This is a genomic window from Shinella pollutisoli, assembly GCF_024609765.1.
In the GTDB taxonomy this organism is placed as follows: Bacteria; Pseudomonadota; Alphaproteobacteria; order Rhizobiales; family Rhizobiaceae; genus Shinella; species Shinella pollutisoli.
Window position 1 is genome coordinate 1 of record NZ_JANFDG010000020.1, and the last position, 112,366, is coordinate 112,366.

The following is a 112,366-nucleotide window of genomic DNA, read 5'->3' on the forward strand; positions in this document are numbered from 1 at the left end:
GGGTTTCCATCCGCCACCGCAAAGGGAAATACAGACCCTTTCGCGGTGAAAGGGAAGTTACAAGGGTTAGGGTGAGGGGGCAAACCACATCTGCGATCCCCCCAGCATATAGGCCAGACCGCGCCGTTCGGCGACCCGCTGTGGACGCGCAGAACTTTTCCGTTGACCGGAACCGTCGCCTGGGAAATGCTATGATGTCAGACCAATTTGAGAGGCCGTCCCGATGGCATCGCCGTTCCGATCCGCGCTCGCGCCGCTGCCGCCGGTCGACCGGGCGCGCCAGGTGACGGAATCGCTTGCCGCCTTCATCGACCGGGCGAGCCTCGCCGCCGGCGACCGGCTGCCGGCCGAACGCGAGATGATGGCGGCACTCGGCGTCGGCCGCTCGACCATCCGCGAGGCGATCCGCCATTTCCAGGCACTCGGCGTCATGGAGACGCGCAAGGGCAGCGGCACCTACCTCATCCGCCCCGTCACCTCCGCCACGGTGCACATGCCGCTCTCCGTCGAGACGGCGAGCCTGCGCGACGCGCTGCTGCAGACGCTGGAGGTGCGCCGCGGCATCGAATGCGAGGCCTGCATGGTGGCCGCGCGCCGCCGCACCGCCGACGATCTCGCGGCCATAGAGGCGCGACTCGTCGAGATGGAGCGCGTGCACCACCTCAAGGGCACGGCCGGCAAGGAGGACCTCGCCTTCCATCTGGCGATCTACGACGCGACCGGCAACCCGCTGTTCCGCCAGCTGCTCGAACAGATGCGCGAGGCCTTCGAGCGCTTCTGGGAAAAACCCTTCGACCGGCCGGATTTCGCCCGCCGCTCCTTCCCCTTCCACCGCAGGCTCTTCAACGCCATCGTCGCCCAGGACACCGAGGCGGCGCGGCTGGAGACGCTGAAGATCCTCGACATCGTCGAGGAAGACATCAAGGACATGTCCCGATGATCCCGTTCGACCACGCCTCGCTCACCGTCGCCCATGACGAGGCGAACGCCTTCGAGGCCGTCGTGCCGCCGATCGTCCAGACCTCGCTCTTCACCTTCGCGACCTATGACGAGATGCTCGCCACCTATCGCGGCGAGAAGGTGCGCCCGGTCTATTCGCGCGGGCTCAATCCGACCGTGCGCCAGTTCGAGGAGATGCTGGCGAAGCTGGAGGGCGGCGAGGACGCGCTCGCCTTTGCAAGCGGCATGGCGGCGATCTCGTCGACCGTGCTCTCCTTCGTCTCGCCGGGCGAGCGCATCGTCGCCGTCCGCCACGTCTATCCCGACGCCTTCCGCCTGTTCGGCACGATCCTCAGGCGCCTGCAGATCGAGGTCGACTATGTCGACGGCACCGATCCCGAGGCGGTGGCGCGCGCCCTGCCGGGGGCGAAGCTCTTCTACATGGAAAGCCCGACGAGCTGGGTTATGGAGACGCACGACGTTGCGGCGCTGGCAGCGCTCGCAAGGCAGGCCGGCGCCGTCTCCGTCATCGACAACAGCTGGGCGAGCCCGGTCTTCCAGCAGCCCCTGTCGCTCGGCGTCGACCTCGTGCTGCACTCGGCCTCGAAATATCTCGGCGGCCACTCGGACGTGGTGGCGGGCGTCGTCACCGGCGCGCGCGGGCTGATCGACCGCATCCGCAGCGAGGCCGTGCCCTATCTCGGCGGCAAGATGGCGCCCTTCGACGCCTGGCTTTTGATCCGCGGGCTGCGCACCCTGCCGATCCGCATGAAGGCGCACGAGGCGGCCGGGCTGGAGATCGCCCGGCGGCTCCAGGCGCTTGACGTGGTGGAGCGGGTCGACCATCCGGGGTTGGCCAACCGGCTGCCGGCGGGGCTCTCCGGCACCTCCGGCCTGTTCTCCTTCGTCTTCCGCGATGGCGTCGACATCCGCGCCTTCGCCGACACGCTGACGCTCTTCAAGCTCGGCGTGAGCTGGGGCGGCCACGAGAGCCTGATCGTCCCGGCGGAGATCGTCCTGCAGCAGAAGGCCGAGCCGAATTCCGCGCAGGCCTTCGGCATCCATCCGCACTCCGTTCGCCTCCACGTCGGCCTCGAAGGCACCGAGGCGCTGTGGGGCGACCTGGAAACGGCGATCGCCGCCGCCTGTCCATAAAGCCTGACCGACCAACCAAGAAAGAGGAGGAACGAGACATGAAGACATTGCTCACCGCAGCCCTGATGAGCGCGCTGATGGCGGGGACGGCGCTTGCCGACACCACGCTGAAGCTCGTCGAGGTCATCACCAGCCCCGAGCGCACCGAGACGCTGAAATCGATCGTCGGCAAGTTCGAGGCGGCCAATCCGGGCACCAAGGTCGAGATCATCTCGCTGCCCTGGGGCGAGGCCTTCCAGAAATTCGCGACCATGGTCTCGGCCGGCGAGACGCCGGACGTGATGGAGATGCCCGATACCTGGCTGTCGCTCTATGCCAACAACGGCATGCTCGAAAGCCTGGAGCCCTACCTGAAGGAGTGGGACCAGACCGCCGACCTCTCCGACCGGGCGCTCGAGCTCGGCCGCGACGTCAAGGACACGGCCTACATGCTGCCCTACGGCTTCTACCTGCGCGCCATGTTCTACAACAAGAAGCTGCTCGCCGAGGCCGGCGTCTCCGAGCCGCCGAAGACGATGGACGAGTTCGCCAAAGCCGCCAGGAAGGTCTCGGCCCTGCCCGGCAAGTCCGGCTACTGCCTGCGCGGCGGCCCGGGCGGCCTCAACGGCTGGGTGATGTTCGGCGCCTCGATGGCCGGCTCCAACGAATTCTTCCGCGAGGACGGCACCTCCACCTTCAATTCCGAGGGCTGGGTCAAGGGCCTGACCTGGGTGATCGACCTCTACAAGAACGGCTATGCGCCGAAGGATTCGGTCAACTGGGGCTTCAACGAGATCGTCGCCGGCTTCTACTCCGGCACCTGCGCCTTCCTCGACCAGGACCCGGACGCGCTGATCGCCATCGCCCAGCACATGGACGAGGCGGACTACGGCGTCACCACCATGCCGAAGGGGCCGGACGGCAAGACCTTCCCGACCATCGGCTATGCCGGCTGGTCGATGTTCGCGTCGAGCGCCAACAAGGACCTCTCCTGGAAGCTGATCGCCGCGCTCGAAGGCAAGGACGGCAACGTCGAGTGGAACAAGCGCACCGGCGCGCTGCCGGCGCTGAAGTCCGCTGCCGACGATCCCTTCTATGCCAGCCCGCAGTTCAAGGGCTGGTTCGAGGAACTGGCGGACAAGGACGCGGTCCCGACCGTCATGCCGACGCATCTGGAGGAGTTCGCCTTCTTCAAGGACTCGCTGGTGATCAAGACCTCGCAGCAGGCGCTGCTCGGCGACATCACCCCGCAGGAGCTCGCCGACCAGTGGGCGGACTACCTGACGAAGGCCCAGCAGAAGCACCTCGCCAAGTAACCTTTTTCCGGACGGGGCAACCGAGCCCCGCCCGGTCCCCCGCCCCGCCGGCAGGGCTATCGCATATGGCACGACGTTGCCATTTCCCCCTTCTCCCTGCCGGGGAGAAGGTGGCCCGAAGGGCCGGATGAGGGGGCAAGCGGGCTGTTTCCGCTTCGCGCGCGCCCCCCCTCATCCCGCTGCCGCGACCTCTCCCCTTTGGGGAGGAGGAGCAGGAAGCACCCTCCGGATTCCATATGCGATAGCCCTGCCCTACCGGAAGGAACAGCGCCGATGCCCTCGCCCGCACCGACCGACGACCGGCGCCCCTTCCTCGGGCGGCTCGCCGACGCGTCGCAACCCTATCTCTACAGCGCGCCGTCGCTGGTGCTGATCGTCGCCGTCATGCTGGTGCCGCTGGTGCTCGGCCTCTCCTACGCCTTCCGCGACATCCAGCTCCTCAATCCCTTCTCCGGCGGCTTCGTCGGGCTCGACCATTTCCGCGTGCTCGGGCGCGACCAGGATTTCTACCGGGCGCTGAAGAACACGCTGTGGTGGACGGGGGCCTCCGTCTTCCTGCAATTCTTCCTCGGCCTGATCCTGGCGCTGCTCCTCAACAAGCCGTTCGCCGGCCGCGGGCTGGCGCAGGCGCTGGTGTTCCTGCCCTGGGCGGTGCCGAGCTTCCTCGCCGGCCTCAACTGGGCCTGGCTGTTCAACCCCGTCATCGGGCCGCTGTCGCACTGGCTGCATGCGCTCGGCATCCTGTCCGAGCCGCTCAACATCCTCGCCGATCCGCAGCTCGCCATGTGGGGGCCGATCGCCGCGAACGTCTGGTGGGGCATCCCCTTCTTCGCGATCACCCTGCTCGCCGCCCTGCAGGCGATTCCGAACGACCTCTACGAGGCCGCCGCCATCGACGGCGCCGGCCCCGTGCAGCGCTTCGTCTCGATCACGCTGCCCTTCCTTGCGCCGACCATCGCCATCACAGTCCTGTTGCGCACCGTCTGGATCTCCAACTTCGCCGACCTGATCATCGTCATGACCAACGGCGGGCCGGCCGACCGCACGCAGATCGTCGCGAGCTACATCTTCACCCAGGCCTTCCGGCGGCTGGACTTCGGCTACGCCTCGGCGATCGCGCTGGTGCTGCTGGCGGCGCTGCTCGCCTATTCCATGCTGATCGTGCTGCTCCGCCAGACGCTGCTGAACAGGAACTGAGGCCATGCGCGCATCGAAAATCCTTTTGACCGGCGCCCATCGCCTCGCCATCCTCGCCTATATCGCCGTCGCGCTCTTCCCGCTCTACTGGCTGCTCAAGGTCTCGGTGACGCCGAACCGGCTGCTCTACAGCGAGGGCGTGCGGATGTGGCCCTCGCGCACGACCTTCGAGCATTTCGAGTTCGTCGTCGCCCATTCCGCCTTCCCGACCTTCTTCAAGAACAGCCTGATCGTCTCGGGCTCCACCGCGGTCGTGGTGACGATCCTCGCTGCGCTTTCCGGCTACGCGCTGTCACGCTTCTCGTTCCGCGCGAAATACTGGATCGTCGCGCTGATGCTGCTGACGCAGATGTTCCCGCTCGTCATGCTGGTCGCGCCGATCTTCAAGATGCTCTCGCCGCTCGGCCTCACCAACAGCCTGACCGGCCTCGTCATCGTCTATTCCGCCTTCAACGTGCCCTTCGCCACCTTCCTGATGCAGTCCTTCTTCGACGGCATCCCGAAGGACCTGGAGGAGGCGGCGATGATCGACGGGGCGACGCAGTTCGTCGCCTTCCGCCAGATCATCCTGCCGCTCACGCTGCCCGGCATCGCCGCCACGCTCGGCTTCGTCTTCACCGCCGCCTGGAGCGAGCTGCTCTTCGCGCTGATGCTGATCTCCGGCAACGACGCGGCGACCTTCCCGGTCGGCCTCCTCTCCTTCGTCTCGAAATTCTCCGTCGACTTCGGGCAGATGATGGCGGCGGGCGTGCTCGCGCTGATCCCGGCCTGCCTGTTCTTCCTGATGATCCAGCGCTACCTCGTGCAGGGCCTGACGGCCGGCGCGGTCAAAGGCTGAAAGGGTTTCCCATGGCTTCCATCGAGATTTCCGCCGTCGCCAAGAGTTTCGGTCCGTTCGCCGTCCTGCACGGCATCGACCTCGACATCGCCGATAGCGAGTTCATCGTCCTTGTCGGTCCCTCCGGCTGCGGCAAATCCACGCTGCTACGCATGATCGCCGGGCTCGAAAGCGTCACCGCCGGCGAGATCAGCATCGACGGACGGCGCGTCAACGAGCTCGCACCGAAGGACCGCGACATCGCCATGGTGTTCCAGTCCTACGCGCTCTATCCGCACATGTCGGTCGCCGACAACATGAGCTACAGCCTCAGGCTCCGGAAGACCGCGAAGGAGAAGATCGCCGCGATGGTCTCGGACGCCGGCGCCAAGCTGGGGCTCGCGCCGTTGATGGAGCGGCGGCCGAAGGCGCTCTCCGGCGGCCAGCGCCAGCGCGTCGCCATGGGCCGCGCCATCGTCCGCCAGCCCAAGGCCTTCCTGTTCGACGAGCCGCTCTCCAACCTCGACGCCCGCCTGCGCGAGCAGATGCGCGCCGAGATCAAGAAGCTGCATGCCGACCTCGGCGCCACCTCGATCTACGTCACCCACGACCAGATCGAGGCGATGACGCTCGCCGACCGTATCGTCGCCATGCACGGCGGCGTGGTGCAGCAGGTCGGCGCGCCGCTCGATCTCTACGACCGCCCCGCCAACCTCTTCGTCGCCGGCTTCATCGGCTCGCCGGCGATGAACTTCCTCGACGGCCGCTATGCGCGCGAGGGCGCCGTTGTGCTGCCCGACGGCACGCGCATTCCCGTCGCGCCGCGCGAAAACCTCGCCGAGGGCGCGCAGGTGACGCTCGGCATCCGCCCGGAGCACGTGGCGATCGTGCCGGAAAGCCCGATGGAAGCCGCTGTCGAGCTGATCGAGCCGACCGGCTTCGGCATCATCCTGCACCTGTCGTTGCACGGGCTGCCCTTCAAGGTCTTCACGCTCGACCGCGAGGCGCTGAAGGCCGGCCCGAAAGTCCCCGTCGCGTTTCCGTCGCAGCATCTGCACGTCTTCGACGCGGAAGGAAACCGGGCCGACTGAGCGGTCAGCCGCGCCCTTCTACTCCGGCCGCCCGGTCGTAGAGGGCGAGCACCCGGTCCACGGCGGCGATCAGGATGTCCTGCGCGCTCGCGCCTTCAACCGGATCGACCTGCGGCAGGTACTGGTGCAGCACCGTCTCGGGGATGCGCACGCCCTTGAGCGCCGCCGTCAGCCTCGCCACGGCGGACTCGGCCTCGGGCCGGGTCCAGTAATAGCGGATCCGGTCGGAATAGCTGAAATGGCGCTGGATGCGCAGCGCCGTCTCGTCGCCGTGATAGTAGCCGCTCCAGTGGGCGGGCGATGCCGTCATCAGCGCCTCCATGGCCCGGGCGAGCGGACGTTCGCCGTAGCCGGGCACGAGCTCGGAGGCGACGAGGTCGAGGCCGTAGAGCGCCTCGCGACAGGCGAAGGTGAGGCCCGGGCCGACCTTCAGGATCGGGAAGCCGTCGCGCACCAGCGCGGCGAGCGCCGCCTCCGTCTGGTAATCGGTGGAATGCGCCTCGAAGACCAGACCCGGCTCCGCGTCGAGCAGGCCGCTCAGCCCCGCCGCGCGCGGCGGATCGTAGGCGATCACGTTGTCGCTGCCGAATTCGACGCCCGGCTGCACGACGAAGGCGACGACCCGGGCAAAGACGTCGTCGAGCCCCGCCTCCGCGAAGGCCCCGCGGTGGACGGCGATGGTCTCGCGCGCCGCGTCCGGGGCCGTGGGCTCGACGGTCGCCAGCGCATGGTCGGCACCGCCGGGAACCGGCACCTCCGTGCCGAGGACATAGACGGGCGGCGGCAGGCCGGCGCCGGCGGCCGTCCGTTCGGCGACGGCGCAGAGAGCGGCGGCCCGCTCGGCGACGGTGCGGTCGCCGAGCGCGGCGGGCTCGCCGGCACAGCCCATCGAGGCGTCGAGATGGATCTTGCCGAAGCCGGCCGCGACATAGGCCGCGACCATGTCGGCCGCCTTCCGCAGGGCGGTCTCCGCCGGCTCCCCGCGCCAGGGATTGGGGCCGAGATGATCGCCGCCGAAGAGGATTCTTTCGCGCGGCACGCCCTCCTCTCCGGCGATCGTGGCGACGAAGGCGACGAAATCGGCGGGCGTCATGCCGGTATAGCCGCCGAACTGGTTGACCTGGTTGCAGGTCGCCTCGACGAGCACCGTCCCGCCGCTTCCCGCCGCCCGCCGCAGGGCGGCGCGCAGCACCACGGGATGCGCGGAGCAGACGGAGGCGATGCCGTAAGGCCGGCCCGCACGGCGTGCGGCGGCAAGCCCGGTGAGGACCGCGCTCATGCCGGCACCCCGCGGCCGGCGGCCGCAATGAAATCGTCGAGCTCCGCAAGGCTGGAAACGCCTTCCATCGGCCCCTGCTTCGTCACCGTGCGGGCGCCGGCGGCATTGGCGTAGAGCAGCGCGCGGGCCGGCGGCAGGCCGGCGCGCCGGCAGGTGAGATAGACGGCGCCGAAACAGTCGCCCGCCCCGGTCGGATCGATCTCCTCTACCGCGAAGGCCGGGCAATCGACGCGGCCGAAGGCGCGGCTGAAATGGCTGGAACCGTCGCGGCCGCGCTTCAGCACGATCTCGCCGATGCCGAGGCCGAGGAGGCGCTCCACCGCCGCTGCCTCCGTCGCCGCACCGGCGGCGACCAGCAGCTCGTCGCCGGAGGGCAGCAGGAGGTCGGTGACGGCGAGCACGTCGTCAACGAGCCTGCGGCCCTCGCCGCCCTGCACCAGTTCCTTGCGGATGTTCGGATCGAAGGAGACCGAGCCGCCCCTCGCCTTCACGGTGGCGACCGCCTCCAGGAGAATGGCGGCGATGCCGGGGATCGCGAAGGCCGAGCCCATGACGTGGACATGGCCGGCCCGGCCGATGAGCGCGCGCGCCGCATCGGTCATGCGCGTCTCGCCGGCGGCGGAATGGGCGATGTTGAAGACGAAGTCGCGCGCACCGTCCGGCCGGTAGCGCACGAACGCGCTGCCGGTGGGCTTGCCCGGGACGGTAGCGATGGCGGAGACGTCGACGCCGTCCGTCCGCAGCCGCTCCACGTTGAGCACGCCGAAATCGTCCTCGCCGACGGCCGCGACGATGCCGGCCGCCCCGCCGAAGCGCGCGACCTGGTCGATGAAGATCGCCGGGGCGCCGCTCGGGAAGGGCCCGACGAGCGGCTGCGGCGACAGGAAGCCTCTTCCGACCGTGGTGGCCATGATCTCCACCAGGATCTCCCCCACGGTGACCGTCGGCCCCAAGGCCTCCGGCGCCAATCCGCGTGCATCCGCCACTGCTGCCTCCCTGGATTCCCGCGCGAGCTTTATGAAGAGACAACAGGAGCCCGCAGCGAAAGTCAATTAATTTTGCGCGCGTAAAATTTTTTGGCCCTGCTTCTCAAGTAAATGCGTGACAAGATAAGAGGCAAGGCGGCAGAAAATCTTTACACATGTAGCTTCCTGAATTAGGAATCCTTATCCTCGAAAGCCGGTCGGCTAGCAGCCAACCCGATGGAGACCGCCCCTTGGCCAAGCCGATCAGAACGATGGAGGATTTTTCCGAGTTCGTCGGCCTGTCGCGGCCCACGGTGTCGAAATACTTCAACGACCCGTCCTCGGTGCGCAGGAAGACGCGCGACGCCATCGAGGAGGCGCTGAGGAAATCCGGCTTCCGGCCGAACATCTTCGCCGTCAACCTCAACCGCCGCCGCTCGAACATCATCGGCATCGTCGTCCCGGTTTCGACCGATCCGTTCTACATGGCGCTGACGCGGCGCATCGAGCTCATCGCCAACGAGGCGGGCTTCCTCGCCTTCGTGCTCTCCTCCGACGGCCGGGCGGAGATGGAGGACAAGGCGATCAGGACGTTCAAGTCGCTGAACGTGGCGGGCGCCGTCATCGCCCCGCTCGGCGTGCATTCCCGCCGCACGACGCTGGACGAGCTCGGCGACGCCATCCCCCTCGTCTATGTCGACTCGCCGCTCGACGAGTCCTCCGCCTTCGTCGGCACCGACAACCGCCAGAGCTTCGGCCTCATCGTCGACTATCTCTGCCGTTCGGGCGAGCCGCCCTGCTATTTCGGCATGCCGCAGGTCAACACCAACGCCGCCACCCGCCGCGCCGCCTATGGCGAGGCGATGGAGCGCCTCGATGCCGAGCCGCGGATCGTGCCGGTCCCGGATGCGGCGACCTGGGACTTCGAGCGCTTCGCCTTCGAGGAGGCGAGCCGCCTGTTCGAGAAGCCGGACAGGCTGCCGAGCCGCACGATCCTCTGCGCCAACGACCGCCTCGCCTTCGGCGTCATCGCCGCCGCCTGGCAGCGGGGCCTGAAGGTCGGGCACGGCGCGGATTGCGACCTGCGCGTCGCCGGCCACGACGACCATCCGCTTTCGGAATTCGCCTGCCCGCCGATCACAACCGTCGCGCAGGACTACAACGAGATCGGCCGGCTGGCGATCGAGCTCCTGCTGCGCAAGCTGAGCGAGACCGGCGAGCCGGCCGCCGGCAGGGACCGGATCCTGCTCAAGTCCGAGCTCAGGCTGCGCCGCTCGGCCTGACGGCCCGCCGCACCGCTATGCCAACTGCAGGGCGCGCAGCGCGCGTCCGGCCCAGTCCAGCCGGGCGGCCGGCACCAGCCCGTAATTGTAGAAGTTGAAGCCGTCGGCCCCGGCCTGCCGCGCGGCGCGGAGCAGACGCTCCAGATGTTCCGCCGAGACGGCTTCCGTATGGAAGAGCCGGAAACCGGCGACGAGGTCCTTGCCGCCGCCGATCCGGCGCCGCACGTCGGCGACATGGCGCGCGACGTCCTCCTCGCCCTCGTCGTAGACGCAGAGGAGGATGCCGTCGGTCGCCTCCGCGGCGGCGGAAACGTCGATTCCCTCCCGCCAGGCTTCCGGCGCGGTGATCGCGATCACGCGGGTCTGCGGATGCGCGGCGTCGCGGATCCGCCGGAGAAGCGCCGTCACCGGCGTCTCGCGCCAGGCGCAATGGGCGACGATCTCGGGATGCGCCGCAAAGGCCGCAGGACCGCGCGCGGGAAAATCCGCAAAGGTCTCCACCGGCACGGCGCGCTCGCAGGAGGCGCAGACAAGGCGGCGCACGGTCTCGCGCGCCGCCAAGGCATCGACGCCGTCCGCCGCCGCGGCCGCCAGGCAATGGTCGCAGAAGCAGAGCGACAGCAGGAACTCGTCCGACCCGGTGAGACCGAGCCCGTCCTTCTCATGGTGATAGCCGTGGGAGAAACCCATGAAGCCGGGCGTCTCCAGCTCCACCCGGTCCGGGCGATACGCATGCGTCATGTCGGCGACGAGGGTGACGGCATAGTCCTGCACCGCCGGGCTCGACGGGCAGAGGCTGAAGATGTTCGCGTCGCCGAAGGCCGTGCGCGTGACGTGTCCGGGGTGGAGGAGGCCGAGGCGCGTGTTGTGCAGGCAGACCGTCCAGCAAGACACGGCGAGCCCGCCCTCCTCGCGCCGGTCGCAGAGCCGGCGCAGCATGTCGCCCTGCTCCTCCACCTGGTCGGCGACGAGCGGCCGGATCGTCTTTCCGGCCCAGCGCGCCTCCGTCGGCCGGAAATAGACCGTGCCGTCCTGGGGGAAGTAGCTCTTGCGGACGGGGCTGCGCGGCTGCAGGAACTTGCCGGCATGATAGGACGCGACGATGCTGACCGTGTTCATGCCGGCCCGGTGGCGAAGCTCGTCCGAGACCGCGTCGAGGCCGATATCGGCGATATCCCAGGGATAGGTCCACATCGAAAGCTGCATCGGCTTGTCTCCATCAGGCGCGCCGCCGCGAGAAGCGTGACGGCGAAAAGGGTCGAATGTCGAGCGCGGGATGCTCCCCGGCCGCGAGGGCCGCGACGATGCCGGCGCTGCCGGCGGCCATCGTCCAGCCGAGCGTGCCGTGGCCGGTGTTGAGAAGGAGGTTGCGGATGCCGGGCACGGGGCCGATCACCGGCGGCCCGTCCGGCGTGGAGGGCCTGAGGCCGCTCCAGCGGTCGGCCGTCGCGATCGCCTCCTCCGGAATGGCGGGGAAGAGGTCGCGCACGACATGCTCCAGCGTCGCGAACCGGCGGGCGGGCCGGGAGAGGTCGTAGCCGGCCAGCTCCGCCGTCCCGCCGACGCGGATCTTCGCGCCGAGATTGGTGACGCCGACCTTGTGGTGGTCGTCGGAGATCGTGCTCACCGGACCTTCGGCACCCGCATCGCGATGGATGGTCAGGGAATAGCCCTTGAGCGGATGGACCGGCAGGTCGAGCCCCAGCGGCCGCACGAGCGCCGGCGTTCGGACGCCCGCGGCGAGCACGACGAGATCGGCCTCGATCGTCTCGCCGTCTGAAAGGCGGACGGCGCGGGCCGCACCGGACTCGACGACAAGGCTTGCGACGTCCGTCCCGGTCAGCACCTGCGCACCCGCATCCGCGGCGAGCCGCACGAGCGCGCCTGTGGCCTCGTGGCAATCGCCGGTGTCGTCCGCCGTCAGCAGCACGCCGGAATGGAAATCGGCGTCGCGGCGGAGGTTGGGCTCGCGTGCGAGAACGTCGGCGCGCGTCAGCCGCGCGTAGGGCAGGCCCATGTCGTCGAGGATGCGCAGGTCGGCCTCGTAGGCGGCCGCCATGGCGGAGCTGCGCAGGAGCACCAGCGTGCCGCTGCCGCCGCGGGCGAAATCGAGGCCGTGCCGGTCGCGCAGCCGCTGCATCTCCGCCCTGCTCTCCATCGACAGGGTGACCATGGCCCGCTTCGAGGCGATGAAGGCCTCCGGCGTCGCCGCCCGCAGCATCCGCCACAGCCAGCCCGCCGTCGCCAGGTCGAGGCGGCTGATGCGCAGCGGCGGATGGCGCATGAACATCCATTTCAGCGCCTTCGCCGCGAGCCCCGGCACCGCCCAGGGCGCCGCCATCGTCGGGGAGAGCTGGCCGGCATTGGCGAAGCTCGTCTCCATGCCGACCGCGCCGTTGCGCTCGACGAGCGTCACGGAAAGGCCGGCCTCGGCGAGGCGGAAGGCCGTCGCCGCGCCCACGATCCCGCCGCCGACGACGACCGCGCGCATCGCCTCAGACCGTGCCGGTGCCGAGCGGATCGGCGACGCGCGGCCAGATCGCGCGCGTCATCTTCCGGTACGGCGTCTTCGCCGGATCGATCGGATAGGAGGACGGCGCCTCGACATGGATGATCCGCGAGGAGACCGGCTCGAAGCCGGCGTAGAAATGGTTGGTCGACTTCACCAGCAGGATGTCCTTCGACGGGAAATCCACCCCGAGATTGGAGAAGATCGTCGGCTCGTAGGTCTGCGTGCGGCTGGAGATGAGGACGATGTCGGCGCGGGTGCCGACGATGCGGATCACCGCCGCCCGGCCGAGCGTGACGCGGCTTGCCCGAAACGTCTGCCAGCCCTCCCCGGCGAGCGTCACCACCTCGACGAAGGCGTCGATCGGCGGGCCGGCATCCGGGCTCGCCTTGCCGCCGAAGCGCATCATCAGTTGCGCGCCCTCGCCCGCCGCGTGGCAGAAGGATACGGCGACCGGGTCCCAGATGGTCGCGACCGCGATATTGTCGATGCCGCGCGCCAGGAGCGCGGCGAGCACATGGGTGCCGTCGCCGGCCACGCCGCCGCCCGGATTGTCCCAGGTGTCGGCGATCGTTACCGGCTTGTCGGGCCTCGCGGCCCGGGTCGCGAGCGCCTCGTCTATGCCGGCCTCGAAGGGCAGGATCGGCATGGCGGTTCGGCCGCGCAGGCCGTAGAGCTCGAGGCCGATCTCGCGCGCGAGCCGCTCGCCTTTCGCCTTGTCGCCGTCGGTGACGACGAGGATCCGCGTGCCCATCTCCGGCACGTCGCCGGCCATGAAGCCGTGGATGACGGAGATGGAGAGCACGCCGTCCCGCCCCTCCATTGCCTTGAGGCGATCGACGAAGGAGCGCATCGGCTCCTGGCTCGTCGGGAAGATCGCGATCATCGCGCAGTCGAAGACCGAGAGCACCGGCGAAATCTCGCCGCGCATCGCCCGCAGGCTGAGCTCGACCACGTGCTCGCCGCGCTCGTAGAAATCCGTGTGCGGGAATTCGAGGAAGGCCGCGGTGAAATCGAGCTGCGCCAGCCGCTTCGCCGTCAGGTGGCTGTGCGGGTCGAACTCGCAGGAGAGGAAGACGTCCGGGCCGACGATGGCGCGGATGCGCTCCAGGAGGTCCCCCTCGCAATCGTCGTAGCCCTGCGCGACCATGGCGCCGTGCAGGCCAAGGATCACGCCGTCGACCGGCAGCGCGGCGCGGAGCTGGTCGAGGATCTCGTCGCGCAGGCCCTCGTAGGCCTCGCGCTTGACGAGGCCGGCGGGCTCCGCCCAGGAGGACGAGCCCTCGATCACCTCGAAGCCCTCCCGCCGGCCGCGCTCGCGCAGGATGACGACGGGCGAGGAGCAGAGGGTGGGCGTCGGCGGATGCGCGCCCGGCCCGGCATAGAACGCCGCCTCGAAGGAGGCCCGGTCCGTCGGCACCGGCGAGAAGGTGTTGGTCTCGGTGGCGAGCGAGGCGGTGAAGATGCGCATGGCGGGTCCCGTTGGAGCAATTCCAGCAAAAGTGTGTAGCGGTTTTGCGTCCGGAATTGCGTAGAAACAAAGAGCTAGAGCGGTTTTGCGATTCGGAGAAAAGCGGAAACGCTCTAGCTCTTCGGCCGGTAGGCGACGGCCTCGATCTCCACCTTGATATCGGCCATCAGGCGGCCCTCGGCCGTGGTGCGGGCCGGCGGGTTCCGCGGGAAATAGCTGCCGTAGACCTTGTTGAAGGCCGGGAAGTCGCGGGCGTCGTCGATCCAGACGGTCGTCTTGACGACATCGGCGAGCTCCGCGCCGGCAAGCGCCAGCACCGCCCTGATATTGTCCAGCACCTGCCGGGTCTGCCGCTCGATCGTGCCGCCGACCAGCTCGCCGTCCGCCCCGACCGGCACCTGGCCGGAGACGAAGATGAAGTCGCCGGCACGGACCGCCGGCGTCAGCGGCACGTGGGATGTTCCGTAATGTTCCTTCGTCATGAGCGCTTCCTCGGCACGAATGTAATATATCTACATAATCTGCAAATCAGAAATCGATCAAGCATAAAAATGTTGCTTTATTACAAAACATGATCAAGATAGGCCCCGCCCAAGCAGCCTTCGGAGGAGCCTCACCGTGATCGATCTTACCGGCAAGACCGTCGTCATCACCGGCGCCTGCGGCGGGATCGGCAGCGCGCTCGTCAAGGCCTTCGCGCGGGCGGGCGCGGCGGTCGTCGCCTGCGACCGCTCGGCCGAGGACCTGTCGCGGCTCGCCGTCGCCGGCACCGCCTGCTTCGACGTGCTCGACGCGCCGGCCGCGCGGCGGGCCGCGGCCGAGATCGCCGAGCGCCACGGCGTTCCCGACATCCTCGTCAGCAATGCCGGCTATTCGCGCGGCGAGGTCTTCGAGCTGGTGACCGACGCGCTCTGGCACGACGAGGTCGCCATCAACCTCAACGGCACGCGGGACTTCGCCGATCCCGTGATGCGGCAGATGATCGAAGCCGGGCGCGGGCACCTCCTCTTCATCTCGTCGGTCAACGGTCTCTCCCATTTCGGCAATCCGGCCTATGCGGCCGCGAAGGCCGGCGTCATCTCCTACATGAAGGCGATCGCGGTGGAGATGGGCCGCCACGGCCTGCGCGCCAACGCCATCTGCCCCGGCTCGGTGCGCACGCCCGCCTGGGACCACCGCCTGGAAAAGGACCCGCAGCTGATCGAGCGGACCGCCGCCTTCTATCCGCTGCGCCGGCTGGTGACGCCCGAGGAGGTGGCCAACGCGGCCCTCTTCCTCTCCTCCGACATGGCGAGCGGCATCACCGGCGTGGCGCTGCCGGTTGACGCCGGGCTCACGGCCGGCAATGTCAGCTTCATCGACGAGATCGTCCGGCCCTCGACGACCTGACCGGACGGCGGTTGCCGAGGAAAGCCCCATGAGCGTGACGCCGGACATCATCATGCAGCTCCGCGGCCTGGCAAAGACCGGAAGCAAGGTCGAGCGCCGGCTTGCGGCGCTGGTGCTGTCCGACGTCGACTTCGCCTCCCGGGCCTCCATCGCGACGCTAGCGGAACGAGCGGAGACGAGCCAGCCGAGCGTGACGCGCCTTTGCCGGGAGCTCGGCTGCGAGGGCATCCGCGAATTCAAGCTGAAGCTCGCCCAGGCGCTCGCCGTCGGCGAGCTCTACCTGACGCCGCCCCCCGCCGACGCCGCCTCCCGCGAGGAACGGATCGTCGCCGACGTCTGCGACACCGCCGTGGAGACGATCCTCGCCGTCCGGCAGACGGTCGCGATGGAGCCGGTCATGCGCGCGGCGGAGCGCATCGCCAAAGCCCGCCAGGTCTATATCTACGGCTCCGGCGGCATCTCCTCGCTCGGCGCCGTCGAATTGCAGAACCGTCTGTTCCGCTTCTCCATTCCCGCCATCGCCCATGTCGACGGCCAGATGCAGCAGATGACGGCGGCCGTCGCCGACCCGGAGACCGTCGTCGTCGTCATGTCGTCGTCCGGCGCAGCCCCTGCCGCCCTCGATGCCGCGGAGATCGCCCGGCACTACGGCGCGACGGTGATCGCCGTCGCCCCGCCGGGCTCGCCGCTTTCCGCGGCCGCCACCATCGCCGTCGCCTTCGAGGCAGCGGAAAGCCGCTCCATCAACAAGCCGAGCGCCAGCCGCTACGCCCTCCTCGTCCTCATCGACCTCCTCGCCATGGCGACCGCCGAGATCCTCGGCGAGGAGGCGGTCGAGCGGATGCGCCGCGTCCGGCTCGCGCTGAGCCCGCTCAAGCGCGGCAGCCGTTCCTGGCCGCTGGGCGACTGACAATTCCATATCGAGAACGGGGATTTTCACATGAGCACGATCGACACGCTGTCAACGCCCGCCGTCCTGATCGACCTGGACAGGGTGGAAGCCAACCTCAAACGGGCGCAGGACTACGCCGATGCCCACGGCCTGCCGCTGCGCCCGCACATCAAGACCCACAAGCTGCCGCGCTTCGCAAGGCGGCAGATCGAGCTCGGCGCCGCCGGCATCGCATGCCAGAAGCTCGGCGAGGCCGAGGTCATGGCCGATGCGGGGCTCGACGACATCCTCATCCCCTACAACATCCTCGGCGAGGAGAAGCTCGGGCGGATGAAGGCGCTCGCCCGGCGCATCCGCCTGCGCGTCTGCGCCGACAGCCGGACGACGATCGAGGGCTACGCGCGCGCCATGCGGGGCGAGCCGGCTCCGCTCGGCGTCCTCGTCGAGTGCGACACGGGCATGGGCCGCTGCGGCGTGCAGACGCCGGAGGAGGCGCTGGCACTCGCCCGGGCGATCGACGCCGCCCCGGACCTGTCCTTCGACGGCCTGATGACCTATCCTCCCGCCGGCCGGATCGACGAGGCGGCGGAATGGCTCGGCAAGGCCGTCGAGCTGCTTGCGGCCGCCGGCCTGCCGGCGAGGATCGTTTCCAGCGGCGGCACGCCGGATCTCTGGTCCGCCCACAAGGTATCGGTCGCCACCGAGCACCGGCCCGGCACCTACATCTATCTCGACCTTTCGCAGGTGAAGGCCGGCGTCGGGACGGTCTCCGACTGCGCCCTGACGGTGCTGGCGACGGTCGTGTCGCGGCCCACGCCGAACCGGGCGATCATCGACGCCGGCTCGAAGACGCTGACGAGCGACACGCTCGGGCTGGAGGGCTTCGGCCTCATCCTCGAGGCGCCGGACGCGCGCATCGTCTCGCTCAGTGAGGAGCACGGCACCGTCCTTCTTCCCGACGGGCAGGCGGATCGCCTCAAGGTCGGCGACCGGGTGCGCATCGTCCCGAACCACGCCTGCCCCGTCTCCAACCTGTTCGACACCGTCTACCTCGTCTCGGGCACGACCGTCGTCGCCGAAGAGCCCGTCGCCGCTCGCGGCAAGGTCACCTGATCGTTCCCTCCGGATTCTGGATTTCCCCAATGCAGCATGACACGAACCCCTTTGCCGCCGACGATGCCGACCGCCATGCGATCTGGGAGATGCTGGTGCGCAAGGACATAGACGGCTTCGCCGCCGCCGACTGGGCGATCTTCTCCGGCGGCTTCAAGCATGACGGCTTCGCCGGGCTCGACGCCAAGGGCTCGCTCGATCCGGCCGACTGGGCGCTGCGCTTCCCGACGGTGGAGGCCTATCGCGATGCCTGGCTCGCCGATGCCCGCCGCGCCCGCGAAACCGCCTACGCCGAGCCGCTGCGGGACGCGCTCTTCCGCGCGACGGACATGCGCGACATCCGCGTCGCGGGCGACACGGCGACGGCCCGCAAGACCTTCGACGACGCCATCGCGCTCGCCGACGGCGGCAGCCAGAGGCTGAACTGGCAATCGGTGTTCTTCTGCACGAAGGAGGCCGGCGCCTGGAAGATCACCGGCTTCGTCGGCTTCCTGCCCTTCGCCGGGAAATGAGAAAAGCCCGGCGCGATCCTCTCGCGCCGGGCTCTCCCTCAATCGCGGATCGCCCTCCCGTCCGCCGGGTCGAACCAGTGCAGCGCGGCGACGTCGATCGTCAGCGGCAGGCGCGCGTTGAGGCGCGGCGTCGCGGCGGGCGGGATGCGCGCCACCATCCTGTTCATGCCCTTGCGCGAGAAATCCTCCCGCTCCTCCGCGTCGTTGACGTCGACGGCGGGCGAGGGAATGTCGAAGAAGACGAAGGTATCGGCGCCCAGCGCCTCGGCGACCGGGATCTCCTGATGGAACACGGCCTCCTCCGGCCGACAAACGGAGAACATCTCCGGGCGGATGCCGGCGATGACCTGCCGGCCGGCATAGGCGGAAAGGGCCTCCCCCTGCGGCGCCTTGAAGGCGATGTCGGTGCCAACCACCTTCGCCGTCAGCCCGCCGCCCTCCTCCACGAGATCGACGCGGACGAAATTCATCGCCGGCGAGCCGATGAAGCCCGCGACGAAGAGGTTCGCCGGGCGGTCGTAGAGCATCTGCGGCGTGTCGATCTGCTGCAGGTTGCTTTCGCCCGCGTCCTGCACCGGCTTCAGCACCGCGACGCGGTCGCCCATCGTCATCGCCTCGACCTGGTCGTGGGTGACGTAGAGCGTCGTCACGCCGAGGCGCTGGTTCAGGAGCTTGAGCTCGCTGCGCATCTGCACGCGCAGCTTCGCGTCGAGGTTCGACAGCGGCTCGTCCATCAGGAAGGCCATCGGATGGCGGACGATGGCACGCCCCATGGCGACGCGCTGGCGCTGGCCGCCCGAGAGCTGGCCGGGCTTGCGGGCGAGATAGCGCGTGAGATCGAGCATCTCCGCCGCGTCGCGCACGAGCCTGTCGATCCTGTCCTTCGGCATCCTGCGCTGCTGCAGGCCGAAGGCCATGTTCTCGTAGACGGTCATGTGCGGATAGAGCGCGTAGTTCTGGAACACCATCGCGATGTCGCGGTCCTGCGGCTCCGTGTTGGTGACGTCGGCGTCGTCCATGAGGAGGCGGCCGGTGTTGAGCGTCTCCAGGCCGGCAGCCATGCGCAGCAATGTCGACTTGCCGCAGCCGGAAGGGCCGACGAGCACGACGAATTCGCCGTCGGCGATGGCGAAGCTGACATTGGCGACGGCAACGGTTCCATCCGGAAAGGTCTTGCCGATCCCGTCGAAGGTCATGGATGCCATATGAAACTCCTGCGTTCGATGGAGGCGGGCCGCGCGGCGCGCGCCGGCCCGCGGCCCCGGTTCTATCGGATGTCGACGGCCTTGCCGGTCGCCGCCGACTGCTCGATCGCCGACAGGACCTTGGTGTTGGCGAGCCCGTCCTGCGCGTCGGCGAGCAGCGGCACGTCGCGCACGACGCTGTCGACGAAGCGGGCGATCGATTCCAGCACGAAGCCGCCGATGCGCGTCGCCCCCGTGGGCGTGACGCCGATGAAGTCGGAATATTTCAGGCCGCCGTCGGCCACCCGGCGAAGGCCGCCGTTGTGCGTCGGGTCGGCCTGGACCTGGCCCTTCTCGCCGACGAGCTCCACCTTGAAGTCGACCAGCGAGGGATTGTCGCGCGACAGGATCCAGCTGTTCTCCATCGTCACCACCGTCCCCTTGGCGAATTCCAGCACGCTGACGTGGAAGTCCTTGGTGTCGACGCCGCCGGCCGAGAGCGTGCCGGCACGGGTCACGGCATAGACGCGGACGACCTCGTCGTCGAGGATGAAGCGCAGGATATCGACGAGGTGGCTGCCGAGGAACCACAGCGCGGAGGACTTCGAGGCCCAGCTCAGCATCTCGAAGGGGACGAAGGTGGTATTGGAGAGGCGCGCCATGCCGTGCCGGGCAAGGCCGATCTCGCCCGCCTGCACCATGTCGCGCACGCCGGCGAGGATCGGGTTCACGCGGTTGTGGAAGTCGATCATCAGCTTGCCCTTCGAGGCGGCCGCCGCTTCCGCGATCGTCTCCGCCTCCTTGACGGTGGTGGCGAGCGGCTTCTCGCTCAGCACGTGCTTGCCGGCCTTGAGCGCGGCCAGGATGATCGGCGTGTGGGTGAAGTCGGGCGTGGCGACCGAGACGGCATCGATATCGTCGCGCGACAGCAGCGCGTTGTAGTCGGTGAAGGCGTGGAGGGCGCCGGAGGTCTCCTTCATCTTCAGCGCGCGCGCCTCGTCGAGGTCGCAGACCCCCACCAGCTCGGTCTCCGGCAACACGTTGAACGTATGGGCGTGGTTGTTGCCCCAGAGGCCGGCGCCGATGACGCCCATTCGCAGTTTGGTCATGTCTCGATACTCCAGTCTGGTAAGCCGTCAGCCCTTGACCGAACCGAACGTGAGGCCGCGCACCACGTAACGGTCAAAGACCAGGAAGATGATCATGGGAGGGATCATCGCGAGCACGGCCGCAGCCGCGATGAAATTCCAGGTGACGCCGCTCGTCGCGAAATAGCCGAGCGTGCCGATGGGAAGGGTCGCCGTCGACCGCGCGCTCAAGACCAGCGGGAAGGCGGCGTTGTTCCAGGCGAAGACGAAGGCGAACATCGACGTGACGATGATGCCGGGCCGGACGATGGGCAGCGTGATGCGCCACATGATGGTGAACCAGCGGGCGCCGTCGACGCGCGCGGCCTCCTCCAGCTCCGCCGGCACCTCGTCGATGAAGCTCTTCATCAGCCAAACCGAGAAGGGGATCGTCATCGTCTGCAGCACCAGGACCATGGAGAAGTAGGAGCCCTGCAGGCCGATCCGGGTGATGAGGATGAAGTAGGGGATGAGGAAGGCGATCGGCGGCGCCATCAGGAGGCCGAGATACCACAGCATGATGTGCTTCTTGCCGCGCAGCTTGAAGCGCGACAGCGCATAGGCCGCAGGGACCGAGAACGGCAGGTTGAGGACGACGGCGCCGATCGCGACGATCAGGCTGTTCACCACCTGCGGCCCGTTCACGCCCGGATCGACGAGGATGTGGCGGAAGGCGTTGAGCGTCGGCTCGAAGGTGAATTGCGGCGGCATGGCGAAGGCGGTGTCCGCCGGGCGGATCGCCAGCGCCAGGAACCAGAGGATCGGGCCGATGAAGACCGCGAGGAAGAGGAGGCCGCCGGCGTAGGTCAGCGCGGTCAGGAAGCGTGCCTTGGGACTGGACATCTCACCACTCCTCGTTTCTGAAGGCGAAGAACACGTAGAGCGCCACGATGACGTTGACGATCAGCACCGTGATCCACGTCATCGCGCTGACGAGGCCGATGTTGAAGTTGATCAGGCCCTGCTCGTAGAGCGAGTAGCCGAGCGTGCGGGTCGAGGTGCCGGGGCCGCCGCGGGTCAGGACGAGGACTGTGTCGAAGGTGTTGAAGAGCTGCATGAAGCGCAGCATGACGATGATGACGGCGGTGCGCCGGATCAGCGGCAGCTTGATGCGCATCAGGATCGTCCAGGCCGAGGCGCGGTCGAGGCGCGCCGCCTCGATGATCTCGTCGGGGACCGAGAGCAGGCTCGCATAGAGGACGATCGCGAAGAAGGGCGTCCATTGCCAGACGTCGGCGAAGAGCACGGCCGCGAGCGCCGTCGTCGGCGAGCCGAGCAGCCCCTCCGGCGGGATCGGCAGGCCGGTGGACTTGAGCAGCCAGGTGATCAGCCCGCCGCCGGGATCGTAGAGGTAGCGGAAGAGGAAGCCGACGACGATCGGCGCGATGGTGGTCGGCAGGATCAGCAGCGCGCGCACCACGTTCATGCCCGGCAGCGCCCGCAGCAGGAGAAGCGCGATCGACAGGCCGAGGACGAACTCGATCGCCGTGCCGGCGATGGAGAGGATCAGCGTGTTCACCAGCGCGTCTTGGAAATCGAACGCGTTGAACGCCTGCACGTAATTGTCGAAGCCGACGAAGGCCTGCGGTTCCGGACCGATCTGCAGGTTCCAGAAGTAGAAGCTCGACCGCAATGCGAAGAGGAGCGGATAGGCGATCAGCGCGAGCAGCATGATCACCGACGGCGCGATCAGGAGATAGGGCAGGTTGCGGCGGACAAAGCTTCGCCGGGCAGGCGGAAGAGCCTGCGGCGACCGGGCGATCGTAGCGGACATGTCGGATTCCTGTCTTCGGCACACGTTCCGCCGACGCGCACGGGGGCGCGCCGGCGTACGGGGAGGAGACTATCAGCTCTTCGTGAGCTTGCCGATGAGGGCCTTCGCCTCGTCGAGGGAATCGGCGAAGCTTTCCTTCTGGTAGGGAATCATGAAGTTCCCCTTGAGGATGCTGGCGAACAGGCCGTTGGTCCGTTCCAGCGCCGCGGCCGGGTCCTCGCTGCCCGTCAGGAGCTGATTCAGCGTCAGGCCGAGGACGCTTTCGAGCGCGGTGTAGCCGGGAACCGGGGGCCGCGTGACCTTGCCGTTGCCCTGCTTCATCATGGCGAGCTGGATGTCGAGATACGGGTAGATCGCCTTCACCTCGTCGTCCTCGTAGAGCGAGGCGCGCGCGAAGTCGGAGAACTGGTGGTTGAGGTCCGGCCAGAGCGCCATCTTCTTCTGCGTCGCCTTCGAGGTCGCCCACTTGATGAAGGCGTAGCCGTTGTCCTGCCGCGTCGAGCTCGAGGGCACGCCGAGGCTCCAGCCGCCGAGGCTGACGGTCTGCGGCACGCCTTCCGCCTTGGGCAGGGCGGCGGTCGCGTATTTGTCCATCACGTCGGACTTCGTGCCGGTCATGTAGCCGGCGTTCTTGATCAGGTAGAAATAGGGCGTCCACCAGTAGAACATGCCGATGTCGCCCTTGGCGAAGCGGGTGCCGGCGTCGAACCACACGTAGTTGATCGCCTCGGGCGGCGACAGCCTGTAGAGCGCGCGATAGACCTCCACCGACTTCACCCAGGCCGGGCCGGTCAGCTGCGGCTCGAAGTCCCAGGGCGCGCCGGGGAACGACTTGAACCAGCCCGCGCCGTGGCTCGTAGAGACCTGCGTGAACATGTGGACGATCGGCGAGGGCTGCGAGCCGCACACCACCGTCGGGAACACCGGCGCGCCGTTGAAGGACTTGCCTTCCAGCGCCTTCAGCGTCTCGACATATTTCGTCCAGGTCCAGTCCTCGGAGGTCTCGCTCGGCGGCGCGGCGATGCCGAACTCGTCGAACATGTCCTTGCGGTACATGACGCCCTGCGCATAGGCCGCGACCGGCAGCGTGCCGATCTGGCCGCGCCACATGTTGGAGGAATAGAGGACCTCCGGCAGGAAGTCGCCGAGGTCGATATCCGCGTCCTTGGCGATGAAGTCGTTGAGCGAGACGATCCAGCCGTTGTCGAGATACTGGCCGAGCCACATCTGGTCGACGGCGATCACGTCGGCGTCGGAGGTCTGCGCCACGAAGGCGGAGACGAGCCGCGCCTGCAGGGCGTCGTAGGACAGGCTCTCCAGCTCCACCTTGATGCCGGTTTCCTTCTCGAAATCCGGGATCATCGCCTTGAGCGAGAAGAAGAAGGGGTCCTCGACGCACAGCACGCGGACGGCGTCGGCACTCTGGGCCCGCGCTGCTCCCGGCGCGGCGAACGGGGCGGCCACACCGGCCAGCAAGGCAGTCGCCGAAACGCCCTTCAACAGGCTGCGGCGAGACAAGGCCATCCTATCGACATTCATGAGTATCTCCACAGTTTGAAAACCCGATCCCGATCGACTCTTGCGGTCGAAATGCGCCGTTTTCCGGCGACGTGGCGAAATCGGAACCCTCTTTCCTGCCTCCCGAGCAGTATGTTTGTATCTCGCACAAACTTATGGTACTTGTCAATTCCAATCTCCGGTTTCCCTGTATCACGCGAAACCGGGCGAAATGATCGTTCGCCGCCCGTCCACGGCTGTCTTGAAGAAAGGATGCGTGGCAAGATAGAGGACCCGCGCTACACAGGACCCGCATGACTTTCGAGAATCAGCCCTTGCGCAGCCTCAACGGTTTCCGGATGACCGGACGCGACGTCCCGGATACGGGCTCGGTGACGCTCGTATCCCCCTCGGCGATCGGCGCCATCAACCGCGGCCGGGTCCTGCAGGCCCTCTACGACAACGGGCCGACCAGCCGGGCCGACCTCGCCCGCATGGCCGGCGTCAACCGGACGACCGTCACCGGCATCGTCCAGCCGATGATCAAGGAGAAGCTGCTGGTCGAGGGCAAGGCCGGCCGCCCGGCCGCCCAGGGCGGCAAGCCGGCCCGGCCGCTCTATTTCAATCCCGACGCGCCGATGCTCGGCGCCGTCCTGCTCCTGCCGGGCAGCATCCAGACCTGCCTCGTCTCGCTGACGGGCGAGATCTCGGCGCACCGGCGTGCGGTCTTCGACCCGAACGGCGATGTCGACGCCTTCGTCGCGACGATGAAGGAGACGCTCGGCAAGACCCTGTCGGAGGCGAAACAGCCGCCCTTCGGCATCGGCGTGGCCGCCGGCGGCATGATCGACAGCGACAACGGCGTGATCGTCGCCGTCAACCTCGCGCCGGTGCTGTCCGGCCTGCCGCTCGTCGGCATCCTGCGCGATCACTTCGGGCTGCAGGTCGTCATCGACCACCATCCCCGCGCCCTTCTCGTCGGCGACCGCTGGTTCGGGCCCGGACGCGGCCAGCAGAACTTCGCTGCCATCTATACCGGCGAGGTGCTCGGCGGCGCCTTCTACATGGACGGCAAGGTCTATCGCGGGCTTGCCGGCTCCGGCGGCGAGCTCGGGCACACGATCGTCCAGATCGACGGGCTGCGCTGCAACTGCGGCAAGCGGGGCTGCTGGGAAACGCTCGGCACGCTGTCCTGGCTGCGCGCGCAGGCGGCAGAGGCCGGCATCGACGATCCGCTCGACATCGACTGCGCCCGCCTCGTGCGCCTCGCCCGCGAGGGCTCGGAGGCGGCGATGGACCTGCTCGACCGCTACGCGCGCAACATCGCCATCGGCATCGCCAACCTGCAGCAGACCCTGTCGCTCAACGCCTATATCCTGCACGGCGACGCCGCGACCGGCGGCACCATGATCGCCGACCTCGTGCGCCGCCACGTCGAGGATTTCGTCATGATGCGGCCGAACCAGGAGATCTCCATCCTCGTCAACGGCAAGGGCGAAGGCCACACCGCCCTGCGCGGTGCCGCCGGCCTCGTCGTGTCCGACCACCTGAAGCTCGTCATCTGACAGTCTACTAGGCGACCGCCTGTGCCCCGGTGATCTCCACGAGCGAGCCGCACATGAAGGCCGCCTCGTCGGAGGCGAGGAAGGCGACGAGAGCGGCGACCTCCTCCGGCTTGCCGATGCGGCCGAAAGGCACCAGCCTGTCGAGATCGGCGATGGTGCGTCCGGAGCGCTTCACGCCCGCCTCCAGCATCGGCGTGTGGATCTCGCCCGGGCAGACGGCGTTGACGCGCACCTTGTCCGGCGCGTAGTCGCGCGCGAGGTTCTGCGTGAAGGCGGCGACGGCCGCCTTGGTCGTGTTGTAGGCGATGTGGTTCGGCGCGGGATGCAGGCCCCATTGCGAGGCGGTGTTGACGATGGCGCCGCCGCCGGCCGCGATCATGTGCGGCAGCACCGCCCGGCAGAGATGGAACATCGAATCCAGGTTGACGGCGAAGCTCGTCGCCCAGTCCTCGTCCGAGAGCGACAGGAGATTGCCGCGGTGGTTGATGCCGGCATTGTTGACGAGCACGTCGATCCGGCCTTCGAGCGCGAAGGCGCGTTCGACGAGGTCGAAGCAATCCTCCTTCCGGGCGATGTCGGCGGCGATTGCCCTCGCCCGGCCGCCCTCGCCTTCGATGCGCGCCACCGCCTCAGCCGCCGCCTCGGCCTTGACGTCCGTGACGACGACCAGCGCACCCTCCGCCGAAAGCCGCCGTGCGATGGCCGAGCCGATGCCGCCCCCCGCGCCGGTGACGACCGCGACCTTGTCCTCGAACCGTTTCATGAAAGCTCCTCCCTGGATCAGCGGATATGGCTGCCGCCGTTGACGTCGAGCGTCGCGCCGTTGAGCGAGACCTGCGTGGGGCGCAACGCGAAGGCGACGAGCTCAGCCACCTCGGCGGGCGTCGCCATCTCGCCGACCGGGATGTCGGCGACGGCGGCCTGCTTGCCGTGCGCGGCGATGAACGCCTCCGCCATGTCGGTGCGCACCCAGCCGGGCGCGATGGCGACGGCCGTCACGCCGTCGGCACCGAAGGAGCGGGCGATGGATTTGGTGAGGTTGACGAGCGCCGCCTTGGTCGCGCCATAGGGCATGGCGTCCGCCGCATAGCCGCGCTGGCCGGCACGGCTCGCCATGTTGACGATGCGCCCGCCGCCCTCCGCCTTGAAATGCCGGACCGCCTCCTTGCAGAGGTCGGCGGCGGCGAAGAAATTGACCTGGAACTCCTTCTGCCAGGCGGCCTTCCAGTCCTCGGGCGAGGCCTCGACGGAAATCTCGGTGCGGATGCCGGCATTGTTGACGAGGCCGTGGATGCGGCCGGCCGCTTCGAGCGCCGTCCGCCACAGCGCGAACGGACCGTCCGGCGCGGAAAGATCGGCCTGCACCGCGAGCCCGTTGCCGCCGATGCGGGCAAGCAGGCTTCGCGCCCCCGCCTCGTCGCGCCCGTAGTGGATGATCGGCCGCGCGCCCTCCGCCGCCAGCCGCTCGACGATGGCCGCGCCGATACCGCCCGATGCGCCCGTGACGAGAACGGTCCTGCCCTGCAACGGTCTGTTCATGATGCCCCCCGCTTCAGGAGATCGACCTGCGGTCCCCATGTGTCCGACAATGCGAAGCCCGCCGAAAACGGATCGTCGCCATCGACGCGCAGCTGCGAGCGGCCATAGACGTATCCGCGGCCGGTGATGCGCGGCAGGACCGCCCGTCGGCCGCCGATCTCGCTCTCGCCGACGGCCTCCGCCAGAAATTCCCCGCCGATGATGGAGCGGGAGATGCGCCTATCACCGACCGCCGCCTCCCCGCGCGCAAAGAGCGTGGCGAGGTTGGCGGAGCTGCCCGTGCCGCAGGGCGAGCGGTCGACCCGGCCGGGCTGGAGCGTCGTGCAGGTGCGCACGGCGCCGTCCGCCTCAAGGTCGCGGAACATGACATAGGCGATCTCGTCGACGCCCGGCAGCGTCGGATGCCGGACCGCGACCTGATCGGCGAGAAGCCGCTTCAGGGCCATGCCCGCCTCGGCGAGCGCCCGGGCGTTTTCCGGCAGGATGGCAAGGCCCACCTGCCGGACGTCGACCAGCGCATAATAGACGCCGCCGAAGGCGACATCGACCGTGATGCGGCCCCAATGCGGCGTGTCGATCGCATGGTCCAGGAGCTCGGCGAAGCTCGGCACGTTGTCGAGGCTGACGGACAGGCAGCGTCCGTCCGCGCAGACGGCCCGCGCCACGATCAGCCCCGCGGGCGTGTCGAGCCGCACCACGGTCTCCGGCTCGCGCATCGCCACCCGGCCGCTTTCGAGAAGCGCGGTGACGACGCAGATGCAGTTGCTGCCCGACATCGGATGCGCCCGGTCGGCCTGCAGCACGATGAAGCCGGCATCCGCATCGGGCCGCGTCGGCGCCACGAGCAGGTTCACCGACATCGCCACATGGGCGCGCGGCTCGAGGGTGACGAAGCGGCGGAGCCGATCGCCCGCCGCGTTGATGTGGTTCATCTTGTCGAGCATCGTCGCGCCGGGGATGTCCGGCGCGCCGGAGACGAGCACATGGCCGAGCTCGCCCTGGCAATGGACGAGCAGCAGGTCGAGCGATTGTTCGAAGCGCATGGCGGCCGCTCCTACCTGATGTACCAGCCCCAGGGCTCGCCGCTCACGTATCGCGTGATCTGCTTTACCTCCAGGTAGTTGTCGAGGCCCCAGCGGCCGAGCTCGCGGCCGATGCCGGACTGCTTGTAGCCGCCCCAGGGCGCCTCGGTGAAAGTGGGCTGCGAGCAGTTGATCCAGACGATGCCGGCGCGGAAGGCCTTGGCCACGCGCTCGGCGCGCGCATCGTCCGCCGACATGACGGCGGCGGCGAGCCCGAAGCGGGAATCGTTGGCAAGCGCGATCGCCTCCTCCTCGGTCCCGAACGGCCGCACGCAGACGACCGGTCCGAAAATCTCCTCGACCCAGGCGGCGCTGTCGAGCGGCACGTCGGTCAGCACCGTCGGGCGCAGGTAGTAGCCCCTGTCGAAACCCTCCGGCCGGGTGCCGCCGCAGGCGACGGTGGCACCCGCCGCCTTCGCGGCCTCTATCGCCGCGACGACCTGCTCGTGCTGCTTCTTCGAGACGAGCGGGCCGAGCAGCACGCCCTCGTCGAGGCCGTTGCCGATGCGGATCCGGTCCGTCTCCGTAACGAGGCGCGCCAACAGCTTCGCGTAGATGCCTTCCTGCACCAGCACCCGCGAAGTGGCGGAGCAGACCTGGCCCTGGTTCCAGAAGATGCCGAACATGATCCATTCGACGGCCTTGTCGATGTCGCTGTCGGCGAAGACGACGAAGGGCGACTTGCCGCCGAGCTCCAGGCTGACGCGCTTGATGTCGCGGGCGGCGGCGGCCATGATCTTCGAGCCGACCGGGCCGGAACCGGTGAAGGCGAGCTTGTCGACGTCCCTGTGATCGATGATCGCCTGTCCGGCGACGGTGCCGGAACCGGTGACGACGTTGAGCACGCCCGGCGGCAGGCCGGCCTCCTCGGCGACGGCCGCCAGCTCCAGTGCGGTGAGCGAGGTGACCTCGGCCGGCTTCAGCACGACGGTGCAGCCGGCGGCGAGCGCAGGCGCGACCTTCCACGAGGCCATCAGCAGCGGGTAGTTCCACGGAATAATCGCGCCTGCGACGCCGATCGGCTCCTTCACCGCCCTGGAGGTGAAGCGGTCGTCGGCAAGCGCGATCGTCTCCTCTGGATCGTCATCGAGCTGTTCGGCAAGGCTGGCGTAGAAATCGAAGCAGCCGGCGGCATCGGCGACGTCCCAGTCGGCCTCGGGCAGGGGCTTGCCGTTGTCGATCGTTTCGAGCCGGGCGATCTCGGCCTGCCGTGCGCGGATGCCGGCGGCGATGGCGCGCAGATATCGCGCGCGCTCGGCGCCGGTCTTCTGCGGCCAGCCGTCGCGATCGAAGGCACGGCGGGCGGCCCTGACGGCGAGGTCGACGTCCTCCGCCGTGGCGGCGGCGATGCGGTGGATCACCTCTTCGCTCGCGGGATCGACGACCTCGAAGGTCCTGCCGTCGGACGAGGGTCTCCAGGTTCCGTCGATATAGAGTTCGCTTCGCATGGTGTCCTCCTCAGAAACGGTCGACCCGGTAGGGCCTGAGATCGACGGGCGGCTTCGCGCCCGTCACGAGATCGGCGATCAGCCGGGCGGTGGTGGCGGCATAGGTGAGGCCGAGATGGCCGTGGCCGGTGGCGTAGAGCACGTTGCGGCGCTTCGCCGAGGGACCAATGACCGGCACCGTGTCCGGCAGCGCCGGGCGGTGGCCCATCCATTCGCTCGTCTCCTCGGCCCTGAGGCCGGGCAGCGCCTCCCTCGCCCGCTTCACCAGCACCCTGGCGCGGCGATAGTCCGGCGGCGCGTCGAGGCCGGCCATCTCCACCGTGCCGCCGACGCGGATGCCGCCCGCCGTCGGCGTCACCATGAAGGCGCGCGCCGGCCAGATGATCGAGTGGCGCATGGCAATGCCCGGCGCCATGATCTGGGTGTGGTAGCCGCGCTCGGTCTCGAGCGGGATCGGCTCGCCGAGAAGCCTCGACAGCCGGCCGGTGAAGGCGCCCGCCGCCAGCACCACGCGGTCCGCCGCAAGCCGGCGGCCGTCGGTAAGCAGCAAGGCCGAGACGCCGCCCTCGCCCTTCTCGAAGCCGACGACCTCGCCGGCCGCGAGGATGCCGCCGAGCGCCTGGAACCGTTCGGCCAGTGCAGTCACCAGCCGATACGGATCGGAAACGGAACGGTTGTCGGGAAACAGCACGGCCTTGGCGATCCTCGTCGTCAGGGCCGGTTCGAGGTCGCGGATCGCCTTGCCGTCGAGGATCTCGTGGCGGAAACCGAAGCGTTCGAGAATGTCGATATGGTCGCGGTCGGCGCGGAACTCCGTCTCGTCCGCATAGAGGCTGAGGCAGCCTTCGGCGCTCAGCATGCGGGAGAGCCCCGTTTCGGCAAGCAGCGCCTCGAAATCCTCCAGCGCCCGGCCGCAGAGTGCGGCACCCGCCGCCTCCAGCTCCCGCAGCCTCGACGGCCGGCTCGCGGCGAGGAAGCGCAGGAACCAGGGCACGAGCCTCGGCATGTGGGCGGGGCGGATGCGCACCGGGCCCTCGGGGTCGAGCAGCCATTTCGGCATCTGCGCCCAGACGCCGGGGCGCGAGGCCGGCATGAACTCGGTGACCGCGATGCTCGCCATGTTGCCCCAGGAGGCGCCCCGGCCGGGCGCGTCGCGGTCGACCAGCGTCACGGCGAAGCCGCCGCGCTGGAGGGCATGGGCGATGGCCGTGCCGATGATGCCGGCGCCGACGACGGCGATGGAGGACACGGGGGCTGCCCTATCGGTCGAGGATCGGCGCGACGGCCGCGCGGAAATCGGCCTTCTCCTGCTCGGTGAGCTCGCCGAGCGGCGCGCGGCACTTGCCGACGGGCGTGCCCTGCAGCTCGCAGCCGTACTTGATCTTCTGCACGAACTTGCCGCTCTCGAGGATGTTCATGGCGCGGTAGAGCACCGTCATCTTTTCCCGTGCTGCGGCGAGGTCGCCCGAGCGGAAGGTGCGGTCGAGGTCGACGCAGGCGGCGGCCATGCAGTTGGCCGGGCCGCAGATCCAGCAGTCGGCTCCCCAGAACATGAAGTCGAGCGCGATGTCGTCCGAGCCGGAGACGAGGTCGATGCGGCCCTTGTAGCGGGCGTGGATGTCGACGGCGCGCTGGAGCGAGCCCGAGCTTTCCTTGATGCCGATCACGCGCGGGTCGTCGGCGAGCGCGTCCATCAGCTCGAAGCCGATCTCGACGCCGTCCTTGTAGGGATAGTTGTAGAGGATGAGGTTGACGTCGGTGGCGTCGAGCACGGCGCGGTAGTGCGCGAGCAGCTCCTCCTGCGTCGGGCGCGTGTAGAACGGCGTGGCGAGCAGCACGGTGTCGTAGCCGATCTCCTTGGCTCTCAGGGTGTTCTCGATCACCTCTCGCGTGGCCGGCGCGTTGGTGCCGGCGATCAGCGCCTCGCCCTCGTTGGCGAAGTCCTTGACGAATTTCAGGACCTCCTCGCGCTCGGCATTCGACATGGAGAAATATTCGCCCGTCGAGCCCATCGGCACCCAGCCGGTGACGCCGGCGGCGCGCAGGGCGGTGAGGAGCTTTTCAAACGCCTTGAAATCGACCTTGTCGTTCGCGTCGAAGGGGGTGACGAGGGCGGGCATGACGCCTGAGAGTTTCATGGTTTTCTCCTAGATGGCGAGTTTCTTGAGGATACGGCCTTCGACGAGCGTGACGGCGCGCGTCAGCGGAAAGGCGATGGCGAAGTAGATCAGCGCGACGACGGTCAGCACCTCGACCGGCCGGGCCGTGTTGTTGGAGATGTTCTGGCCGACGAACATCAGGTCGGCCATGCCGACGGCCGAGACGAGCGCGCTCTCCTTGAAGAGGCTGACGCAGTTGGAAAGCAGCGTCGGCACCGCGCGCAGCACCGCCTGCGGCAGGATCACGCTCGTCACCTGCACGTGGCGCGGCAGGCCGAGCGCGATGCAGGCGTCCATCTGCTCGCGCCCGACGGATTTCAGCGAGGCGCGAAAGGTCTCGCTGGTGATCGCGCCCATGTAGAGGGTGAGCGCGATGACGCCGGAAGCGAGGTTGGAGAGCTCGACGCCGAGGATCAGCGGCAGGCAGAAGAAGATCCAGAACAGCTGGATCAGCACCGGCGTGCCGCGGAAGAACTCGACATAGACGCTGGCGATGCCGCGCACGACGGCGCTCGGCGCGGTGCGGGCAAGGCCGACGAGGAAGCCGAGCGACGAGCCGAGCACGACGCAGATCAGCGTCAGCTTGATCGTCGTCCAGAGGCCGAGGACCAGCGCGTCCTGGAAGAGGAGGAGAACGGAGAAATCGAGCGACATGCCTTCCCTCCTAGCTCGTCAGGACCTGGCGGCGGCGTTCGAGCCAGCCGACCACCTGGGCGACGGGGAACGACACCGCGAAATAGATGAGCGCGGCGATGGTGAAGGTCTCGATCGGCCGGTAGGTCTCGGTCGCGAGCGTTTTCGCCTGGTACATGAGGTCCTGCACGGCGACGATGGCGACGAGCGCGCTCTGCTGGAAGATGACGATGCCGTTCGTCAGGAGCACCGGCACGGAGGCGCGCAGCGCATTCGGCAGCACGATGTAGACCACGCGCTGCAGCGGGTTGAGGCCGAGCGCGATGCCGGCGTCGATCTGCTCGCGCGGCACGGCCTGGATGGCGGCGCGGTAGGCCTCGGCGTTGAAGGCCATCAGGTTGAGGCCGAGCGCCAGGATGCCCATCGTCATCGAGCCGAGGAAGACGTTGAACAGCATCGGCACGCAGTAGAAGAACCAGACGATCTGGACGATCGCCGGCGTGCAGCGGAAGAACTCGACGAAGAGCGTCGCCGGCCAGCGGATGACGACGATACGGCTCATCAGCAGCAGCGCCAGCGGAAAGCCGAGCACGACGCCGATGAGATTGGCGGCGACCGTCAGCTCCAGCGTGACGACCAGCCCCTCGATCAGCGGCCTGAGCGAGACGGCGTTGAAATCGAACGTGTAGTTCACCGCCGGCCCCTATTGCTTGATGTGGAAGACGCGGTCGATGAACTCGCGGGTGCGCTCCTCGCGCGGCGCGCCCAGCACCTGCTCGGGCGGCCCGTCCTCCACCACCACGCCGCCGGCGCAGAAGATGACGCGCGAGGCGATGTTCTTCGCGAACCACATGTCGTGGGTGACGATCATCATCGGCATGTCCTGGCCGGCGAGCTGGAGGATCACCTGCTCGACTTCCGCCACCAGCTCCGGATCGAGGGCCGAGGTCACCTCGTCGAACAGCATCAGCTTGGGATCGAGCATCAGCGCGCGGGCGATGGCGACGCGCTGCTTCTGGCCGCCGGAAAGCTGGGCCGGGTAGGCGTTCGCCTTGGCGGCGAGGCCGAAGCGTTCGAGCAGCGCCTCGGCCCTGCGCACGGCGCTCGCCTTCTTCTCGCCGCGCACCTTGCAGGGGGCGAGCACGAGGTTCTGGACGACGCTGAGATGCGGGAAGAGCGTGTAGTGCTGGAACACCATGCCGATCGAGCGGCGCACCTCGGTGTCGATCACCGTCTTCGCCCCGGCGCCGGCCGAGGAGATATAGGGCCTGCCGCCGAAGGTGACGGACCCGCTGTCGATCTTCTCGAGCCCCATTACCACGCGCAGCAGCGTCGACTTGCCGCCGCCAGAGGGGCCGATGACGACGACCCGCTCGCCGGGCTTCATCTCGATGTCGAGCCCCTTCAGCACCTGGATGTGCGGGCCGTAGCTCTTGTGCAGCGCGCGGATGGAAACGAGCGGAGCGGATGCGGACGTCATGGCGATCCTCCTTGGCCGGCGGGAACCGGGGCGCGGAGCCCCGGCTCCTCTCGATCAGTTCGCGGTCTTCAGGACCTCGTCGACGGCCTTGCGGATCAGTTCCTCCACATGGCCGGTCGCCACCCGCTCCTCCAGGAAGATGTTGACCACCTCGACGTCGGCCGCCGAGAGCCCGTGCGGCAGGCCGAAGGCGACGCCCTGCTTGGCGAGCGCCGGCGTCGGGTTGAGCGCCACCGCCCAATCGGGGTTCGACTGGGTGAAGAGCTGGTTGGTGTCGGAGGCGTCGACCAGGATGTCGGCGCGCCGGGAGACGACCGCAAGCCGCGTCTCGTCGTTGCCGGGCAGGCGCAGGATCGTCGCGTTGCTGATGGCGGCGGAAATTGCCTTGTCCTGCGCGGTGCCGGACATGACGGCGAGCGTGACGTCCGCCTTGTCGATGTCGGCGACCGAGGTGGCGCCGGCCGGGATCTTCGGGTTGTCCTTGTTGTAGGCGAGCGAGATCTGGTACTCCATCGCCGGGATGGAGAACTGCACGGCCATGGCGCGGGCGGGCGTGCGGTTCAGCGCCAGCGACACGTCCCACTTGCCGGCCTGCAGGCCGGCGACGATGTTGTCCCAGGTCGTATCGACGAATTCGGGCTTGACCTTCAGCACCTCGGCGAACTCGCGGCAGAGGTCGGCGAAGAAGCCGGAGTAGTCGCCCGTCGCCGGATCGCGCATCACGTAGGGCGGGGCGACCGCCGCACCGCAGCGCAGCGTGCCGTTCTTCTGGATGCCCTGCCAGTATCCCTCCGCCGTCTGGGCCATTGCGTTGGTCGAAAGACCCGCCACCAGGGCGAGCGCGGCCGTCGCCCGCAGAGCGGACGTCATCACTTTCGAAAGCATGTGCATTCCCCATTTTTGAGCGCGTTCGTCGCGCGGTTCCACCCGTCGGCTGCGGCCGTTCTTCCCGTCTTTTTCTGTCGGCTCCGTGTCGACTGGAGAATTTATGTCGTCTCCGTGTCGACAAAGTCAAGCGGAAATTTTACGATTGCTGCGCGCCGGATTTTCTGGCCCAATGCCCGCGACGGACGGAAAGGGACGTAAGTGTCTGACGAAATTGAAATGAAACGGGTGCGCGGCATGGGCTCGAAGAGCGTCTACGAGACGCTGCGCAACGAGATCCTCGCGCTCACGCTGCCGCCGGGCCAGCTTCTCGACGAGACGACGCTCGCGGAACGCTTCGACATGTCGCGCTCGCCGGTGCGCGAGGCGCTGATCCGGCTCGCCGGCGAGGAGCTGGTGGTGACGCTTTCCAACCGCAGCACCATCGTCGCGCCCATCGAGGTGGCGAGCTTCCCGAAATACGTCGAGGCGCTCGACGTCGCCCAGCGCATGAACACGCGGCTCGCCGCCGCACTTCGCACCGACGCCGACCTGAAGATCATCGCCAGGCGGCAGAAGGAGTTCGAGGCGGCGGTGAAGACCAGCGTGCACCTGAAGATGTCGGAGGCCAACAAGCAGTTCCACATGGCCGTCGCCTATGCCGGCAAGAACGCCTATCTCGCCTCCTTCTACGAGCGGCTCCTCAACCAGGGCCAGCGCATGCTGCATCTCCATTTCGAGTATCTGGAACGCACCGGCGACGGCTACCTGCTCACCGACGAGCACGAGCTGATGCTGGAGGCGATCCGGGCGAAGGACGTCGAACGCGCCGACGAGCTGGCGCATGCCCATACCCGGCAGTTCCAGGACAATTTCATCGCCTTCCTGCGCGAGAACTACACGACCGACGTCTCCTTCGGCCCGCTGGCCGCGGCCGAATAGGGATGGCGTTCGCGGCGGTGCGCGGCGGGCCTCACAAATGTGTAGATCGGGCCGATCTCTCCGGCTAAGCTCCGCAAGACGCACTTCGGGGGCGGCCGTGCTGCAGAGGCTGAACGTTCATTTCACGTTGGCAAGGGCCGCTGCGACGATCATCGTCGCAATGTTCGTCGCGTTGCTCGTCCTTCTCGGCCTCTGGCTCTATTCGAGCTATCAGGATGCCGTCCGGCGCACGGAGGAACGGGCGGCCGCCGCCTCGAAGATCGTCGCCACGAACGTCTCCTGGCTCGATTCCCTCGCGCGCCAGGCCTTGCAGCGCATCGACGAGACGCTCGGCGACAGCATCGCGCCGCCGGCATCGAGCACGGTGCGCAACATCAACGAGGCGGTGTTCGACCTGCCCGGCCAGGTCAAGGCCTATGTGGTCGACGACAAGGGCCTGACCCTCTACTCCACCGATCCGATGGTGAAGCCGATCAGCATCGTCGACCGTCCCTATTTCGCCGAGCTCGCCAAGGGCGCGAAGCAGCATGTGTCGAGCCTGCTGATCAGCCGCCTCAACGGCAGGCAGATATTCGCGTTCAGCCGGAGGCTGGAGCGGGGCGGCCGGTTCGCCGGGGCCGCGGTCGTCTCCTTCGACGTCGACGTGCTGGCGGACGTCTGGGAGGCGGTCGATCTCGGCCCCAATTCGACCGTCAGCTTCGCCCGGGCCGACGGACAGCTGGTCGCCCGCTATCCGCATGCCGACGGCCCGCTCGACATGAGCAGATACGTGCTCTTCACGGACTACCTGCCGAAGGCACCCTCCGGCACCTACGACGCCATCTCCCCGGTCGACAAGGCGCACCGGATCGTCGCCTATCGGACGATCGGGGGAACCGGCCTCATCGCCCTCGCCTCGGCCGATTATGCCTTCGGCACGCAGCGCTTCCGGCGCGACGTCGTCGTCGCGCTCTCCGTCCTGTTCCTGGCGGGCGCCGGCCTGCTCGCCGCCGGAAGCTGGATCCGCCATCTCCGGCATCGCGACGCGGCGCAGTCGCAACTGCTCAGGAACGCGCTGGCCGACAACCAGATGCTGCTTCGCGAAATCCACCATCGCGTAAAGAACAACCTGCAATCGGTCCAGAGCGTCATCCAGCTGCAGCGCCTTCCCGCCGAGGTGCAGAAGGCGCTGGCCGACAGGATCGCCGCGATGATCGCGGTGCACGAGCAGATCTATCGCCGCGACCAGTTCGCACGGCTCTGCGCGCGTGACCTGCTGACGACGGTGGTCGACAAGCTGGTCCACGCCTACGGCGCGCCCGTCACCGTCGACTACGACATCGACGACATCGCGGTCTCGACCGACAACGCCACGCCGCTCGCCCTGCTGACCAACGAGGTGCTGACGAACAGCCTGAAATATGCCTTCCCCGACGGGCGCGAAGGCAGGATCGGCATCGAGCTGAAAGACATCGGCGAGCGGCGCGCACGCCTGGTCATCCGCGACAACGGCATCGGCTTCGATCCGGAGACCGCCCCGCAAGGCATGGGAAGCCGCCTCATCAAGGGGGTCGTGAAGCAGATGAACGGGACCTATGCCTTCGACGGCGCGGGCGGCACGACCTTCACCGCAGAGCTGGACGTGACGGAGGCTCCGGCGCCGGCCCGCCAGGAGGCCTGACCCTCCTGCCGGTTCCGGCCCGCGGGGCGATCCCTATTCGTCCGCCTTCATGACGACACCGGGCAGGGAAAGGTCGCCGGAGGCCACCTTGTAGGTACCCGTGACGCAGAGCAGCGGCGTCCTGGCCTCCGGATGCACCTGGAGATGCGCGGCGACGGCGTCGAAGCCGACGTCCTCCGCGCCGGCAACGGGCACGGTTATGCGCACCGTGCTGCCCTTGATCAGCGGGCTCATGCCGGGACTGTCGAGCGCGATCGGCAGGCCGGGCGCGGTGTCCGGCAGCAGATCCTGCCCCGGCGAGACGTCGCGCACCTTGAGCCCGCCGGCACAGGCCGCGTCCTCGCCGAGCACGACCCAGTGCGAATGCCAGCCGGCGCCGTCGTTGGCGGGATCGCCGTCGCCGTTCTCGTCGAAGAGCGGCGTGTCGTCGAAATCCGGATGGGCGGTGATCGCCAGGGCGAGGATGCCGGACGCCTTTTCGAAGCCGGCGGCGGAGGGATCGAGCTTCGTCGGCCAGACATAGGCGTCGACCCTGGCGCCGGCGAGCGCGCCGGTCTTTTCCGGGATCTGCGAGCCGGCCTCGCCCGTCACCTCCATCGAGAAGGTGGCGAGCCGCCCGTCGGTGGTCGCCTGCGCCTTGACGATATCGAAGGCCGGCGGAACGGAGGCGTCCGCCGCCGCCTCGATGTCGTGCGCACCGGCTAGGCAGGGCGAGATGGCGGCGAGGCCTCCCGAAAGAAGCAGAATTCGACGATTGATCCGCAGCATGACCGTTCTCCATCTTGTTAGTAGCGACTCGCTACTATATAACGGTGAGCAGATTAACCCTCGGAGTCAAGAGCGGGACGATATCATGCCGGTTCCTCCTTCCGCCCTGGAAGCCGCCCGCCTCATCGACAGGATCGAGCGGCTTTCGCGTGGCGGCGTTCCCGTTCACGGCCTCAACCCGGCGCAATGGGACGCCCTGCGCTATCTTTCCCGCGCCAACCGCTTCTCGCGCACGCCGGCCGGCCTTGCCGCCTATCTCGGCTCGACGCGCGGGACGGTGTCGCAGACGCTGATCGCGCTGGAGGAAAAGGGCTTCGTGCACAAGCGGGCGAGCGAGCGCGACCGGCGCTCCGTCGATCTCGGCCTGACGGAGAAGGGCACGGCGGCTCTCGGCGACGATCCGCTGCTGCTGCTTGCCCGCGACGTCGCCGAGGCGACGGGAGACGAGGCCTCCACCGTCGTCGCGCTCCTGCAGCAGACGCTGCGCGCCGCCATCCGCCGCAACGGCGGCCGGGCCTTCGGGCTCTGCCGGACCTGTCGCTATTTCCGCGCGGGCAACGATCCCGCGTCAGGGGAGCCGCATCATTGCACCCTGCTGAACGAGCCGCTGTCGGAGGCCGACAGCGGCGGTATCTGTCTCGAACAGGAGGATGCCTGAACATGGAGCAGCCGTTCTTCGAAGCGCCAGAGCTCGACGTGGCGCAATGGTTCAACACCGAAGCGCCGCCGACGCTTGCCGGCCTGCGCGGCAAGGTCGTCGTGCTGCACGCCTTCCAGATGCTGTGCCCGGGCTGCGTGCGCGCCGGCCTGCCGCAGGCGCAGAAGATCGCGGCGATCTTCCCCGCGGACCAGGTCGCCGTCATCGGCCTGCACACCGTCTTCGAGCATCACGCGGCGATGACGCCCGTGGCGCTTTCCGCCTTCATCCACGAATACCGGCTGACCTTCCCCATCGCCGTCGACCGGCCGTCGGAAGACGGGCCGATCCCGCGCACGATGGCGGCCTACGGCATGCGCGGCACGCCGAGCCTCGTGCTGATCGACCGCATGGGCCTCGTCCGCCGCCATGCCTTCGGCGCCGAGGAGGACCTGAAGGTGGGCGCGGAGATCGCACTGCTGATGGCGGAGGCCGGATAGGACGGCACGGCCGTCATTGTGGCCCCCTGCCGGATCGGATACAGTCTCCCCATCTTCTCGAACCGAAACCCCCGGCGCGAGGTCTCGCCATGCCCTTCAACGAACGTTCCAAACACATAACCCAGGGCATCGCCCGTTCGCCCAACCGCGCCATGTACTATGCGCTCGGCTACGAGAAGGCGGATTTCGACAAGCCGATGATCGGCATCGCCAACGGCCATTCGACCATCACGCCCTGCAACGCCGGCCTCCAGCCGCTGGCCGACGCCGCCGCCTTCGCCATCAAGGCGGCCGGCGCCAATCCGCAGATGTTCGGCACGCCCACCATTTCCGACGGCATGTCGATGGGCACGGAGGGCATGAAATACTCGCTCGTCTCGCGCGAGGTGATCGCCGACTGCGTCGAGACCTCGGTGCAGGGCCAGTGGATGGACGGTGTGCTGGTGCTCGGCGGTTGCGACAAGAACATGCCGGGCGGCATGATCGGCATCCTGCGCGCCAATGCGCCGGCGATCTACGTCTATGGCGGAACGATCAAGCCCGGCCGCTGGAAGGGCGAGGACCTGTCCATCGTCTCCGCCTTCGAGGCGGTCGGCGCCTTCATGGCGGGCACGATGAGCGAGGAGGATTTCGAGGGTATCGAGCGCCACGCCTGCCCCTCCACCGGCTCCTGCGGCGGCATGTACACGGCCAACACGATGAGTTCCTCCTTCGAGGCGCTCGGCATGTCGCTGCTCTACTCCTCCACCATGGCGAGCCCCGATCGCGAGAAGCTCGACAGCGCCGCCGAATCCGGCCGCGTGCTGGTGGAAGCGGTGAAGAGGAACATCCGGCCGCGCGACATCATCACCCGCCGATCGATCGAGAACGCGGTGGCGCTGATCATGGCGCTCGGCGGTTCGACCAATGCGGTGCTGCACTATCTCGCCATCGCGCATGCGGCCGAGATCGACTGGACGCTCGACGATTTCGAGCGCGTGCGCCGCAAGGTGCCCGTGCTCTGCGACCTGAAGCCCTCCGGCCGCTACATGGCGGTGGACCTGCACGCCGCCGGCGGCGTGCCGCAGGTGCTGAGGATCCTGCTCGATGCCGGGCTCCTCCACGGCGACTGTCTGACGATCACCGGCCGCACGCTCGCCGAGGAGCTGGCGGACGTGCCGTCCGAACCGCGCACGGACCAGGACGTCATCAGGCCGCTCTCGCGGCCGCTCTACCGCGAGGGGCACCTCGCCATCCTCAAGGGCAACCTCGCCGAGAAGGGCGCCGTCGCCAAGATCACCGGACTGAAGAGCCCGGTCATCTCGGGCCCCGCCCGGGTCTTCGACGACGAGCCCTCCGCCATGGAAGCGATCCTCGCCGACCGCATCCGGCCGGGCGACGTCGTGGTGCTGCGCTATCTCGGGCCGAAGGGCGGACCGGGCATGCCGGAAATGCTGGCGCCGACCTCGGCGCTGGTCGGCCGCGGCCTCGGCGAGAGCGTCGGCCTCATCACAGACGGCCGCTTTTCCGGCGGCACCTGGGGCATGGTCGTCGGCCACGTCTCGCCGGAGGCCTATGTCGGCGGCACGATCGCCCTGGTGGAGGAAGGCGACATCGTCACCATCGATGCGCACCGGCTGCTCCTGCGGCTGGAGGTGGACGATGCCGAGATCGCCCGCCGTCGCGCCGCCTGGAAGCAGCCCGAGCCGCGCTACCGCCGCGGCGTGCTCGCCAAGTTCGCGGCCCTCGCCCGTCCGGCGGACGAGGGCGCGGTGACGGGCTGAGCCTGCGGCTAAAAGATACATTGTAAGTACATCTTTTCTATCCTAGGAAAGTCGTTGCCGGACGCCGGTCCGGCGGGTCCTTGCAACGGTGAGGGAAAGGCCATGACACAGGCTGCGGAAGACCGGTTGTACATGTCGGCGAACGGAGTGCGCAGGGCGATCGGCCCGGACGATCCTGAGGAACGCGCCCGGCTGGAGACACTCGCGGCCGAGGAGTACGACCGCTGCCATCCGGACGACAGTTTCGAGGCTCTGATGCGTCGCGCGCGCTTCTCGAAGGAGGACCAGGGCCTGCTGAAGGACTGGCTCGCGGCCGCCGCCGCCCGGCAGCAGGCCATGCTGCCGGCCGAACCGCTGCGGCGCGCCGCGTGACGGCCGCTCCGGTCGCCGTGGTGCGGGGCGCCGACGGCGAGGCGATCCAGGCGCTGCTTGCCGCCGCGGCGGCCGAATGCCGCGCACGCGGCGTCACGGTGGCCGGCGTCGTCGCCGAAAGCCATGGCCTCGCCGACCGCGCCTGCAGCGCCGGGATCCTACGCGACGTCGCCTCCGGTGCGTCCTGGCCGATCTACCGCGAGGAGCCGCCGCTCGACACGTCCTGCCATCTCGATGCCGGCGGGGTCGAGGCGGCCTGCGCCGCGCTGCTCGATGCAATTGCCGCAAGCGGCCTCGTCGTCCTCAGCAAGTTCGGCAAGCTGGAGGCGGCGGGCGGCGGTCTGTTTCCCGCCTTCGCGGCGGCACGCGCCGCCGGCAGGCCGGTCCTGACGACGGTATCGGACAGGCACCGCGCCGCCTTCGAGGCCTTCGCCCCGGACGCCGCGCCGCTTCCGGCGGAGGCTGCGGCGGTCGCGGCCTGGTGCCGGTCGGCGCGGCCGGGAACGGCGGACGATCCATGCGGCTGACGACGTTCACGGACTATGCGCTGCGGGTGCTGATATATGCCGGCGCGGCGGGCGGCCGGCTGGCGACGGTCGAGGAGACCGCGCGCGCCTACGCCATTTCCCGCACGCATCTGATGAAGGTCGTCAACATCCTCACGCGGGCCGGCTACCTGAAGGGCGTGCGCGGCCGGTCGGGCGGCTTCTCGCTCGCGCGCCGCCCGGAGGAGATCAATCTCGGCGCCGTCGTGCGAGCGACCGAGCCGGATTTCGCGCTCGCGGAGTGCTTCACCGCCGGCAACCGGTGCACCATCGCCGCCTGCTGCCGGCTGCCCGGCGTGCTGAACGAGGCGCTTACCGCCTTCGTCGCCACGCTCGACCGCTACACGCTTGCCGACGTCATGCTGACACCGGACGACTTCCTGACGCCCCGCCCGCCCGTTGCAGGCCGCAAGGCGCCCGAAGTCGCCTGATATTCCGGCGCAGGTGGCCTAATCCCTTGGGGTTATTGGCTTGCGCACGGAATTCCCCGACCCTTTCGGGATCGTCTGAGGAGGGTTGCATGACGGAAAACATCAGATTGGAACGGGCCCTGGGGTTGTGGTCCGTCGTTTTGTTCGGTTTGGCCTACATGACGCCGATGATCGTCTTCGGCACGTTCGGCGCGCTGGCGTCGGCAAGCCAGGGCACGACCGCGATGGCCTATCTCGTCGCCGCATCGGCGATCTTTCTGACCGCCGCGAGCTACGGCATCATGGCGCGGGTCTACCCGGTCGCCGGCTCCGCCTATACCTATGCGCGCAAGTCGCTCAATTCCGGCGTCGGCTTCCTGGTCGGCTGGGCCGTGCTGCTCGACTACTTCTTCCTGCCCATGGTCATCTGGCTGATCGGGGCCGCCTATCTTACCGCCGCCTTCCCGGACGTGCCCGGCTGGCTCTGGGTCGTCGGCTTCATCGTCGTGACGACCGTCGTCAACCTGGTCGGGATCGTCTTCGCCAACCGGGTCAACCTCGTGCTGATGTTCGTCCAGCTCGCCGTGCTGGTCGCCTTCGTCGTGCTGGCGGGCCGCTATGTCGTGGCGCTGAACGGCCCCGGCGGCCTCGCCTCGGTCCGTCCGTTCTTCGACGCCGGGGTCCCCTTCGGCGCCTCGGTCGCCGGCGCGGCGATCGCGGCCTATTCGTTCCTCGGCTTCGACGCCGTCTCGACATTGACCGAGGAGACCCGGGACCCGACGCGCACCATGCCGAAGGCGATCATGATCATCGCGGCGGTCGGCGGCGTCATCTTCACCGGATCGGCCTATATCACCCAGCTCGCCCATCCGGGCGGCGACTTCGCCTCGGTGGACTCCGCCGCGTCGGAAATCGCGCTGATGATCGGCGGCGACCTGTTCGTCACGGTGTTCCTCGCCACGCTGGTGGTTGCGCAGTTCACCTCCGGGCTCGCCGCGCAGGCGAGCGTCGGCCGCCTGCTCTTCGCCATGGGCCGCGACGGCGTGCTTCCGACGGCGATCTTCGGCAGGCTCCACCGCAAATGGCACACGCCGGTCGCCAACCTCGTCCTGGTCGGCATCGTCGGCCTGCTGGCACTGACGATGGACGTGACGACCTCGACCTCGTTCATCAACTTCGGTGCGTTCCTCGCCTTCACCGCCGTCAACGTCTCGGTGATCGCGCTCTACCTGAAGGGGCATTCCCTGGTGCGGCCGCTCGGCGCGTTCGTCGGTCTTATCGTTCCCGCGCTCGGCGCGGCCTGCGACCTGTTCCTGCTGTGGAACCTCGACGGCCACGCGAAGATGCTCGGCCTCCTGTGGCTCGCCCTCGGCGTCGGCTATCTCGCCTACCTGACGAAGTTCTTCCAGGCGGCTCCGCCCGAGATGGAATTCGCCGAATAGCCCGCCTCAGCTCAGGAAGAGATGGAACAGCTCGACCTGGCTGGAGATGTTGAGCTTCGCATAGGCCTGCCGCCGGTGCACCTTGACGGTGTTCGGCGACAGGCCGAGCGTTGCGGCGATCGAGTAGCTCGAGTGTCCCTTGAGGATCAGCGTCACGATCTCCAGCTCGCGCTTCGACAGGGACGGATGGCTGATCGCCGCGGCGGCCTGCCCCTCCGCCCCGTCCGGATCGCAGCGTGCATGCCAGTGGCGCTCCGCCACCGCGCACACCAGGGGCGCGGCGGCCGTAAGGACGGCGATCTCGCCTGCCGAGAAGCCCGGCACCGCACCCATTCGCGACAGGGAAAGGACGGCATCCGCGTGCTGCAGCTTCAGGACGAAGCCGATCTCGTCGACGATGCCGGTCGTCTGGTAGTGGCGCCGGAAATATTCCGTTTCGCTGAAGCGGTCGGGCGCAAGCTCCCGCATCACCAGCAGAGCCGGGCGCTCGGGACGCCGCAGCGCGTCGTAGAAGGGGTCGAGGATGTAGGAGCCGGCAAGGTAGCGGTCGACGATGATCGCCCGGTCGCCGACGATGCGGTCGTTGTAGAGGTCGAAGGCACGGCCCTGCGCGGCATAGCCGAAGCCGTTCATCATCTCGAACGGTGCGAGCCGGGCGAGCGCCCGCTCGAGCGCCTGCGGAAACGCCGCCTGCCCGATGGCGGAGACGGCCTCGGCCATGTTCGCATTCCACTGCTCGAAGACCCGCCGCCGGCCGGCCGCGCTGGATTTCCCATCACGCGAAAGGATAGACGTGTCCGGATCACGGCCCAAGATCGAATTCCCCCGGCATTCACCCCACACATGGATTAGCACGGACCCTCCAGACATGCAGTATGTTTCGCAAGAACGCGCCGCCACCCATCCGCTCGACCTGCCGGCCCGGCATATCGCCGCCGGCATCCGCGACGGCCGCTTCTCGGCCGAATCCGTCATCGCCGAGTCGCTGCGGCGGGCAGAGGCGGTCAACCGGACGCTGAACGCGTTCACGCTGCTGCGCACCGACGCGGCGCTCGCCGCGGCGCGCGCGGCCGACCGCATCGTCGCGGCGGGCGGAGAGGTGCCGCCGCTCCTCGGCGTTCCGTTCGCGGCGAAGGACCTGACGCCGACGCGCGGCGACCTCACCACGCTCGGGTCCTGGTCGACGGGGGATTGGGTTCCCGAGACGACCGCCCTCTGCATCGCGCGGCTCGAGGCGGCCGGGGCGATCCTCGTCGGCAAGACGACGACGCCGGAATTCGCCCATTCGAGCTTCACGGCCAGCCCCCGCTGGGGCATCACGCGCAATCCCTGGAACCCCGAGCGCACCAGCGGCGGCTCCTCGGGCGGCTCGGCAGTCGCGGTTGCGGCCGGGGTCGTGCCCTTCGCGGAAGGCACCGACATGGGCGGCTCGGTCCGCATCCCGGCCTCCTTCTGCGGTGTCGTCGGCTTCAAGCCGAGCCTCGGCCGCATCCCGATGACCATCCTGCCGAGCGTCTTCGACAACATCTCGCATTTCGGGCCGCTCGCCCGCAGCATCGCCGACGCGGTCGCCTTCATGGAATGTACGGCCGGCCCGGATGACGCCGACATCGGCTCGCTGCCCCTGCCCTTCTCGTCGGAGAAGGCCGCCGCCGGCGATCTCTCCGGGCGCCGCTTCGCCCTCTCGATGGACCTCGGCTACTATGCCGTCGATCCGGCGGTGGAAAGGGTGTTGCGCGCGGCGGTCGAGCGGCTGCGCGCCGCGGGCGCGATCGTGGAGGAGGTGAGCCTCGGCTGGACGCGCGCCGTCAACGACGGCTGGTACGACCTGTGGTGCGTCTTCATGTCGGCCTTCTTCGGCGATGCGCCGGATCGCCACCGGGAGCGGATGGACCCGCTCGTGGTCGCGCTCATCGAGCGCGGCCGGTCGATGGACGCCACCGCCTACAAGCGCGTGGAGCTGCTGCGCACCGCGATGTGGCGCGACCTTGCTTACGTGCTCGCGACCCACGACGCGCTGCTCTGCCCGACCTGCGCGATCACCGCGCCGCCGGCCTCGGCCAACGACGACGACTATGTCGCCGACCTGCCGGACGGCCGGTTCCGGGGCCTCGACGTCACCTGCCCTTTCAACCTGCTGCCCCAATGTCCGGCGCTCTCGCTGCACGCCGGATTTGCCGAGGACGGCCTTCCCGTCGGCCTGCAGGTGGTCGGGCACCGCTATGCCGACGAGGCGGTCCTCTCCATCGGCGCCGCCATCGAGGCCGCCCTCCGTCCGCCGGCGTGAGGCGGCTTCCGCTCGGCATCCGACAGGCGAGGCCCCGACGTCACGGCCGGCGGACGAGCGACTGCGCGGTATAGACGAGGATGGCGGTGCCGATGGCGCCCGCTACCGCCACGCCGAGCAGGAGGGCCGCATCGACCGGCCCGCCGATGTCCGCAAGGCTCGAATGCGTCACCTGCAGCACGAAGAGCACCGCGGCGACGGCGCCGAACGGCATGCTCAGCTGGGCGAACAGGAACTTGCGCATCGACATCGCCCTGTCGCGGACGAGCACGTAGAGATAGGCCGCGGTGACGAGGGCCGCGGCCGCGACCATGCTCCAGAAGAGCCCCGTCCCGAAGATCTCCTCCAGCACCGCGATCATGGTTTCCAGTGTCATTTCCTGCATGGTCGCCTCCCTCTCAGGCCTTGCCGCGCAGCATGGCGTTGTAGGTGGCCTTCAGCACCACCTCCTTCATCAGCCAGCTGATCCAGAGCTCTTCCAGCGGCGCGATGAGGCCGGGGAAGCTCGGGACGAGATTGTTGTGGTAGTCGAACTCCACCAGCATGGCGCGGCCGACGCGGGTGATCAGCGGGCAGGACGTGTAGCCGTCGTAGACGAGGCTGCCCTCGCGCCCCTGGATCGACGCGACGAGATGGTCCTCGACCATCGGCACCTGCCATTTGACCGACGCCGCCGTCTTGCCCTTCGGCACGCCCGCCACGTCGCCGAGCGCGAAGATCTCGGGATAGGCGACATGCCGGAGCGTCTTCTGGTCGACCGCCGCCCAGCCCTGGTCCGTCCATTTATCCGTCCAGGAGAGACCGGATTGGCGGATCACCTCCGGCGCCCGCTGCGGCGGGATGACGTGGAGGTAGTCGTAGGGCATCTCGACCCGGCTCGTGCCGCCCTTCTCCGCCTTCGTGAAGGTCGCGATCTTCCGGCCAGCGTCGATCGCGGCGAGCGTCATGCCGTGATGCGTGGCGATGCCGCGCTCGGAAAACAGCATCCGCACCTTCTCCGAGACGATCGGCACGGAGAACAGCACCGGCTGTGGCGCCACATAATGCATCTCGAACTTGCCGCGGCCGATACCGCGGCTGGCGATGTCCTCGATCAGGAACGTGTGCTTGAGCGGCGCGCCGGCGCATTTCATCTCGGTCGCCGGCCGCGTGAAGAGACCGACGCCGCCCTCCCCGGCGAATTTCGACGCCGCCTGCCAGGTGCGCGCCGCATGGTCCGGCCCGCCATAGAGCGCGCCGATCCCGTCCCTGCCGACCATTTCCGGCGAGAAACCCTCGATCGCCCCGTAGTCGAGGACCAGCCCCGGCGCGAGCACGAGGAAATCGTAGGGCAGGGTCTTGCCGCCCGCCGTCGTCACCACCTTGGCGACCGGATCGATCGCCGCGGCCGCCTCTTCGACGAGGGCAACGTTGCGGTCGAGCCAGTCCGCCGTGCGGCTTACCACGTAGTCCGCCGGGCGAAGGCCGGCCGCGACCAGCGAGAGGCCGGGCTGGTAGAGGTGCTCCCTGCGCGGGTCGACGACGGTGATCGTCGCACCGGAGAGGCGCTGCGCCAGCCGGTTCGACAGCGCGGTGCCGGCCGCACCCGCGCCGATGACGACGATGCGCGCCGACGTCTCGACCGTGCCGGCGGCGGATGCCCGCGAGGAGAGGGCCGCCGCGCCGATGCCGGAGGCCGTCAGCGCGAAGAAGCCGCGCCGGCTTACTGCGAAATCCTGGATCGTCTTCACCGGATATCCTCCCTTGAAAGAACCGTTTGCCTGTCTCAGGTGCGCAGCACCCGGTAGATCGCCGGAATGACCAGCACCGTCAGCAGCGTCGAGGACGCCAGCCCGAAGAGCAGCGAGATCGCGAGACCCTGGAAGATCGGGTCGGTCAGGATGACGACGGCGCCGATCATCGCCGCGAGCGCCGTCAAGAGGATCGGCTTGAAGCGGATCGAGCCGGCCTCGATCAGGATCTCGGTGAGCGGACGCGGGCCCGTCGCATCCTCGCGCGGCGCGTGGCGGATGAAGTCGACGAGCAGGATCGAGTTGCGCACGATGATGCCGGCGAGCGCGATGAAACCGATCATCGAGGTGGCCGAGAACGGCGCGCCGAACAGCCAGTGCCCGCCGAGGATGCCGATGAAGGTGAGCGGGATCGGCGTCAGGATGACGAGCGGCACCTTGAAGGAGCCGAACTGCGCGACGACGAGGATATAGATGCCAAGCAGGGCGACGATGAAGGCCGCGCCCATGTCGCGGAACGTGACCCAGGTCACCTCCCACTCACCGTCCCAGAGCAGCGTCGAGATGCGGTCGTCCTCGGGCTGGCCGTGCAGCGAGATCACCGGCTTCGGCAGCCCGGTCCAGTCCTGCGCGTCGAGTGCGGCCTGCACGGCCAGCATGCCGTAGAGCGGCGCCTCGAAATCGCCGGCGAGCTCCGCCGTCACCATTTCCGCGGGCCGGCCGTTGTGCCGGAAGATCGGGAAGGAGGCCTGCTCCTCGTCGATCCGCACCACGTCGCCGAGCTCGACCACGCCGCGCTCGCCCGGTAACAGGTTGGCCGGGATCGGCGTCGTCAGGAAAGCCTCGGTGACGCGCCGCTCGGCCTTCGGCCGCTCGAGGCGGACCGGGATCGGCAGTCGGCCCTCGCCGCGATGCGAATAGCCGATCGTCGTCCCGCCGTTGAGGATCGCCAGCGTGTCGAAGACGTCGCTCTCCTGCACGCGGAAGAAATCGAGATCGTCGCCGGAGATGCGGGCGCGCAGCCGCCGCGCCGCGATCCCGTAGGAATTGTCGACGTCGACGATGAACGGCACCGAACGGAACGCCGCCTCGACCTTCCCCGCCACCGCGCGCCGCGTCGCCGCATCGGGGCCGTAGATCTCCGCAAGCAGCGTCGCCATGACGGGCGGGCCGGGCGGCGGCTCGACGACCTTCAGGCTCGTTCCCGGCGGCACGGCGACCGCCTTTATCCGCTCGCGGATGTCGAGCGCGATGGCATGGCTGGAGCGGCTGCGCTCCGCCTTGGAGAGGAAATTGACGGCCACCTCGCCCATGTTCGGGTCCGCGCGGTAATAGGCGTGCCTGACCAGCCCGTTGAAGTTGAAGGGCGCGGCGGTGCCGGCATGGGTCTGTACCGAGCGGACCTCGTCCATCTGCGTGACGATCCGGGCGACCGCCTGCGCGACCGCATCCGTCTCCTCCACCGACGCACCCTCGGGAAGGTCGATCATCACGGCAAGCTCCGACTTGTTGTCGAAGGGCAGGAGCTTCACCGTCACGTCCTTGGTGTAGAAGAGCGCGAGCGAGCCCAGCGTCAGCACGCCGACGGCAAGGAGGAACAGCCAGCTACGCGCCTTCGAGGCGAGGATCGGCCGGGCCGTCGCCGCGTAGAGGCGGCCGAGCAGGCCGCCCCGGCCATGGTCGTCATGGGCGGCGACGGGCGGCCTGCCCGCCGCCTTGAGCATCAGCCAGGGCGTCACCGTCACGGCGACGAAGAAGGAGAAGATCATCGCGACCGACGCGTTCGCCGGGATCGGGCTCATGTAGGGGCCCATCATGCCGGAGACGAAGAGCATCGGCAGCAGGGCCGCGACCACCGTCAGCGTCGCGACGATGGTGGGGTTGCCGACCTCGGCGACGGCGGCGATCGCCGCATCCTTGCGGCTGCGCCCGTCGGCCATGCCCCAGTGGCGGGCGATGTTCTCGATCACCACGATCGCGTCGTCGACGAGGATGCCGATGGAGAAGATCAGCGCGAACAGCGACACGCGGTTCAGCGTGTAGCCCATCGCCCAGGAGGAGAACAGCGTGAGCAGGATCGTCACCGGGATGACCACGGCGACGACCAGCGCCTCGCGCCGCCCGATCGCCAGCCAGACCAGCGCGATGATCGACACGGTCGCAAGGCCGAGATGATAGAGAAGCTCGTTCGCCTTCTCGTTCGCGGTCTCGCCGTAGTCGCGCGTGACCTCGACGGCGACGTTCTCCGGTATCAGCGCGCCTTCCAGCTCATGCACACGGTGGAGGATCCTTTCCGCGACCGTCACGGCGTTGGCGCCCGCCCGCTTGGCGATCGCCAGCGTCACCGCGGGAACCCGGAGCGCCCCTGGCTCCGCGCGCGTCACGGTCGAGACCAGCACGTCGTCGGACGCCGTGACGAAATCGACGTTCGCGACGTCGCGGACATAGACGGGGCGGCCGTCGCGCGCGGTGACGAGCAGGTTGCCGATCTCGGCCGGCGTCTTCAAGGTCTCGCCGGCCACCAGCATCACCTGACCGCCGCCGTCGCGGACCCGACCGGTCGGAAGCGCGCGGTTGGCGCCCTGCACCTTGCCGGCGAGCTGCTGCAGCGTCACGCCGGCAAGCGCCAGCCGGGCCGGATCGGGCGCGATGCGGATGCGCTCGTCCGTCTCGCCGACGAGATAGGTGAGGCCGACATCGTCGATCTTGGCAAGCTCGTTGCGCAGCTCGCGGGCGATGCGGGTCAGCACGCCCGCGTCGACCGTCTCGGCGCCCTCCGGCCGGGGCGTCAGCGTCAGCGAGACGATCGCCACGTCGTCGATGCCGCGGCCGATGATCATCGGCTCGGGGATGCCGGTCGGGATGCGGTCGAGGTTCGCCCGCACCTTGTCGTGCACGCGCAGCACCGCGGCATCCGACGAGGTGCCGACGAGGAAGCGCGCCGTCACCAGCACGCCGTCGTCCTGCGACTGCGAATAGACGTGCTCCACCCCGTCGATGCCCTTGACGATGGTTTCCAGCGGCTCGGCGACGAGCTTGACGGCATCCTCGGCGCGCAGGCCGTCGGCCCGCACGCGGATGTCGACCATCGGCACCGAGATCTGCGGCTCCTCCTCGCGCGGCAGCGAGATGAGGGCGATCAGGCCGAAGGCGAAGGCGGCGATGAGGAAGAGGGGCGTAAGCGGGGAGACGATGAAGGCGCGCGTCAGCGCACCGGCCAGGCCGTCGCGGTGGGCACCGGTCATGGGACCTCCACGGTCTCGCCGGCCGCAAGGCCCGAGACGATCTCGACCAGGGCGGCGCCGCCCCGCTCGATGCGCTCGCCGACGACCACCGCACGCTCGCTCGTCGCCGCGCCGTCGCCGGCCCGCACGAAGTCGACGCCGTAGCGGTTCGCCACGGCCGCGGCCGGCACGAGGATCGCCTGCCGCTCGTCGACCGGAAGCTCGACGAGGACCCGCGCATCGACGAAGGCGGTGTCGAGCGCATCCGCCTCCACGTCGGCGATCACGCGGCCGTTCTCGATCCGCGGATAGACCTTCGCCAGCCGGCCGGCGACCTCGCCGGCATCGGTGGTGACGCGGATCGCGGCCCCCTCACCGAGCGCGCGCGCATGGCGCTCGGGAACGGCGAGGCGGAGATAGAAGCCGCCGCCGCCGATCGTCGCGACCGGCTCGCCGCCCATGACCACGCCGCCCCTGGTGACCGGCGTCGCCAGCACCCGCCCGGAAAGCGGCGCGAGGACGTCGCCTTCCGCCTGCTGCTGCAGGACGACGGATTTCTGCGCCTCGGTCGCCGCGATCTGGTTGCGGGTGACGTCGACGTCGGTGCGCAGCTGATCAAGGCGCTGCGCCGTCGCCACGCCGCGCTGGGTGAGCGACCGGCCGCGCGCCAGCTCCGTTTCCGCCCGATCGAGCTGCGCCTTCAGCGCCGAGAGCTGCGCGTCGATCGCCGCGACCTGGAAGGCGAGCTTTTCGTCGCTGACGGAAGCGATCGTCTCGCCCGCCGCGACGGTATCGCCCTCGGTGACGAGCAGCTCGACGACCGTGCCGCCGATCCGCGCCCGGGCCGGCACGACGTTGCGCGCCTCGATCCGGCCGTAGACGGCCTTCCACTCCGTCACCGGCACGGGCTCGACGATGATCGTGCCGGCAAGCGCCGTCGATCCGGCAAGCGCGAACAGCAGGGAGAAAAGCAGGCGCATCGGGAACCTCAGAACGCCGTCCCCGGCTTCACGCCGAGCCGGCGCATCACCATCGCCGCCGGGCAGAAGCCGGTGAAGGCCGACTGCAGCATGTTGGCGCCGACGAAGACCGTCAGCCAGACGAAGTAGGGCGAGACCCAGACGGTCAGCGCGACGGACAGAAGCACCATGATGCCGGCGAAGGCGAGGACGGAACGGTCGAGGGTCATTGCATGTCTCCTTCAAAACAATGTATCTACCAATATACGAATTTCCGTAAGTATTGCAAGTGAACGACCGACGCCTTGTTCGGAGCGGATTTACAGCGGCGAAACGTGGCCGATCTCTCTTACGTTTATGAGATGCGCGGCTTTGCCCTCGCCCTAACTCTCTCCCCGCAAGCGGGGAGAGGAGACCTGCCCTGCGAAACGGTGGCGTTTCGGGAAAACGATACGGCAAACCCCTTCTCCCTGCAGCCAAGGAGAAGGTGGCCGGCAGGCCGGATGAGAGGCAGCATCACCCAACGACCCGATGGGCGGCCTCTCAGCCGATGTGTCGATAGCCCCCGGCCCGGTCGTAGAGGTGAACCTCCACACCCGCCGGCAGCGCGGCGGCGATATCCTCGGCGCGCATGAAGCTGAAGGCGGTCGAGAGCGCGTCGGCTCCCGCGGCGGTCGGCGCGACGACGCTGACGCTGCGATAGCGGTCCGCCGCCGTGCCGCTCCGCGGATCGATGAGGTGGCAGGGCGAGCCGGGGCCGGCGAAGCGGAAGCCGTCGGTGCCCGACGTCGCCATCGCCCGGTCGACGAGGTCGACGCGTGCCGCCGTTCCGGCGATGCCGGCGCGCCAGGGCGTGCCGTCGCCGCGCGGGCCGAGCGCGCGGATCTCGCCGAGATCGGCAAGCGTATGCTCGACGCCGCCGGCGCGCAGCAGCGCGATCGCCCGGTCCGTGATGTAGCCCTGGGCGATACCGTTCAGCGTCAGCGCCATGCCGGGGACGCGAAAGGCGATGCGGTTGCCGTCGAAGGCGACGCGGTCGAGCCCGACGCGCGTCAGGGCCGTGCCGATCTCCCGCGGCGATGGCCCGGCCGGATCGGCCTCCGGCGCCGCGAAATGGCGGGCGTAGAGCGTCCACAACGGCTGGATGGTCGGATCGAACAGCCCGCCGCTCAGGCGCCAGGCGGCGCGGCTTTCCTCCAGCACCGCCACCAGCTCCGGCGGCGGATCGGCGAGCGCGCCGTTGGCGTTGAGCACGTTCAGGGCGGAATCGGGTATATAGAGGCTGAAGATGCGCTCCAGCCGGTCGATCTCGACGACGATGCGCCGGATCAGCCGCTCGGCCTGCTCCCGGTCCGGGTGATGCAGGATCAGCTCCGCCGGTGCGCCGAGCGCGCGCCCGTGCCAGCGCACCGCCTGCGGCGCGGCGCGGGCGGGCCCGCCGAGCGGCAGCAGCGCGAACCCCGCGGCTGCGGCGGAGATGCCGAGGAAGCGGCGGCGGGAGATATCTGCGCCCATGATCAATGCTCCGTTGCGTGCGGTTGCGGCTCCGCCGTATCGTCGGTCTCCTCCCCGCCGCCCAGCACGTAGGCGGGCGGGATGCCGGAGAAATCGACGACCTCGCCGCCGTTCTCGCGGGCGAAATCGAGCGCCGCTTCGCGCGTCGAGAAGGGGATTGCCTCGGCGACGCCCATGCCGCCGAGCCGAGCGCTGCCGATCACGTAGAAGGCGGCGCGGGCGTCGATCCAGTTTTCCGCGCCGGGCTTTTCCCAGCTTTCGGCCGCGGCCATGTCGGAGACGTAGATCGCGGCGATGTTCTTCGGCTCGTCGGGCAGGAGGGTGAAGGCGACCGCGTCGCGCGCCGAGGAGAACCAGATCGGCTCGGGAATCTGCGACAGGATGATCTGTCCCTTCGGGCCGTCGTGCTCCAGCACGTTCATGCCGCAATAGCGGCCGATCGCCTCCTCGTCGAGGGCGAAGGGCTTGGGCGCTTCCTCCTGCGGCTGCGAGCAGGCGGCGAGCACGACGAACGCCAGCGTTGCGAGGATGCGCATCATGCCTCCCTCCGCGAAAAGACCAGCATGGCGGCGGCAAGCGGCAGCACCGTCCAGAGGAGGAGTGCCGCGAGCAATGCCGGCGCGCCGAGCGAGGCGACCTCCGCCATGCCGCCCATGCCGGAGATCGCCCCCGCCCCGCCGCCGAGATTGACGAGCCGGTAGGCGTCTGTGGGGTTGAGCAGCAGCAGGGCGTCGAGCAGCCCGGCCGTGACCGTGCGGCCCTGGTCCGCCACGAGCAGGCCGAGCAGCGCCGTGTCGTAGACCAGCACGAAGACGAGCCAGACGCCGACGGCGATGCCGCCGGCCGTGCCCCGCTCGCCGGCGAGCACGCTGACGAGATAGCCGATGGCGACGAAGACCGCGCCGAGCAGCACGGAGGAACCGATCAGCCGCGCGAAGGCCGGCCAGCCCGCCGCGAGGCCGGAACCGCCGGTGGCGGCGAGCGCCAGCGCCGCCGCGCCGTAGCCGACGAGGGTGGCGAAGGCGAGGATCGCCAGATGCCCGACGAACTTGCCGACGATCACCTGCCAGCGCGCCAGCGGATAGCTTAGCAGGAGGAGCAGCGTGCCGCGCTCCGCCTCGCCGACGATGGCGTCATGCGAGATCAGGAGCGCGATCAGCGGCACGAGGAACACCGACAGGCTCGACAGGCTGACGACGACCACGTCGAGCGCGCTCGCCCCGACATTGCCGGTTGGCGCGCTGCCGAGGAAGGTCAGCGTCAGCGCCAGCGTCGCCAGCAGCAGCGTGGTCGCGAGCACCCAGCGGTTGCGCAGGCCCTCCTGGATCTCCTTGCGCGCGATGACGAGGATGGTTCTCATCGGCCGGCCTCCCGCTGCCTGTCCTGGAAATGGGCATAGAGCTCGTCGAGCGTCGGCGGCGTCACGTCGAGGTCGGCGATCTCCGCGCCGACGGCCGCGCGCAGCAGCGCCACCTTCTCTTCCGGCGCGGCATCGATCTCCAGCATGTGGCCGTTGACCGGGCGCCAGCCGGCGCCACCGTCGAGCCGCCGCTTCTCGCCCTCGGCGAGCCGCACGCGGATGCGGGTCGGAAGCCGGGCGATGCCGCGCAGCGCATCCAGCGTGCCGTCCGCGATCTTCACGCCCTGCCCCATGATGACGATGTGGTCGGCCCGGCCCTCCAGCTCGGAGAGCGCGTGCGAGGAAAGCAGGATGGTCGCCCCGCCCGCGCGCAATTCGTCGAGGAAGCCGTAGAAGTCGCGCCGGAGCGCCGGGTCGAGCCCCGTGGTCGGCTCGTCGAGCAGCAGCACCTGCGGCGCGCCGATCAGCGCCTGCGCCAGCCCCAGCCGCTGGCGCATGCCCTTGGAATAGGTGCGCACGCGCCGGTCGGCGGCCGCCGAAAGCCCGACGCGGTCGAGGAGCTCGGCGACCTGGCGGGAGGGCGCGCGCTTCAGCGCGGCGTAGAAGGACAGCGTCTCGCGGCCGGTCAGCGCCGGATTGAAGGAGACGTTCTCCGGCAGGTAGCCGAGCCGGGCGCGCACGGTAGGATCGGCCGCCGGATCGCCGCCCAGCACCCGCACGGTGCCCGAGGTCGGACGGATGAGACCGAGCATCAGCTTGATGAGCGTCGTCTTGCCCGCACCGTTGTGGCCGACCAGCGCGACGATCTCGCCCTCGGCGAGCGAAAAGGAGACGTCGCGCACGGCCTGCACGGCGCCGAAGGACTTCGATACGGCGTTGATTTCGATCCGGTGTGTCATTGTATCTCGGTCCCTTCGTCCGGCGGGGCCATCAGCGGCCGGCTGTCGACCACGCCGCCCGGCAGGAGCGCCGGGAACTGGCTCTGGGCCCAGCGGATGACCTGCACCGCGGGGCTGTTGATGAGGATCTTCGCCTGCGGCGCGGTCCACAGCACCCGGTCGACGAGGTCGTTCGGCCGGTAGGGGCTGTCGGCGATGCCGTCGCCGTCGAGGTCGAAGGCGGGGTTGTCGCTCCAGTAGTTGCCGCGCCCGTCCGCCGACCAGTCGAGGTGGCGCGTGCCGACATACTTGACCTGGTTGCGGTTGCCGACGAAGGCGTTGCCAGTCATGCGGTTGCCCTCGGAGCCGGCGGTGAAATGGATGCCGATCGCGCAGTTCTCGAAGCGGTTGCCGGAGAAGGCGTTGCGGTTGGCATTGTAGATGAACACGCATTTTTCCGGGCCGAGGCGCATGCCGCCTTTGTCCTGCGCGCCGGTCGGCTGTGCATCGATCCCGTGCGAATCGGCCTGCCGGCCGGCATTGGTCCAGCGCGAGACCGGCTGCAGGCGGCCGTAGACGCGGTTGCCGGAGACCTCGGAGCCCTTCGCCGTGTTGAGGACGAGCCCGTGGTCGCGGTCGCCGTCGGAGACGTTGCCCCGGATCGTCAGCCGGTCGGAATACATGATGGCATAGCCGACGGAATTGCCGGTCGAGACGTTGCCGGAAATCTCGCTGTCGTTGGTGTACATGTAGTGGACGGCGAAGCGCAGGCCGGAAAAGCGGTTGCCGGAGAAGACGTTGTCGCGGCTGGCATTGGTGAAGATGCCGTCGCGGCCGAAGCGGATGTCGTTGCCGATCACCCTGGCGCCCGGCGCGTTCCAGAGATGCACGCCGTTGCCGGCCTCCGCCGAGCGTCCCCCCTCGCGCAGGCCCTCGATGCGGTTTTCGCGCACCAGCGCCTCCTTCGCGCCGTGGATGTAGACGCCGTAGAGGTTGCCGAGCACGGCATTGTCCTCGACGACCGCGCCGGTCGCCGTCTTCGCGAGGAACACGCCGGAATCGAGCGTGCCGATATCCCGGCCCGACCCCGTGATCGTCAGGCCGCGCACGACCGCACCCGGCGCCGTGACGGTCACGACGCTGCCCGTGCCGTTGCCGGCAAGGACCGCGCCGGCCTCGCCTTCCAGCGACAGCGCCGTGGCGATGGTGACGGGGCCTTCGTGCTCGCCGGGGCCGAGCCGGATCGTGTCGCCCGGCCGGGCGGCGTCGAGGATCGACTGCAGGCTTCCCGCGCCGGCGGCGACGGAAACCGTCTCCGCCCGCGCGGACAGGGGTGCGAGGGCGGCCAACAGGGCCGCCACCGCGATTCTCGTCATGGCGGGTTTCGCCGTCACGTCAGGCCGCCTGCGGCTCGACGAACATGCGGCCCTTCATCTCCATGTGCATGGCATGGCAGAACCACGAGCAATAGTACCAGTAGACGCCGGGCTTGTCGGCCGTGAACGTCACCGAGGCGGTCGCCTGCGGCCCGATCTCCATGTTGATGCCGTAGTTGATGATGGAGAAGCCGTGGGTCAGGTCCTCGACCTCGTCGATGTTGGTGACGTAGACCGTCACCTCGTCGCCCTGCTTGACGCTGAAGCTCTCCAGCCCGAAGGCGGGCGCGGCCGAGGTCATGTAGACGCGCACCTTGTCGCCGTCGCGGATCACCTCGCTGTCGATCAGGAGGTCGATGCCGTCGGCCTCGGCCTGCTTGACCGCATCGGCGAAGAACGGGTCGTCACGCTTCCACACATGCAGGGGATCGATCTTGGAGCGGTGGACGATGGTGGCGTCGTGCGGCTCCGCGAAGGTCGGGTTGTCGTGCACCAGCACCATCTCCTCGCCGGAGATGTCGATCAGCTGGTCGTTCTCCGGCTTCAGCGGACCGACGTTGAGGTAGCGGTCCTTGGAGAACTTGTTGAGCGAGATCAGCCACTTGCCGTCCGCCTCCTTGGTCTGGCCCATCGAGGTGTGGTTGTGGCCCGGCTGGTAGTGGACGTCGAGCTTCTGGCGGATCGGATCGACCTGCTCGCCCTTGTAGGCCCGCTTGGCGTCCTCGATGTTCCACTTGCAGATCTGGCTGTCGATGAACAGCGTCGTATAGGCGTTGCCCTTGCCGTCATAGGCCGTGTGCAGCGGCCCGAGGCCGAGTTCCGGCGCGGCGACGATCGTGTCCTTCGGCTCGATCTTGTCGTCGAACAGGTCGTCGAAGGTGCGCACGTCCATCACCGTCACGGTCGGCGACAGCTTGCCGTTGGCGACGATATGGATGCCGTCCGGCGCGGTGTTCATGCCGTGCGGGCTGTTGGCGACCGGGATGTAGCGGGTGTAGGGCGAGCCCTTGCGCCCGTCGAGCACCGGCACGCCGCCCATCTCGGTGAACTCGCCCTTGGCGACAGCCTCCTCGATGCGCTTCAGGTTGAAGACGACGATCCAGTCCTGCTCGGCCTCCATCATCTCGGCGAGGTTCACGCCTTCTTCCGAGTTGTAGCAGGTGGAGAAGGCGTATTTGCCCTGGTAGTCGGCGTCGACGTTGTCGAGGTTGCCGCTGACCATCACCTGCCAGGCGACCTTCATCGTCTCGCCGTCGACGGCGGTGAAGATCGAGCGGTAGTGCGACTTGTCGTCGAGCACCTTGCCGTCGTTGGGGATCGGCACGCGGTCCTCGCCGTTGCAGAACACGTAGCCGGTCTTCGGGTATTTCTGCACGCGCAGGCCGTGCACGGTGTGCTGGTTGGGAAGCTGGACGATCTTATCGCACTTCATCACGTCGAGGCGGATGCGGCAGACGCGGGTGTTCGCCTTGTCGTTGGCGTAGAGGTAGCGCCCGTCATAGGTGCCGTCGGTCTGCGAGGGATGCGGATGGTGCAGGTCGCCGTTGAGATAGGTCTGCAGGCCGCGCTTGTTCATGAGTTCCCGGTACTCGGGCAGCATGCCCTCCGTCAGGATCTTCAGGCTCTCGTTGGTCTGGCCCCAGCCGGTGGCGCTGCAGCGGTTGAAGACCGGGATGCGCATCAGCTCGCGCATCGAGGGAAGGCCGACGATGCGCACCTCGCCCGTCTGGCCGCTGGAGAAGAAGACGTAATATTCGTCGAGCTCTCCAGGCTTCACCTCGTAGTTGTTCTCCGACGGCGCCTGCGCGGCGGCGGGAACGGCAAGGCCGCCGCCGAGCGTCAGCGCGCCGGTTCCGACCGCGCCGGCGGCGACGGCCGTCGAGCCCAGCAACTGCCGGCGGCTCAGACCGGATCTGGTTTCGTCCTGTGACATGGCAACTCTCCTTTGCTCTCGTGTCAGTTCGGGGATCCGGGGACCGGATCGGATCTTTCGATGACGGCGCCCTTGTGGGTGATGACGGGCGGAACGGGACCTCCGCCGCGCATCGAGGGCGAGGACAGCCGCTCGAACTTCTCCCGCTTCAGCCGCACCTGGATCATGTGCGGACAGCGGTGGTCGTCGTGGTAGAGTTCCTGGCAGTGCATGCAGTAGATGCACTCGTTGACGTTGATCTGGCCCTCGGGATGGATCGCCTGCACCGGGCATTCCTTGGCGCAGCGCTGGCAGGGCGAGCCGCATTCGGGCCAGCGCTTCAGCCACTCGAACATGCGGATGCGGCCGGGAATGGCGAGGGCTGCGCCGAGCGGGCAGAGATAGCGGCAGTAGAAGCGCTCAATGAAGAGGCCGAGCGAAAGCAGCGTCAGCGCGAAGATCACGAAGGGCCAGTCGCGGGCGAACTTCAGGATGATCGCCGTCTTGAACGGTTCGACCTCGGCGAACACCTCCGCGAGCGCCACCGAATAGAAGGACAGGCCGAACAGCACGAGGAAGATGATGTACTTCACCGGCCAGAGCCGCTCGTGCAGCCAGAACGGCACCTTGACCTGCGGCACCTTCAGCCATTGCGCGAGATTGTTGGTGAGCTCCTGCAGGGCGCCGAACGGGCAGAGCCAGCCGCAGAACGGCCCGCGTCCCCAGAACAGGAGCCCCGCCGCTACCGTCGCCCACAGGATGAAGATCAGCGGTGCCGACAGGAAGAACTCCCAGTGGAAGCCGGTGATCAGCGCATTGGTGAAGGTCAGCACGTTGACCACCGAAAGCTGCGCATTGGCATACCAGCCGAGCCAGACGAGGACGAAGACGAGATAGGAGCGCCGCACCCAGACGTGCAGCACGGGGCGGCGCACCAGCCAGTCCTGGAAGAAGAAGATCGCCGTCAGCAGGAGGAGCGCGGAGGCGGTGATGCCGATCTCGACCGTGTTCAGCCGCCACATCTGCACCCACAAGGGCTCGCTTTCCGCCTCGACGGGCACCGCCGCCTCCGGTTCCGCGTCGCCCGGCGCCTGGGCGACCGGCGCCGCCTTCTCCACCGTCACGTAGCGGTCGGGCAGGACGTAGCCGACGTCGAAGGGCAGCACCGCCTTGTCGCGCGCGCCCCAGGAGCGCTGCGCCAAGAGCTGCAGCTCCCACGGCCGGGTGACGTCGAACGCGAAGTCCTCGGGCACGGTGAAGAGGGCGATCTCCCGGAGGCGCGGCGCGCCCTCGGCGGCGATGTCGCCGAGCCGCGTGTGGCCGCGGTCGCGGAAGCGCACGCCCTGGCCGTCCTGCATCAGCTCGATGCGGTCGAAGATGCCGCCGCGCACATAGCCGGAGCCCTTGAAGGAATAGGCCCCGTCGCCGGCCACCAGGATCGCCTGCTGGCCGGGCCGGAGCTTGGAGCGCAGCCGCTCGTAGCCCTGCTCCCCGAGCAGGCTGAGGCCGATCTCCGGTACGCTCGCCGGCGCGATGTAGAGCGCGATGAAGGAATCCTCGGGTTTGCGCGTCTCCGGGTGGGTCGCCGCCTTCTCCTCTCCGGCGCGCGCGAAGGCCTCGCTCACCTCGCCGACGGTGAGGTGGAGGCTGCGCACGGAACCGTCGCCGACGAGCTCCTCCCAGCTTCGGGCCTCGCCGCTTTCCTGCCTGAGCGTTCGCACCTCGACCGGTGCCGCGGCCTCCGCGGCCGTGGCCTCGCCGCCGAGCCTGCCGCTGCGGATGAGCCGCACGGCGGAGCGCACGACGCTGTCGCCCATGACGAGCACGGTCACGGTCGCGCCGCTGACGATATCGACCTGCGGCGGCCGCTCGGCGCCGGCGGCGACGCGGCCGATGTCGCGGCCGATCAGCGTGTTCAGCGACGCCACGACCTTCTCCTCGGGGATGCCGACGAGCACGATCGGCTCCTGGTGGCCGACGAGCTTGAGGCCGCGCAGCACGCCTTCCGGATCGATGCCGGCGAGGATGTGGATCGGCTTGCCGGAATAGCCGATCGCGCTGGTGAAATCGGAATTGAGATAGGCGTAGCCGGCGAGCGTGTCGCCCTTCCACACCGGCACGATCGGCGGCTCGCCGACCGGCTCGCCGAAGCGGTCGGCACCGGCGAACAGGTCCGACGGCTGCACCTTCGGCAGGAATTCCGCAAGCCGGGACGCCGCCTCGGCCGGTGCCGCGGGCAGCACCTGCACCAGCGCGAAGGCGGCGAGCAGGATGCACAGCATCCGCCGCAACCAGCCCCCCAATGCCGGCAGCGAAGGACGGGCAATCCCCTGATGGCGACCGTTCACGATATGGCTCCCGGTAAGTTCCGTTCCGGCATACTAGGCGGGAGAGTTCCGGCGAGTTTGTTCCAGCACAAACAGAAGGGCGCCCGGCAATGCGACATTGTGGCCTCTGGAAGGAGACGCCGCCGATGCCGTTACTCGGGAAAGAGCCTTCGGGAACCGCCGAGACCATGGAAGAGCTTTTCGCGATCGCCGCGGCGATGGAACGGGAGGCGATCGCGGGCTATTCCGCGCTCGTGCAGCGCATGCAGCGGGAAAACCGTCCGGAACTGGCCCGCGTCTTCGAGCAGCTCGTCGCCGAGGAGAGCGGGCACCTCAACAACATCGCCTACTGGTCCCGCCGCGTGACCGGAAGCGAGCCCGACCTCTCGGCGATCCGCTGGGACCTGGACCCGACCTTCGACGACGAGGGCGCCTCCGTCGTCGCGCCGGAGCTGCTGAGCGCCTACCGCGCCTTCTCGATCGCCGTGCGCAACGAGGAACGCGCCTTCGCCTTCTGGACCTATCTCGCCTCCCGCAGCCCGTCCGACGACCTGCGCGAGGCCGCCGAGCAGATGGCGCGCGAGGAGCTTTCCCACATCGCCACGCTGCGGCGCGAGCGGCGCCGCGCCTTCCACATGCAGCGCGCGGCGACCGCGACGGATTTGCAGCGCTGGCCGCTCGCCCCGCTCGAGGAACGGCTGGCCGCCCTGCTCGAGACGAAGGCGGAGGCCGGCAATGCCGCGGCAAAGGCGCTTCTCGGCCGGCTCGCGGCGGAGGCGCGCACCCGCGCCGACGCGCTGCTCCGTGCCCCGCTCGGCCGCAGCCCGCTGCTCGACCGGGTCGAACCGGCCGGCATCGAGACGGCGCGCGCCGTCGGCGAACTGCTGCTCGACGCCTATCTCGACCTCGCCGAGCGCCTGCCGGGCGAAGAGGAACGCGAACGGGCGCAGCACTACGCCGCGCAGCTGCTCGACTGCATTTCCGCCACGAGAGCCGGGGGCTGACGCCCCGGCCTTCTCAGGCGCCGAGCGCAAGCAGGGGATGCGGATCGATCGCGTTGACGCTGCGCGCCTCGGCCCGGTCGACCACCGCGAAGGCCTGGTCGCGCGTGGAAGGATCGCGCAGCGCCCGGAGCGCCAGTTGCGCGACGTCGGCCCGATTTATGAAGCCGTGCATCTCGGGGTCCGCGGACAGGATGCCGTTGCCGGTGGCGGGCGCGGTGCGCAGGCCGCCGGGCCTGAGGATCGTCCAGGCCAGGCCCGAGCCGCGCAGATGCTCCTCCGCCCGGGTCTTGGCGTCGACGGCCGCGCCGAAGGCGGCGATGGCTCGCTCCGAGCGGTAGGGCGCCATCTCGCCGCAGCCGATCGAGGTGATCAGCAGGAAGCGTCCCGTCAGGCCGGAAGCGGCCGCGGCGTCGACGAGGTTGATGTTGCCCTCGTCGTCGGCGCGGCGGCCGTCCCCGGCAAGCCCCGACAGGGTGGAGACCGCGTCGCAACCGGCCGGCAGCGACCCGAAGAGACGGTCCGCGTCGGCGCGCGACAGGGCATCTCCCGCCACCACCTCGACGCCGAGGTGCCGCAGCTCCGACGAATCCGAGCCGGGCCGCACCAGGGCGACCACAGGCCGGCCGCCGGAACGCGCCAGGCGCGCGAGCTCCAGCCCCACGCCGCGGCTGGCGCCGGCGATGACGAGCGGGGACATGTCAGTGCGTCCCCGCACCGGCAAGCCGCGCCTGCAATCGCAGGAAGCGCTCCACCTGGCCGGCGCGCAGGCGGCGCTCCTCGTCCCGGCCGACATAGATCTTGAACATCGCCTCGCCCTCGGCATTGAAGAACTGGACGGACATCGTCTCCAGCCCCATGAACGGCCGGCGGACGAAATAGATCGCCGCGCAGCGCTCGGGGCGCAGGTGGCCGCTGAGGCCGCTCTTGCCGCCCTGCAGATTGTACATGCCGTGGCCGATCCTGCCGTGCGGCAGCGGACCGGATACCTCGATGACCGCGTCCTTCGAATGGCAGATGAAGGTGATGTCGCCCCATTCCGCGATGTCGCCCAGGACCTCGACGAAGCGCGTGCCGTCGGCGATGGCGACGCTTTCGCCCGGCAGGCAATCCATCACCACCCGGAGTGGCACCGCGTGTTCGGCGGCCAGCATCTCCAGGATGCCGTCCGGCTTCGCGGTGATCGCCTCCCTGATCTTCTCGATGGTCGCGGGCTCAGTCTGTGTCATGGGTCGTCCTCCTTTGTGGAATATGTCAGGCGGCGGCGCTTCGCGGCAGCAGTTCCGCCTCGGCGATGTCGTGAAGCGCGGCGACGAGGTTGGCGTACCAGAAGCGGCCGGGGGTGGTGAGCGCAATCCCGGCGTCGTCGAGGTCGAGCAGGCCGGCGGCCTGCCACTGTTCGAAAAGCGGGCGCAACCGCACGGAAAGGTCCGGCCCGAACATCGCCGGGTCGAGCCATCCCTGTTCGAGGCTGCCGGTGATCCGGTTGCGCAGGGCCCGCAGGCCGTCCGACGCCATCATCATGCCGATCGGCTTCCGTCCCGCCTCGACGGACCGGCCGAAGGCCGCAAGGTCGCCCGTCAGGCCGTAGCTCAGGTCCCCGATCGATCCGCCGGCGCCCGATCCGTAGGCGAGACAATCCGCGCCTTCCTTGATCAGCCGGTTGTAGCGATTCCGCTCGAGCGGCGTGCGCGCCCAGTGATTGTTGCTGACCTGACGCCACGACAGCGCGTCGAGGGCATCGCTTCCCGTCCGGTAGTAGCCGCCGAGATCGGCAAGCGTCGGGGCGGTCGCGAACTTGCCCGCCTCCATGGCCGTATAGAGCGGTGTCCCGGGAATGAGGTTCAGCCCGTAGAGATCGATCCCGTCCGGCGCGAGCGCCGTCGCCGTCTCCAGGTCCCGCTGCCAGACCGCTGCGGTCTGGCCGGGAAGCCCGTACATGAGGTCGATCACCAGCGCGGCGGACCCGCGTGCCTTCACCCCTTCGAGGAAACGGACCGCCTCCTCCCGCGACGCGCGGCGCCCCTGCCGGCGGCGCACCTCCGTGTCGAAGCTCTGCACGCCGATGGAGAAGCGGTTCGCGCCGGCCTCCAGGCAGGCGTCGATCTTCTCGGCGTCGAAATGGATGATGCGGCCCTCGACCGTGATCTCGCAATCGGCCGCAAGCGGCAGGTGCCGGCGCAGGGCGGCGAGGAGACGCGCGAGCTCGTCCGCCGTCAGCGCGCTCGGCGTGCCGCCGCCCAGATACACCGCCGTCACCGCGCCCGCACGCACCACCGGGCTCTCGGCCTCCCGTTCCAGGTCGCGGATCACCAGCTCCACATAGTCGGCCGCCACGGCGGGCGTGTAGGCGTTGCGGTAGAAGCCGCAGAACAGGCAATGGTTGGCGCAGAAGGGAACATGGACATAGGCGAGCCGCTCGCTCGCCACGTCTGCGGGCGCGGCCATCGCCTCGCCCCAGCGCACGGGCACCTGCTCCGGGTCGATCCGCGTCCTGCCGCGAAACGGCATGACGGCGCGCCGCGCGGTGAAGGCGTTGCGCAGCGGATCGTCGCTCAGGGCGGCGAAATGGCGGGCATATTGGGCTTCCATCATCCTGCTCGGCACCGCCTGTCGCGCATGTCTTCGGTGGGTTGGTGGCCCCGATCCTTACAGCGGCGGAGATGACGCTATTTGCGCCAGCGCAAACAGCAATGCAGATAGATGAGTGTTTTCCTCATGTTCAGAATGCCGGACCGGAGCTGCCTACAGCGTCTCCGCCATGGCCCTGACGAGCATCGCCGCCGAGGCGGCGCCGGGATCGAGATGGCCGAGCGAGCGTTCGCGCACGCGGGCGGCGCGGCCCTTGGTGGCGACCATCGTCGCGGTCGCGGCCGCGCCGTTGTCTGCGGCGGCGGTGACGGCGGCCCAGAAATCCCGCTTCGACCTGCCGTCGGCGACGGCGGTGGCGGCCGCCTCGGCGGCGGGCAGCCAGACGTCGAGCATGGTCTTGTCGCCGCGCTGCGCCTTGCCGCGGTCGCGGATGCCCTCGGACATGGCCGCAAGCATGTCGCGGCAGGCGGCAAGGTCGAGCTGCTCGCGGCCGGCGAGCACCTGCGCGGCGCGGCGCAGGCCCGTGGCATAGAGTGGGCCGGTCGAGGCGCCGACGGCATCGAGGAAGCCGGCCGCCGCCGTCGACATCACCTCGGAGGGGCTTGCCGCATCGAGGTCGAGCGCGGCGAGCGCCGCGTTCACCGCCTTGAAGCCGATCGACATGGTGATGCCGTGGTCGCCGTCGCCGATCGCGCCGTCGAGCTCGGAAAGGTGGTCCTTCTCCGTCTCGATCGCCCGCGACATCCGCTCGAACATCGTGGCGAGAGCCCGCGCCGCGCTTTCCGACATGTCTTCCTCCCCTTGCGTGTCAGCCGTGCGCCGGGACGTCCGTTTCAGGCCCGTTGATGGTCAGGATCGCCGTCCGGCACGGATGGTGCAGCAGTTCCGTGAGCTGGCGGTCGAGATGCAGGATCGAGATGGAGGCGCCCACCATGTCGAGCGACGTGCAATAGTGTCCCACCCAGCTCGCCTCGATCGCGATGTTCTTGGCGGAAAGCCGCTGCTCCACCCGGCGGAACAGGATGTAGAGCTCCATCAGCGGCGTCGCGCCGAAGGAATTGACCAGCACCGCCACCCGGTCGCCGGGCTCCGCCTTCATCTCCTTGAAGATGTTGTCCATGATCGTGTCGACGATCTCGTCGGCGGTGCGGATGCGCTCGCGCGAGACGCCGGGCTCGCCGTGGATGCCCATGCCGAGCTCCATGTCGTCCGGGCCGATCTCGAAATTGTGCCGCCGCGTCTGCGGCATCGAGCAGGATTCGAGCGCGACGCCCACCGTGAAGGTGCGGTCGTTGGCCTTGCGGGTGACCGCCTCGCATTCGGCGAGCGTCATGCCGCGGTCGCAGGCCGCACCCGCCACCTTGAAGACGAAGAAATTGCCGGCGACCCCGCGACGGCCTTCCCTGTCCTCGATCGGCGAGGAGGCGATGTCGTCCGTCGTCAGCACCGTGCGGATCGGGATGCCCTGCTCCTCGGCGATCTCCGCCGCCATCTCGAAATTCATCACGTCGCCGGCATAGTTGCCGTAGACGAAGAGCACGCCCGCGCCGCCCGAGGCCGCGACGGCGCATCTGGCGATGGGATCGGGCGGCGGCGAGGAGAAGATGTTGCCGAGCGCGACCGCGTCGGCGAGCCCCTTGCCGACATAGCCGACGAAGCAGGGCTCGTGTCCCGTGCCGCCGCCGATGACGAGGCCGACCTTGCCGGGGCGCGGACCGTCGCGGGCGACGAGCGCGCGGCGCGAGCCGCCGATCGGCTGGAGGTAGGGCCTGTGCGCGACGATCAGTCCGTCCAGCATCTCCTCGACCACGTCGTTGGGATTGTTGAGGAATTTCTTGACGTGGCTGCGATAGCTGTTGGACACCGGCGCGCTCTTCTGGCGCTGCGAGAGCTTGCCGTCGAGGCTCGTCACGCCGTCGGCGCGCAGGATGCCGGCCCCCGTCGCCGCGTCCGTCACCAGCACGTTGACATAGCCGCCACGCAGCGCGGCCAGCAGGGCCGGCACCTTGTCGAAGCCGCCCGCGACGGCGACGCGCGTGCCGATGCCGCGCAGCATCTCCAGCGAGATGCCGATCGTGCGGTCGTCGAGGGGACCGGCGACGGGACGGCCGCGCTCGTCGATGAAGCGCCCCGCGAGCACGCCGGCCGCTCCCTTGGCGAGGTAGTGCTGCAGGGGCACGGATTCGAAGAAGCCGCTGGTGTGGATCGTCGAGTTGGGCCGCAGCGACGAGATGCCGAAGACGATGCGGTTGGCACGGGCGAGCGTGTCGAACTGCTCGCGGATCAGCGGCTCCGCGAGCAGCATGCGGTGCATCTCGGCCGATGCGACGATGGCCGGCGCCGTGATGTTGACGCAGCGCGCGGAGATCGCGCGGGCGACGGCGGCGGCCGTCAGCTCCGGCGTATAGGCGAAGCTCGCGGTGGTGCCGCCGGTCGCCTGCACGACGGTGACGTCCTGCAGCGGCCCCGTCTCCAGGTGCTCGCCGACCGACAGGATGGTGCGGCCCCAGGCGACGGCGAGCGTGTCGCCGGACTTGATCATCTTGGCGAGCGCCTGCGCGCCGGCAGCCCCCAGCCGGCCGATGAGCGGGCGCGTGTCGTCGTCGTTCGGCACCACGAGGCAGTCGGACAGGCCGAAATGGCGCTTCAGTTCCTGGGCGATGGTGAGCGAGGCGAGCCGGGCGGGCTCGATGGAGATGTTGACGATGCCCTTTTCCCGGGCGTCGGCGAGATAGCTGTTGACGGTCGCGCGCGAGACGCCCATCGCCTCGGCGATCTCGCCCTGCGTCATGCCGTCTTCGTAGTAGAGCCAGCAGGCCCAGACATAGGGGTCGTCGCCGTAGCGCAGCGGGATCGAATCGATGCCTTCCGGCCCGTTCACCCGGCTGGTGCCGCCCTTGCGCGGCGAGCTCGTCTTCAATGCCATCGGTTTCGCCGGCCCCCTTCTGGCGGCGACCATGAAAGCAACGCCGCCGGTTTGCAACATGCCTCGGCAAAAAAGCGGTGCGCGACCCGCCGCGATGGAACGGGCCGCGCATCCTGGGAGGAACCTTTTCGGGCGTCAGGCGAGCCGGGCGCGGGCGCCGTCGGACAATTCCCTGAGGATGATCGCGCAGGAGGTGGCGCCCGCATCGAGCACGCCGAGCGAGCGCTCGCCGAGCCGGCTGGCGCGGCCGATCTTCGCGACGAGATCAATCGTCGAATCGCGCCCCGCCTCGGCGGCGGCGACGAGCGCCTCCAGCGCCTCGGCGAAGGATTTCCCCTCCGCCGTCGCCTTGTCGAAGGCCTCCACGGCCGGCACGAAGGTGTCGAGCAGCGTCTTGTCGCCGACCTTGGCCGACCCGATCGACTGGATGCCGGAAAGACCGGCATGCAGCATCCTGCTGTAGGCCGCCGCATCGATCTTCTCGACGCCCTCGATGGTCTCGGCGAATTCCGTGAACATGACGCCGTAGAGCGGGCCCATCGAGCCGCCGATCTCCGTCATCAGCACGGTGCCGAGCGTGTCGAGGGATTCGGAAAGCGGTGCATCCTTGCCCTTCAGGCGCTCGGCGGCCATGCCGAAGCCCTTGGCCATGTTGACGCCGTGGTCGCCGTCGCCGATCTTGCCGTCGATCTCGGAAAGATAGGCGCGGTTCTCGACGATCCGCTCGGCCATCGAAAGGACGATGGCGCCAGCGGAAGCATTGTCGAAAGTCTGCATGGCGTCCTCCGCTTAAAGGATGATCGTGCAACGCGTCTCGACGTCGAGCAGCGTCTTCAGTTCGTCGTCGAGCGCCATGACGGTCAGCGTCGCGCCGACCATTTCCAGCGAGGTGAAGTAGTTGCCGATCCAGGTCTTGCGAATCTTCAGCCCGCGCGCCGAGATCTCGCTCTCGATCGTGTCGTTGAGGATGTAGAGCTCGTTGAGCGGCGTCGCGCCGAGGCCGGAGACGAGAACGGCGACCTCGGTGCCTTCGGGCAGATCGTGATCGTCGAGCACGATCTTCACCATGTCCCGGGCGACGTCCGCCGCGGTCTTCAGCATCTCGACGCGCACGCCCGGCTCGCCGTGGTGGCCGATGCCGACCTCCATCGTGCCGGGCTCGATCTGGAAGTTCGGATGGCCGACGGCCGGCAGCGTGCAGGGGCCGAGGCCGACGCCGATGGAGCGGCAATTGTCGATCGCCTTCTGCGCGGTGGCGCGGACCTCTTCGAGGCTCGCGCCGGTCGCGGCCTTGGCGCCGCCGATCTTCCACATGAAGATCTCGCCCGCCACGCCGCGGCGCTTCTCGCGCTCCTCGGGCGGGGCGGAGCAGACGTCGTCGTTGGCGACGACGGTCGCGACCTCGATCCCGTCCTTGGCGGCGAGCTTCGTCGCCATCTTCACGTTCATGTTGTCGCCGGCATAGTTGCCGTAGAGCACCACGACCCCCTTGCCGCCGTTGGCCTCGCGGATCGCGTCGTGGAAGCTCTTGGCGGTCGGCGAGGAGAAGAGTTCGCCGACGGCGACCGCGTCGAGCATGTTCCTGCCCGTATAGCCGATGAAGGCCGGCTCGTGGCCGGAGCCGCCACCCGTCACCACGCCGACCTTGCCGGCGACGGGAGCCTCCCTGGCCACGACGACGCGCGGGTTTTCGGCAAGGCGCACGATGTCCGAATGCGCCTTCACAAAGCCCTTCACGGTATCTTCGACCACCAGGTCCGGGTCGTTGACGAAACGCTGCATGATAAATCCTCGAGAACGTCGAGAGCCGGTCAGGGCTCAGAGAATGGTGTAGCCGCCGTCGATCAGGAGATCGGCGCCGTTGATCATGTCGGCGCCCGGCGAGGCCAGGAACACGGCGGCGGCGGCGATCTCCTCCGGGAAGGCGAAGCGGCCGGTGGGGATGCGTTTCTTCGCCGCCTCGCCCTTCTCGCCGGCCCAGGCCTTCTTGCCGAGCTCGGTCAGAACGATGGTGGGCGAAATGGTGTTGACGGTGATGCCGTGCCTGCCCCACTCGGCGGCAAACGTCTTCGACATGCCGATGACGCCGAACTTGGAGGCGCAATAGGCGACGTGCTCCTCGATCGCCACCGTACCCGCCTGCGAGGCGAGGTTGACGATCCGGCCGCCCTTGCCGGCGGCGATCATCCGGCGGCCGACCGCCTGGGTGACAAGGAAGCTGCCCTTGAGATTGATGTCGATCGTCCTGTCCCACTGGGTGAGCGTCAGGTCTTCCGCCGGCGCCAGCGCGACGATGCCGGCGCTGTTGACGGCGATGTCGATGCCGCCGAAGGCGTCGACCACGTCGGAGACGGCCTTTTCCACCGAGGCGGCGTCCGCCACGTCGCAGACGAAGGGTCGTGCCGGACCGCCGAGTTCCTCCGCCTTCGCGCGGGCGATGTCGGCGTTGATGTCGAGCACCGCCACCTTCGCACCCTTGGCCGCGAAGGCCGCGGCGATGGCCGCGCCGATGCCCGACGCGCCGCCGGTGACGAGCGCGACCTTGCCGTCGAGCGGGAAGTTGAGGTCGATCTTGGGAGGAGTGTCGGTCATCGGTTCAGCCTTTAGATGTTTAAGAAAGCGAGGCGGCGGGCAATACCCCCCTCATCCGACCCTTCGGGCCACCTTCTCTCCGCTGGGGAGAAGGTGCCGGCAGGCGGATGAGGGGGCTATCGAAGGCGATTGCCCCGCGGTTGACTCGTTACTTGCGCATGTCCAGGAGCTTGTCGACGTTCTCGGCCGTTACCGGCGTCCACGGAACGTTGTACTCCTTGTCCTTGCCGTCGTTGAACGGCATGTCCGGGTACTGCGCCCAGATGTCGGACTGCGGCTTGTAGTCGCCCTGCTTGGCATGGAAGATCGCAAGGTCGAGCGCACCCTGCGCCTGGGCGCGCGCATCCTGCAGGATCGACGTCATCGTTCCTTCCTTGACGGCGTTGAGCGCGTCGGTCACGCCGTCGATGCCGGCGATCGCGAAGTCGCCGACGTTGAGGCCGGCGGCCTTGATCGCCTCGATCGCGCCGAGCGCCATCTCGTCGTTCTGGCCGATGACGCCGTTGATCTCGCCGGGATGCGAGGTCAGCCAGTTTTCCATCAGCGTCTGGGCTTCGGCGCGCGACCAGTTGGCGGTCTGCTGCTCGAGGACCTTGACGTCCGGGCACTCGGCGAGCGCCTTCTGGTTGCCTTCGAGGCGGGAGATCTGCGCCGACTGGCCGATCGGGCCCTCGATGATGACGACATTGCCCTTGCAGCCGATCTTGTCGAGCACGGTCTTGGCTTCCATGTAGCCGGACACCGTGTCGTCGGAGCCGACATAGGCGGCGAGCAGGTCGGAGTTCACGCGGGTGTTGGAGCCGACGACCGGGATGCCGGCGTCATGGGCCGCCTGCACGGCGGTGGCGCCGGCCTCGATGTCGATCGGCACGAAGATGATCGCGTTGAACTTCTGCGTGATCATCGTGTTGAACTGCTCCTGCTGGACCAGCGCGTCGTAGCGGCCGTCGAAGACGGTGAGCTCGATCTCGCCGTTCTTGACGGCGGGGTGTTCCTCCAGCGCGGCCGACCAGATCTGCATGAATTCCGCGTTGAGGCCGTAGGGGGCCGCGCCGATCTTCAGCTTCTCCTGGGCCATGGCGGACGAGGCGAGCAGGACCGTCGCCGAGGCAAGCGCAATCATCAGTTTCTTCATTGCATTCTCCTCCTTTGAGAATTGCGGCCGCCGTTGCGGCGTGCCGTTTCACCGACGGGCGCAGCGCGCCCGTATCGCATCCGGGCTAGACGCCCTGATTCCGCTTCTGGTCGAGCATCACGGCGCCGACGATGAGGGCGCCCTTGAGGACCTGCTGGTAGTAGGACTGGATGCCCATCAGATCGAGGCCGTTGTTCATGACGCCGATGATGAGCGCGCCGATCAGCGTGCCGGTCACCCGGCCGACGCCGCCCGAAAGGCTGGTGCCGCCGATGACCACCGCCGCGATGGCGTCGAGCTCGTAGGCGATGCCGGCCTGCGGCAGGGCCGATCCCGTTCGGGCCGACAGGATCATGCCGGCAAGGCCCGACAGCGCGCCCGAGATCACGTAGACGAGGAAGCGGATGCGGCTGACGTTGAGGCCCGAGGTCTTGGCGGCATGCGGGTTGCCGCCGACGGCGTAGATGTAGCGGCCGAAGCGCGTGCGGGTCAGCACCCACCAGGAGACGAGGAAGACGGCGGCGAGCAGGACGACCGGCATCGGGATGCCGAGGATGCTGCCCGTGCCGATCCAGCGGAACTCCGGGGAGAGCGCCGGCACCGGCTTGCCGCCGCCGTAGATGAGGGTCGCGCCGCGGGCGGCCGACAGCATGCCGAGCGTCGCCACGAAGGCGGGCACCGAGAAGCGCGAGACGATGAAGCCGACGAGCGCGCCGCAGCCGACGCCGACGAGGATGCCGACGGCAAGCGCCACCACCATCGGATAGGGCGCGCCGGCGACGCCGGCGGTCGCCGAGCTCGTGACGAAGCTCGCGCTCACCATGCCGGCCAGCGCCACGACCGAGCCGACCGACAGGTCGATGCCGCGCGTCAGGATGACGAAGGTCATGCCGATCGCCAGCACCCCGTTGATCGACGTCTGCAGCAGCACGTTGGAGATGTTGCCCGGCGTCAGGAAGAACTGGTTGGAGACGGACAGGATGCCGACGAGCAGCAGGAAGGCGAGGAAGATGCCGTATTCCTGCACGATCAGCCTGCGGCGATCGGAGTTCAGCCAGGTGCTGGAGGTCTTGTTCTCTAAGCTGGACACTTGGGTCACCTCTTGCCGTACGGGGTGGATGCTTCAGCCGGTCGCCGCATCGTCAGGTCGACAGGTGCACGAGCGACTGGGCGTCCGTCTCCTGCCGGCCGTAGATGCCGGCGGACCGTCCCTGCCGCATGACGAGGATGCGGTCCGACATTCCCAGGATTTCGTCGATTTCGGAGGAGATCATCACGACCGTGCCGCCGGCGGCGGCGAAGTCGCAGATGATGCGGTAGATCTCGCGCTTGGCGCCGACGTCGACGCCGCGGGTCGGCTCGTCGAGCAGCAGCACGCGCGGCTCGCGCAGGAACCACTTGCCGAGCACCACCTTCTGCTGGTTGCCGCCGGAGAGCCCGGAGACCGGCATCGTGTCGCGCGCGGCCTTGATGGCGAATCGGGCGATCATGTCGGCGCTCGCCTGCTGCTCGCGCCGCTGCTGCATGACGAAGGCGGGGCTCATCTCGGGCAGGCTGGCGAGGCAGATGTTGTTGCGCACGCTGTCGGTGAGGTTGAGGCCCGTCAGCTTGCGGTCCTCGGTCACGAAGGCGATGCCCTCCGCCATGGCGTCGGACGGCTGGCGGATGGCGACGGTGCGGCCGTCGAGGCGGATCTCGCCGGCGGACGGACGGTCCATGCCGAACAGGCAGTTGAAGATCTCCGTGCGACCCGAGCCCATCAGGCCGTAGATGCCGAAGATCTCGCCCTTGCGGGCGGAGAACGAGATGTTCTCGATCTTGCCGGGCGCCGAGAGGCCGGCGACCTCGAGGCCGGTGACCTCGGTCGGCGTGTTGGTCTTGATGTATTCCTCGCCGAGCTCGCGGCCGACGATCATGCGGATGAGGCCGCGCCGGTCGATGTCGGCGAGCCTGCCGGCGCCGACGAAGGCGCCGTCGCGGAAGACGGTGTAGCTGTCGGCGATCTGGAAGATTTCCGACAGCCTGTGCGAGACGTAGACAATGCCCTTGCCTTCCGCCTTCAGGCGCCCGATCGCCTGGAAGAGGTGCTGGGCCTCCTTCTCGCCGATCGCCGAGGTCGGCTCGTCCATGAAGATGACGTCCGCCTCGTGGCTCAGCGCCTTGGCGATCTCGACGAGCTGCATCTGCGCGACCGAGAGGTTCATCATGTACTCGCGCGCGGAGATGTTGAATTCGAGACGGTCCAGCAGCGCCTGGGCATTACGGTTCATCGTCTTGAAGTCGATGCCGCCGAAGCGGGCCGAGGGCTCGCGGCCGAGATAGATGTTTTCCGCCACCGTCATGTGCGGAACGGGGCTCAGCTCCTGCTCGATGATGGCGATGCCGGAGGCGAGCGCCTCCGCCGGGCTGCCGAACTCGACCGGCTTGCCGCGATGCAGGATCGTGCCGCCGTCGCGCTTGTGGATGCCCATGAGGATCGAGAGGAATGTCGACTTGCCGGCGCCGTTGCCGCCGCAAAGCGCGTGCACCGAACCGCCCGAAAGCTCGAAACGGCCGTCGCGAAGCGCGGCGACGCCGCCGAAGGACTTCTTGAGCCCTTCCACCTTCAAAAGTGGCTGCATTCCTCCCTCCCGGCATATGCAGCAGCTCAACCTCAGCCGCTTTTTACAAATAACACCATAAGGTCGACATATGTCAAGACAACATTTCGACAAGTGAAAGATCGGCAATGAAATTTGTAAATTGCGAAGGCGGGAAACGTGGGAAGGCAGCCGCCAACCTCTTGAACGACCTGCGGAAAGCAGCAGCGTACCCGTCACTGTGCGCATACGCTTGCTACGGACGTTTCGGCCTCGAATCGAGCTGCATGGAACGGCATGGGCCGGCGAGGCGGTCCGCGACCAGGCATTGCCCCCGACGCGAGCGACACCTCGTCCGTGCCGGGTTCGAGGCGGATGCCGAGGTCCCCACGGGTCCAGAAGGCCAAGCGGTTCAACGTCGTCGCGAAGGGACGAGCGAGCCTGAAGGCGTCGCCCGCATGCCGCGCGTCCCACCCGTCGAGGCCGAGGTCGTGCTCCACCGCTTCCGCCCTTTCCCGGCCGGCAGGGCGCCGCGGGACGGCATTGCCTGCACCCGGGCGGCGATCAGGACCGGCTTTACCAAATGTAAAGCGGCCTACCCTATTTTTGGGGTGGGAGGCGCATGGTTCGGTCCATCGGCCTCCGCAGCGAGCCCGCGCATCCTGCGCGCTGCATGACGCCATCGGCTCGCACCGGTCGGACCGGATGCCCAACGCTGCCCCCCCCGGCCTCTTCCAGTGGAGTTTTCATGTCCCGTCTCGGAATCGCCGCCAGGCTTCATCTCCTGGTCGCCCTCTCGTTGTTCGTCGTCTGCGTCGTCATGCTGCTGAGCCTTCGCACGAGCAGCGAGCAGCTGACCGGGGAGCGCATGACGCTTCTGCAGTCCGTGGACGAGGTCGCCCTTTCCATCATCGCGCGCCAGCACGCCCTCGAAGAGAGCGGTGCCCTGTCCCGCACGCAGGCGCAGGAGGCGGCGCTGACCGAGCTCCGGGCGATCCGCTACGGCGACAACGGCTATATCTGGGTGAACGACCTGAACCGGATCATGCTGATGCATCCGATGAAGCCGGAGCTCGACGGGCAGGATCTGACCGGCATGACGGATCCGGACGGCATGGCGATCTTCGTCGAATTCGTGAAGGTGGCGCAGGAGCGGAAGAACGGGTTCGTCGAATATCTCTGGCCCAAGCCCGGCGTCAGCGAGCCGGTCGCCAAACTCTCCCACGTCACCCTGTTCGAGCCGTGGGGCTGGGTCGTCGGCAACGGGGTCTATATCGACGATCTCGCCGCCAAGTTCTGGCAGCAGGCGCGGCTCGGGCTCGGTGTCGCCGCCGTGGGCGCGATCTTCATGCTCGTGGCCGCCCTCTCGATCGTGATGTCCGTGACGAAGCCGATCGGGCGCCTGCGGGTGGCGATGGAGAGGATCGCCGAAGAGGATTTCGCCGCGGAAGTGCCGGACACACCGCGCCGCGACGAGGTCGGCGCCATGGCCCGCACGCTGGTTGCGCTCCGCGATTCCGTCAACGAACGCGTCCAGAGGCGGCTTGCCGATACGGAGGAGCAGCGGCGCCTGCTCGACGCGGAGAAGATCCACGCGGAGCGGCTGCGGGCGGCCCATGCGGACAACCTCAACGTCGTGGTGATCGAGCTCGGCGCCGGCCTGGCCCGGCTTGCGGAATGCAACATCCGCATGACGATCGACGAGCCCTTCCCCGGCGATTTCGAGCAGCTGCGCCGGGATTTCAACAATTCGATCGCCACGTTCCAGGCGACGCTCGTCGAGGTCCTGCAGCAGACGAAGGCGCTGCAGGACAACGGCCAGGAGATGCGAGAGGCCGCGGACAACCTCGCCAGGCGGACGGAACAGCAGGCCGCCGCGCTCGAGCAGACCTCCGCCGCGCTCGTCGAGGTCGCCGCGACCGTGAACGCCTCGGCCGAGCGGACCCAGCAGACCCGCGACCTCGTGCGGGAGGCCAAGTCCTCCGCCCTGACGTCGGGCAAGGTGGTTCGCGACGCCGTCGACGCCATGCACCGCATCGAGACCGCGTCGAAGGAGATCAACCAGATCATCGGCGTGATCGACGAGATCGCCTTCCAGACCAACCTGCTCGCGCTCAACGCAGGCGTCGAGGCGGCAAGGGCGGGCGATGCCGGCAAGGGCTTCGCCGTCGTCGCGCAGGAGGTGCGCGAGCTCGCGCAGCGGTCCGCCAAGGCCGCCAAGGAGATCAAGGGGCTGATCGTCAATTCCGCCGTCGAGGTGTCGACCGGCGTCCAGCTCGTCGGCGACACGGGCAAGGCGCTCGACCGGATCGGCACGTTCGTGACGGAGATCGACGAGAACATGGATGCGATCGCGATCGCGGCGACCGAGCAGTCGGCAGGCCTCCAGCAGATCAGCGCCGCCGTCAACAGCATCGACGAGATGACCCAGCAGAACGCGGCCATGGTCGAGGAGACGACGGCGATCAGCCACACGCTCGCGGAAGAGGCGAGCCTCCTCGCCTCGCTGGTCGGCCGCTTCAAGCTCAATCGCCGCAGCGCGCTGCGCGAGCCCGGCTCGCAGGCCGCGCAGGGCGGACAGCGGCAGCGGCCGGCTGCCGCCGCGGCCTATCCGGCGGCCGCCTAGCCGATCGAGCCACGTTTCCCGGCGGCAAGGGACCCGCCGCCGGGAACGGGCCTCGAACAGCCCGTTGCCCGCGCCGGGGCGCGTCATCATGCGCGGCGGATGACCGCGATCGTGCTCGCCGGGCGCCGCCTTCATCCGCACCGGCAGGATGGTGCCGATATAGCCGGAAGCCGTGCGGCCGTGCCGGCGGATGCCGTCCCGGAAGCGGATAGCCGGGAACTTCTCGACCAGCACCACCCGCGCTCGACCGTCAGCGCCGGCAGGGCCTGCGCACCGCCGCGGAAGAGCGGCAGCGCATCGTCGTCAGCCTGCCGTAATCCTTCCTCAAGCGGCTGCGTTCCTTGCCGCGTTTCGCGGGCACGCCTCCGGTTCGTCAGTCGCGGCGGACGCCGCCGGACGACATCGACGATTTCCTGATGCACGGCCTCGAGCCGGAGCGCGTGCTCGGCGTCATCAACTGGCACCTGCGCTGATAGCGGGCCGACGGCCCGCTGCCACCTCCGAATAGATCTCAAGGATCTCGCGCTGGATCGCGACCGTCTCCTCGCAGCTGCCCCTGCCTAACTGCGCCCGCTGCGCGAGAAGCATCGGCAGCTCGCGCTGATGCTCGGCCGCGGCCATCAGATGCTCGCGGGTCAGCACGCCGTACTGCGCGCGCGGCGTCGAAGCCTTTTCCAGGCCGCACGCAGCCGTCCCGGCAGCGCCTGGACGGAACGCTGGAGGATCTCGCGCCAGAGTCCTCCCTGTTACCGACGTAATAGTAGATGTTGGAAAGGCTGACGCCGGGACACCTTGGCGATGTCACGGATCGAGGTCCGCTGAACCCCCTTTTCCGTGACACAGGCGGAAGATCCGGCAGGACTTGCACAAGGATCAAAGGCGCCGCCGCGGCACGCTGCCGGCGGCGGCACTCGTTGCGACGCCGCGTCAACCGTGGGCGATCATCACATGGCGGACGGCGGTATAGTCCTCCAGCGCGTAGACGGACATGTCCTTGCCGTAGCCGGATTGCTTCAGGCCGCCGTGCGGCATCTCGCTCGCCAGCATGAAATGGGTGTTGATCCAGGTGCAGCCGTAGCGCAGCCGGCTCGCCGTCCGCATTGCCCGCGAGACGTCCTTCGTCCAGATCGAGGAGGCGAGCCCGTAGTCGCTGTCGTTCGCCCAGGCGACCGCCTGTTCGGCGTCGGAGAAGCGGGTGACGGAGACGACCGGGCCGAACACCTCGCGGCGGACGATCTCGTCGTCCTGGCGCGCGCCGGCGACCACGGTCGGCTGGAAGAAGAAACCTTCGCCGCCGGCGACCGCGCCCCCGGTGGCGATCTCGATATGCTTCTGCTCGGCCGCCCGCGCCACGAAGCTCTCGACCCGGTCGCGCTGGCGCCTGGAGATCAGCGGACCGAGCTCGTTCTCCGTGTCGTCGGGCCGGTCGTAGGCGAGCGTCGAGACGGCGGCGGAGAGATCGGCGACGAGCGTCTCGTAGACGGCGTCCTGGACGTAGAGGCGGCAGGCGGCCGTGCAGTCCTGGCCGGCATTGTAATAGCCGAAGGTGCGGATGCCCTGGACGACGGCGTCGATGTCGGCGTCGTCGTAGACGATGACCGGCGCCTTGCCGCCGAGCTCCAGATGGGTGCGCTTGACGGTGCCGGCCGCGGCGGCGAGCACCTTCTTGCCGGTGGCGATGTCGCCGGTGATCGAGACCATGTCGACGGCCGGGTGACTGATGATGGCATTGCCGACCGTCTCGCCGCGGCCGAGCACGATGTTGATCACGCCCTCCGGCAGGATGCCGGAAAGCAGCCTCGCCATCTTCAGCGCGGTCAGCGGCGTCAGCTCCGAGGGCTTGAAGACGACGGTGTTGCCGCCAGCGAGCGCCGGGGCGAGCTTCCACGTCATCATCATCAGCGGATAGTTCCACGGCGCGATCGAGCCGACGATGCCGAGCGGGTCGCGCCGGATCATCGAGGTGTGGCCGGGCAGGTATTCCGCCGCCACCGGCCCGTGCAGCGCGCGCACCGCGCCGGCGAAGAAGCGCCAGCAGTCGACGATGGCGGGCAGCTCGTCGTTGCGCACGGCATTGATCGGCTTGCCGCAGTTCAGCGATTCCAGCGCGGCGAAGCCGTCGGCGTCCGCCTCGATCGCGTCGGCGATCCTCAGGAGATAGCCGGAGCGCTCGGCCGGCGTCGTCGCCGACCATTTTTCAAAGGCGCGCGCGGCGGCGGCGACGGCCGCCTCCACCTGCGGCGCGCTCGCCTCGGCAAGGCTCGTGACGACCGCGCCGGTCTTGGGGTTGAGGACGTCCTGCGCGGCGCCTTCTCCGTCGAGAAAGCGGCCGCCGACAAGCATTTCGGTATCCATGGATCTCTCCTTGCGGATTGTGCTTCGGCGGGCGGCGGGCGTCTCCGCCCGCCGCCCCGGCTCCTACTGGCCGGCGACGGCCGCACGCACGGCGCCCGTGCGCATGAACGGCAGCACGATCAGGCCGGCCACCACCACGACGACGCTGGTCAGGATCACCGCATAGTTCTCGTACCAGTTCGCATCCGGCAGGCGCGGCCAGGCGAGGTTGATGATGGCCGAGACGCCGTAGGCGAAGGCGAGGAACGTCACCGGCACGCCCCAGCCGGCGAGGTTGAACGGCCCGGACGGCTTCCAGCCGCGCAGGCGCGCGACGATCGCCGCGAAGACCACCATCTGGAAGGCGATATAGATGCCGACGGCGGCGAAGCTGACGACGACGGCGATCGCGTTGCTGAGGAAGTAGCCGCCGAGCGCGATGATCGCCGGCACGATGCCGCAGATGATGAGCGCGACGCTCGGGACGTGGGCGGACGAGAGCCGCACCAGCACCTTCGAGGCCGGCAGCATGCCATCGCGGGCGAAGGAGAACATCAGGCGGCTTGCCGCCGCCTGAAGGCTGAGCACGCAGGACAGGAACGACACCAGCACGACGAGCAGGACGACGCGGGCGCCGCCCTCGCCGAAATTGGTGGTGAGCACGGTCCAGACCGGGTCGGTGTCCTGGCCGGCGATGACCGCGCCGATGTCCTTGACGGCGAGGATCAGCGCGAGACAGACGAACATGGCCGCCGCGCCGCCGATATAGATGGTGAGGCGCATGGCCCGCGGGATCGCCCGGCTCGGGTTCGGCACTTCCTCGGCGACGTCGCCGCAGGCCTCGAAGCCGTAGTACTGGAAGATGCCGGCAAGCCCCGCGGCGAGGAACGCCGGGAGATAGCTGCCCTCGCCGACGACGGAGACCGTGTCGAACAGCACGGAGAGGGACTGCTCCCGCCCGAAGATGAGAAGCCAGGCGCCGACGGCGAGCGCCCCGCCGAGCTCACAGAGGAAGCCCATCATGGCGACGCGGGCCAGCACCCGCGTGCCGGCGAGGTTGAAGAGCGTCGACCCCGCGATGATCAGCATCGCCGTCACCGTGTTGACGAAGGGCGACGGCTCGAAGCCGACGAGCGCGGCGAGATAGGGGCCGGCCCCCATCGCCACGGCGGCGACGGTGGTGGCGAGCGCCCAGAGATAGATCCAGCCCGTCATCCAGCCCCAGCGGTCGCCGATCAGACGGCGCGCCCACGGATAGACGCCGCCGGCGATCGGGTATTGCGAGACGATCTCGGCGAAGACGAGACAGACCAGGAACTGGCCGATGCCGACCAGCAGGTAGCTCCAGAACATCGGCGCGCCGCCGGTGGCGAGCGCGAAGCCGAACAGCGTATAGACGCCGACGACCGGCGACAGATAGGTAAAGCCGAGGGCGAAGTTCGCCCACAGCGACATCTTGCGGTCGAAGGACGCCGTATATCCCAGCGCCTCCAGCTGGGCGTCGTCCGCCCTGTCGTTCATTTCCTTTGCGGCCATTTGCTCCTCCATTATGTATCCGCATGACAGAAACCTGCGGCCCCGCCGCTCCTCGCCGGCAAAGGGCGTGGAATCGGCGAAGGCGCGATCCTGCAGTTGGGCGCGCATCCTGTCTGTCGTCGGCGGCGCACCCCCCGTGCCTGCCGCCATGCCTCCCTCGCCCCCGCAGGGTCGGCCATAGAAAAGCACGAACCGTGCCACTCTCGATATTAATTTAATATCAATATGTTATTAGCAAATGCCAATTCACGGGCGGACGCTTGTTGCGTAGTCGCAGCATTTCTGCTGGAGTATCGCAGCATTCACGCAGCGCTGGGAGGACGCGCGATGAACAGGCGTCAGGCGGTGGAACCGGCCGGTTTCCCCGAGGATCTCTTTTTCGACCGTATCGACGGCGAGGCGCGGCTGCTTGCGGTCAGCGCGGCGGAGGCGGGTCTTCTCGGCCATTCCGCGCGCACCATGATCGGCAGCGCCGCGGCACGGCTCTACGACGCCGCCTCGATGCGGCAGATACAGGCGATGCTGGCGAAGGACGGGCGGTCTTCGAGCGCCTTTCCCGTGACGATGCTGCACGCGGACGGCGGCCGGATCGAGCTGATGGCGATCGCCGTGCGCGGCGGACCGCCGGAAAATCCCGTCCTCGACGTCTTCAAGGCGCCGGGCCTCGACAACGGCGCCGCGTTCCAGGGGCTCGCCGAGAGCAACGAGATCATGTGGGCGCTCATCCAGAAGGCCCGCGAGGCGATCTGGTGCATCCGCTACGAGCGGCCGGTCGACGTCAAGCTCGACGTCGACGAGATCGTCGACCAGATCTTCGAGCACCCCTCGGTCTGGTGCATGTGCAACACCGCCATGGCGCGGGCCTACGGCCTCAACGACGAGAGCGACCTCAACGACCACGACGTCCGCGTCCACTGGCCGCGCAACGCCGTCAACGAGGCCTTCATCCGCGAGGTCATCGCCAACGGCTTCCAGGTCGAGGGCGCGATCTCGGAGGACGTCCGCCACGACGGCACGCCCGTGCTGATGGAAAACGACGTGCGCGCCCACATCGTCGACGGCAAGCTCTACCGGCTCTGGGGAACGCTGCGCGAGGTGAAGCCCGGCCGCTTCGGCGCGCACAGCGAGCGCGTCGACTGCGCCGCCCTCGCCTTCGAGTTCCTGCCGCTTCCCGCCTGTCTCATCCGCTCGGACGGCACCGTCATTACCGAGAACATCGCCTGGCGCCTCGCCTTCGGCACGCTCGGCCAGGTGACGGCCCGCATGGCCTTCCGCTCCGCAGGCGCCGGCGAGTACCGGGAAATCGTGCTGCCGCTACCGCTCGCCTCCGGCCAGCCGCGCCACCATCTCGTCACCAGCCGCTGGCAGGTCGTCGCCGAGCAGGGCCAGGGGGCGGAAGGCACCGCCTATCTCGCCGTCACGGCCCGTCTTCTCGACGCGAATGCGGGAGCGTCGCCGTGAAGCGCACCCAGATCGCCCCGTTCCGCCTCGACCCCAATCCCAACAGCATCGATCCGGTCGCCCTCATCGGCCTCTGTCAGGAGGAGGGCTTCCGCCAGTTCCTCGACGTCCTGAATGAGGCCGTGATCGTCTTCGACGGCGAGGGCCGCATCGTCGCGCTCAACAAGGCGGCGGAGAAGAGCACCGGCGTCCACCGCTCGGTCGCCTGCGGCGTTTCGGCCGAGATCGTCTCGGCCAGGAGCCGCATCGACCTGAAGCCGCTCGTCGCCGGCTTCTCCGTCGGCCACCGCAGCCTGCTGCTGCGCGCCCGGGAGGAGCCGGGCGACATCCGCGTATCGCTCTACGCGCTGGCGCAGGCCGGCGCGCCCGCCGCCCGCCTCGCCCTGTTCCATCCGCCGGCCGCCGCCGTTGCCGCCCGGCCGAAGACCGGCGAGCAGCGCCCGCTGCTGCGCAGCGACGTCCTGCCGCTCTACCAGAGCCGCCTCGAGCCGCTGATCGAGTTCGGCGTGCGCGCGTTCCAGGCGCGCCGGCGCATCCTGCTGCTCGGCGAGACCGGCGTCGGCAAGACCACGCTCGTCATGCAGATGCACCGCCAGGCGGCCGGTCTCGACCGGCCCTTCGTCCACGTCAACTGTTCGAGCATCAGCGAGAGCCTGTTCGAGGCGGAGATGTTCGGCTACGAGCGCGGCGCCTTCACCGGGGCGCTGGCGAGCGGCAAGCCAGGCTTCATCGAGGCGGCGAACGGCGGCACGCTGTTCCTCGACGAGATCGGCGACATGCCGCGCTCACAGCAGGCCAAGCTCCTGAAATTCCTGGAGGACGGCTGCATCCAGCCGGTCGGCGGCGTGCGCCAGAAGGCCGTCGACGTCTTCGTCGTCTGCGCCACCAACCGGGATCTCGCCGAGGACGTGCGCGAGCGCTGCTTCCGCGAGGACCTCTACTATCGCATCGCCATGATCCCGCTCACGGTGCCGCCGCTGCGCGAATACCGCGACGAGCTGCCCGGCCTGATCGACACGCTGATCGCCAACCTGAACCTCACGCGCAAGCGCCGCCTGACGCTCTCGGAGGACTGTCGCAGGCGGATGATCGAGCATTCCTATCCGGGCAACATGCGCGAGCTTCTCGGCATCATCGGCCGCCTCGACCTGCTCGCCGACGAGGTGGCCGGCGTGGAGCACCTGCCGCCGCAGATGCTGTCGCCGCCCGCGAACGCGCCGGTGGGAGCACAGGACCTGCCCGACGAGGACGGCTGGGACGGGACGGAAGACCGCCCGCTCAAGGAGCGGGTGAAGGCCTACGAGAAGCGCCTGATCGACGCCGCGCTGAAGGCCGCGCCGTCGAAACGGCAGGCCGCCCGCGCGCTCGGCATCGACATCGCCTCGCTGCTGCGCAAGCTGCAGGAATAGGCTGCGCCGCCTCCGCTGCTGAAAATCATCACCGTCGCTGGGAATACGCAGCATTCCTCGCTGCCGCGTGCGGCGCAGCGCACATCGAATGCGCACAACCCTCTGAATCGCAAGGAAGATTTCAAGCTGGCACGCGCCTTGCGAAGATCCATGCGGACACCATCGTGAAGTCCCTGAATGGAGGAGGTTTGGGAAATGGCGCGTGACCAGAAATACGATATCCTGTTCGACAAGGTGAAGATCGGCCCGAAAGTGTCGCCGAACCGGTTCTTCCAGACGTCGCACTGTGCCGGCGTCGGCTCGGAGCGGCCCGGCACGCAGGCATTGTTCCGCGGCACCAAGGCCGAAGGCGGCTGGGGCGTCGTCTTCACCGAATTCTGTTCCATCCATCCGGAATCCGATGAATTCCCCTACACCTCCGCCCGCCTGTGGGACGAGGGCGACGTGCGCAATCTCGGCGCCATGTGCGACGAAATCCACAAGCACGGCTGTCTTTCCGGGGTGCAGCTCTGGTACGGCGGCATCCATTCGCCGCGGCTCGAATCGCGCGAGGTGCCGCGCTCGGCCTCCTGTCTTCCCTCCAACCTGCTGCCGGCGCGCACGGTCTATGCCGCCGAGTGCGACGAGGACGACATCAAGGCGATCATCAACATGTACGTGCTGGCCGCCAAGCGGGCGCAGGACGCCGGCTTCGACCTGCTCGAAGTGACGGGCGGCGACAGCACGGTGCCGATCCAGTTCCTTGAACGGCGCTATAACAAGCGCACCGACAAGTACGGCGGCTCGCTGGAGAACCGCGCCCGCCTCTATATCGAGATCATGACCGCGCTGAAGAAGGCCTGCGGCGACACCAGCGCCATCACCACCCGCTTCGAGCTCGATACCCTGCAGGGGCCGCACGGCCTGCAGGCCAAGGACGAGGGCATCCGCTTCGTCGAGCTGATGCACAGGGAAGGCGTCTGCGACCTCTGGGCCGTGAAGATCGGCGACTACGAGGAATGGGGCGAGGACGCGGGCACCTCGCGCTTCCGCAAGTCGGGCTGGATGCTGCCCTTCGTGCGGGAGACCAAGGGCGTCGTCGGCGACACGCCGGTGGTCGTCAACGGCCGCTACACGAGCCCCGACGACATGGTCGCCGTCATCCGCGGCGGCATCGCCGACATCATCGGTGCCGCCCGTCCGTCGATCGCCGATCCCTTCCTGCCGAAGAAGATCGAGCAGGGCCGGCCCGAGGACATCCGCGAGTGCATCGGCTGCAATCAGTGCGTCTCCAAGTTCAACCAGTCCGGCCTGCTCAACTGCACCCAGAACGCCACCGCCATGGAGGAATACCGCCGCGGCTGGCATCCGGAGCGCTTCACCAAGACGAGCGATCCCTGCTCCGTCCTGGTCGTCGGCGGCGGCCCGGCCGGCATGGAATGCGCCCGCGTGCTCGGCGAGCGTGGCTATGACGTGCACCTGCGCGAGGCCGAGGCCGAGCTCGGCGGGCACCTGCGCGACGTCATCCGCTATCCGCGCATGAACGAATGGGGCCGCGTTACCACCTATCGTCAGCTCCAGCTTTCCAAGATGAAGAATGTCGAGGTGCATCTCGGCGTCGGCAGGATGACGGCCGACGACGTGCTCGCCTACGGCGCCGACAAGGTGGTGATCGCCACCGGCTCGCACTGGGCGACCGACGGCCTCGGCGCGGAGGGCCACGGCACGCTTCCCGGCTGCGACGCCTCGCTGCCGACCTGTCTCACGCCCGAGCAGATCATGGCCGGCAAGCCGATCCCCGGCGAGCGCGTCGTGGTGCTCGACGGCGACGGCCACTTCACCGGCGTCAGCATGGCGGAGCTCGCCGCCGACCTCGGCAAGAAGGTGACGCTCGTCACCAACATGTCGGACCCGGCCGAATACAGCCAGTTCACCATGGAGGTGCAGAACAACAAGCGCATGATGCACGAGAAGGGCATCGCCATCCTGCGCAACCACTGGGTCGAGTCCTACGAGAACGGCAAGCTCACCCTGTTCTACCTCTATCGCCACGGCTGGGCGCTGACCGATCCGGAAAACGGCAAGATGCCGCGCCGCGAAGGCACCGACGTCACGGTGCTCGACGCCGACGCCGTCATCCTCGTCACCTCGCGCGTGCCGAACCACGGGCTCTTCGCCGAGCTCAGGCAGCGGCGCGACGAATGGGAGAAGAACGGCCTGCAGGCCGTCTACAGGGTCGGCGACTGCCACGCGCCGCGCCAGATCTCCGACGCCGTCTTCGACGGCCACCGGCTGGCGCGCGAGTTCGACAGCGAGCACCCGCAGTACCCGCTGCCGTGGATCCGCGAGCGGCAGCTCTGGGGATCGGAGACCGTGCCCGCCCTCGGCGACCGCCGTCCGGTCGTCGAGCCCGCCGTCTGACCGGCAAGGCGGCGTCCCGCGCGATGCGGGGCGCCGCCGCCCCTCGGAGCCAGCATCATGCAAACGCGCGAACTGTTCTCGCAATTCTCCCCGTTCGCCTTCGGGATGTTCTACCTGATCGCGATCGCGGCCATGGCGGCCTTCGTCGTCGGGCTGGCGCAGCACATCCTGCGCTATCGCCGCGGCCGGCCGGCCGGCGTGCCGGTCGACTGGCGGGGCGGCCTGCGGCTCATGCTCGACGACGTCGTCACCCACCGCACGCTGAGCCGCCGCGATCCCTATGCGGGAGCCGCGCACCGGCTGATCTTCTTCGGCTTCGCGACGCTTTTCGTCGGCACCTCGACCATCACGCTCGAATACGACATCGTCAAGCCGCTCACCGGCCAGACCTTCTGGAAGGGCTGGTTCTACCTCGGCTTCAGCCTGGTGATGGACATCGCCGGGGTGATGCTGGTCGCCGGTCTCGTCATGATGATCGCGCGCCGCGCCTGGTTCGGGCTTGCGAAGCTCGATTACGTGCGCCGCTACCGCGGCGACACCGCGCCGCTGCCGCGGGCGACCGCCTGGAAGGTCGAGGACTGGGTGTTCCTCGTCACGCTGCTCCTGATCGCGCTCTCCGGCTTCCTGCAGGAGGCCGTGCGCCTGATCGTCGACAGGCCGCCGCTTTCCGACCTCTCGCCCGTGGGTGCCGCGCTCGGCGGCCTGCTCTCCGGCCTCGGCCTCGATGCGGCGGGGGCGGCGGCGGTGCGCCGGGCCAACTGGTGGATCCACGGCGTGCTGGCGCTTTCCTTCATCGCCGGCGTCGCCTGGACCAAGGGCAAGCACATGGTCGCCGCCTTCGGCTCGCTTGCCGTACGCGACAGCCGCAGCGTCGCGCGTCTGCCGGCCGTCGCCGAGGGCGACCCGGTCGGCGTCACGCGCATGGACGACTTCTCCTGGCGCGACCTCCTGCATTTCGACGCCTGCACCAAATGCGGCCGCTGCCACGACGCCTGCCCGGCACGCAACAGCAACTATCCGCTGAGCCCGCGCGACGTCATCCTCGACCTGCGGCTGCTCGCGCAGTCCGGCGACGGCGCCGCCGATCCGCACCACGTGATCCCGCCCGAGACGCTCTGGGCCTGTCTTTCCTGCGGCGCCTGCGCCGAGATCTGTCCGGTCGGCATCGAGCAGCCGGTGAAGATCCTCAAGATGCGCCGGGCGCTCGTCGACAAGGGCGAGATGGACCCGACGCTGCGCGGCGTGCTGGAGACGGTCGCCAATGTCGGCAACAGCTTCGGCGAGCCGGCCCGCAAGCGCGGCGCCTGGACGCGCGAGCTCGAATTCCCCGTCAAGGACGCGCGCAAGGAGCCGGTCGAGGCATTGTGGTTCGTCGGCGACTTCGCCTCCTTCGATCCGCGCTCGCAGACGATCTCGCGCCTCGTCGCCCGGCTCTTCAACGCCGGCGGCCTCGACTTCGGCATCCTGTTCGACGGCGAGCGCACGGCCGGCAACGACATCCGCCGGGTCGGCGAGGAAGGCCTGTTCGAGGCGCTGTCGGCCCACAACGGCGCGCAGATGGCGCAATCGGCCTTCGACTGGATCGTCACCACCGACCCGCATTCGCTGAACACGCTGCGCAACGAGTACGGCGAGGCCGTCAAGGGCCGCAAGGTGCTGCACTACACCAACGTGCTCGCCGACTGGCTGGAGAGCGGGCGCCTCAAGGTGACGAAGCCGCTCGGCAGGCGCGTGACCTATCACGACCCCTGCCATCTCGGCCGGCTCAACAAGGAATACGACGCGCCGCGGCGGGTCTTGCGCGCCATCGGCTGCGAGCTCGTGGAGATGCCGCGCTCGCGCGACAATTCCTTCTGCTGCGGCGCCGGCGGCGGCCGCATCTGGACGCCCGATCCGCCGGGCGTGGAAAAGCCCTCCCACGGCCGCATGCACGAGGCGGCGGCGCTCGGGAATATCGACATATTCGTAACCTGTTGCCCGAAGGATCTGACGATGTTCGAGGATGCAAGAAAGGCGAGCGGCCACGAGGGCGATTTCCTCGTCGCCGACATCGCCGAACTGGTCGCCGAGGCGGTCGAGCTGCGGGCGATCCCCGCGAACTACCTGCCGGAGCTCGCGAACCGCATCGCCGAGAGCCTGGCCGAGAAGGTGACCGCGCGCGTGGTGCCGGAACTGATCCAGGCGCTCGCCGCCCAGTCCGGCCGGCTGCTGGTCGCCCCGCCCGTCCTGCCCGCCGCCGAACCCACCGATATCGCCGCGGAGCCGGCGGTGGTGGACGCTGTGCCGGCCGCGTCCGGCGAATGGTCGGTCGCGCCCGTCGCGCCGGCAATCCTCGCCGACTACGACCGGCCGGCCAAGACGGGGCTCCGCATCCTCGTCGCCGTCAAGCATGTCGGCAAGCTCGGCGACGAGTTCCGCTTCCGCCCCGACGGCCTCGACGTCGTGCCGGAAGACCTCGACTACCAGCTGAACGAGTTCGATGAGACGGCGATCGAGGCGGCCCTGCAGCTCGTCGAGGGCCTGGGCGAAGGCGAGGTGGTGGCCGTCACCATCGGCTCGGAGGAGGCCGAGCCGTCGCTGCGCAAGGCGCTCGCCAAGGGGGCGCATCGCGGCGTCCGCGTCTGGAGCGACGCCGTCTCCCCCGCCGATCCGATCGCCGTGGCCGCGCTGCTCGCCGGGGTGGCCTCGCTGGAGGCGGCGGACCTGGTGCTGACCGGCGTCCAGTCGAGCGACTTCGCCAACGGCGCGACCGCCGCCGCCCTCGGCGGCATCCTCGGCTGGCCGCATGCCGCGGTGGTCGTGGAGATGCAATGGGACGGCAAGGGGCGCCTCGACATCACCCGCGAGCTGGAGGGCGGCGTGCGCCATCGCCAGAGCCTGCCCGCGCCGGCGGTGCTGTCGATCCAGTCGGGTGCCAACGTGCCGCGCTACGCGACCATGCGCATGATCAAGGAAGCACGGTCTAAGCCCGTGGCGGACGCCGCGATGGAGGCGATCGGCGCGGAGGCGACCGGCCGCCGGGTTGCCGCGATGGACCGGCCACCGGTCGGCCAGGCCGCGATGCTCGAAGGGTCCGCGGCCGAGATCGCCGCGCGCGTCGCGGCCATCGTCCGCGAGAAGAAGGGAGGTTGAGATGGGTGGGATTCTGGTCGTCGCCGAGCATCTGCGCGGCAATCTGAGCGCACAGACCGGCGAGGTGATCGGCCTCGCGCGCGAGCTGAAGGCCGCCGTCGGCGGGCCGCTCGTGGTCGCGGTGATCGCCGCGGACCCGGTACGCTTTCATGCGGAACTCGCGCTCGACGGGGTCGACGAGGTGCTGGCGGTGGAGGCCGGCGAGCATTTCGACCCCGCCGTCTACGAGGAAGCGGCCCATCGCCTCGCGCTGGAGATGAAACCCCGGCTCGTCATGCTCGGCCACACCGTCAACGGCATGGGCTTCGGCCCGGCGCTCGCCGTCCGGCTCGGCGGCAGCTTCGTCAGCGACGCCTTCGGGGTCGAGGCGGAAGGCGGCCGGCTGCTCGCGCTGCGCGGCGGCTACGGCAACAAGGTGCTGACGAAGATCGACGTCTCCGCTTCGTGCGTGACGACGCTGATGCTGCGCGGCGGCAGCGCCAAGCCGCCGCCGGCCGGCAGCGCGCCGCTGCGCATCGTGCCGCTCGACCTGCAGGCCGCCGCCGTCCGCGCGGCGGAGCACAGGGACTATGTCGATCCCCCGCCCGCCGACGTCGACATCACCAAGGCGGAGTTCATCCTTTCGGTCGGCCGCGGCATTCAGGACGAGAAGAACATCGAGCGTTTCCGGGCGCTCGCCGAGCGGCTGGGCGCCACCTTCGGCTGCTCGCGGCCGATCGCCGATTCCGGCTGGCTGCCCAAGGCGCACCAGGTGGGCCTTTCCGGCAAGGTGGCGCAGAACTGCAAGCTCTATATCGCGCTCGGCATTTCCGGCGCGGTCCAGCACCTGCACGGCATGAAGCACGTGGAGACGATCGTCGCCGTCAACACCGACCGCAACGCCCCGATCTACAATGTCGCGACCTACGGGGCGACGGTCGACCTCTTCGAACTCGCCGACGCCCTGGAGAGGGAGTTCAACTGAGGCCCGTCCCCGGTCCGCGAGACGAATTCGTCTTCTGCCGGACCGGGGACCGCGAGCTTCCGCTTGTCAATATCCGCGACTTCGGCCACATGTGAGACCTCTGCGCAATCTGGGCCTCGCTGTTGATATCCGTTCGCATAGCCGCAAGAGGCGCTCCCTTCGCCGCCGCGGCGATCCTCACCCCCTTCCCCGCAGCCGCCGCCGGCATGGCGGGCGGCCGATGACGATGAACCCGCTCCTGAAGGTCGGGCTGCTCGCGCTCGGTCCGGCGCTGGGGCTCGGCATCGCCCGCTTCGCCTACGGCCTGCTGCTGCCGCCGATGCGGGAGGATCTCGGCTGGTCCTATTCCGAAGCCGGCTGGATGAACACGATCAACGCCATCGGCTACATCCTCGGTGCGACGACGGCCGCCGTCGCCGCCCGGCGGCTCGGCGCCGCGCGGACATACGGCCTCGGCGCCGTCGTCACCGTTCTCGCGGTCCTCGCGCTCGGCGCCACCGGCGACTTCACGGCCCTCAGCGTCTTTCGCCTGCTCTCCGGCATATCGGGCGCCTGGATCTTCGTCACCGGCGGCGCGATAGCGGCGGCCATCGCGGCCGACCATCCGGATCGCGGCGCGGTGGTCGTCGGCCTGTTCTACGCCGGCGCCGGCTTCGGCATCGCGCTGACGGGCCTCTTCGTGCCGCAATGGCTGGCTCTCCACGGCGCGGAAAGCTGGCGGAGCGCCTGGTTCCTGCTGGGCGCGGCCGGCATCCTCTTCGCGGTGGCCGGCTATGCCGCGACGTCGCCCGCCGGCCTGCGCGGACGGGCGAGACCCGCCCACGCCGCTTACCAGCCGCTTGTCCACAAATGGATACTCGTCGGCTACGCGGCCTTCGGCGCGGGCTCCATCGGCTACATGACGTTCATGGTCGCCTATCTGCGCGACAGCGGCCGGCCCGCCTGGCACACCAGCGCCTTCTGGATGGCGATCGGCCTCTCCTCGATGACGGCCCCCTGGCTGTGGGCGCGGATGCTCGCCCGCCGCCGCCATGCGCACGCCTTCGCGATCCTCGTCGGCCTCAATGCGCTCGGCGCGGCCATCCCGCTCTGCGCACGGTCGTTTCCAGCCGCGATCCTGTCGGCCGTCGTGTTCGGCGCCGTCTTCTTCACGGTGGTCGCCGCCACGACCGATTTCATCAGGCGAAACGTCGTTATGGAAAGCAGGACGACCGCGATCGGCGTCTTCACCGTCTCGTTCGGGATAGGGCAGACGCTCGGCCCCTTCGCCATCGGCCTCGTCATCGACGCGACCGGCTCGCTTGCGACCGGCCTCGCCTTCGGATGCGCCCTCATCGTCGCGGGATCGGCGCTTTCCCTTCTTCAGAAGGATGGCTGACTATTCCTCCTCGTCCGGCTCCAGCAGGTCGATCAGCCTGCCGACGCGGGTCCCCGGCAGCGGCCGGCCCGACCCCATCAGCGCCTCGTCGCCGTGCAGCCATGCCCAGGCTTCCCGCAGCTCATCGAGCGATGCGCCGGTCGCGTTCAGCTCCACGAGGAGCTCCTCGTCGACCGGCCCCAGAACAGATACGATTTCGTCGTGCGTCATCGGAATCGACCCTCCCGCGCTAGAGGAAGGCCAATTCGCCTCCGGACAAAAGGTTCCACCGGGGGCGCGGACGGACTTCCGCCTAGAACGACATGTTGCTGAAGACCGACCGGTTCCGCTCCAGCTCCATGCGGGTGCGGCGGATGTGGCTGTAGAGCGCCCGCTCGGCGTCCTCGACGTCGCGCCGCTTGATCGCCTCCATGAGAAGGCGGTGCTCACACTGGATGATCCAGTAGCGCTCCCGGCCGAGCAGCATCGTGTAGGCCCGGCGGTAATGCTGCGTGGTGTTCCAGATGCGCTCGATCATCGGGATGAGCCGCGGCATGGCCGTCGCGCGATAGCTCGCGAGATGGAACTGCCGGTCGAGCCTCAGGAAATCCTCGACGTCCGTCGTCCTGTCGATGGTCTGGCAGACCTCCTCCAGCCCGCGGATATCCTCGTCGGTCAGGTGCGGCAGGCTCTCGCTGAGAGCGAGCGGCTCGATCCGCTCGCGGATCTTCCACATCTCGACGCATTCCTCGATATCGACCCGCGCGACCCAGACGCCGCTGTTGGGCACGATGATGACGAGGCCCTCGCTTTCGAGCTGCTTGAGGGCCTCGCGCACCGGCACGCGGCTCGTGCCGAACTGCTCGGCCAGCTCCTCCTGGCGAATGCGCAGGCCCGGCGCGAACTCGCCGCTGATGATCTTCTGGCGAATCTCTCCCGCGACCCGCAGACCCAAGGTGGCGTCATTCATGAAAGTGAGCTCCTCGCACAGGCTGTGACGGCGCCGCAGATATAGCAGACAACATCCCGCTCCCGTCCACCGATTTGGCGAGCGGGCCTGCAATCTCGCCCGGCCGGGGCGGCTGTACTAGCGCGCGGGATCGGCCGGGTGCCACAAGCAACGCGACAGGCCGGCCTCGTAGGCCTTCCCCTTCGGGAAGGACACGAGCTCGAACTGCATGCCCCAGGGCGCCAGGAAATATACCCACGTCTGGCCGGCGCTGGGGCCTTCCGTCCGCACGACGGGATCGCCGAGAATACGGACGCCCTTCGCGCGCAGATGGTCCAGCGCGGCATCGATGTCGTCGACGTAGAAAGCGAGATGATGGCCACCGATGTCGCTGTTGCGCGGCTGGCGCGTGTTCTGGTCGGGAGACGAATACTCGAAGATCTCGAAATTGGAGCCGTTGCCGCACCGCAGGAATTTCAGCTTCTTCATCACGGCGCGCGGATGCACGTTGAGCATCGTCTCCATCCAATCGCCGTCCGAGGAAAACGGGCCGAGCTCGTAGAAGGGCTCGCATCCGATGACGTTCACGAAGAAGTCCACCGCCTGCTCCAGGTCCGGAACCGTGAAGCCGATATGCTCGGTGCCCCGCAGACCGGGCAACCCGCCCCGCTGCGCCATGCCTTCATTCCGGTTCCCCCGATCGCCTTCAGACATCCCTCGCCCTTTCAGGCCATATGGCCATTGTCTCCTCCTTGTGATCATTGGATACATTGTTGGATTTGTCGAGGCGATTTATGCCGTTTAATCTCGCAAATTCTCGCCTGTTAGATATTTGTGGATACAATCCATTGACATCGGACTGCGAAAATGAAAACTTCCCCACAACAAGAACGTGGGAACCCGGCTCGTCCGGAAACATCCAAGTCGCCGATCACCGAGCGCGTGACGCTTGCCTCTCATTGCCGCCTGCGAGGCCTTCGCAGGCGATGGCCGTGCTATGCCTGTCGAGGATGAAATGCCGCAAACGAAGACCGTATCGAGTTCCACCCGCTGGCTAGAGTTCGCGACGACGAAGAAGGATTGGGATAGGGCGGAGGCCGGCGAGCTGGAAACGGTCCTCTCGTCCCTTCACCTCATCCGGACCTTCGAGGAGGCGGTGCTGGAACTCGCGAACGAGGGCCTGGTCCACGGCCCGGCGCATTCCTCCATCGGGCAGGAAGGCGGCGCGGTCGGCTCCATCCTGCCGCTCAGGCCGGATGACCAGATCAACGGCTCGCATCGCGGACACCACCAGTTTCTCGCCAAGGCCCTGAACTATGTCGCGCCCGGAGGCCTGCCGCTGGGAACGGGCTTCGACGGCCCGGTCCGGTCGCTTCTCCGCCGCTCGCTTGCCGAGATCATGGGGCTTGCGGAGGGCTTCTGCGGCGGCCGCGGCGGATCCATGCACCTGCGGTGGCACGAGGCGGGCGCCCTCGGCACGAACGCCATCGTCGGAGGGGGCGTGCCGCTGGCGGCCGGCGCCGCCTTCGCGCACAAGCAGTCCGGCACGGACGCGGTCGCGGTGAGCTACTTCGGCGACGGGGCGGTCAACATCGGCTCCGTGCTGGAGACGATGAACCTCGCGGCGACATGGCGCCTGCCCTTGTGTTTCTTCATCGAGAACAACCGGTATGCGGTCGCCACCAGCCTCGAGGAATCGACGGCGGAAACCCGCCTCGCGGCCCGCGGACAGGCCTTCGCCATTCCGTCCTGGCACGTGGACGGCATGGACCCGCTCGCCGTCAACCTCGCCATGAAGGAGGCCCTGGCGCACATGCGCGCCGGCAGGGGGCCGACGATCATAGAGGCGGATGTCTACCGCTACTTCCACCAGAACGGCTCCTTCCCCGGCAGCGCCTTCGGCTACCGGACGAAGGAGGAGGAGGAGGCCTGGAGAGCGAGGGATCCGCTGGATCGGGTGGCCCGCGAGATGATCGCGCGCGGCCTGACCGACCAGGCGGCAGTCGACGCGCTGCGGGCGCAGTGCAGGCTCGCCATGCAGGAGGTCATCGAGGAGCTCACCGACCGCGTCGACAACCGGCGGGCCATAAAGGCGGCACTCTGGCCGAAGCCCGACTTCTGCGACGTCGGGATCCGCAGCGACGGCTCCGAACTGTCGGGCCTGCGCTATGTCGAGCAATCCGGCTTTCCCGGCGCCATCGAGCAGCGCAAGTTCGTCGACGTCATCGCCGACGTGCTCGACCGCCGCATGGAGAAGGACGAGAGCATCGTCATCCTGGGCGAGGACATCCACCGCCTGAAGGGCGGCACCAACGGCGCCACGCGCGGCCTCAAGGCGAAGTATCCCGACCGCATCCTCGGTACGCCGATCAGCGAGAACGCCTTCATGGGGCTCGGCGGCGGGCTTGCGATGGACGGGCGCTACCGCCCGGTCGTCGAGTTCATGTATCCCGACTTCATGTGGGTCGCCGCCGACCAGGTGTTCAACCAGGTCGGCAAGGCGCGCCACATGTTCGGCGGCGACATGGCCATCCCGCTCGTGCTGCGCACGAAGATCGCGATCGGCACCGGCTACGGCTCGCAGCATTCGATGGACCCGGCGGGCATTTTCGCGACCTCGCCGGGCTGGCGGATCGTCGCGCCGTCGACGCCCTTCGACTATGTCGGCCTGATGAACACGGCGCTCGCGTCGAACGACCCGGTCCTGGTGATCGAGCATGTCGACCTCTACCAGACGACGGGGCCGGCCCCGGCGGGCGACCTCGACTATTTCATTCCTTTCGGAAAGGCGGCGGTGCGCCGCCGGGGATCGGCGGTGACGATCCTGACCTATTCCGCCATGGTCCAGGCGGCGCTCGATGCGGTGGAGCAGACGGGAACGGATGCGGAAGTCATCGACCTGCGATGCCTGGACCGCGCCGGCATCGACTGGGAAACCATCACCGAAAGTGTGAAGAAGACCAACATGGTCGTGATCGTGGAGCAGGGACCGCGCGGCTCGTCCTACGGCGCCTGGCTTTCCGACGAGATACAGCAGCGGCTGTTCGACTGGCTGGACCACCCGGTCGAGCGGGTCACCGGACGCGAGGCCTCCCCCTCGATCTCCAAGGTCCTCGAGCGTGCGGCCTATGCCGGTCGCGCGGAGGTCGCGGCGGCGTTGACGGCCCTGCCGGAGCGCCGCAATGGCTGAGTTCCTGGTCCTGCCCTCCGTCGTCGCCAACGCGCGCGACGGCACCATCGCCCGATGGTTGAAAACCGAGGGAGATGCGGTCGCCGCCGGAGAGGCCTTTGCCGAGATCGAGACCGACAAGGCCGTCATAGAGGTTCCGAGCCCGAGGGCGGGCCGCATCGCCCGCATATTGCACGGCGACGGCGCAACGGTCGCCGTCGAGACGCCCATCGGCGTCCTGACGGACGAAGGCGAAGACAGCGCCGCGGTTTCCCGGCTTCTGTCGGTCGCCGCCCCGGAAAAGCAAGCATCCGCGAACGGCCATGCGACGCCGGCGCCCGCGATCGAACCGGCGGAATCGGACAAGGGCAAAAGGATATTCGCCAGCCCGCTCGCCCGCCGGCTCGCGCGCGAGGCCGCCATCCCGCTGGACGGCATCCGCGGAACGGGGCCGCACGGGCGCATCATGCGCGGCGATGTCGAAGCCTTCGCCGCCGCATCCCCTGCCGTGCCCGCCGCAGAACCGCCGGCACGGACGGCGGAAGCCCCTGCTCCGGACGCTCCCGCCGCCGCGGTCGAGGTGGACATCCCGCACGTCGCCGTCCCGCATTCCGCCATGCGCCGGACGATTGCCCGGCGCCTCACGGAGGCGAAGCGGACGATCCCCCACTTCTACCTGAATGCCGACATCGCCGTCGACGCGCTGCTCGAATTGCGTGCCCGGATCAACGCCGACAGGCCTTCGGACGGTCGGCTGTCGGTTACCGATTTCCTGGTCAAGGCGGCCGCGACCGCCTTCGACGAGGTTCCGGCCTGCAACGTCATCTGGACCGAGGACGCTCTCCTCAGCCTGCGGCGGACGGACATCTGCGTCGCCGTCGCGACCGACGGCGGGCTGATGACGCCGGTGGTGAAGGACGCCGGAAGCAAGTCGCTCTCCACCATTTCCGCCGAGATCGCGGAGCTCGCCCTGCGTGCCCGCGACGGCACCCTGCGGCCGGAGGAATATCGCGGAGGGTCGTTTACCATCAGCAATCTCGGCATGTACGGCGTGAGCGATTTCACCGCCATCGTGAACCCGCCGCAGGCCGCGATCCTCGCGGTCGGGGCGATCGAGGAGCGGATCGTCTCGTGGGACCGCATGGCCGTCGACGCACGGATGATGCGCGTGACGCTTTCGCTCGACCACCGCGCGATAGACGGCGCGGTCGGCGCGCAATGGCTGTCGCGCTTCAAGGAGCTCGTCGAAAACCCGATGCGAATTCTCGTCTGAGGCGGGGATGCCCCGTCGCAAAAGGAAAGTGCGATACGAAGTCAACGATGAAAGAGAGGAACAGGACCATGCGTAAATACATGAAGATGCTTCTTATTGCCGGCGTCGTCGCGGCCGCCGGCCACTCCGCCGCCCAGGCGCGCGATCTGACCGTCGTCGGCTTCGGCGGCGCGATTCAGGACGCCTTCCGCGAGGCCTATTTCACCCCGTACGCCAAGGCGAAGGGCATCACGGTCCTGGAGGACACCACCAACGGCGGCCTTGCAAAACAGAAGGCGATGGTCGACGCCGGCAACATCACCTGGGACGTCATGCAGATGGAGGACGACGAAGTCACCATGGCATGCGAGCAGGGTCTGCTCGAGGACATCGACTGGTCGACCCGGGCGCATGCCGACGAGATCGATCCCTCCCAGTTCAAGGATTGCGCGGTCGGGGCGCTGAGCTGGGCGAACATTCTGACCTACGACGCCGACAAGCTGACCGACGGCCCCAAGAACTGGGCCGATTTCTGGAACGTGGAAAAGTGGCCGGGCAAGCGCGGGCTGCGCAAGACGGCGAAGCTGACCATGGAAGTGGCGCTGATGGCGGACGGCGTGCCGCCGTCGGAGGTCTACAGCGTCATCGCCACCAAGGAAGGGCAGGACAGGGCGTTCGCCAAGCTCGACGAGCTGAAGCCCCATATCCAGTGGTGGGAAAGCGGCGCGCAGCCGCAGGAATGGCTGTCGTCCGGCGACGTCGTGATGACGACCGCCTATAACGGCCGCGTCGACAACGCGCAGAAGGAAGGCAAGAACTTCACGATCGTCTGGGACGGGCAGATCAATTCCGTCGAGTTCTGGGCCATCATGAAGGGCACGCCCAACCTCGAGCAGTCCATCGACTTCGTCGAGTTCCTCATGTCGAAGGAACCTCAGGTGGCCTTCGCCAACAGCATCGCCTACGGCGTCAGCAACGTCAACGCGATGAAGGACCTGGCGCCCGAGCGCCTGGCCAAGCTGCCGTCGGCTCCCGACAACCTCAAGAACGCCGTCCGGTTCGATGCGGAGTTCTGGATTGACCACGGCGAGGAACTGGCGGAACGCTTCGCCAACTGGGTTGCCCAGTAATCCCGCTGGAAACCGTCGAACCGTGCCGGGCGCCCCTCGCCCGGCACGGCTTCCCGAGGCATGAACCGGATGACACTGACCGATCGAGACGGCACCGAGACGAGAGCGATCCGCCACGCATGGGACCGGGCCGGCAAGCGCCGGCGCGCGACGTCCCTCCTGCTCGTGGCGCCGCTGCTCGTCTACGTCCTGCTGGCCTTCATGCTGCCGATCGGCATGATGCTCTACAAGGCCGTGGAGAATGTCGAGCTGCTGAAGGCCGTTCCGCAAACCGCCGCGGCGCTGTCGCGATGGACGCCGCAGGATCAGGGCGAACTGCCGCCCGACGCCGTCTTCACGACGTTCCTGCAGGAGGTCTCGGCCGCCCCGCGCAATCTCGTTGGCGAGGCCGCGCGGCGCCTGAACTACGAGGTCAGCGGCTACCGCACGCTCCTGACAAGCACCATCCGCAAGCTGCGCACCCTGCCCGACGGCCTGGCCGAGGAAGGTGCGGCACGCCGCTTCCTCGCCGACATCGACAAGCGCTGGGAGGAGCCGGGCTACTGGCACGCGATGAAACGCGCCTCCCCGGCCTATACGCCCTACTACATGCTGGCCGCGGTGGACCTCGCCGTCGACGATACCGGCCGGATCGTGCAGGCGCCCGAGGAGCAGCGCACCTATATCGACATCCTCCTGCGCACGCTCAAGACGGCGGCAGTCGTCACGGCGGCGTGCGTGCTCCTCGGCTACCCGCTCGCCAATCTGATGGTCGTCGCGCCGCGCCCGTTCTCGATCGCCCTCATCATCGCGGTGATGCTGCCGTTCTGGACGTCGCTGCTGGCGCGGACCTCCGCCTGGATCGTGCTTCTCCAGCGCGAGGGGCTGGTCAACTCCCTCCTCGGCTCCCTCGGCCTCATACGCGAGCCTCTCGAACTCATCTTCAACACCACCGGGCTCTACATCGTGATGATCCACATGATGCTGCCGTTCATGGTGCTCCCGCTCTATTCCACGATGAAGGGCATCCCGTCGCATTTCATGAAGGCTTCGGCGTCGCTCGGCGCACATCCGGTCCGCGGCTTCCTGAACGTCTACCTGCCGATGACGCTGCCGGGCGTGGGCGCGGGCGTGCTGCTCACCTTCATCGTCACCGCCGGCTATTACATCACGCCGTCGCTGGTCGCGAGCGCCCGCGACCAGATGATCGGCTATTTCATCGCGTTCTTCGCCAACACCACCATCAACTGGGGCATGGCGTCCGCACTCGGCATCATCCTGCTCGTGTGCACCGTCGTCGTCTACTTCCTCGCGGCGCGAACGGTGGGCGTGCGGCAGCTCGCCGGACTGAAGTGAGGCCGCCCATGCAATACCGTCATCAAGCCCTGGCCGTGCGGACGCTCTACTACGCCTTCGGCGTCGTGATGATGCTGTTCCTCGTCGTGCCGCTCGTCGCCATCGTTCCGCTGTCCTTCAGCTCCGGAAGCTTCCTCTCCTATCCGCTGCCGGGCGTGTCCATGCAGTGGTACGAGCGGGTGTTCGGCGACGGGCCGTGGCTTGCCTCCCTCAAGAACAGCCTGATCGTCGGCGCGGTGTCGACGGCGGCGGCGACGATCCTCGGCACGCTGGCAGCCTATGCGTTCGCCCGCCGCGACCTGCCGATGCCGACCGCCATCCTCGGCTTCCTCATCGCCCCGATGATCGTTCCTCCCGTCATCAGCGGCCTCGGGATGTATTTCCTGATGGCGAAGCTCGGGCTGACGGCGAGCATGCCGGGCGTCATCATCGCCCATACCGTCCTGTCCGCGCCGTTCGTCCTCATCACCGTGACGGCGACGCTGCAGGGCTTCGACATGGGGCTGCTGCGGGCGGCGGCAAGCCTCGGCGCCTCGCCGTTCAGGGCTTTCATGACCGTGCTGGTGCCGGTGATCTCGCCGGGGATCATCTCCGGGGCGCTTTTCGCCTTCATGACCTCGTTCGACGAGGTCGTGGTGACGCTGTTCCTCGCCGGGCCCGGCCAGCGGACCCTTCCGCTCAAGATGTTCGAGGGGCTGCGCGACAACATCGAACCCTCCATCCTGGCGATGGCGACATTCCTCATGCTCGTCGCCATCCTCAGCCTCGTCACCGCGCTCTTCCTCGTGAACCGCAACGCCAGAAATCTCGGAAAGGCCTGACATGACCCAGGAGAACCAAGTCCACATCGCCAATCCCCAGGCCGGCGTCGCCTATATAGACGGGCGGTACATGCCGCTGGCGGAGGCGAGCGTGCCGATCCTCGACCGCGGCTTCGTGCGCTCCGACGCCACCTACGACGTCGCCCACGTCTGGAAGGGGCGGTTCTTCCGCCTCGACGACCATATCGAACGCTTCTTCGCCTCCATGCGCGGCCTGCGCATGTCCCTGCCCTACACGCACGAGCAGATCGCCGAGATCCTCATCGAGTGCGTCAGCCTGAGCGGGCTGCGCGATTCCTATGTGCAGATGACCTGCACGCGCGGCCTGCCGCCGGTCGGCAGCCGCGATCCCCGCCTCTGCACGCAGCGGTTCTACGCCTTTGCCGCCCCCTTCGTCTGGATCGCCAACGACGACCAGCGCCGACAGGGCGTCCCGATGGTCGTCAGCTCCGTCCACCGCATCGCGCCGCAGGCCGTCGACCCGCGCATCAAGAACTTCCATTGGCTGGACCTCACCATGGGCATCTTCGAGGCCTACGACCGGGACGCCTTCGTGGCCGTGCTGCGCGACGGCGACGGCAACATCACGGAAGGCGCCGGCTTCAACGTGTTCGTGGTGAAGGACAACGTGCTGTGCACGCCGGACAGCGGGGTCTTCGAGGGCATGACGCGGCGGACGGTCGTCGAGCTGTGCGAGCAGCTGCAACTGCGCTGCGACGTCCGGCCGGTCGCGATCGGCGAACTGCTCGACGCCGACGAGATCTTCATGACCAGCACGGCCGGCGGCATCATGCCGGTGACGACGATCGACGGCAGGACCGTGGCCGACGGCAGGCCCGGCCCGCTGACCAGGCGCCTGCACGACCTCTACTGGCAGCGCCAGGAAGAGGGCTGGCTCGGCACCGAGGTCCCCTATCGGGACTAGAACGAAGCGGAGATCGTTTCCGGCAGGAGCAGGAAAACAGAGGGCGCATCCCCGACGCGCATGGAAGGTCTGACATGGAACCCGGCAACATCGTCGAATTCGTTGGCGTGCAGAAGACGTATGACGGGCGGACCGTCGTCATCGAGAACCTCAGCCTGTCGGTCAGGCAGGGCGAGTTCCTCACCCTTCTCGGCGGCTCCGGCTCCGGCAAGACCACGACGCTGATGATGCTCGCGGGATTCGAGACCCCCACCAGGGGCCACATCCTCGTCAAGGGCAAGCCGATCGAGCACCTGCCGCCGCACCGCCGCGGAATAGGCGTCGTGTTCCAGAACTATGCCCTGTTTCCGCACATGACCGTGGCGCAGAACCTGGCCTATCCGCTGCGGATGCGGAAGCGAAGCAGGGAGGAGATCCAGTCCAAGGTCGGCAAGGCGATCGAGATGGTTCGCCTGGAGGGCATGCAGAACCGGCGGCCGAGCGAATTGTCCGGCGGGCAGCAGCAGCGCGTCGCGCTCGCCCGCGCGCTGGTGTTCGAGCCCGATCTCGTGCTGATGGACGAGCCGCTCGGCGCGCTCGACAAGACGCTGCGCGAGCACATGCAGTACGAGATCAAGCAGATTCACCGCGAGCTCGGCGTCACGATGGTCTACGTCACGCACGACCAGTCCGAGGCGCTCGCCATGTCCGACCGCATCGCCATCTTCGAGCGCGGAGCCGTCGCGCAGATCGCCAGCCCGCAGGAGCTCTACGAGCAACCCGCAAGCGTCTTCGTGGCGGGCTTCATCGGCGAGAACAACATCCTCTCCGGCCGGTCGGAAGGAACGGACGACAGCGGGCGCGGGCGCGTGCTGCTGGATTGCGGCCGGACGGTGCGCATGCGCTCCGCCGACGGCTTCGCCGAGGCGGGCAGGCCCCTGAAGATCGCCGTGCGCCCGGAACACCTCGTGGTCGGAAGCGCGGCGCGCGACCGGCTCAACCAGTGCGAAGGCAAGATCGCCGACACGACCTATCTCGGCGACCATCTGCGCGCGCTCGTGGATATCGGCGGGGGGCAGACGATGGTGGTCCGCAAGCCGCTCCTGGATTTCGCCCGTCCGCCGGTCATCGGCGAGAAAATCCTCATCGGCTGGAACGAGGGGGACGGGCGCGTCTTCGCCTGACGGAGGCGTACACGGTTGATTGCGCAGAAATCGCTGCGAGAGGGAAGGATCATGACGATGAGAACGAATTCGAAGGACCGTGCGCTGCGGGAAAGGGCGCGCGAGGTAATCCCCAACGGCATGTACGGCCATGAATCGGTCGCGCTGCTGCCGGAGGAATTCCCGCAGTTCTTCTCCCGCGGCGAGGGCGCGCGCATCTGGGATGCCGACGGCAACGACTATGTCGACTACATGTGCGCCTTCGGCCCGAACCTACTCGGTTACCGGCATCCGGACGTCGAACAGGCCGCGGGCGCCCAGGCGGCGCTGGGCGACACCCTGACCGGGCCGTCGGAGGCGATGGTGACGCTCGCGGAAGACTTCGTCGGGATGGTCACCCATGCGGCATGGGCGATGTTCTGCAAGAACGGCAGCGACGCGACGTCGATGGCGATGGTGCTGGCGCGCGCCTATTCGGGGCGGCGCAAGATCCTCGTCGCCCACGGCACCTATCACGGCGCCTCGCCCTGGAACACGCCGAACCCGAAGGGCACGCTGCCGGAGGACCGGGCCCACATCATCTATTTCCGCTACGACGACACCGACAGCCTCAGGGACGCGTTCCGGCAGGCGGACGGCGACGTCGCCGGCGTTTTCGTGACGCCCTTCCGGCACGAGGTCTTCGAGGACCAGTTCCTGCCTTCGGCGGAATTCGCGCGGGAGGCGCGGCGGCTGTGCGACGACGCGGACGCGCTGCTGATCGTCGACGAGGTCCGGGCCGGCTTCCGGCTTGCGCGGGATGCGAGCTGGAGCCTGTTCGGCGTGGAGCCGGACCTGACGACATGGGGCAAGGTGCTCGGCAACGGCTATCCGATCTCCGCGCTTCTCGGCAGCGAGAAGGTGCGCGCCGCAGCCTGCGGCATCTACGTCACCGGATCGTTCTGGTTCTCGGCCGTTCCCATGGCCGCCGCCGTCGCGACCCTCCGGACCGTGCGGACGTCGGACTATCTGGAGCGCATGATCGCGCGGGCGGAGGAGATGAGAAAGGGCATTGCCGAGCAGGCGGCGGCGCACGGCATAGGCATCCGCCAGACCGGCCCCGCGCAGATGCCCCAGATCTTCTTCGACGACGACCCGGACATGCGCAGGGGTTATTTCTGGGCGGCAGCCGCCGTCAGGCGGGGCGTCTATCTGCATCCCTACCACAACATGTTCGCGACATCGGCGCTGACCGAGGCGGACATCGCAAGGACGCTCGCGGCGACCGACGAAGCCTTTACGGAACTGAAGCGCGCCTGGGCGACGATCCCCCCGCAGTCCAACCCGGCCGTTCTCGCGCGCATCAAGGCGAAGCTGGAAAGCCGCGCGCGGTGACCCCGGCCTTCGCCTCCGGCCCCTCATACAGGAGAATCCGATGGCTCTGACGACCGATACGGCATCGGCGCCGAAGTCGAACAGCTTCGCGCCCTCCGAGGAGACGGTGGCCATGCTGAAGGAGCGGGCGCGCTTCATCCGCCTCGAGACCATCCGCCTCATCGAGATCGCGAAAACCGGCCATTACACGTCGGTCTTCTCGGCGGCGGAGATCTTCTCGGCGCTCTACTACGACGTCATGCGGCTGCGCCGGGGCGAGCCCGGCTGGTCCTCGCGCGACCGCTTCACCATCGGCAAGGGGCATGCGGCCGTCGGCCTCTTCCCCATCTACGCGGATCTCGGCTTCTTCCCGAAGGAATGGCTGGACGGGTACACGCGTCTCGGCAGCCCGCTCGGTGACCATCCCGACATGCGCAAGGTTCCGGGCGTCGACTTTTCGTCCGGCTCCATCGGCCACGCCCTCTCCAACGGCCTCGGCATGGTTCTGGCGCAGCGCTGGACCGGCGAGGACTACAAGGTCTTCTGCATGATGGGCGACGGCGAGATGCAGGAAGGCCAGGTCTGGGAAGCGGCGCTCTGCGCCGCCCGGCACGGGGCGAGGAACCTGATCGCGATCGTCGACCGCAACGGCTACCAGCTCGACGGCAGGGTCGACGACGTTATGAACATCGAGCCGCTGGACGAGAAGTGGCGCGCCTTCGGCTGGGAGGTCCACACCGTCGACGGCCACGACGTCGCGGCGACCACGGAGCTCCTGCGCCGCGTGCGGGCGGACGACGACCGGCAGGGCCCCTGCTGCATCATCGCCCGGACCGTGAAGGGCAAGGGCGTCTCCTATATGGAGACCGAACCGGGCTGGCATCTCGGTTATCTCGACCCCTCCGACGCCGAAGCCGCCATCGCCGAAATCAACGCCCGGGAGGCCTGAGATGACCGGTCCGCTTTCCCCCAATTCCTGGCAGTATCGCGGCCTCAACGCGGCCAATCCGGGCCTGGATCACCTTTCGAACGGGCTCATCGACCTGGTGAAGGCCGGGCACAACGTCGTCGCCGGCTCCGCCGACCTGCAATATTCGAACGGGCTCAACCGCTTCGCCACGGTCTATCCCGACCGCTACATCCCCTTCGGCATTTCCGAGCAGAACATGGTGAGCGTGGCCGCCGGCATCGCCACCTGCGGCGTCACGCCCTTCGTGGCCACGTTCGCGTCCTTCATCGCCCTGCTCGCCTGCGAGCAGATCCGCATGGACGTCGCCTATTCGGCCCAGCCGGTGCGCCTGATCGGCCACCACACGGGGATCTCGCTCGGCTTCTACGGCACCTCCCACCATGCGACCGAGGACATCGCGACCATGCGCTCGATCGCCGACCTGTCCGTGGTCTCGCCCGCGGACGGCGCGCAGCTCGAGGCGGCGATCCGCGCTTCGGCCGAACACGACCGGCCCATCTACTTCCGCATCGGCCGCGGCCGGGATCCGGTCGTCTACGACAGGGACGCGACCTTCGCCTTCGGCAGGGCGCACGAGCATCTCCAGGGCGAGGAGCTGACCATCGTCGCATGCGGCATGGCCGTCCACGGCGCGCTCGAAGCGGCCCGCGCGCTGAACGCCGAAGGCCGGTCGGTGGGCGTCATCGATATGGCGTCGATCAAGCCGATCGACCGCGACGCCATCCTCTCGGCCGCCGCGCGGGCGCGCAGGATGATGACCGTCGAGGAGCACAACGTTCTGGGCGGCCTCGGCGCGGCCGTCGCCGAAGTGCTGACGGACGAGGGGGCGGGCGTGAAGCTGAAGCGTCACGGCATCCACGACGAATTCAGCCTTATCGCGCCGCCGACGCATCTCTATGCGCATTACAGGCTCGACGGCGCGGGCATCCGCAGCGTCGCACGGGAATTCCTGATGTCCTGAGCAGGACCGGACGAAACAAAAAAGCCCGCCTATATCGCTGATTTCATGCGATTAAATCAGTATTATCGACGCCGCGGCCGTCGGTGCCGCAACAAAGACCTTGCAGAACGCCGAAAAGGCACCTATCTTATGCCTATCGAACTTTGCTTGTGACCTTTGTCTATCGCCCTAGCGGCCCGGTCAGATTTCCTCTCATCGTCGATCTACCTGCGGCTAACCCAGCCGCTTCCTCCAACGATTGAAAGGATATCGTTATGAATTCGGGCACTGTAAAGTGGTTCAACAGCACCAAGGGCTTCGGCTTCATCGCACCGGACGACGGCGCGAATGATGTGTTCGTGCATATTTCGGCGGTCGAACGTGCCGGCCTCCGCTCGCTGGCCGAAGGCCAGAAGGTGAGCTACGACATCGTTCAGGATCGCAGGTCGGGCAAGAGCTCGGCCGACAATCTGCGCGCTGCATAAGAATTGTTGCCCCTCTGCGCTGACCACGGATGTACTGGCAGCGAAGACGGAGAGCGACAGGAGAGGTCGGGGTAACGCCCGGCCTTTTTGTTTCCAGCGTATACAGTCGAAGGACATGATCCATGCGCCACAGGACCTATGCGATCGGTGAAACGGTCACGCTCAAGGCCGATCTCTTCCGCTCCGCCGACAGCAACCGCGAATGCAGGATCGTCGCAATCCTTCCGGCCGATCACGGAGAAGCGCAGTACCGCATCCGCCTCGGCAGCGAGACATACGAGCGCCGGATCGTCGCCAGCGACATCGAGGCACCGGAGGCGACCGCGGAAAAGGCGGCCGACGACTCCATGTTCGAACGCACGAAGGGTGAACCTTGGTTCAAGCCCTCCAGCATCCGCATCAGGAAATAACCCAAGCGGCCAAGCCGTGATCGAAAGGATATGTTTTGCAGGTTCTCGTCAGGGACAACAACGTCGAACAGGCCATCCGCGTTCTGAAGAAGAAGATGCAGCGGGAAGGGCTTTTCCGGGAAATGAAGGCGCGCAGCGCCTATGAAAAGCCCTCCGAGAAGAAAGCAAGGGAAAAGGCCGAGGCCGTCCGCCGGGCCCGCAAGCTCGCCCGCAAGAAGGCGCAGCGCGAAGGCCTGATACCGGCCCCCAAGAAGAAGGCGCCGCTCGGCCGGAGCCGGTGAACGCCTGATACCCAGTCAGAAGGAGCGATCGATGACCGCTACACGAGAGCAGTTTTTCAAGCCGACGAGAACGAGCGCCGCGTCGAAGGCGGAGGAGACCAACTCCGTCGCCAAGGGCATCATCGCGCAGGAGACCGCGGCCCGGGACAAGAAGACCGAGAAGCTCAAGGCGCTGCGCCTGGCGAAGGAAGCCGCGGAGCCTGCGCCCTTGCCCAAGAAGAAGCGGAAGTAGCCGGAAGCAACCGCCGGCCGCGCGGAGCCCGGCATGAGGCGGCCGGATCGGCGGCCATGCGCGCCGCGACCGGTCCCTGCTGCCGGCCGGCTTTCGCCAGCACAACTCCATTCTGCCGCCATAGCGTTCGCGAACGCCCGGCATGACGCGACAGGTCGAGGTCTGGTGCGGTCCGTGTCATGCGATCGCTGCATGCCTACAGTGCAAGCATATGCATTTCGATCAGGCATGAGAGCGCCTATATTACGGGCAACACAAAGGAGTTGATCATGAACGTCTTCGCAAAGCTCAAGAAATACGCCGCCGAACGCCGTGCCGTCCGCGAACTCGACGCGCTCGACGACCGCGCCCTCCAGGACCTCGGCATCTCCCGCTCGCACATCCGTGCGGCCGTCGCGGGCAACGCACGCTGAGAAGCAGTCCGGCGGACAGCCCGAAGCCCTGAAGCGCAGCAGCAACCGCTACTGCGCTATTTTTCTGCCCGGAAGGCCCGGCGGAGGCCGTCGTCAGGCGTGACGCGCGTAATCGTCGAGATTGCGGGTCAGGACGGCGAGCAGCCTGTCCCGCCGCGGATCGCGAACGCCGCGAAGCCACGCGGCGGCGAGCGGCAGTTGCGCGGGCAAGGCCTGCGATGCCGCCTCGAACGGAATATACCGCACCCCGCTGACGGCCAGGCGCGAGGTCCACAGCGGAACGATGGCAAGGCCTATGCCCGCGGCGACGAGATTGACGATCGTCTGCTTCTCGTCGGCGACCTGCGCGATCCGCACGGATAGGCCCGCATCCGCGAAGAGCTTGATCGTGAAGTCGTGGCTGTGGGGGCGGAACCGGCGATCGGGGACGATCAGCGGCTCGCCGTCCAGCTCGCCGATGCGGATCGTCTGCCGCGCGGCGAGAGGATGGCCCTCGGCGACGGCGACCACCGCCGTCTCGTTGAAGAGGCGACGGAGCCTGATCCGCCGGTCGAGCGTCTCGGGAGGCCGGACGAACACGAGGTCGAGGCGGCCCGACAGGAGCTTGGGCAACAGGCGGACGCCCTTGTCTTCGAGGAGCCGGACGGAGATCTCGGGCTCCTGATCCTTCAGGTCGTGAAGCAAGCGGGGAATGAGGCCCGCGGCGGCGCTGTCGATCGCGCCGACCCGGATCTCGCGCCGCTCCGCCGGCCGCCTCCCGTGGAAGCGCTGCCCGACCTCGTCGACCAGCGACACGATCCGGCGGGCGTCGGCCAGCAGCCGCGTCCCCTCCTCGGTGAGGGCGACATGGCGGGTCGTCCTCTCCATCAGCCGCGTCCCCAGCGCCTCCTCGAGCAGTCTGATCTCGCGGCCGAGCGAGGCGGGCAGGATTCCGAGGCTTTGCGCCGCGCGCCCGAAATGCAGGTGCTCCGCCACGGTGACGAAGCAGCGCAATTGCCTGATCTCCAAACGGAAGCCTCCATTTATTCAAATAATTTATATAATTTCGGAAGCGTTGTTCACAAGCCTTTTCTCCCCCACCCTCGCGCAAAGCCGCCTCAGGTTCCAAGGAGAGAGACCCCATGCGTGAACACACCATCGCCGCCATTCCCGCCGACGGCATCGGCCCCGAAGTCATCGATGCGGGAACACGGGTCCTCGCAAGCCTGGAAAAGCGCATGGGCGACGTCCGCTTCCACGTCGAGACCTTCGACTGGGGCTCGGACTACTACCGGAAGCACGGCGTCATGATGCCCGCCGACGGCCTCGAGACGCTGCGGAAGTTCGACGCCATCTATTTCGGCGCCGTCGGCGCCCCCGACGTGCCGGACCACATCACGCTCTGGGGCCTGCGGCTGCCGATATGCCAGGGCTTCGACCAGTATGCCAACGTGCGGCCGACCAAGATCCTGCCGGGCATCACGCCGCCGCTGCGCAATTGCGGTCCGGGCGATCTCGACTGGGTGATCGTCCGGGAGAATTCGGAAGGCGAATATTCCGGCCACGGCGGCCGCGCCCACAAGGGCCTGCCCGAGGAGGTCGGTACGGAGGTCGCGATCTTCACCCGCGTCGGCGTGACGCGCATCATGCGCTACGCCTTCACGCTCGCGCAGTCGCGGCCGCGCAAGCTGCTCACCGTCGTCACCAAGTCGAATGCCCAGCGCCACGGCATGGTCATGTGGGACGAGATCGCCGCCGAGGTCGCGGAGGAGTTCCCGGACGTCTCCTGGGACAAGATGCTCGTCGACGCCATGACCGTGCGCATGACGCTGAAGCCGCAGAGCCTCGACACGATCGTCGCCACCAACCTTCACGCCGACATCCTGTCCGACCTCGCCGGCGCGCTGGCGGGCTCGCTCGGCGTCGCGCCGACCGCCAACATCGACCCGCAGCGCCGTTTCCCGTCGATGTTCGAGCCGATCCACGGCTCCGCCTTCGACATCACCGGCAAGGGCATCGCCAATCCGGTCGCGACCTTCTGGACCGCGGCCCAGATGCTCGACCATCTCGGCGAGCAGGACGCGTCCGCCCGCCTGATGCGCGCCGTGGAGCGGGTGACCGGCAACGGCATCCTGACGCCCGACGTCGGCGGCACGGCGACGACGAAGGAGGTGACGGACGCGGTCATCGACGCGATCCATTCCTCGAACGTTTGAGGATGCGGCACGGACGACACACGAATGCGGCGGGCGACATGATCGCGCCCGCCGCATTGCCGTTTCATCCATGCACCGCGTCAGGCGGCCTGCATCGCCGCCAGCTTCGCGGCGAGCAGGACCGCGGTCTCGAAGGCTTCGGGCGAGGCGATGCCCTTGCCGACGATGTCGAAGGCCGTGCCGTGCGCCGGCGTCGTGAACACCGTGTCGAGGCCCGCCGTCACGGTGACGCCGCGGTTGAAGCCCTTGAGCTTCGTCGCGATCTGGCCCTGGTCGTGGTACATCGCCACCACGCTGTCGAACTCGCCGGCGAATGCTTTCAGATAGACCGTGTCGGCGGGAAACGGCCCCTTGCAGTCATATCCCTTGCCGGCCATGGCGCGGACGACCGGGCCGATGAGATCGATCTCCTCGCGTCCGAACAGCCCGTTCTCGCCGGCATGCGGGTTGAGCGCGGCGACGGCGATGCGGGGCTCGGCGATGCCCGCCTTGCGCATCGTGTCGTGCGCCAGCACGATCGCGTCCGCAATCGAGGTTTCGTTGATCAGATCGAGCGCCTGCCTCAGCGAGACGTGGCTGGTGACGCGCGACATCCACTGGCCGTTCAGCACGTTCATCTCGCTGAAATAGCCGCGATGCTCGAGGAGATGCGCGAACATCTTGTGCTCGTCGGGAAAGGTCCAGCCGCCGTCGTACATCGCCCGCTTGTTCAGCGGGGCGAAGCTGATGGCGTGCACCTCGCCCCTGCGGGCGAACTCGACGGCGCGCGCCAGCGTCTCGCCGGTGACGAAGCCGGACTCCGCGCTGACCGCGCCGGCGGGGACGCGGGCCGGGTCGCTGTTGCCGAGATCGACGAGGGGGATTTCCGCGCGGTCCCAGTCCACCGCCGCCGGCCCGTCGTAGCGGCGGAAGGCGAAATCGACGCCCGCCTGCCGCATCCCCATCTCCAGGACGCGCGCGTCGCCGACGACGACGATGCGCGCGGCCGCATGCACGGCATTCCCGCCCAGGATCTTCGCGGTGATCTCCGGGCCGATGCCGGTGCAGTCGCCCGGCGTGAGCGCGATGATCGGCCGGCTGTCCTTCGAATGTGCCATATGCGTGCCTCCTCAGGCCGACCGGCGGACGCCGCCGGACGCCGCCAGCGCCTCGGTGATCGCCGTGCCGCAGGTGGCGGTGTCGGCGGAGCCGCCGAGGTCGCGCGTTGCCGTCCGCGGATCGGCGGTGACGGTCTCGATCGCCGCGACGATCGCGTCCGCCGCCTCGGCATGGCCGAGATGCTCCAGCATCATCGCGCCTGCCCAGATCTGGCCGACCGGATTGGCGATGCCCTTGCCGGCGATGTCGGGCGCGGAGCCGTGGACCGGCTCGAACAGGGAGGGGAAGTCGCGCTCCGGATTGATGTTGCCCGACGGCGCGATGCCGATCGTGCCCGTGCAGGCGGGCCCGAGGTCCGACAGGATGTCGCCGAACAGGTTCGAGGCGACGACCACGTCGAAGCGGTCTGGATTGAGCACGAAATGGGCGCACAGGATGTCGATGTGGTACTTGTCCCAGCGGATGTCCGGATAGCTGTCGGCCATCGCCTTCAGCCGCTCGTCCCAGTAGGGCATGGTGATGGAGATGCCGTTCGACTTGGTGGCCGAGGTGACGTGCCGCTTCGGCCGCTGGCGCGCCAGTTCGAAGGCGTAGCGCAGGATGCGGTCGACGCCGCGGCGGCTCATCACCGTCTCCTGGATGACGATCTCCCTGTCGGTTCCCTCGTACATCCGGCCGCCGATGGAGGAATATTCTCCCTCGGTGTTCTCGCGCACGACGAGGAAATCGACATCCCCCGGCTTGCGGCCGGCAAGCGGCGACTTCACGCCCGGCATCAGCCGCACGGGGCGCAGGTTGACGTACTGGTCGAACTCGCGGCGGAACTGCAGCAGCGAGCCCCACAGCGATATGTGGTCCGGCACCGTGTCCGGCCAGCCGACGGCGCCGAAGAAGATGGCGTCGTGTCCGGCGATCCGGCTCTTCCAGTCGTCCGGCATCATCTTGCCGTGCTGCCGGTAGTAGTCGCAGGACGCGAAATCGAATTCGTCGAAGGCCAGGGGAATGGAATAGAGGCGCGCGGCCGCCCTCAGCACCTTCAGGCCCTCCGGCACGACCTCCTTGCCAATCCCGTCCCCGGGTATCACGGCAATCCTCAAATCACGTTCGCTCACGACTTCCTCCGACCTTGGCGGCCATCGCGCACCGGGCGACAGATCCCGGCGCGTGACCCTGCGCACCCTATTGGCTGAGCATCCTCATATTGTCAACGACAAACTGTTGACAGTTTACCGACTTGGAGTATGTGTTGCGCAGGAGGTACCCGTCATGACCATAGCCAATGCCCCAAGCCTTCCCGACTCCCGGTCTTCGGCCCTGATGCCCGGCTTCAGCTACAAGCGGATCAGGACCAGGGGCGCCGAGATCAACGTCGCGGTCGCCGGCGAAGGGCCTCCGCTGCTCCTCCTCCACGGCAATCCGCTGACCCATGTCAGCTGGCATCGCATCGCCCCGGCGCTCGCCGAACGGTTCACGGTGGTGGCGCCGGACCTGCGCGGCTACGGCGACAGCTCCAAGCCGGACGGCGGCCCCGACCATGCCGCCTACACGTTCCGCGCCATGGCCGAGGACAATGCCGAGGTGATGAGCGCGCTCGGCTTCGAGACCTTCCAGGTCGCGGGACACGACCGCGGCGCCCGGGTCGCCTTCCGCATGGCGCTCGACTATCCCGACCGCGTCCTGCGCCTCGCCGCGCTGGATATCGTGCCGACCTACCACGCGCTGACGAACGTGAGCCTCGGCTGGGGTCTGGAGGCCTATCACTGGTTCTTCATGGCGCAGAAGGCGCCCTTCCCCGAGCGCCTCATCTGCAGCGACCTCGACTATTACATGGACTACAAGCTCAACAAGAAGGGCGTCGGCCTCTCGATCTTCCACCCCGACGCCATGGCCGAATACAAGCGCTGCGCGACGCCGGAGCAGATCCACGCCATCTGCGAGGACTACCGGGCGACCGTCTCCCTCGACTTCGCCATGGACAGCGAGGACTTCGGCCGGAAGAGGATCGCCTGCCCGGTCCTGGTGATGTGGGGTTCCAACAGCCATTGCGGCCGGCACTATACGCCGTTGGAGGCGTGGCGCCCCTGGGCGGGCGACCTGCGCGGATGGGCGATCCCGACCGGCCATTATCCCGCGGAGGAAAGGCCCGAAGCGGTGCTGGAACCGTTCCTCGCCTTTTTCTCCGGCCAGGCGGTCGCCGCACCCTCCACCACGCCGTCCCGGGACTGACCGGACATACCCATCGGAGTTTTCCATGCAAGCGAACCAGGCAACCCTCCATCTGGACGGCGCCACCGTCGAGCTGCCGACCCGATCCGGGACGATCGGTCCGGACGTCATCGACATCGGCACGCTCTAC

General features: G+C 68.3%; 103 protein-coding genes. 48 read left to right on the plus strand and 55 right to left on the minus strand.

From position 1 onward, the window contains the following. Nucleotides 1-223 precede the first annotated feature (223 nt). The 6 genes from NNZ72_RS16375 to NNZ72_RS16400 all read left to right on the plus strand — a co-directional run bounded on the left by NNZ72_RS16375 (nt 224) and on the right by NNZ72_RS16400 (nt 6,494). Entirely contained in the window at nt 224-940 is a 717-nt protein-coding gene (locus tag NNZ72_RS16375) for a FadR/GntR family transcriptional regulator (RefSeq protein ID WP_257316466.1), read from the plus strand. Further along, complete coding sequence (locus tag NNZ72_RS16380; RefSeq protein WP_257316467.1) at nt 937-2,094, plus strand: PLP-dependent transferase; 1,158 nt, start codon at nt 937-939, stop codon at nt 2,092-2,094. The genes NNZ72_RS16375 and NNZ72_RS16380 overlap by 4 nt, the downstream gene beginning before the upstream one ends. Nucleotides 2,095-2,132: 38 nt before the next feature. Continuing rightward, nucleotides 2,133-3,389: an ABC transporter substrate-binding protein gene (locus NNZ72_RS16385; RefSeq protein ID WP_257316469.1), complete on the plus strand. Its 1,257-nt coding sequence runs from the start codon at nt 2,133-2,135 to the stop codon at nt 3,387-3,389. A 273-nt stretch (nt 3,390-3,662) separates the two neighbouring features. Next, nucleotides 3,663-4,586, plus strand: a complete 924-nt coding sequence (locus NNZ72_RS16390; protein WP_257316471.1) for a carbohydrate ABC transporter permease — start codon at nt 3,663-3,665, stop codon at nt 4,584-4,586. Between the two features lie 4 nt (nt 4,587-4,590). Then, on the plus strand, nt 4,591-5,424 hold the full coding sequence (locus NNZ72_RS16395; RefSeq protein WP_257316472.1) for a carbohydrate ABC transporter permease: 834 nt from the start codon (nt 4,591-4,593) through the stop codon (nt 5,422-5,424). An 11-nt stretch (nt 5,425-5,435) separates the two neighbouring features. Then, nucleotides 5,436-6,494, plus strand: coding sequence for an ABC transporter ATP-binding protein (locus NNZ72_RS16400; RefSeq protein WP_257316473.1), 1,059 nt, complete (start codon nt 5,436-5,438; stop codon nt 6,492-6,494). A gap of 4 nt (nt 6,495-6,498) precedes the next feature. Here the strand turns inward: NNZ72_RS16400 and NNZ72_RS16405 are convergent, their stop codons facing one another. Together NNZ72_RS16405 and NNZ72_RS16410 are read right to left on the minus strand one after the other, a co-directional pair. Then, nucleotides 6,499-7,773 carry a D-tagatose-bisphosphate aldolase, class II, non-catalytic subunit gene (locus NNZ72_RS16405; RefSeq protein WP_257316474.1) on the minus strand — a complete coding sequence of 425 codons (1,275 nt, stop codon included), beginning with the start codon at nt 7,771-7,773 and terminating at the stop codon, nt 6,499-6,501. Further along, nucleotides 7,770-8,759: a tagatose kinase gene (locus NNZ72_RS16410; protein ID WP_257316475.1), complete on the minus strand. Its 990-nt coding sequence runs from the start codon at nt 8,757-8,759 to the stop codon at nt 7,770-7,772. The genes NNZ72_RS16405 and NNZ72_RS16410 overlap by 4 nt, the downstream gene beginning before the upstream one ends. 251 nt (nt 8,760-9,010) lie before the next feature. Between NNZ72_RS16410 and NNZ72_RS16415 the strand changes: the two genes are divergently transcribed. Beyond that, a complete protein-coding gene (locus NNZ72_RS16415; RefSeq protein ID WP_257316578.1) occupies nt 9,011-10,021 on the plus strand; it encodes a LacI family DNA-binding transcriptional regulator in 1,011 nt (336 codons plus the stop codon). Between the two features lie 15 nt (nt 10,022-10,036). Here NNZ72_RS16415 and NNZ72_RS16420 read toward each other — a convergent pair whose 3' ends face one another. The 4 genes from NNZ72_RS16420 to NNZ72_RS16435 form a co-directional block, all read right to left on the minus strand. Next, complete coding sequence (locus tag NNZ72_RS16420) at nt 10,037-11,227, minus strand: alpha-amylase family protein (RefSeq protein WP_257316476.1); 1,191 nt, start codon at nt 11,225-11,227, stop codon at nt 10,037-10,039. A gap of 13 nt (nt 11,228-11,240) precedes the next feature. Next, a complete protein-coding gene (locus tag NNZ72_RS16425) occupies nt 11,241-12,512 on the minus strand; it encodes a D-amino acid dehydrogenase (protein ID WP_257316477.1) in 1,272 nt (423 codons plus the stop codon). Nucleotides 12,513-12,516: 4 nt separating this feature from the next. Further along, on the minus strand, nt 12,517-14,001 hold the full coding sequence (locus NNZ72_RS16430) for a M81 family metallopeptidase (protein WP_257316478.1): 1,485 nt from the start codon (nt 13,999-14,001) through the stop codon (nt 12,517-12,519). Nucleotides 14,002-14,114: 113 nt separating this feature from the next. After that, nucleotides 14,115-14,483 carry a RidA family protein gene (locus tag NNZ72_RS16435; protein WP_257316479.1) on the minus strand — a complete coding sequence of 123 codons (369 nt, stop codon included), beginning with the start codon at nt 14,481-14,483 and terminating at the stop codon, nt 14,115-14,117. 136 nt (nt 14,484-14,619) lie between these two features. On the opposite strand from NNZ72_RS16435, the gene NNZ72_RS16440 reads away from it, so the two are divergent. From NNZ72_RS16440 to NNZ72_RS16455, 4 genes are read left to right on the plus strand one after another with little or no spacing between them, the layout of a single operon-like run. Further along, nucleotides 14,620-15,390: an SDR family oxidoreductase gene (locus NNZ72_RS16440; RefSeq protein WP_257316480.1), complete on the plus strand. Its 771-nt coding sequence runs from the start codon at nt 14,620-14,622 to the stop codon at nt 15,388-15,390. Nucleotides 15,391-15,418: 28 nt separating this feature from the next. Then, nucleotides 15,419-16,300 carry a MurR/RpiR family transcriptional regulator gene (locus NNZ72_RS16445; RefSeq protein WP_257316481.1) on the plus strand — a complete coding sequence of 294 codons (882 nt, stop codon included), beginning with the start codon at nt 15,419-15,421 and terminating at the stop codon, nt 16,298-16,300. Nucleotides 16,301-16,330: 30 nt separating this feature from the next. After that, a complete protein-coding gene (locus tag NNZ72_RS16450) occupies nt 16,331-17,395 on the plus strand; it encodes a D-TA family PLP-dependent enzyme (protein WP_257316482.1) in 1,065 nt (354 codons plus the stop codon). Between the two features lie 29 nt (nt 17,396-17,424). Continuing rightward, nucleotides 17,425-17,907, plus strand: a complete 483-nt coding sequence (locus tag NNZ72_RS16455; RefSeq protein WP_257316483.1) for a hypothetical protein — start codon at nt 17,425-17,427, stop codon at nt 17,905-17,907. Nucleotides 17,908-17,945: 38 nt separating this feature from the next. On the opposite strand, the gene NNZ72_RS16460 is transcribed toward NNZ72_RS16455, so the two are convergent. The 5 genes from NNZ72_RS16460 to NNZ72_RS16480 form a co-directional block, all read right to left on the minus strand. Then, complete coding sequence (locus tag NNZ72_RS16460; RefSeq protein WP_257316484.1) at nt 17,946-19,112, minus strand: ABC transporter ATP-binding protein; 1,167 nt, start codon at nt 19,110-19,112, stop codon at nt 17,946-17,948. A gap of 62 nt (nt 19,113-19,174) precedes the next feature. Then, nucleotides 19,175-20,200 (minus strand): Gfo/Idh/MocA family protein, encoded by a 1,026-nt coding sequence (locus NNZ72_RS16465; RefSeq protein WP_257316485.1) that lies wholly within the window; start codon nt 20,198-20,200, stop codon nt 19,175-19,177. A 27-nt stretch (nt 20,201-20,227) separates the two neighbouring features. Continuing rightward, entirely contained in the window at nt 20,228-21,061 is an 834-nt protein-coding gene (locus NNZ72_RS16470; protein ID WP_257316486.1) for a carbohydrate ABC transporter permease, read from the minus strand. Nucleotide 21,062: 1 nt separating this feature from the next. Further along, nucleotides 21,063-21,992 carry a carbohydrate ABC transporter permease gene (locus tag NNZ72_RS16475; RefSeq protein ID WP_257316487.1) on the minus strand — a complete coding sequence of 310 codons (930 nt, stop codon included), beginning with the start codon at nt 21,990-21,992 and terminating at the stop codon, nt 21,063-21,065. 72 nt (nt 21,993-22,064) lie between these two features. Then, nucleotides 22,065-23,531, minus strand: a complete 1,467-nt coding sequence (locus NNZ72_RS16480) for an extracellular solute-binding protein (RefSeq protein ID WP_257316488.1) — start codon at nt 23,529-23,531, stop codon at nt 22,065-22,067. Between the two features lie 272 nt (nt 23,532-23,803). Between NNZ72_RS16480 and NNZ72_RS16485 the strand changes: the two genes are divergently transcribed. After that, complete coding sequence (locus NNZ72_RS16485; protein ID WP_257316489.1) at nt 23,804-25,054, plus strand: ROK family transcriptional regulator; 1,251 nt, start codon at nt 23,804-23,806, stop codon at nt 25,052-25,054. Between the two features lie 7 nt (nt 25,055-25,061). On the opposite strand, the gene NNZ72_RS16490 is transcribed toward NNZ72_RS16485, so the two are convergent. The 10 genes from NNZ72_RS16490 to NNZ72_RS16535 are packed head-to-tail and all read right to left on the minus strand — an operon-like array spanning nt 25,062 to nt 34,280. Beyond that, entirely contained in the window at nt 25,062-25,817 is a 756-nt protein-coding gene (locus NNZ72_RS16490; RefSeq protein WP_257316490.1) for an SDR family NAD(P)-dependent oxidoreductase, read from the minus strand. Between the two features lie 17 nt (nt 25,818-25,834). Continuing rightward, a complete protein-coding gene (locus tag NNZ72_RS16495; RefSeq protein ID WP_257316493.1) occupies nt 25,835-26,593 on the minus strand; it encodes an SDR family NAD(P)-dependent oxidoreductase in 759 nt (252 codons plus the stop codon). Further along, nucleotides 26,590-27,636 (minus strand): proline racemase family protein, encoded by a 1,047-nt coding sequence (locus tag NNZ72_RS16500; RefSeq protein WP_257316494.1) that lies wholly within the window; start codon nt 27,634-27,636, stop codon nt 26,590-26,592. The genes NNZ72_RS16495 and NNZ72_RS16500 overlap by 4 nt, the downstream gene beginning before the upstream one ends. Nucleotides 27,637-27,647: 11 nt before the next feature. Beyond that, the gene (locus NNZ72_RS16505; RefSeq protein ID WP_257316495.1) at nt 27,648-29,123 is read right to left on the minus strand and encodes an aldehyde dehydrogenase family protein; all 1,476 of its coding nucleotides are present in this window, start codon (nt 29,121-29,123) and stop codon (nt 27,648-27,650) included. 10 nt (nt 29,124-29,133) lie between these two features. After that, nucleotides 29,134-30,372, minus strand: a complete 1,239-nt coding sequence (locus NNZ72_RS16510) for an NAD(P)/FAD-dependent oxidoreductase (RefSeq protein ID WP_257316496.1) — start codon at nt 30,370-30,372, stop codon at nt 29,134-29,136. A 10-nt stretch (nt 30,373-30,382) separates the two neighbouring features. Then, nucleotides 30,383-31,261 (minus strand): 4-hydroxy-tetrahydrodipicolinate synthase, encoded by an 879-nt coding sequence (dapA, locus tag NNZ72_RS16515; protein ID WP_257316498.1) that lies wholly within the window; start codon nt 31,259-31,261, stop codon nt 30,383-30,385. A 9-nt stretch (nt 31,262-31,270) separates the two neighbouring features. Beyond that, a complete protein-coding gene (locus tag NNZ72_RS16520) occupies nt 31,271-31,936 on the minus strand; it encodes an amino acid ABC transporter permease (protein ID WP_257316499.1) in 666 nt (221 codons plus the stop codon). Between the two features lie 10 nt (nt 31,937-31,946). Further along, the gene (locus tag NNZ72_RS16525; RefSeq protein ID WP_257316500.1) at nt 31,947-32,609 is read right to left on the minus strand and encodes an amino acid ABC transporter permease; all 663 of its coding nucleotides are present in this window, start codon (nt 32,607-32,609) and stop codon (nt 31,947-31,949) included. Between the two features lie 9 nt (nt 32,610-32,618). Continuing rightward, a complete protein-coding gene (locus NNZ72_RS16530) occupies nt 32,619-33,395 on the minus strand; it encodes an amino acid ABC transporter ATP-binding protein (protein ID WP_257316501.1) in 777 nt (258 codons plus the stop codon). Nucleotides 33,396-33,449: 54 nt separating this feature from the next. After that, nucleotides 33,450-34,280 (minus strand): substrate-binding periplasmic protein, encoded by an 831-nt coding sequence (locus NNZ72_RS16535; protein WP_257316502.1) that lies wholly within the window; start codon nt 34,278-34,280, stop codon nt 33,450-33,452. A gap of 201 nt (nt 34,281-34,481) precedes the next feature. Here NNZ72_RS16535 and NNZ72_RS16540 point away from each other — a divergent pair, with 201 nt between their 5' ends. Together NNZ72_RS16540 and NNZ72_RS16545 are read left to right on the plus strand one after the other, a co-directional pair. Then, nucleotides 34,482-35,201, plus strand: coding sequence for a GntR family transcriptional regulator (locus NNZ72_RS16540; protein WP_257316503.1), 720 nt, complete (start codon nt 34,482-34,484; stop codon nt 35,199-35,201). A gap of 97 nt (nt 35,202-35,298) precedes the next feature. Continuing rightward, entirely contained in the window at nt 35,299-36,861 is a 1,563-nt protein-coding gene (locus tag NNZ72_RS16545; RefSeq protein WP_257316505.1) for a sensor histidine kinase, read from the plus strand. A 33-nt stretch (nt 36,862-36,894) separates the two neighbouring features. On the opposite strand, the gene NNZ72_RS16550 is transcribed toward NNZ72_RS16545, so the two are convergent. Further along, nucleotides 36,895-37,629 carry a hypothetical protein gene (locus tag NNZ72_RS16550; RefSeq protein WP_257316507.1) on the minus strand — a complete coding sequence of 245 codons (735 nt, stop codon included), beginning with the start codon at nt 37,627-37,629 and terminating at the stop codon, nt 36,895-36,897. Between the two features lie 85 nt (nt 37,630-37,714). Here NNZ72_RS16550 and NNZ72_RS16555 point away from each other — a divergent pair, with 85 nt between their 5' ends. The 7 genes from NNZ72_RS16555 (at nt 37,715) to NNZ72_RS16585 (ending at nt 43,298) form a co-directional block, all read left to right on the plus strand. Then, a complete protein-coding gene (locus NNZ72_RS16555; RefSeq protein ID WP_257316508.1) occupies nt 37,715-38,287 on the plus strand; it encodes a MarR family winged helix-turn-helix transcriptional regulator in 573 nt (190 codons plus the stop codon). A gap of 2 nt (nt 38,288-38,289) precedes the next feature. Beyond that, on the plus strand, nt 38,290-38,766 hold the full coding sequence (locus tag NNZ72_RS16560) for a redoxin domain-containing protein (RefSeq protein WP_257316509.1): 477 nt from the start codon (nt 38,290-38,292) through the stop codon (nt 38,764-38,766). Nucleotides 38,767-38,855: 89 nt separating this feature from the next. Further along, on the plus strand, nt 38,856-40,529 hold the full coding sequence (gene ilvD, locus NNZ72_RS16565; RefSeq protein WP_257316510.1) for a dihydroxy-acid dehydratase: 1,674 nt from the start codon (nt 38,856-38,858) through the stop codon (nt 40,527-40,529). A 132-nt stretch (nt 40,530-40,661) separates the two neighbouring features. After that, nucleotides 40,662-40,901 (plus strand): hypothetical protein, encoded by a 240-nt coding sequence (locus NNZ72_RS16570; protein WP_257316511.1) that lies wholly within the window; start codon nt 40,662-40,664, stop codon nt 40,899-40,901. Continuing rightward, nucleotides 40,898-41,428, plus strand: a complete 531-nt coding sequence (locus NNZ72_RS16575) for a DUF2478 domain-containing protein (protein ID WP_257316512.1) — start codon at nt 40,898-40,900, stop codon at nt 41,426-41,428. The genes NNZ72_RS16570 and NNZ72_RS16575 overlap by 4 nt, the downstream gene beginning before the upstream one ends. Then, on the plus strand, nt 41,419-41,877 hold the full coding sequence (locus NNZ72_RS16580; RefSeq protein ID WP_257316513.1) for an RrF2 family transcriptional regulator: 459 nt from the start codon (nt 41,419-41,421) through the stop codon (nt 41,875-41,877). Before NNZ72_RS16575 ends, NNZ72_RS16580 begins: the two co-directional genes overlap by 10 nt. Nucleotides 41,878-41,966: 89 nt before the next feature. Continuing rightward, nucleotides 41,967-43,298, plus strand: coding sequence for an APC family permease (locus NNZ72_RS16585; RefSeq protein ID WP_257316514.1), 1,332 nt, complete (start codon nt 41,967-41,969; stop codon nt 43,296-43,298). Nucleotides 43,299-43,304: 6 nt separating this feature from the next. On the opposite strand, the gene NNZ72_RS16590 is transcribed toward NNZ72_RS16585, so the two are convergent. Beyond that, nucleotides 43,305-44,018 (minus strand): helix-turn-helix transcriptional regulator, encoded by a 714-nt coding sequence (locus tag NNZ72_RS16590; protein ID WP_257316515.1) that lies wholly within the window; start codon nt 44,016-44,018, stop codon nt 43,305-43,307. 148 nt (nt 44,019-44,166) lie between these two features. Here NNZ72_RS16590 and NNZ72_RS16595 point away from each other — a divergent pair, with 148 nt between their 5' ends. After that, on the plus strand, nt 44,167-45,585 hold the full coding sequence (locus NNZ72_RS16595; protein ID WP_257316516.1) for an amidase: 1,419 nt from the start codon (nt 44,167-44,169) through the stop codon (nt 45,583-45,585). A gap of 40 nt (nt 45,586-45,625) precedes the next feature. Here NNZ72_RS16595 and NNZ72_RS16600 read toward each other — a convergent pair whose 3' ends face one another. The 12 genes from NNZ72_RS16600 to NNZ72_RS16655 form a co-directional block, all read right to left on the minus strand. After that, nucleotides 45,626-45,970, minus strand: a complete 345-nt coding sequence (locus NNZ72_RS16600; RefSeq protein WP_257316517.1) for a DUF5368 domain-containing protein — start codon at nt 45,968-45,970, stop codon at nt 45,626-45,628. Nucleotides 45,971-45,983: 13 nt separating this feature from the next. Next, entirely contained in the window at nt 45,984-47,315 is a 1,332-nt protein-coding gene (locus NNZ72_RS16605) for an NAD(P)/FAD-dependent oxidoreductase (RefSeq protein ID WP_257316518.1), read from the minus strand. A gap of 35 nt (nt 47,316-47,350) precedes the next feature. Then, nucleotides 47,351-50,560 (minus strand): efflux RND transporter permease subunit, encoded by a 3,210-nt coding sequence (locus tag NNZ72_RS16610; RefSeq protein WP_257316519.1) that lies wholly within the window; start codon nt 50,558-50,560, stop codon nt 47,351-47,353. After that, complete coding sequence (locus tag NNZ72_RS16615; RefSeq protein ID WP_257316520.1) at nt 50,557-51,519, minus strand: efflux RND transporter periplasmic adaptor subunit; 963 nt, start codon at nt 51,517-51,519, stop codon at nt 50,557-50,559. The genes NNZ72_RS16610 and NNZ72_RS16615 overlap by 4 nt, the downstream gene beginning before the upstream one ends. Before the next feature lie 8 nt (nt 51,520-51,527). Next, on the minus strand, nt 51,528-51,728 hold the full coding sequence (locus tag NNZ72_RS16620; protein ID WP_257316522.1) for a YgaP family membrane protein: 201 nt from the start codon (nt 51,726-51,728) through the stop codon (nt 51,528-51,530). A gap of 313 nt (nt 51,729-52,041) precedes the next feature. Continuing rightward, nucleotides 52,042-53,013, minus strand: coding sequence for an FAD:protein FMN transferase (locus NNZ72_RS16625; RefSeq protein WP_257316523.1), 972 nt, complete (start codon nt 53,011-53,013; stop codon nt 52,042-52,044). A gap of 2 nt (nt 53,014-53,015) precedes the next feature. Beyond that, nucleotides 53,016-53,549 (minus strand): nitrous oxide reductase accessory protein NosL, encoded by a 534-nt coding sequence (locus NNZ72_RS16630; protein WP_257316579.1) that lies wholly within the window; start codon nt 53,547-53,549, stop codon nt 53,016-53,018. Next, a complete protein-coding gene (locus NNZ72_RS16635) occupies nt 53,549-54,373 on the minus strand; it encodes an ABC transporter permease subunit (RefSeq protein ID WP_257316524.1) in 825 nt (274 codons plus the stop codon). Before NNZ72_RS16635 ends, NNZ72_RS16630 begins: the two co-directional genes overlap by 1 nt. Next, nucleotides 54,370-55,272 carry an ABC transporter ATP-binding protein gene (locus tag NNZ72_RS16640; protein WP_257316526.1) on the minus strand — a complete coding sequence of 301 codons (903 nt, stop codon included), beginning with the start codon at nt 55,270-55,272 and terminating at the stop codon, nt 54,370-54,372. The genes NNZ72_RS16635 and NNZ72_RS16640 overlap by 4 nt, the downstream gene beginning before the upstream one ends. Then, nucleotides 55,269-56,627: a nitrous oxide reductase family maturation protein NosD gene (locus NNZ72_RS16645; RefSeq protein ID WP_257316527.1), complete on the minus strand. Its 1,359-nt coding sequence runs from the start codon at nt 56,625-56,627 to the stop codon at nt 55,269-55,271. Before NNZ72_RS16645 ends, NNZ72_RS16640 begins: the two co-directional genes overlap by 4 nt. Before the next feature lie 19 nt (nt 56,628-56,646). Next, nucleotides 56,647-58,560, minus strand: a complete 1,914-nt coding sequence (gene nosZ / locus NNZ72_RS16650) for a TAT-dependent nitrous-oxide reductase (protein WP_257316528.1) — start codon at nt 58,558-58,560, stop codon at nt 56,647-56,649. A 23-nt stretch (nt 58,561-58,583) separates the two neighbouring features. Then, nucleotides 58,584-60,821 carry a NosR/NirI family protein gene (locus tag NNZ72_RS16655; RefSeq protein WP_257316581.1) on the minus strand — a complete coding sequence of 746 codons (2,238 nt, stop codon included), beginning with the start codon at nt 60,819-60,821 and terminating at the stop codon, nt 58,584-58,586. A 233-nt stretch (nt 60,822-61,054) separates the two neighbouring features. Here NNZ72_RS16655 and NNZ72_RS16660 point away from each other — a divergent pair, with 233 nt between their 5' ends. Further along, nucleotides 61,055-61,870, plus strand: a complete 816-nt coding sequence (locus tag NNZ72_RS16660) for a ferritin-like domain-containing protein (protein WP_257316529.1) — start codon at nt 61,055-61,057, stop codon at nt 61,868-61,870. Between the two features lie 13 nt (nt 61,871-61,883). On the opposite strand, the gene NNZ72_RS16665 is transcribed toward NNZ72_RS16660, so the two are convergent. From NNZ72_RS16665 to NNZ72_RS16715, 11 genes are all read right to left on the minus strand, one after another. Beyond that, nucleotides 61,884-62,567: an SDR family oxidoreductase gene (locus NNZ72_RS16665; protein WP_257316530.1), complete on the minus strand. Its 684-nt coding sequence runs from the start codon at nt 62,565-62,567 to the stop codon at nt 61,884-61,886. A gap of 1 nt (nt 62,568) precedes the next feature. Further along, nucleotides 62,569-63,096 carry a heme utilization cystosolic carrier protein HutX gene (hutX, locus tag NNZ72_RS16670; protein ID WP_257316532.1) on the minus strand — a complete coding sequence of 176 codons (528 nt, stop codon included), beginning with the start codon at nt 63,094-63,096 and terminating at the stop codon, nt 62,569-62,571. A 25-nt stretch (nt 63,097-63,121) separates the two neighbouring features. Then, a complete protein-coding gene (gene hutW / locus NNZ72_RS16675; RefSeq protein ID WP_257316533.1) occupies nt 63,122-64,462 on the minus strand; it encodes a heme anaerobic degradation radical SAM methyltransferase ChuW/HutW in 1,341 nt (446 codons plus the stop codon). 150 nt (nt 64,463-64,612) lie between these two features. Then, a complete protein-coding gene (dhaL, locus tag NNZ72_RS16680; RefSeq protein ID WP_257316534.1) occupies nt 64,613-65,248 on the minus strand; it encodes a dihydroxyacetone kinase subunit DhaL in 636 nt (211 codons plus the stop codon). A 19-nt stretch (nt 65,249-65,267) separates the two neighbouring features. Next, complete coding sequence (locus NNZ72_RS16685; RefSeq protein ID WP_257316535.1) at nt 65,268-67,385, minus strand: bifunctional sugar-binding transcriptional regulator/dihydroxyacetone kinase subunit DhaK; 2,118 nt, start codon at nt 67,383-67,385, stop codon at nt 65,268-65,270. 135 nt (nt 67,386-67,520) lie between these two features. Continuing rightward, nucleotides 67,521-68,162, minus strand: coding sequence for a dihydroxyacetone kinase subunit DhaL (dhaL, locus tag NNZ72_RS16690; protein ID WP_257316536.1), 642 nt, complete (start codon nt 68,160-68,162; stop codon nt 67,521-67,523). Between the two features lie 12 nt (nt 68,163-68,174). Then, nucleotides 68,175-69,167, minus strand: a complete 993-nt coding sequence (locus NNZ72_RS16695; RefSeq protein WP_257316537.1) for a dihydroxyacetone kinase subunit DhaK — start codon at nt 69,165-69,167, stop codon at nt 68,175-68,177. Nucleotides 69,168-69,203: 36 nt separating this feature from the next. Beyond that, on the minus strand, nt 69,204-69,977 hold the full coding sequence (locus tag NNZ72_RS16700) for an SDR family oxidoreductase (protein WP_257316538.1): 774 nt from the start codon (nt 69,975-69,977) through the stop codon (nt 69,204-69,206). A gap of 148 nt (nt 69,978-70,125) precedes the next feature. Continuing rightward, a complete protein-coding gene (locus NNZ72_RS16705) occupies nt 70,126-71,112 on the minus strand; it encodes a substrate-binding domain-containing protein (RefSeq protein WP_257316539.1) in 987 nt (328 codons plus the stop codon). Nucleotides 71,113-71,197: 85 nt separating this feature from the next. After that, on the minus strand, nt 71,198-72,202 hold the full coding sequence (locus NNZ72_RS16710; protein WP_257316540.1) for an ABC transporter permease: 1,005 nt from the start codon (nt 72,200-72,202) through the stop codon (nt 71,198-71,200). 52 nt (nt 72,203-72,254) lie between these two features. After that, nucleotides 72,255-73,733, minus strand: coding sequence for a sugar ABC transporter ATP-binding protein (locus tag NNZ72_RS16715; RefSeq protein ID WP_257316582.1), 1,479 nt, complete (start codon nt 73,731-73,733; stop codon nt 72,255-72,257). A gap of 706 nt (nt 73,734-74,439) precedes the next feature. Between NNZ72_RS16715 and NNZ72_RS16725 the strand changes: the two genes are divergently transcribed. Next, a complete protein-coding gene (locus tag NNZ72_RS16725) occupies nt 74,440-76,317 on the plus strand; it encodes a methyl-accepting chemotaxis protein (RefSeq protein ID WP_257316541.1) in 1,878 nt (625 codons plus the stop codon). Between the two features lie 341 nt (nt 76,318-76,658). Then, entirely contained in the window at nt 76,659-76,790 is a 132-nt protein-coding gene (locus NNZ72_RS16730) for a hypothetical protein (protein WP_257316542.1), read from the plus strand. On the opposite strand, the gene NNZ72_RS16735 is transcribed toward NNZ72_RS16730, so the two are convergent. The 3 genes from NNZ72_RS16735 to NNZ72_RS16745 all read right to left on the minus strand — a co-directional run bounded on the left by NNZ72_RS16735 (nt 76,771) and on the right by NNZ72_RS16745 (nt 80,187). Further along, nucleotides 76,771-76,959 (minus strand): hypothetical protein, encoded by a 189-nt coding sequence (locus NNZ72_RS16735; RefSeq protein ID WP_257316543.1) that lies wholly within the window; start codon nt 76,957-76,959, stop codon nt 76,771-76,773. The genes NNZ72_RS16730 and NNZ72_RS16735 overlap by 20 nt on opposite strands. Nucleotides 76,960-77,244: 285 nt before the next feature. Beyond that, nucleotides 77,245-78,672, minus strand: coding sequence for a gamma-aminobutyraldehyde dehydrogenase (locus tag NNZ72_RS16740; protein ID WP_257316544.1), 1,428 nt, complete (start codon nt 78,670-78,672; stop codon nt 77,245-77,247). Nucleotides 78,673-78,735: 63 nt separating this feature from the next. Further along, nucleotides 78,736-80,187: an APC family permease gene (locus tag NNZ72_RS16745; protein ID WP_257316545.1), complete on the minus strand. Its 1,452-nt coding sequence runs from the start codon at nt 80,185-80,187 to the stop codon at nt 78,736-78,738. 327 nt (nt 80,188-80,514) lie between these two features. On the opposite strand from NNZ72_RS16745, the gene NNZ72_RS16750 reads away from it, so the two are divergent. The 6 genes from NNZ72_RS16750 (at nt 80,515) to NNZ72_RS16775 (ending at nt 90,931) form a co-directional block, all read left to right on the plus strand. Next, entirely contained in the window at nt 80,515-81,648 is a 1,134-nt protein-coding gene (locus tag NNZ72_RS16750) for a hypothetical protein (protein WP_257316546.1), read from the plus strand. Continuing rightward, nucleotides 81,645-83,057 carry a sigma 54-interacting transcriptional regulator gene (locus NNZ72_RS16755; RefSeq protein WP_257316547.1) on the plus strand — a complete coding sequence of 471 codons (1,413 nt, stop codon included), beginning with the start codon at nt 81,645-81,647 and terminating at the stop codon, nt 83,055-83,057. Before NNZ72_RS16750 ends, NNZ72_RS16755 begins: the two co-directional genes overlap by 4 nt. A gap of 195 nt (nt 83,058-83,252) precedes the next feature. Further along, nucleotides 83,253-85,457, plus strand: a complete 2,205-nt coding sequence (locus NNZ72_RS16760) for an oxidoreductase (protein WP_257316548.1) — start codon at nt 83,253-83,255, stop codon at nt 85,455-85,457. A 57-nt stretch (nt 85,458-85,514) separates the two neighbouring features. Then, nucleotides 85,515-88,589, plus strand: coding sequence for a heterodisulfide reductase-related iron-sulfur binding cluster (locus NNZ72_RS16765; RefSeq protein ID WP_257316549.1), 3,075 nt, complete (start codon nt 85,515-85,517; stop codon nt 88,587-88,589). A gap of 1 nt (nt 88,590) precedes the next feature. Further along, nucleotides 88,591-89,553, plus strand: a complete 963-nt coding sequence (locus NNZ72_RS16770; protein ID WP_257316550.1) for an electron transfer flavoprotein subunit alpha/FixB family protein — start codon at nt 88,591-88,593, stop codon at nt 89,551-89,553. A gap of 220 nt (nt 89,554-89,773) precedes the next feature. After that, nucleotides 89,774-90,931: a YbfB/YjiJ family MFS transporter gene (locus tag NNZ72_RS16775; RefSeq protein WP_257316552.1), complete on the plus strand. Its 1,158-nt coding sequence runs from the start codon at nt 89,774-89,776 to the stop codon at nt 90,929-90,931. On the opposite strand, the gene NNZ72_RS16780 is transcribed toward NNZ72_RS16775, so the two are convergent. The 3 genes from NNZ72_RS16780 to NNZ72_RS16790 all read right to left on the minus strand — a co-directional run bounded on the left by NNZ72_RS16780 (nt 90,932) and on the right by NNZ72_RS16790 (nt 92,537). Then, nucleotides 90,932-91,141 carry a hypothetical protein gene (locus NNZ72_RS16780; RefSeq protein ID WP_306766340.1) on the minus strand — a complete coding sequence of 70 codons (210 nt, stop codon included), beginning with the start codon at nt 91,139-91,141 and terminating at the stop codon, nt 90,932-90,934. An 82-nt stretch (nt 91,142-91,223) separates the two neighbouring features. Further along, on the minus strand, nt 91,224-91,880 hold the full coding sequence (locus NNZ72_RS16785) for a GntR family transcriptional regulator (RefSeq protein WP_257316553.1): 657 nt from the start codon (nt 91,878-91,880) through the stop codon (nt 91,224-91,226). Nucleotides 91,881-91,997: 117 nt separating this feature from the next. Further along, nucleotides 91,998-92,537 carry a VOC family protein gene (locus NNZ72_RS16790; RefSeq protein WP_257316555.1) on the minus strand — a complete coding sequence of 180 codons (540 nt, stop codon included), beginning with the start codon at nt 92,535-92,537 and terminating at the stop codon, nt 91,998-92,000. Nucleotides 92,538-92,874: 337 nt separating this feature from the next. Between NNZ72_RS16790 and NNZ72_RS16795 the strand changes: the two genes are divergently transcribed. The 15 genes from NNZ72_RS16795 (at nt 92,875) to NNZ72_RS16865 (ending at nt 106,717) form a co-directional block, all read left to right on the plus strand. Continuing rightward, nucleotides 92,875-95,049: an alpha-ketoacid dehydrogenase subunit alpha/beta gene (locus NNZ72_RS16795; protein WP_257316556.1), complete on the plus strand. Its 2,175-nt coding sequence runs from the start codon at nt 92,875-92,877 to the stop codon at nt 95,047-95,049. Further along, on the plus strand, nt 95,042-96,301 hold the full coding sequence (locus tag NNZ72_RS16800) for a dihydrolipoamide acetyltransferase family protein (protein WP_257316557.1): 1,260 nt from the start codon (nt 95,042-95,044) through the stop codon (nt 96,299-96,301). Before NNZ72_RS16795 ends, NNZ72_RS16800 begins: the two co-directional genes overlap by 8 nt. A gap of 68 nt (nt 96,302-96,369) precedes the next feature. Next, nucleotides 96,370-97,410, plus strand: a complete 1,041-nt coding sequence (locus tag NNZ72_RS16805; protein ID WP_257316558.1) for an ABC transporter substrate-binding protein — start codon at nt 96,370-96,372, stop codon at nt 97,408-97,410. Nucleotides 97,411-97,479: 69 nt separating this feature from the next. Beyond that, entirely contained in the window at nt 97,480-98,745 is a 1,266-nt protein-coding gene (locus NNZ72_RS16810) for an ABC transporter permease (RefSeq protein WP_257316560.1), read from the plus strand. A gap of 8 nt (nt 98,746-98,753) precedes the next feature. After that, the gene (locus NNZ72_RS16815; RefSeq protein WP_257316562.1) at nt 98,754-99,566 is read left to right on the plus strand and encodes an ABC transporter permease; all 813 of its coding nucleotides are present in this window, start codon (nt 98,754-98,756) and stop codon (nt 99,564-99,566) included. 1 nt (nt 99,567) lies between these two features. After that, nucleotides 99,568-100,491: an aminotransferase class IV gene (locus tag NNZ72_RS16820; protein ID WP_257316563.1), complete on the plus strand. Its 924-nt coding sequence runs from the start codon at nt 99,568-99,570 to the stop codon at nt 100,489-100,491. 74 nt (nt 100,492-100,565) lie between these two features. Continuing rightward, nucleotides 100,566-101,654, plus strand: coding sequence for an ABC transporter ATP-binding protein (locus NNZ72_RS16825; RefSeq protein ID WP_257316564.1), 1,089 nt, complete (start codon nt 100,566-100,568; stop codon nt 101,652-101,654). A 51-nt stretch (nt 101,655-101,705) separates the two neighbouring features. Next, complete coding sequence (locus tag NNZ72_RS16830) at nt 101,706-103,007, plus strand: aminotransferase class III-fold pyridoxal phosphate-dependent enzyme (RefSeq protein ID WP_306766341.1); 1,302 nt, start codon at nt 101,706-101,708, stop codon at nt 103,005-103,007. A gap of 40 nt (nt 103,008-103,047) precedes the next feature. Beyond that, nucleotides 103,048-103,935, plus strand: coding sequence for a transketolase (locus NNZ72_RS16835; RefSeq protein WP_371747774.1), 888 nt, complete (start codon nt 103,048-103,050; stop codon nt 103,933-103,935). Nucleotide 103,936: 1 nt separating this feature from the next. Next, nucleotides 103,937-104,917: a transketolase family protein gene (locus NNZ72_RS16840; protein ID WP_257316565.1), complete on the plus strand. Its 981-nt coding sequence runs from the start codon at nt 103,937-103,939 to the stop codon at nt 104,915-104,917. Nucleotides 104,918-105,171: 254 nt separating this feature from the next. After that, complete coding sequence (locus NNZ72_RS16845) at nt 105,172-105,381, plus strand: cold-shock protein (RefSeq protein WP_257316566.1); 210 nt, start codon at nt 105,172-105,174, stop codon at nt 105,379-105,381. Nucleotides 105,382-105,503: 122 nt separating this feature from the next. Beyond that, nucleotides 105,504-105,791: a cold-shock protein gene (locus NNZ72_RS16850; protein ID WP_257316567.1), complete on the plus strand. Its 288-nt coding sequence runs from the start codon at nt 105,504-105,506 to the stop codon at nt 105,789-105,791. 35 nt (nt 105,792-105,826) lie between these two features. Then, entirely contained in the window at nt 105,827-106,072 is a 246-nt protein-coding gene (gene rpsU, locus NNZ72_RS16855) for a 30S ribosomal protein S21 (protein ID WP_257316568.1), read from the plus strand. A 31-nt stretch (nt 106,073-106,103) separates the two neighbouring features. Further along, nucleotides 106,104-106,304, plus strand: coding sequence for a hypothetical protein (locus NNZ72_RS16860; protein WP_257316569.1), 201 nt, complete (start codon nt 106,104-106,106; stop codon nt 106,302-106,304). Between the two features lie 269 nt (nt 106,305-106,573). After that, nucleotides 106,574-106,717, plus strand: coding sequence for a DUF1127 domain-containing protein (locus tag NNZ72_RS16865; RefSeq protein ID WP_257316570.1), 144 nt, complete (start codon nt 106,574-106,576; stop codon nt 106,715-106,717). A 93-nt stretch (nt 106,718-106,810) separates the two neighbouring features. Here the strand turns inward: NNZ72_RS16865 and NNZ72_RS16870 are convergent, their stop codons facing one another. Further along, complete coding sequence (locus tag NNZ72_RS16870) at nt 106,811-107,725, minus strand: LysR family transcriptional regulator (RefSeq protein WP_257316573.1); 915 nt, start codon at nt 107,723-107,725, stop codon at nt 106,811-106,813. Nucleotides 107,726-107,838: 113 nt separating this feature from the next. Here NNZ72_RS16870 and NNZ72_RS16875 point away from each other — a divergent pair, with 113 nt between their 5' ends. After that, entirely contained in the window at nt 107,839-108,912 is a 1,074-nt protein-coding gene (locus tag NNZ72_RS16875; protein ID WP_257316574.1) for a tartrate dehydrogenase, read from the plus strand. Between the two features lie 80 nt (nt 108,913-108,992). On the opposite strand, the gene NNZ72_RS16880 is transcribed toward NNZ72_RS16875, so the two are convergent. Continuing rightward, nucleotides 108,993-110,009: a PdxA family dehydrogenase gene (locus NNZ72_RS16880; protein WP_257316575.1), complete on the minus strand. Its 1,017-nt coding sequence runs from the start codon at nt 110,007-110,009 to the stop codon at nt 108,993-108,995. A 12-nt stretch (nt 110,010-110,021) separates the two neighbouring features. After that, nucleotides 110,022-111,122: a tartrate dehydrogenase gene (locus NNZ72_RS16885; protein WP_257316576.1), complete on the minus strand. Its 1,101-nt coding sequence runs from the start codon at nt 111,120-111,122 to the stop codon at nt 110,022-110,024. A gap of 154 nt (nt 111,123-111,276) precedes the next feature. Here NNZ72_RS16885 and NNZ72_RS16890 point away from each other — a divergent pair, with 154 nt between their 5' ends. After that, a complete protein-coding gene (locus NNZ72_RS16890; RefSeq protein ID WP_257316577.1) occupies nt 111,277-112,236 on the plus strand; it encodes an alpha/beta fold hydrolase in 960 nt (319 codons plus the stop codon). Nucleotides 112,237-112,366 lie beyond the last annotated feature (130 nt).

Bases quoted from the DNA above. Each gene is read 5' to 3' on its own strand.
- NNZ72_RS16620 (WP_257316522.1), bottom strand. From the start codon at position 51,728: ATGACCCTCGACCGTTCCGTCCTCGCCTTCGCCGGCATCATGGTGCTT.
- NNZ72_RS16535 (WP_257316502.1), bottom strand. From the start codon at position 34,280: ATGCTTTCGAAAGTGATGACGTCCGCTCTGCGGGCGACGGCCGCGCTC.
- NNZ72_RS16770 (WP_257316550.1), top strand. From the start codon at position 88,591: ATGGGTGGGATTCTGGTCGTCGCCGAGCATCTGCGCGGCAATCTGAGC.
- NNZ72_RS16580 (WP_257316513.1), top strand. From the start codon at position 41,419: ATGCGGCTGACGACGTTCACGGACTATGCGCTGCGGGTGCTGATATAT.
- NNZ72_RS16390 (WP_257316471.1), top strand. From the start codon at position 3,663: ATGCCCTCGCCCGCACCGACCGACGACCGGCGCCCCTTCCTCGGGCGG.
- NNZ72_RS16795 (WP_257316556.1), top strand. From the start codon at position 92,875: ATGCCGCAAACGAAGACCGTATCGAGTTCCACCCGCTGGCTAGAGTTC.
- NNZ72_RS16665 (WP_257316530.1), bottom strand. From the start codon at position 62,567: ATGTCCCCGCTCGTCATCGCCGGCGCCAGCCGCGGCGTGGGGCTGGAG.
- NNZ72_RS16450 (WP_257316482.1), top strand. From the start codon at position 16,331: ATGAGCACGATCGACACGCTGTCAACGCCCGCCGTCCTGATCGACCTG.
- NNZ72_RS16445 (WP_257316481.1), top strand. From the start codon at position 15,419: ATGAGCGTGACGCCGGACATCATCATGCAGCTCCGCGGCCTGGCAAAG.
- NNZ72_RS16550 (WP_257316507.1), bottom strand. From the start codon at position 37,629: ATGCTGCGGATCAATCGTCGAATTCTGCTTCTTTCGGGAGGCCTCGCC.
- NNZ72_RS16845 (WP_257316566.1), top strand. From the start codon at position 105,172: ATGAATTCGGGCACTGTAAAGTGGTTCAACAGCACCAAGGGCTTCGGC.
- NNZ72_RS16790 (WP_257316555.1), bottom strand. From the start codon at position 92,537: ATGGCGCAGCGGGGCGGGTTGCCCGGTCTGCGGGGCACCGAGCATATC.
- dapA (WP_257316498.1), bottom strand. From the start codon at position 31,261: ATGAAACTCTCAGGCGTCATGCCCGCCCTCGTCACCCCCTTCGACGCG.
- NNZ72_RS16455 (WP_257316483.1), top strand. From the start codon at position 17,425: ATGCAGCATGACACGAACCCCTTTGCCGCCGACGATGCCGACCGCCAT.
- NNZ72_RS16865 (WP_257316570.1), top strand. From the start codon at position 106,574: ATGAACGTCTTCGCAAAGCTCAAGAAATACGCCGCCGAACGCCGTGCC.
- NNZ72_RS16765 (WP_257316549.1), top strand. From the start codon at position 85,515: ATGCAAACGCGCGAACTGTTCTCGCAATTCTCCCCGTTCGCCTTCGGG.
- NNZ72_RS16705 (WP_257316539.1), bottom strand. From the start codon at position 71,112: ATGAAGAAACTGATGATTGCGCTTGCCTCGGCGACGGTCCTGCTCGCC.
- NNZ72_RS16630 (WP_257316579.1), bottom strand. From the start codon at position 53,549: ATGCGCATCCTCGCAACGCTGGCGTTCGTCGTGCTCGCCGCCTGCTCG.
- NNZ72_RS16830 (WP_306766341.1), top strand. From the start codon at position 101,706: ATGACGATGAGAACGAATTCGAAGGACCGTGCGCTGCGGGAAAGGGCG.
- NNZ72_RS16475 (WP_257316487.1), bottom strand. From the start codon at position 21,992: ATGTCCGCTACGATCGCCCGGTCGCCGCAGGCTCTTCCGCCTGCCCGG.
- NNZ72_RS16495 (WP_257316493.1), bottom strand. From the start codon at position 26,593: ATGAACAGACCGTTGCAGGGCAGGACCGTTCTCGTCACGGGCGCATCG.
- NNZ72_RS16745 (WP_257316545.1), bottom strand. From the start codon at position 80,187: ATGGCCGCAAAGGAAATGAACGACAGGGCGGACGACGCCCAGCTGGAG.
- NNZ72_RS16890 (WP_257316577.1), top strand. From the start codon at position 111,277: ATGACCATAGCCAATGCCCCAAGCCTTCCCGACTCCCGGTCTTCGGCC.
- ilvD (WP_257316510.1), top strand. From the start codon at position 38,856: ATGCCCTTCAACGAACGTTCCAAACACATAACCCAGGGCATCGCCCGT.
- NNZ72_RS16500 (WP_257316494.1), bottom strand. From the start codon at position 27,636: ATGCGCTTCGAACAATCGCTCGACCTGCTGCTCGTCCATTGCCAGGGC.
- NNZ72_RS16585 (WP_257316514.1), top strand. From the start codon at position 41,967: ATGACGGAAAACATCAGATTGGAACGGGCCCTGGGGTTGTGGTCCGTC.
- NNZ72_RS16725 (WP_257316541.1), top strand. From the start codon at position 74,440: ATGTCCCGTCTCGGAATCGCCGCCAGGCTTCATCTCCTGGTCGCCCTC.
- NNZ72_RS16415 (WP_257316578.1), top strand. From the start codon at position 9,011: ATGGAGGATTTTTCCGAGTTCGTCGGCCTGTCGCGGCCCACGGTGTCG.
- NNZ72_RS16780 (WP_306766340.1), bottom strand. From the start codon at position 91,141: ATGACGCACGACGAAATCGTATCTGTTCTGGGGCCGGTCGACGAGGAG.
- NNZ72_RS16430 (WP_257316478.1), bottom strand. From the start codon at position 14,001: ATGCGCATCTTCACCGCCTCGCTCGCCACCGAGACCAACACCTTCTCG.
- NNZ72_RS16600 (WP_257316517.1), bottom strand. From the start codon at position 45,970: ATGCAGGAAATGACACTGGAAACCATGATCGCGGTGCTGGAGGAGATC.
- NNZ72_RS16610 (WP_257316519.1), bottom strand. From the start codon at position 50,560: ATGACCGGTGCCCACCGCGACGGCCTGGCCGGTGCGCTGACGCGCGCC.
- NNZ72_RS16820 (WP_257316563.1), top strand. From the start codon at position 99,568: ATGACCCAGGAGAACCAAGTCCACATCGCCAATCCCCAGGCCGGCGTC.
- NNZ72_RS16625 (WP_257316523.1), bottom strand. From the start codon at position 53,013: ATGGGCGCAGATATCTCCCGCCGCCGCTTCCTCGGCATCTCCGCCGCA.
- NNZ72_RS16715 (WP_257316582.1), bottom strand. From the start codon at position 73,733: ATGCAGCCACTTTTGAAGGTGGAAGGGCTCAAGAAGTCCTTCGGCGGC.
- NNZ72_RS16775 (WP_257316552.1), top strand. From the start codon at position 89,774: ATGACGATGAACCCGCTCCTGAAGGTCGGGCTGCTCGCGCTCGGTCCG.
- nosZ (WP_257316528.1), bottom strand. From the start codon at position 58,560: ATGTCACAGGACGAAACCAGATCCGGTCTGAGCCGCCGGCAGTTGCTG.
- NNZ72_RS16815 (WP_257316562.1), top strand. From the start codon at position 98,754: ATGCAATACCGTCATCAAGCCCTGGCCGTGCGGACGCTCTACTACGCC.
- NNZ72_RS16405 (WP_257316474.1), bottom strand. From the start codon at position 7,773: ATGAGCGCGGTCCTCACCGGGCTTGCCGCCGCACGCCGTGCGGGCCGG.
- NNZ72_RS16640 (WP_257316526.1), bottom strand. From the start codon at position 55,272: ATGACACACCGGATCGAAATCAACGCCGTATCGAAGTCCTTCGGCGCC.
- NNZ72_RS16465 (WP_257316485.1), bottom strand. From the start codon at position 20,200: ATGACCAAACTGCGAATGGGCGTCATCGGCGCCGGCCTCTGGGGCAAC.
- NNZ72_RS16470 (WP_257316486.1), bottom strand. From the start codon at position 21,061: ATGTCCAGTCCCAAGGCACGCTTCCTGACCGCGCTGACCTACGCCGGC.
- NNZ72_RS16400 (WP_257316473.1), top strand. From the start codon at position 5,436: ATGGCTTCCATCGAGATTTCCGCCGTCGCCAAGAGTTTCGGTCCGTTC.
- NNZ72_RS16615 (WP_257316520.1), bottom strand. From the start codon at position 51,519: ATGCGCCTGCTTTTCTCCCTGCTGTTCGCGCTTGCCGGATCGACGGCG.
- NNZ72_RS16805 (WP_257316558.1), top strand. From the start codon at position 96,370: ATGCGTAAATACATGAAGATGCTTCTTATTGCCGGCGTCGTCGCGGCC.
- NNZ72_RS16425 (WP_257316477.1), bottom strand. From the start codon at position 12,512: ATGCGCGCGGTCGTCGTCGGCGGCGGGATCGTGGGCGCGGCGACGGCC.
- NNZ72_RS16800 (WP_257316557.1), top strand. From the start codon at position 95,042: ATGGCTGAGTTCCTGGTCCTGCCCTCCGTCGTCGCCAACGCGCGCGAC.
- NNZ72_RS16560 (WP_257316509.1), top strand. From the start codon at position 38,290: ATGGAGCAGCCGTTCTTCGAAGCGCCAGAGCTCGACGTGGCGCAATGG.
- NNZ72_RS16760 (WP_257316548.1), top strand. From the start codon at position 83,253: ATGGCGCGTGACCAGAAATACGATATCCTGTTCGACAAGGTGAAGATC.
- NNZ72_RS16520 (WP_257316499.1), bottom strand. From the start codon at position 31,936: ATGTCGCTCGATTTCTCCGTTCTCCTCCTCTTCCAGGACGCGCTGGTC.
- NNZ72_RS16480 (WP_257316488.1), bottom strand. From the start codon at position 23,531: ATGAATGTCGATAGGATGGCCTTGTCTCGCCGCAGCCTGTTGAAGGGC.
- NNZ72_RS16740 (WP_257316544.1), bottom strand. From the start codon at position 78,672: ATGGATACCGAAATGCTTGTCGGCGGCCGCTTTCTCGACGGAGAAGGC.
- NNZ72_RS16435 (WP_257316479.1), bottom strand. From the start codon at position 14,483: ATGACGAAGGAACATTACGGAACATCCCACGTGCCGCTGACGCCGGCG.
- NNZ72_RS16695 (WP_257316537.1), bottom strand. From the start codon at position 69,167: ATGCAGCGTTTCGTCAACGACCCGGACCTGGTGGTCGAAGATACCGTG.
- NNZ72_RS16485 (WP_257316489.1), top strand. From the start codon at position 23,804: ATGACTTTCGAGAATCAGCCCTTGCGCAGCCTCAACGGTTTCCGGATG.
- NNZ72_RS16840 (WP_257316565.1), top strand. From the start codon at position 103,937: ATGACCGGTCCGCTTTCCCCCAATTCCTGGCAGTATCGCGGCCTCAAC.
- dhaL (WP_257316536.1), bottom strand. From the start codon at position 68,162: ATGCAGACTTTCGACAATGCTTCCGCTGGCGCCATCGTCCTTTCGATG.
- NNZ72_RS16645 (WP_257316527.1), bottom strand. From the start codon at position 56,627: ATGACGAGAATCGCGGTGGCGGCCCTGTTGGCCGCCCTCGCACCCCTG.
- NNZ72_RS16530 (WP_257316501.1), bottom strand. From the start codon at position 33,395: ATGACGTCCGCATCCGCTCCGCTCGTTTCCATCCGCGCGCTGCACAAG.
- dhaL (WP_257316534.1), bottom strand. From the start codon at position 65,248: ATGTCGGAAAGCGCGGCGCGGGCTCTCGCCACGATGTTCGAGCGGATG.
- NNZ72_RS16835 (WP_371747774.1), top strand. From the start codon at position 103,048: ATGGCTCTGACGACCGATACGGCATCGGCGCCGAAGTCGAACAGCTTC.
- NNZ72_RS16595 (WP_257316516.1), top strand. From the start codon at position 44,167: ATGCAGTATGTTTCGCAAGAACGCGCCGCCACCCATCCGCTCGACCTG.
- NNZ72_RS16555 (WP_257316508.1), top strand. From the start codon at position 37,715: ATGCCGGTTCCTCCTTCCGCCCTGGAAGCCGCCCGCCTCATCGACAGG.
- NNZ72_RS16655 (WP_257316581.1), bottom strand. From the start codon at position 60,821: ATGCTGTGCATCCTGCTCGCCGCCTTCGCGCTGGTGCAGGTGCTGCCC.
- NNZ72_RS16875 (WP_257316574.1), top strand. From the start codon at position 107,839: ATGCGTGAACACACCATCGCCGCCATTCCCGCCGACGGCATCGGCCCC.
- hutW (WP_257316533.1), bottom strand. From the start codon at position 64,462: ATGATGGAAGCCCAATATGCCCGCCATTTCGCCGCCCTGAGCGACGAT.
- NNZ72_RS16375 (WP_257316466.1), top strand. From the start codon at position 224: ATGGCATCGCCGTTCCGATCCGCGCTCGCGCCGCTGCCGCCGGTCGAC.
- NNZ72_RS16700 (WP_257316538.1), bottom strand. From the start codon at position 69,977: ATGACCGACACTCCTCCCAAGATCGACCTCAACTTCCCGCTCGACGGC.
- NNZ72_RS16880 (WP_257316575.1), bottom strand. From the start codon at position 110,009: ATGGCACATTCGAAGGACAGCCGGCCGATCATCGCGCTCACGCCGGGC.
- NNZ72_RS16785 (WP_257316553.1), bottom strand. From the start codon at position 91,880: ATGAATGACGCCACCTTGGGTCTGCGGGTCGCGGGAGAGATTCGCCAG.
- NNZ72_RS16810 (WP_257316560.1), top strand. From the start codon at position 97,480: ATGACACTGACCGATCGAGACGGCACCGAGACGAGAGCGATCCGCCAC.
- NNZ72_RS16380 (WP_257316467.1), top strand. From the start codon at position 937: ATGATCCCGTTCGACCACGCCTCGCTCACCGTCGCCCATGACGAGGCG.
- NNZ72_RS16395 (WP_257316472.1), top strand. From the start codon at position 4,591: ATGCGCGCATCGAAAATCCTTTTGACCGGCGCCCATCGCCTCGCCATC.
- NNZ72_RS16860 (WP_257316569.1), top strand. From the start codon at position 106,104: ATGACCGCTACACGAGAGCAGTTTTTCAAGCCGACGAGAACGAGCGCC.
- NNZ72_RS16385 (WP_257316469.1), top strand. From the start codon at position 2,133: ATGAAGACATTGCTCACCGCAGCCCTGATGAGCGCGCTGATGGCGGGG.
- NNZ72_RS16850 (WP_257316567.1), top strand. From the start codon at position 105,504: ATGCGCCACAGGACCTATGCGATCGGTGAAACGGTCACGCTCAAGGCC.
- NNZ72_RS16750 (WP_257316546.1), top strand. From the start codon at position 80,515: ATGAACAGGCGTCAGGCGGTGGAACCGGCCGGTTTCCCCGAGGATCTC.
- NNZ72_RS16590 (WP_257316515.1), bottom strand. From the start codon at position 44,018: ATGGCCGAGGCCGTCTCCGCCATCGGGCAGGCGGCGTTTCCGCAGGCG.
- NNZ72_RS16570 (WP_257316511.1), top strand. From the start codon at position 40,662: ATGTCGGCGAACGGAGTGCGCAGGGCGATCGGCCCGGACGATCCTGAG.
- NNZ72_RS16490 (WP_257316490.1), bottom strand. From the start codon at position 25,817: ATGAAACGGTTCGAGGACAAGGTCGCGGTCGTCACCGGCGCGGGGGGC.
- hutX (WP_257316532.1), bottom strand. From the start codon at position 63,096: ATGACACAGACTGAGCCCGCGACCATCGAGAAGATCAGGGAGGCGATC.
- NNZ72_RS16505 (WP_257316495.1), bottom strand. From the start codon at position 29,123: ATGCGAAGCGAACTCTATATCGACGGAACCTGGAGACCCTCGTCCGAC.
- NNZ72_RS16685 (WP_257316535.1), bottom strand. From the start codon at position 67,385: ATGGCATTGAAGACGAGCTCGCCGCGCAAGGGCGGCACCAGCCGGGTG.
- NNZ72_RS16825 (WP_257316564.1), top strand. From the start codon at position 100,566: ATGGAACCCGGCAACATCGTCGAATTCGTTGGCGTGCAGAAGACGTAT.
- NNZ72_RS16635 (WP_257316524.1), bottom strand. From the start codon at position 54,373: ATGAGAACCATCCTCGTCATCGCGCGCAAGGAGATCCAGGAGGGCCTG.
- NNZ72_RS16660 (WP_257316529.1), top strand. From the start codon at position 61,055: ATGGAAGAGCTTTTCGCGATCGCCGCGGCGATGGAACGGGAGGCGATC.
- NNZ72_RS16460 (WP_257316484.1), bottom strand. From the start codon at position 19,112: ATGGCATCCATGACCTTCGACGGGATCGGCAAGACCTTTCCGGATGGA.
- NNZ72_RS16420 (WP_257316476.1), bottom strand. From the start codon at position 11,227: ATGCAGCTTTCGATGTGGACCTATCCCTGGGATATCGCCGATATCGGC.